This window comes from Sphingobium sp. V4 (genome assembly GCF_029590555.1).
GTDB lineage: Bacteria > Pseudomonadota > Alphaproteobacteria > Sphingomonadales > Sphingomonadaceae > Sphingobium.
Map to the genome: position 1 here is coordinate 2,756,405 of NZ_CP081001.1, position 115,095 is coordinate 2,871,499.

103 protein-coding genes, 2 tRNA genes and 1 pseudogene (2 of these 106 only partly in view) are annotated in these 115,095 nt (G+C 63.1%); 55 read left to right on the top strand and 51 right to left on the bottom strand.

What is annotated here, in order from left to right; translation table 11 throughout:
- Both gloB and K3M67_RS13785 read right to left on the bottom strand, forming a co-directional pair.
- On the bottom strand, positions 1–523 hold the 5' portion of the coding sequence (gloB, locus tag K3M67_RS13780) for a hydroxyacylglutathione hydrolase (RefSeq protein ID WP_285831725.1). 200 nt of this gene lie to the left of the window's left edge; the window shows 523 of its 723 coding nt (coding positions 1–523); the start codon lies at positions 521–523; its stop codon lies off the left edge, out of view.
- Between the two features lie 5 nt (positions 524–528).
- Entirely contained in the window at positions 529–963 is a 435-nt protein-coding gene (locus K3M67_RS13785) for a VOC family protein (RefSeq protein ID WP_066865689.1), read from the bottom strand.
- 102 nt (positions 964–1,065) lie between these two features.
- Between K3M67_RS13785 and K3M67_RS13790 the strand changes: the two genes are divergently transcribed.
- On the top strand, positions 1,066–1,773 hold the full coding sequence (locus K3M67_RS13790) for an SIMPL domain-containing protein (RefSeq protein WP_066865692.1): 708 nt from the start codon (positions 1,066–1,068) through the stop codon (positions 1,771–1,773).
- Between the two features lie 152 nt (positions 1,774–1,925).
- Here the strand turns inward: K3M67_RS13790 and K3M67_RS13795 are convergent, their stop codons facing one another.
- Together K3M67_RS13795 and K3M67_RS13800 are read right to left on the bottom strand one after the other, a co-directional pair.
- A complete protein-coding gene (locus tag K3M67_RS13795) occupies positions 1,926–2,792 on the bottom strand; it encodes a tetratricopeptide repeat protein (protein ID WP_285831726.1) in 867 nt (288 codons plus the stop codon).
- A complete protein-coding gene (locus K3M67_RS13800) occupies positions 2,792–3,559 on the bottom strand; it encodes an alpha/beta fold hydrolase (protein ID WP_066865698.1) in 768 nt (255 codons plus the stop codon). The genes K3M67_RS13795 and K3M67_RS13800 overlap by 1 nt, the downstream gene beginning before the upstream one ends.
- A gap of 131 nt (positions 3,560–3,690) precedes the next feature.
- On the opposite strand from K3M67_RS13800, the gene K3M67_RS13805 reads away from it, so the two are divergent.
- The 3 genes from K3M67_RS13805 (at position 3,691) to K3M67_RS13815 (ending at position 5,847) form a co-directional block, all read left to right on the top strand.
- Positions 3,691–3,777, top strand: a tRNA-Leu gene (locus K3M67_RS13805).
- A gap of 176 nt (positions 3,778–3,953) precedes the next feature.
- Positions 3,954–5,183, top strand: a complete 1,230-nt coding sequence (locus K3M67_RS13810) for a tyrosine-type recombinase/integrase (RefSeq protein ID WP_285831727.1) — start codon at positions 3,954–3,956, stop codon at positions 5,181–5,183.
- Positions 5,184–5,259: 76 nt separating this feature from the next.
- Positions 5,260–5,847, top strand: a complete 588-nt coding sequence (locus K3M67_RS13815; RefSeq protein ID WP_285831728.1) for a tyrosine phosphatase family protein — start codon at positions 5,260–5,262, stop codon at positions 5,845–5,847.
- Positions 5,848–6,020: 173 nt separating this feature from the next.
- Here K3M67_RS13815 and K3M67_RS13820 read toward each other — a convergent pair whose 3' ends face one another.
- The gene (locus K3M67_RS13820; RefSeq protein WP_285831729.1) at positions 6,021–8,189 is read right to left on the bottom strand and encodes an SEC-C metal-binding domain-containing protein; all 2,169 of its coding nucleotides are present in this window, start codon (positions 8,187–8,189) and stop codon (positions 6,021–6,023) included.
- Between K3M67_RS13820 and K3M67_RS13825 the strand changes: the two genes are divergently transcribed.
- Both K3M67_RS13825 and K3M67_RS13830 read left to right on the top strand, forming a co-directional pair.
- Positions 8,175–8,588 carry a hypothetical protein gene (locus K3M67_RS13825; protein ID WP_285831730.1) on the top strand — a complete coding sequence of 138 codons (414 nt, stop codon included), beginning with the start codon at positions 8,175–8,177 and terminating at the stop codon, positions 8,586–8,588. The two genes, K3M67_RS13820 and K3M67_RS13825, sit on opposite strands and share 15 nt — an antisense overlap.
- A gap of 183 nt (positions 8,589–8,771) precedes the next feature.
- On the top strand, positions 8,772–9,380 hold the full coding sequence (locus K3M67_RS13830) for a hypothetical protein (RefSeq protein WP_285831731.1): 609 nt from the start codon (positions 8,772–8,774) through the stop codon (positions 9,378–9,380).
- A gap of 198 nt (positions 9,381–9,578) precedes the next feature.
- Here K3M67_RS13830 and K3M67_RS13835 read toward each other — a convergent pair whose 3' ends face one another.
- The 13 genes from K3M67_RS13835 to K3M67_RS13895 form a co-directional block, all read right to left on the bottom strand.
- On the bottom strand, positions 9,579–9,785 hold the full coding sequence (locus K3M67_RS13835; RefSeq protein ID WP_285831732.1) for a helix-turn-helix domain-containing protein: 207 nt from the start codon (positions 9,783–9,785) through the stop codon (positions 9,579–9,581).
- On the bottom strand, positions 9,782–10,012 hold the full coding sequence (locus tag K3M67_RS13840) for a DUF2274 domain-containing protein (protein WP_285831733.1): 231 nt from the start codon (positions 10,010–10,012) through the stop codon (positions 9,782–9,784). The genes K3M67_RS13835 and K3M67_RS13840 overlap by 4 nt, the downstream gene beginning before the upstream one ends.
- 3 nt (positions 10,013–10,015) lie before the next feature.
- Positions 10,016–11,200, bottom strand: coding sequence for a TraB/TrbI/VirB10 family type IV secretion system protein (locus K3M67_RS13845; RefSeq protein WP_285831734.1), 1,185 nt, complete (start codon positions 11,198–11,200; stop codon positions 10,016–10,018).
- Positions 11,197–12,033 carry a P-type conjugative transfer protein TrbG gene (gene trbG, locus K3M67_RS13850; protein WP_285831735.1) on the bottom strand — a complete coding sequence of 279 codons (837 nt, stop codon included), beginning with the start codon at positions 12,031–12,033 and terminating at the stop codon, positions 11,197–11,199. The genes K3M67_RS13845 and trbG overlap by 4 nt, the downstream gene beginning before the upstream one ends.
- Positions 12,030–12,851, bottom strand: a complete 822-nt coding sequence (trbF, locus tag K3M67_RS13855) for a conjugal transfer protein TrbF (RefSeq protein WP_285831736.1) — start codon at positions 12,849–12,851, stop codon at positions 12,030–12,032. Before trbF ends, trbG begins: the two co-directional genes overlap by 4 nt.
- Positions 12,852–12,854: 3 nt before the next feature.
- Positions 12,855–14,168 (bottom strand): P-type conjugative transfer protein TrbL, encoded by a 1,314-nt coding sequence (gene trbL, locus K3M67_RS13860; protein WP_285831737.1) that lies wholly within the window; start codon positions 14,166–14,168, stop codon positions 12,855–12,857.
- Positions 14,169–14,305: 137 nt separating this feature from the next.
- The gene (gene trbJ, locus K3M67_RS13865) at positions 14,306–15,061 is read right to left on the bottom strand and encodes a P-type conjugative transfer protein TrbJ (RefSeq protein ID WP_285831738.1); all 756 of its coding nucleotides are present in this window, start codon (positions 15,059–15,061) and stop codon (positions 14,306–14,308) included.
- Positions 15,061–17,517, bottom strand: coding sequence for a conjugal transfer protein TrbE (trbE, locus tag K3M67_RS13870; protein WP_285831739.1), 2,457 nt, complete (start codon positions 17,515–17,517; stop codon positions 15,061–15,063). The genes trbJ and trbE overlap by 1 nt, the downstream gene beginning before the upstream one ends.
- A 10-nt stretch (positions 17,518–17,527) precedes the next feature.
- Positions 17,528–17,800 carry a VirB3 family type IV secretion system protein gene (locus K3M67_RS13875; protein WP_285831740.1) on the bottom strand — a complete coding sequence of 91 codons (273 nt, stop codon included), beginning with the start codon at positions 17,798–17,800 and terminating at the stop codon, positions 17,528–17,530.
- An 8-nt stretch (positions 17,801–17,808) separates the two neighbouring features.
- The gene (locus K3M67_RS13880; RefSeq protein WP_285831741.1) at positions 17,809–18,150 is read right to left on the bottom strand and encodes a TrbC/VirB2 family type IV secretion system protein; all 342 of its coding nucleotides are present in this window, start codon (positions 18,148–18,150) and stop codon (positions 17,809–17,811) included.
- A 3-nt stretch (positions 18,151–18,153) separates the two neighbouring features.
- Entirely contained in the window at positions 18,154–19,119 is a 966-nt protein-coding gene (gene trbB, locus K3M67_RS13885) for a P-type conjugative transfer ATPase TrbB (RefSeq protein ID WP_285831742.1), read from the bottom strand.
- A 53-nt stretch (positions 19,120–19,172) separates the two neighbouring features.
- On the bottom strand, positions 19,173–19,574 hold the full coding sequence (locus K3M67_RS13890) for a ribbon-helix-helix domain-containing protein (protein WP_285831743.1): 402 nt from the start codon (positions 19,572–19,574) through the stop codon (positions 19,173–19,175).
- 2 nt (positions 19,575–19,576) lie between these two features.
- The gene (locus K3M67_RS13895) at positions 19,577–21,619 is read right to left on the bottom strand and encodes a conjugal transfer protein TraG (RefSeq protein WP_285831744.1); all 2,043 of its coding nucleotides are present in this window, start codon (positions 21,617–21,619) and stop codon (positions 19,577–19,579) included.
- Between the two features lie 302 nt (positions 21,620–21,921).
- Between K3M67_RS13895 and K3M67_RS13900 the strand changes: the two genes are divergently transcribed.
- The 5 genes from K3M67_RS13900 to K3M67_RS13920 all read left to right on the top strand — a co-directional run bounded on the left by K3M67_RS13900 (position 21,922) and on the right by K3M67_RS13920 (position 29,086).
- Positions 21,922–23,145 (top strand): hypothetical protein, encoded by a 1,224-nt coding sequence (locus K3M67_RS13900; RefSeq protein WP_285831745.1) that lies wholly within the window; start codon positions 21,922–21,924, stop codon positions 23,143–23,145.
- A 161-nt stretch (positions 23,146–23,306) separates the two neighbouring features.
- On the top strand, positions 23,307–24,506 hold the full coding sequence (locus K3M67_RS13905; RefSeq protein WP_285831746.1) for an LLM class flavin-dependent oxidoreductase: 1,200 nt from the start codon (positions 23,307–23,309) through the stop codon (positions 24,504–24,506).
- A 1-nt stretch (position 24,507) separates the two neighbouring features.
- Positions 24,508–25,089, top strand: a complete 582-nt coding sequence (locus tag K3M67_RS13910) for an NADPH-dependent FMN reductase (protein ID WP_285831747.1) — start codon at positions 24,508–24,510, stop codon at positions 25,087–25,089.
- Positions 25,090–25,185: 96 nt separating this feature from the next.
- The gene (locus K3M67_RS13915; RefSeq protein ID WP_285831748.1) at positions 25,186–27,738 is read left to right on the top strand and encodes a TonB-dependent receptor; all 2,553 of its coding nucleotides are present in this window, start codon (positions 25,186–25,188) and stop codon (positions 27,736–27,738) included.
- A 16-nt stretch (positions 27,739–27,754) separates the two neighbouring features.
- Positions 27,755–29,086 (top strand): spinster family MFS transporter, encoded by a 1,332-nt coding sequence (locus K3M67_RS13920; protein WP_285831749.1) that lies wholly within the window; start codon positions 27,755–27,757, stop codon positions 29,084–29,086.
- Between the two features lie 27 nt (positions 29,087–29,113).
- On the opposite strand, the gene K3M67_RS13925 is transcribed toward K3M67_RS13920, so the two are convergent.
- Positions 29,114–30,088 (bottom strand): LysR substrate-binding domain-containing protein, encoded by a 975-nt coding sequence (locus tag K3M67_RS13925; RefSeq protein WP_285831750.1) that lies wholly within the window; start codon positions 30,086–30,088, stop codon positions 29,114–29,116.
- Between the two features lie 182 nt (positions 30,089–30,270).
- On the opposite strand from K3M67_RS13925, the gene K3M67_RS13930 reads away from it, so the two are divergent.
- The 14 genes from K3M67_RS13930 to K3M67_RS13990 all read left to right on the top strand — a co-directional run bounded on the left by K3M67_RS13930 (position 30,271) and on the right by K3M67_RS13990 (position 41,725).
- Positions 30,271–31,248, top strand: coding sequence for an amidohydrolase family protein (locus K3M67_RS13930; RefSeq protein ID WP_285831751.1), 978 nt, complete (start codon positions 30,271–30,273; stop codon positions 31,246–31,248).
- Between the two features lie 12 nt (positions 31,249–31,260).
- Positions 31,261–31,848 carry a malonic semialdehyde reductase gene (locus K3M67_RS13935; RefSeq protein ID WP_285831752.1) on the top strand — a complete coding sequence of 196 codons (588 nt, stop codon included), beginning with the start codon at positions 31,261–31,263 and terminating at the stop codon, positions 31,846–31,848.
- 71 nt (positions 31,849–31,919) lie between these two features.
- Entirely contained in the window at positions 31,920–33,059 is a 1,140-nt protein-coding gene (locus K3M67_RS13940) for an FAD-dependent monooxygenase (protein WP_285831753.1), read from the top strand.
- Between the two features lie 13 nt (positions 33,060–33,072).
- Complete coding sequence (locus K3M67_RS13945; RefSeq protein WP_285831754.1) at positions 33,073–34,128, top strand: VOC family protein; 1,056 nt, start codon at positions 33,073–33,075, stop codon at positions 34,126–34,128.
- A gap of 12 nt (positions 34,129–34,140) precedes the next feature.
- Positions 34,141–35,298 carry an alpha/beta hydrolase family protein gene (locus tag K3M67_RS13950; protein ID WP_285831755.1) on the top strand — a complete coding sequence of 386 codons (1,158 nt, stop codon included), beginning with the start codon at positions 34,141–34,143 and terminating at the stop codon, positions 35,296–35,298.
- Entirely contained in the window at positions 35,295–35,849 is a 555-nt protein-coding gene (locus K3M67_RS13955; RefSeq protein WP_285831756.1) for a cupin domain-containing protein, read from the top strand. Before K3M67_RS13950 ends, K3M67_RS13955 begins: the two co-directional genes overlap by 4 nt.
- On the top strand, positions 35,846–36,763 hold the full coding sequence (locus K3M67_RS13960) for an NAD-dependent epimerase/dehydratase family protein (RefSeq protein ID WP_285831757.1): 918 nt from the start codon (positions 35,846–35,848) through the stop codon (positions 36,761–36,763). The genes K3M67_RS13955 and K3M67_RS13960 overlap by 4 nt, the downstream gene beginning before the upstream one ends.
- Positions 36,760–37,545, top strand: a complete 786-nt coding sequence (locus K3M67_RS13965; RefSeq protein WP_285831758.1) for an SDR family NAD(P)-dependent oxidoreductase — start codon at positions 36,760–36,762, stop codon at positions 37,543–37,545. Before K3M67_RS13960 ends, K3M67_RS13965 begins: the two co-directional genes overlap by 4 nt.
- A 16-nt stretch (positions 37,546–37,561) precedes the next feature.
- Entirely contained in the window at positions 37,562–38,542 is a 981-nt protein-coding gene (locus tag K3M67_RS13970; protein ID WP_285831759.1) for a fumarylacetoacetate hydrolase family protein, read from the top strand.
- A 172-nt stretch (positions 38,543–38,714) separates the two neighbouring features.
- On the top strand, positions 38,715–39,404 hold the full coding sequence (locus tag K3M67_RS13975) for a helix-turn-helix transcriptional regulator (protein ID WP_285831760.1): 690 nt from the start codon (positions 38,715–38,717) through the stop codon (positions 39,402–39,404).
- 72 nt (positions 39,405–39,476) lie between these two features.
- Positions 39,477–40,082: an acyl-homoserine-lactone synthase gene (locus tag K3M67_RS13980; protein WP_285831761.1), complete on the top strand. Its 606-nt coding sequence runs from the start codon at positions 39,477–39,479 to the stop codon at positions 40,080–40,082.
- Positions 40,079–40,939 (top strand): phytanoyl-CoA dioxygenase family protein, encoded by an 861-nt coding sequence (locus K3M67_RS13985; RefSeq protein ID WP_285831762.1) that lies wholly within the window; start codon positions 40,079–40,081, stop codon positions 40,937–40,939. The genes K3M67_RS13980 and K3M67_RS13985 overlap by 4 nt, the downstream gene beginning before the upstream one ends.
- Positions 40,940–40,944: 5 nt before the next feature.
- Positions 40,945–41,133 (top strand): transcriptional regulator domain-containing protein, encoded by a 189-nt coding sequence (locus K3M67_RS21955; protein WP_353051147.1) that lies wholly within the window; start codon positions 40,945–40,947, stop codon positions 41,131–41,133.
- Between the two features lie 145 nt (positions 41,134–41,278).
- On the top strand, positions 41,279–41,725 hold the full coding sequence (locus K3M67_RS13990; protein WP_285831763.1) for a DNA -binding domain-containing protein: 447 nt from the start codon (positions 41,279–41,281) through the stop codon (positions 41,723–41,725).
- Here the strand turns inward: K3M67_RS13990 and K3M67_RS13995 are convergent.
- Complete coding sequence (locus K3M67_RS13995) at positions 41,671–41,910, bottom strand: helix-turn-helix transcriptional regulator (RefSeq protein WP_285831764.1); 240 nt, start codon at positions 41,908–41,910, stop codon at positions 41,671–41,673. The genes K3M67_RS13990 and K3M67_RS13995 overlap by 55 nt on opposite strands.
- A 487-nt stretch (positions 41,911–42,397) precedes the next feature.
- Here K3M67_RS13995 and K3M67_RS14000 point away from each other — a divergent pair, with 487 nt between their 5' ends.
- Positions 42,398–42,892: a hypothetical protein gene (locus tag K3M67_RS14000; protein WP_285831765.1), complete on the top strand. Its 495-nt coding sequence runs from the start codon at positions 42,398–42,400 to the stop codon at positions 42,890–42,892.
- Entirely contained in the window at positions 42,829–43,503 is a 675-nt protein-coding gene (locus tag K3M67_RS14005; protein ID WP_285831766.1) for a DUF6036 family nucleotidyltransferase, read from the top strand. Before K3M67_RS14000 ends, K3M67_RS14005 begins: the two co-directional genes overlap by 64 nt.
- Before the next feature lie 389 nt (positions 43,504–43,892).
- On the opposite strand, the gene K3M67_RS14010 is transcribed toward K3M67_RS14005, so the two are convergent.
- The 3 genes from K3M67_RS14010 to K3M67_RS14020 all read right to left on the bottom strand — a co-directional run bounded on the left by K3M67_RS14010 (position 43,893) and on the right by K3M67_RS14020 (position 46,557).
- The gene (locus K3M67_RS14010) at positions 43,893–45,074 is read right to left on the bottom strand and encodes a hypothetical protein (RefSeq protein WP_285831767.1); all 1,182 of its coding nucleotides are present in this window, start codon (positions 45,072–45,074) and stop codon (positions 43,893–43,895) included.
- Complete coding sequence (locus K3M67_RS14015; protein WP_285831768.1) at positions 45,067–46,071, bottom strand: nucleoid-associated protein; 1,005 nt, start codon at positions 46,069–46,071, stop codon at positions 45,067–45,069. The genes K3M67_RS14010 and K3M67_RS14015 overlap by 8 nt, the downstream gene beginning before the upstream one ends.
- A gap of 264 nt (positions 46,072–46,335) precedes the next feature.
- Positions 46,336–46,557, bottom strand: coding sequence for a helix-turn-helix domain-containing protein (locus K3M67_RS14020; protein ID WP_285831769.1), 222 nt, complete (start codon positions 46,555–46,557; stop codon positions 46,336–46,338).
- Between the two features lie 57 nt (positions 46,558–46,614).
- Here K3M67_RS14020 and K3M67_RS14025 point away from each other — a divergent pair, with 57 nt between their 5' ends.
- From K3M67_RS14025 to K3M67_RS14090, 14 genes are all read left to right on the top strand, one after another.
- Entirely contained in the window at positions 46,615–46,902 is a 288-nt protein-coding gene (locus tag K3M67_RS14025) for a hypothetical protein (protein ID WP_285831770.1), read from the top strand.
- Between the two features lie 374 nt (positions 46,903–47,276).
- On the top strand, positions 47,277–48,254 hold the full coding sequence (locus tag K3M67_RS14030) for an ArdC family protein (protein WP_285831771.1): 978 nt from the start codon (positions 47,277–47,279) through the stop codon (positions 48,252–48,254).
- The gene (locus tag K3M67_RS14035) at positions 48,251–48,679 is read left to right on the top strand and encodes a DUF2958 domain-containing protein (protein ID WP_285831772.1); all 429 of its coding nucleotides are present in this window, start codon (positions 48,251–48,253) and stop codon (positions 48,677–48,679) included. The genes K3M67_RS14030 and K3M67_RS14035 overlap by 4 nt, the downstream gene beginning before the upstream one ends.
- A gap of 108 nt (positions 48,680–48,787) precedes the next feature.
- On the top strand, positions 48,788–50,584 hold the full coding sequence (locus tag K3M67_RS14040; RefSeq protein WP_285831773.1) for a ParB/RepB/Spo0J family partition protein: 1,797 nt from the start codon (positions 48,788–48,790) through the stop codon (positions 50,582–50,584).
- A 187-nt stretch (positions 50,585–50,771) separates the two neighbouring features.
- The gene (locus K3M67_RS14045) at positions 50,772–51,200 is read left to right on the top strand and encodes a DUF5990 family protein (protein WP_285831774.1); all 429 of its coding nucleotides are present in this window, start codon (positions 50,772–50,774) and stop codon (positions 51,198–51,200) included.
- 353 nt (positions 51,201–51,553) lie between these two features.
- Positions 51,554–51,853, top strand: a complete 300-nt coding sequence (locus K3M67_RS14050) for a DUF736 domain-containing protein (protein WP_285831775.1) — start codon at positions 51,554–51,556, stop codon at positions 51,851–51,853.
- A 158-nt stretch (positions 51,854–52,011) separates the two neighbouring features.
- Positions 52,012–52,242 (top strand): DNA-binding protein, encoded by a 231-nt coding sequence (locus K3M67_RS14055; RefSeq protein ID WP_285831776.1) that lies wholly within the window; start codon positions 52,012–52,014, stop codon positions 52,240–52,242.
- Complete coding sequence (locus tag K3M67_RS14060) at positions 52,239–52,820, top strand: S26 family signal peptidase (RefSeq protein WP_285831777.1); 582 nt, start codon at positions 52,239–52,241, stop codon at positions 52,818–52,820. Before K3M67_RS14055 ends, K3M67_RS14060 begins: the two co-directional genes overlap by 4 nt.
- The gene (locus tag K3M67_RS14065) at positions 52,808–53,443 is read left to right on the top strand and encodes a lytic transglycosylase domain-containing protein (RefSeq protein WP_502958882.1); all 636 of its coding nucleotides are present in this window, start codon (positions 52,808–52,810) and stop codon (positions 53,441–53,443) included. Before K3M67_RS14060 ends, K3M67_RS14065 begins: the two co-directional genes overlap by 13 nt.
- A 232-nt stretch (positions 53,444–53,675) precedes the next feature.
- Positions 53,676–54,047: a hypothetical protein gene (locus tag K3M67_RS14070; RefSeq protein ID WP_285831778.1), complete on the top strand. Its 372-nt coding sequence runs from the start codon at positions 53,676–53,678 to the stop codon at positions 54,045–54,047.
- Positions 54,048–54,298: 251 nt separating this feature from the next.
- Positions 54,299–56,263, top strand: coding sequence for a relaxase/mobilization nuclease RlxS (gene rlxS / locus K3M67_RS14075; protein ID WP_285831779.1), 1,965 nt, complete (start codon positions 54,299–54,301; stop codon positions 56,261–56,263).
- 212 nt (positions 56,264–56,475) lie between these two features.
- Positions 56,476–57,699, top strand: a complete 1,224-nt coding sequence (dcm, locus tag K3M67_RS14080) for a DNA (cytosine-5-)-methyltransferase (RefSeq protein ID WP_285831780.1) — start codon at positions 56,476–56,478, stop codon at positions 57,697–57,699.
- A gap of 3 nt (positions 57,700–57,702) precedes the next feature.
- Positions 57,703–58,155: a very short patch repair endonuclease gene (locus K3M67_RS14085; RefSeq protein ID WP_285831781.1), complete on the top strand. Its 453-nt coding sequence runs from the start codon at positions 57,703–57,705 to the stop codon at positions 58,153–58,155.
- Positions 58,156–59,478, top strand: coding sequence for an MvaI/BcnI family restriction endonuclease (locus K3M67_RS14090; protein ID WP_285831782.1), 1,323 nt, complete (start codon positions 58,156–58,158; stop codon positions 59,476–59,478).
- A 145-nt stretch (positions 59,479–59,623) separates the two neighbouring features.
- Here K3M67_RS14090 and K3M67_RS14095 read toward each other — a convergent pair whose 3' ends face one another.
- The 4 genes from K3M67_RS14095 to K3M67_RS14110 are packed head-to-tail and all read right to left on the bottom strand — an operon-like array spanning position 59,624 to position 68,251.
- The gene (locus tag K3M67_RS14095; protein WP_285831783.1) at positions 59,624–61,294 is read right to left on the bottom strand and encodes an NERD domain-containing protein; all 1,671 of its coding nucleotides are present in this window, start codon (positions 61,292–61,294) and stop codon (positions 59,624–59,626) included.
- Entirely contained in the window at positions 61,291–63,135 is a 1,845-nt protein-coding gene (gene drmB, locus K3M67_RS14100; protein ID WP_285831784.1) for an MrfA Zn-binding domain-containing protein, read from the bottom strand. The genes K3M67_RS14095 and drmB overlap by 4 nt, the downstream gene beginning before the upstream one ends.
- A 2-nt stretch (positions 63,136–63,137) precedes the next feature.
- The gene (locus K3M67_RS14105; protein ID WP_285831785.1) at positions 63,138–66,317 is read right to left on the bottom strand and encodes a helicase-related protein; all 3,180 of its coding nucleotides are present in this window, start codon (positions 66,315–66,317) and stop codon (positions 63,138–63,140) included.
- Positions 66,248–68,251, bottom strand: coding sequence for a UvrD-helicase domain-containing protein (locus K3M67_RS14110; protein ID WP_285831786.1), 2,004 nt, complete (start codon positions 68,249–68,251; stop codon positions 66,248–66,250). The genes K3M67_RS14105 and K3M67_RS14110 overlap by 70 nt, the downstream gene beginning before the upstream one ends.
- 68 nt (positions 68,252–68,319) lie before the next feature.
- Between K3M67_RS14110 and K3M67_RS14115 the strand changes: the two genes are divergently transcribed.
- Positions 68,320–73,068, top strand: a complete 4,749-nt coding sequence (locus K3M67_RS14115; RefSeq protein WP_285831787.1) for a DEAD/DEAH box helicase family protein — start codon at positions 68,320–68,322, stop codon at positions 73,066–73,068.
- Between the two features lie 30 nt (positions 73,069–73,098).
- Here the strand turns inward: K3M67_RS14115 and K3M67_RS14120 are convergent, their stop codons facing one another.
- From K3M67_RS14120 to K3M67_RS14130, 3 genes are all read right to left on the bottom strand, one after another.
- The gene (locus K3M67_RS14120) at positions 73,099–73,830 is read right to left on the bottom strand and encodes a hypothetical protein (protein WP_285831788.1); all 732 of its coding nucleotides are present in this window, start codon (positions 73,828–73,830) and stop codon (positions 73,099–73,101) included.
- Positions 73,827–75,602: an AIPR family protein gene (locus tag K3M67_RS14125; RefSeq protein ID WP_285831789.1), complete on the bottom strand. Its 1,776-nt coding sequence runs from the start codon at positions 75,600–75,602 to the stop codon at positions 73,827–73,829. The genes K3M67_RS14120 and K3M67_RS14125 overlap by 4 nt, the downstream gene beginning before the upstream one ends.
- 67 nt (positions 75,603–75,669) lie before the next feature.
- Positions 75,670–77,679, bottom strand: coding sequence for a sigma-70 family RNA polymerase sigma factor (locus K3M67_RS14130; RefSeq protein WP_285831790.1), 2,010 nt, complete (start codon positions 77,677–77,679; stop codon positions 75,670–75,672).
- Between the two features lie 146 nt (positions 77,680–77,825).
- On the opposite strand from K3M67_RS14130, the gene K3M67_RS14135 reads away from it, so the two are divergent.
- Positions 77,826–79,382, top strand: a complete 1,557-nt coding sequence (locus K3M67_RS14135; protein ID WP_285831791.1) for a hypothetical protein — start codon at positions 77,826–77,828, stop codon at positions 79,380–79,382.
- Here K3M67_RS14135 and K3M67_RS14140 read toward each other — a convergent pair.
- The 4 genes from K3M67_RS14140 to K3M67_RS14155 all read right to left on the bottom strand — a co-directional run bounded on the left by K3M67_RS14140 (position 79,379) and on the right by K3M67_RS14155 (position 84,612).
- Complete coding sequence (locus tag K3M67_RS14140; RefSeq protein ID WP_285831792.1) at positions 79,379–82,333, bottom strand: DEAD/DEAH box helicase; 2,955 nt, start codon at positions 82,331–82,333, stop codon at positions 79,379–79,381. The genes K3M67_RS14135 and K3M67_RS14140 overlap by 4 nt on opposite strands.
- Before the next feature lie 208 nt (positions 82,334–82,541).
- Positions 82,542–83,339, bottom strand: a complete 798-nt coding sequence (locus K3M67_RS14145) for a hypothetical protein (RefSeq protein ID WP_285831793.1) — start codon at positions 83,337–83,339, stop codon at positions 82,542–82,544.
- A complete protein-coding gene (locus tag K3M67_RS14150; RefSeq protein ID WP_285831794.1) occupies positions 83,336–83,890 on the bottom strand; it encodes a hypothetical protein in 555 nt (184 codons plus the stop codon). Before K3M67_RS14150 ends, K3M67_RS14145 begins: the two co-directional genes overlap by 4 nt.
- Before the next feature lie 38 nt (positions 83,891–83,928).
- Positions 83,929–84,612, bottom strand: a complete 684-nt coding sequence (locus K3M67_RS14155; RefSeq protein ID WP_285831795.1) for a GIY-YIG nuclease family protein — start codon at positions 84,610–84,612, stop codon at positions 83,929–83,931.
- A 441-nt stretch (positions 84,613–85,053) separates the two neighbouring features.
- Between K3M67_RS14155 and K3M67_RS14160 the strand changes: the two genes are divergently transcribed.
- The 6 genes from K3M67_RS14160 (at position 85,054) to K3M67_RS14185 (ending at position 89,450) form a co-directional block, all read left to right on the top strand.
- A complete protein-coding gene (locus K3M67_RS14160) occupies positions 85,054–85,725 on the top strand; it encodes a DUF6088 family protein (RefSeq protein ID WP_285831796.1) in 672 nt (223 codons plus the stop codon).
- Entirely contained in the window at positions 85,722–86,711 is a 990-nt protein-coding gene (locus K3M67_RS14165; RefSeq protein ID WP_285831797.1) for a nucleotidyl transferase AbiEii/AbiGii toxin family protein, read from the top strand. Before K3M67_RS14160 ends, K3M67_RS14165 begins: the two co-directional genes overlap by 4 nt.
- A 52-nt stretch (positions 86,712–86,763) precedes the next feature.
- Positions 86,764–87,111 carry an IS66-like element accessory protein TnpA gene (gene tnpA, locus K3M67_RS14170; RefSeq protein ID WP_285831798.1) on the top strand — a complete coding sequence of 116 codons (348 nt, stop codon included), beginning with the start codon at positions 86,764–86,766 and terminating at the stop codon, positions 87,109–87,111.
- Positions 87,108–87,449 (top strand): IS66 family insertion sequence element accessory protein TnpB, encoded by a 342-nt coding sequence (gene tnpB, locus K3M67_RS14175; protein WP_031286377.1) that lies wholly within the window; start codon positions 87,108–87,110, stop codon positions 87,447–87,449. The genes tnpA and tnpB overlap by 4 nt, the downstream gene beginning before the upstream one ends.
- Positions 87,450–87,522: 73 nt before the next feature.
- A complete protein-coding gene (tnpC, locus tag K3M67_RS14180) occupies positions 87,523–89,187 on the top strand; it encodes an IS66 family transposase (RefSeq protein WP_285831799.1) in 1,665 nt (554 codons plus the stop codon).
- Between the two features lie 17 nt (positions 89,188–89,204).
- Positions 89,205–89,450 (top strand): hypothetical protein, encoded by a 246-nt coding sequence (locus K3M67_RS14185; protein WP_285831800.1) that lies wholly within the window; start codon positions 89,205–89,207, stop codon positions 89,448–89,450.
- Between the two features lie 383 nt (positions 89,451–89,833).
- Here K3M67_RS14185 and K3M67_RS14190 read toward each other — a convergent pair whose 3' ends face one another.
- The 4 genes from K3M67_RS14190 to K3M67_RS14205 all read right to left on the bottom strand — a co-directional run bounded on the left by K3M67_RS14190 (position 89,834) and on the right by K3M67_RS14205 (position 98,323).
- Entirely contained in the window at positions 89,834–91,210 is a 1,377-nt protein-coding gene (locus K3M67_RS14190; RefSeq protein ID WP_285831801.1) for a transposase, read from the bottom strand.
- 399 nt (positions 91,211–91,609) lie between these two features.
- On the bottom strand, positions 91,610–93,217 hold the full coding sequence (locus tag K3M67_RS14195) for a hypothetical protein (protein WP_285831802.1): 1,608 nt from the start codon (positions 93,215–93,217) through the stop codon (positions 91,610–91,612).
- Positions 93,159–97,004, bottom strand: coding sequence for a hypothetical protein (locus K3M67_RS14200; RefSeq protein WP_285831803.1), 3,846 nt, complete (start codon positions 97,002–97,004; stop codon positions 93,159–93,161). Before K3M67_RS14200 ends, K3M67_RS14195 begins: the two co-directional genes overlap by 59 nt.
- A gap of 266 nt (positions 97,005–97,270) precedes the next feature.
- Positions 97,271–98,323: a hypothetical protein gene (locus K3M67_RS14205; protein ID WP_093079145.1), complete on the bottom strand. Its 1,053-nt coding sequence runs from the start codon at positions 98,321–98,323 to the stop codon at positions 97,271–97,273.
- A 643-nt stretch (positions 98,324–98,966) separates the two neighbouring features.
- Between K3M67_RS14205 and K3M67_RS14210 the strand changes: the two genes are divergently transcribed.
- Complete coding sequence (locus K3M67_RS14210) at positions 98,967–99,638, top strand: DUF6088 family protein (RefSeq protein WP_285831804.1); 672 nt, start codon at positions 98,967–98,969, stop codon at positions 99,636–99,638.
- 2 nt (positions 99,639–99,640) lie between these two features.
- A pseudogene (locus K3M67_RS14215) lies at positions 99,641–100,693 on the top strand (nucleotidyl transferase AbiEii/AbiGii toxin family protein).
- A gap of 415 nt (positions 100,694–101,108) precedes the next feature.
- Here the strand turns inward: K3M67_RS14215 and K3M67_RS14220 are convergent.
- Both K3M67_RS14220 and K3M67_RS14225 read right to left on the bottom strand, forming a co-directional pair.
- Entirely contained in the window at positions 101,109–103,106 is a 1,998-nt protein-coding gene (locus K3M67_RS14220) for an AAA family ATPase (RefSeq protein ID WP_285831805.1), read from the bottom strand.
- 540 nt (positions 103,107–103,646) lie between these two features.
- Positions 103,647–103,738: transfer RNA gene (locus K3M67_RS14225), tRNA-Ser, on the bottom strand.
- 233 nt (positions 103,739–103,971) lie between these two features.
- Between K3M67_RS14225 and K3M67_RS14230 the strand changes: the two genes are divergently transcribed.
- Positions 103,972–104,790 (top strand): DUF1134 domain-containing protein, encoded by an 819-nt coding sequence (locus K3M67_RS14230; protein ID WP_285831806.1) that lies wholly within the window; start codon positions 103,972–103,974, stop codon positions 104,788–104,790.
- Positions 104,791–104,796: 6 nt separating this feature from the next.
- On the opposite strand, the gene dinB is transcribed toward K3M67_RS14230, so the two are convergent.
- Genes dinB through K3M67_RS14250 form a run of 4 tightly spaced genes read right to left on the bottom strand, consistent with a single transcriptional unit; the run spans position 104,797 to position 107,646 of the window.
- Positions 104,797–105,876, bottom strand: a complete 1,080-nt coding sequence (gene dinB / locus K3M67_RS14235) for a DNA polymerase IV (protein WP_285831807.1) — start codon at positions 105,874–105,876, stop codon at positions 104,797–104,799.
- Between the two features lie 39 nt (positions 105,877–105,915).
- Positions 105,916–106,548, bottom strand: a complete 633-nt coding sequence (locus K3M67_RS14240; RefSeq protein ID WP_285831808.1) for a hypothetical protein — start codon at positions 106,546–106,548, stop codon at positions 105,916–105,918.
- Between the two features lie 52 nt (positions 106,549–106,600).
- On the bottom strand, positions 106,601–107,125 hold the full coding sequence (locus tag K3M67_RS14245) for a DUF177 domain-containing protein (RefSeq protein ID WP_066865710.1): 525 nt from the start codon (positions 107,123–107,125) through the stop codon (positions 106,601–106,603).
- Positions 107,122–107,646, bottom strand: coding sequence for a ubiquinol-cytochrome C chaperone family protein (locus tag K3M67_RS14250; RefSeq protein ID WP_285831809.1), 525 nt, complete (start codon positions 107,644–107,646; stop codon positions 107,122–107,124). Before K3M67_RS14250 ends, K3M67_RS14245 begins: the two co-directional genes overlap by 4 nt.
- Before the next feature lie 165 nt (positions 107,647–107,811).
- Between K3M67_RS14250 and K3M67_RS14255 the strand changes: the two genes are divergently transcribed.
- A complete protein-coding gene (locus K3M67_RS14255) occupies positions 107,812–108,321 on the top strand; it encodes an outer membrane protein assembly factor BamE (RefSeq protein ID WP_084439291.1) in 510 nt (169 codons plus the stop codon).
- Between the two features lie 50 nt (positions 108,322–108,371).
- Here the strand turns inward: K3M67_RS14255 and K3M67_RS14260 are convergent, their stop codons facing one another.
- The 3 genes from K3M67_RS14260 to K3M67_RS14270 all read right to left on the bottom strand — a co-directional run bounded on the left by K3M67_RS14260 (position 108,372) and on the right by K3M67_RS14270 (position 110,456).
- On the bottom strand, positions 108,372–109,268 hold the full coding sequence (locus K3M67_RS14260; RefSeq protein WP_285831810.1) for a pirin family protein: 897 nt from the start codon (positions 109,266–109,268) through the stop codon (positions 108,372–108,374).
- Positions 109,269–109,302: 34 nt separating this feature from the next.
- On the bottom strand, positions 109,303–109,623 hold the full coding sequence (locus tag K3M67_RS14265) for a hypothetical protein (protein ID WP_066865722.1): 321 nt from the start codon (positions 109,621–109,623) through the stop codon (positions 109,303–109,305).
- A 134-nt stretch (positions 109,624–109,757) separates the two neighbouring features.
- The gene (locus K3M67_RS14270) at positions 109,758–110,456 is read right to left on the bottom strand and encodes a pirin family protein (RefSeq protein ID WP_066865980.1); all 699 of its coding nucleotides are present in this window, start codon (positions 110,454–110,456) and stop codon (positions 109,758–109,760) included.
- A gap of 123 nt (positions 110,457–110,579) precedes the next feature.
- Here K3M67_RS14270 and K3M67_RS14275 point away from each other — a divergent pair, with 123 nt between their 5' ends.
- Together K3M67_RS14275 and K3M67_RS14280 are read left to right on the top strand one after the other, a co-directional pair.
- A complete protein-coding gene (locus K3M67_RS14275; RefSeq protein ID WP_066865725.1) occupies positions 110,580–111,509 on the top strand; it encodes a LysR family transcriptional regulator in 930 nt (309 codons plus the stop codon).
- Positions 111,510–111,581: 72 nt separating this feature from the next.
- Positions 111,582–112,133 (top strand): arsenate reductase/protein-tyrosine-phosphatase family protein, encoded by a 552-nt coding sequence (locus K3M67_RS14280; protein ID WP_285831811.1) that lies wholly within the window; start codon positions 111,582–111,584, stop codon positions 112,131–112,133.
- Here K3M67_RS14280 and K3M67_RS14285 read toward each other — a convergent pair.
- The 4 genes from K3M67_RS14285 to K3M67_RS14300 all read right to left on the bottom strand — a co-directional run.
- Entirely contained in the window at positions 112,105–113,346 is a 1,242-nt protein-coding gene (locus K3M67_RS14285) for a carboxylate--amine ligase (protein WP_443018186.1), read from the bottom strand. The genes K3M67_RS14280 and K3M67_RS14285 overlap by 29 nt on opposite strands.
- Complete coding sequence (locus K3M67_RS14290; RefSeq protein ID WP_066865734.1) at positions 113,313–114,293, bottom strand: polysaccharide deacetylase family protein; 981 nt, start codon at positions 114,291–114,293, stop codon at positions 113,313–113,315. The genes K3M67_RS14285 and K3M67_RS14290 overlap by 34 nt, the downstream gene beginning before the upstream one ends.
- 146 nt (positions 114,294–114,439) lie before the next feature.
- Positions 114,440–114,937 (bottom strand): flavin reductase family protein, encoded by a 498-nt coding sequence (locus K3M67_RS14295; RefSeq protein WP_066865737.1) that lies wholly within the window; start codon positions 114,935–114,937, stop codon positions 114,440–114,442.
- Between the two features lie 120 nt (positions 114,938–115,057).
- A protein-coding gene (locus K3M67_RS14300) for an NADP-dependent malic enzyme (protein ID WP_066865740.1) crosses the window boundary here: on the bottom strand, positions 115,058–115,095 show its 3' portion. The gene runs 2,224 nt beyond the window's last position; 38 of the gene's 2,262 nt are visible here — the last part of the coding sequence; the start codon falls outside the window, past its right edge; the stop codon is at positions 115,058–115,060.

The window sequence follows — 115,095 nt, forward strand, 5'->3', positions numbered from 1 at the left end:
AGAGCGTATATTCATGCGCGCAATAGACCGCCGTCTCGTCGGGCAGCGCCGCCAGCCGCGCCATGTTGGCGAACATCTGCGCCGCCGTCCCCTCGAACAGCCGGCCACATCCCATGGCGAACAAGGTATCGCCCACGAAAATGATGCGATCCCCCGCCAGATGATAGGCGATATGCCCCGCCGTATGCGCGGGCACCTCGATCACTGTCGCGGCATGATCGCCGATGCGGACGCAATCGCCCTCTTCCACCGTCCGGTCCAGCGTACCGATCTTCCCGGCCTCCGCCGCCGGGCCGGTGATGATGCACCCTGTCGCGGCCTTGATCGCCGCATTGCCGCCGACATGATCGCCATGCCAGTGGGTGTTCCAGATCTGGCCGATGGTCCATCCCCGCGCGGCCGCCGCCGCCAGCACCGGATCGGCCACCGCCGGGTCGACCGCCACCGTCTCGGCGCTGGCCGGGTCATGCAACAGCCAGACATAATTGTCGCTGAGGACGGGGATGCGGACGACCTCCAGCATGGCGCTCACCAGCTGCCGATATTGGGCATCGACACCCAGGGTTCGGCCGGCTCCAGCCGCCCGTCCTGCAACAGCTCGATCGAGATATTGTCGGGCGTCCGCACGAAGGCCATATGCCCGTCGCGCGGCGGCCGGTTGATCGTCACGCCCGCGTCCATCAGCCGCTGGCAGGTCTCGTAGATATTCTCGACCTGATAGGCGATATGCCCGAAATTGCGGCCGCCATCATAGGTTTCGGCCGGGCTGCCATCCTCCGGCGGCCAGTTGTAGGTCAGCTCGACCTGCGCATCCTCATCGCCCGGCGCGGCGAGATAGACCAGGGTGAAACGGCCCTGTTCGCTGTCGAAGCGCCGGACTTCATTAAGGCCCAGCAGTTCGAAAAAGCCGATGCTCTTGTCCACGTCGGTCACGCGGATCATGCTGTGCAGATATTTGGGCAAGATGGCCTCCGTTCGTCGCTGTAAAGCAACGGTTCATCTCAGGAATGACAGATATGGTCCTAAGATAGGATCGCGCCCCACCGGACGGAAGAGGAAAGCAGCATGGCGATGGAGATGCGGGACAAGGTTTTGCTGGGCAGCGCCGCGCTGCTGGCGGTCGGCATGGTCGCGGGCGGCTATCTGCTGGGCGACGGCCTCACCCGCGCCAGGGCGGCGGACCGCTCGGTCACCGTCCGTGGCCTCGCCGAAAAGGATGTCACCGCCGATCTCGCCACCTGGTCGATCAGCTATTCGGCGACCGGCTTCGACCTGCCCACCGTCCGCGCCGAAATCGACGCCAACACCCGGGAACTGCAATCCTATTTCCGCACCCTCGGCTTCAAGCCCGACGAACTGAAGCCGGTGGGCGCAGGCGTCAACCAGTGGCTGAACAACGGCGTCAGCACGATCACCATCACCCAGCGGATGCTGCTGCGCACGACCGACATCCCGCGCGCGCAAAAGGCCGTGGCGCAGCAATTCGATCTCGTGCGGCGCGGCGTGACGCTCCAGGAAGGATCGGGGATGCGCTACAGTTTCACCAGGCTCAACGATGTGAAGCCCGCGATGGTCGCCGCCGCGACGAAGGACGCCCGCGCCGCCGCCGAACAGTTCGCCAAGGATTCGGGCGCCGGCGTGGGCGGCATCAAGAGCGCGACCCAGGGCTATTTCTCGATCGACGCGCGCGACGGTGAAGGCGGCGACGGTGCCAGCGACACGCCCTACAAGAAGGTGCGCGTCGTCACGACCGTCGACTTCTACCTGAAATAGGAATGCGGCGCCTGTTGCGCCATTTTTCCCTTGAAATGCCCAACAGGACTCAGATTAAATCCTTATATAACAATATATTAAATATCGACACAACCAACCAGCGCGCGCAACTGTCCAGATCGTTGTCGGGATAAGAGCGACGAAGCGCGCGCTCAGCCCCCCGCCGGCAATCGGGTCAGATTGTCCGCCGCCGCCTTGCCCGCGGGCGATTCCGGCGCGATCTTGACTGCCCGTTGCCAGGCCGATCGCGCCACGTCGGCATGATCGGTCAGGATCGCGACATTGCCCTCCTCCAGCGCGACCGAGGCGTCATCGGGGGACAATTGCACGGCCCGCGCAATATGCGCCTGCGCCAGGCGCAGTTCGCCCGATCGCCGCGCCAGCGTCGCCGACAGCAGCCAACCCAGCGGGTCGGCGGGCGCCTGCGCCAGCGCCACGTCCAGCGACTCCCGCGCCGCCTTCATATCGCCCAGCGCCACCAGCGCCCGCGCCCGGTCCAGATGCACCTCGCCCTTTTCCAGCCCGTCGGGCAGGCCGCGCGCCAGCGCCGCGTCGAAACTGGTGCGCGCCTTGGCCACGTCCCCGGCGGCCAGCGCCGCATTGCCCGCCTGCGCCCACAGCCGCGCGCCCTGCACCATCTCGCCGCCGCGTTCCGCCTCCTCGGCCGCCTGTTCGAAGGCGACGATGGCCGGCGTCCAGCGTTCCGCGCGGGCATAGGCGAACCCCATGCAGTGCCGGGCGTAGAAGCTCCCGCCCTCCATCCGCCACTTCTGGGCGAAGGCGACGCCGGCATCGGGCGATTCGATCGCCTGGTCGAGGCAGGTCTGGAACGGTGCGGCGAATTTGGCCGGCACCGGAATCCTGCCGTCGTCGCGGGCGACCGCATTCCCTCCTGCCGGTGCGACCGGCGCCGCCGCCGCTGCGGCGCGCTCCTCCTGCTTCTGCTTGCGGCTGCGGTTCATCACCGCCTCGATCTCGGGGTCATAGGCCTGGAGCAGGAGCGGCAGGAAGAAGGGCATCAGACATTATCCACGGTTTGGGCCAACAGGCTGGCGACGGTGCGGACCAGCAGGGCGATGTCGCCGTCGCGGGAAAGACGATGGTCGCCGTCCTTAATCAGCAGCGTCTGCACATCGGATGAACGCAGCCGCCCGGCGGTCCTCAGCGCGATCTCCCACGGCACGTCCGGGTCCGCCTGTCCGTGCAGCAGCCGCACCGGGCAGTCGATCGCGATTTCATCCTCCAGCAGGCGCAGCCCCTGCCCCGATTCCCAGAAAGCGAGCGTCGTCACATAGGGATGGTCGCCATAGGGCGTCGGCTCCTCGATCCGTCCTTCCGTCCGCAGCAGTGCCTTGTCCGCATCGGTAAAGCCCCACTCCGTGAAATCCGGCGCGGCGGCGATGCCGACGATGCCCGCCACCCGCTCCGGCCGCGCCAGCGCGACCAGAAGTGCCAGCCAGCCCCCCATCGACGATCCGACCAGCACGACCGGTCCCTTCACCAGCGCGTCGAGCAGCAGCAGCACGTCGTCGCGCCAGCTCGCCAGCGTGCCGTCGGCAAAGCGCCCGTCGCTCGCGCCATTGCCGCCATAGTCGAGCCGCAGAATCGCCCGTCCCTGCCGATCCGCCCAGCCATGCAGCGCCACGGCCTTCCCGCCCTCCATGTCGGACATATAGCCCGGCAGGAAGACCAGGGTCGGCCCCACCCCCGCGCTATGGCGATAGGCCAGGCGCAGACCGTCGGGCCGGGTGAAGAAGGCGGGCGGCGCGGGATCGGCGATGGTCATGGGCGTTGTCATATCCTGGTTCAGACGGCGCGCCTGCCCTTAGACCGGCTTTTTGCCGAAACCCAAAAAATAATGCAGCCAACGCGTTGACAGCCCCGGAGGCACCCGTTAGAGGCGCCCTCCTACCCCGTGCCCAGATGGCGGAATTGGTAGACGCACCAGCTTCAGGTGCTGGCGATCGCAAGGTCGTGGAGGTTCGAGTCCTCTTCTGGGCACCACTGACGCCTCTGGATTCGTCCAGAGGCGTCCGGTAAGCGGCTGGTTTCACAGCATTTTCCGACAGAGAATCGCCAGACACCGTCCGGCAAAATCCGCCTAGGAACACCAGCAGCAGCCACAAATGTTGCTCTTTTTGGTGCTCTCGGATTGACCCGGCTTTGCTGGGAAATCGACCATGCTGACCTATATCCAGATCAATGCCGCCAAGCCGAGAGAGAAGGCCTGGAGCCTGAGCGACACTCAAGGTCTCCTTCTCGTCATTCAACCCAACGGCTCAAAGCTCTGGCGCTTCAAGTATCGTTTCCTCGATAAGCAGAAGACTCTCCATCTCGGCGGCTGGCCGCAGGTGAGCCTTGCCGATGCCCGGGTGCGGCGTGACGAGGCGAAGAGGAAGATCGCGGAAGGGGTCGATCCCGCGCTGGAGAAAAAGCGCGCAAGGATCGCCGCCAAATATGCAGCAGCCAACACCTTCGAGGACGTAGCGAAGGAGTGGCTCGTCAAATGCGAGCGAGACGGCCTCGCCCCGGTGACCGTAGACAAAATCCGCTGGCTGCTCGCCAAGGCCTATCCGATCATAGGCAGTATCCCGATTGCGCAGATCACCCCGCACGAGGCGCTTGCGGTGCTGCGCAAGGTTGAGGCGACCGGTGCCTTTGAAAGCGCACGGCGGATGCGAAGCGTCCTTAGCCGCGTCTTCCGCTATGGCGTCGCGACGGTGCGATGCGACAAGGATGTCGCGGCCGACCTGCGTGGTGCAATCGCCTCGCCAAAGGTCAAGCATTTCGCCGCCATCACCAAGCCGTCGGAGGTCGGCTCGCTTCTGCGGGCCATCGACGGCTACAGCGGTCACAAGGTGACGGTGATGGCGATGCGGCTGTCGCCGCACGTTCTGCTCCGCCCGGGCGAGCTAAGACAGGCGGAGTGGGCCGACATCGACTTCGACGAAGCCATCTGGTTCATTCCTGCTGAACGCATGAAGATGCGTCGGCCGCACCGTGTGCCGCTGTCACGGCAGGTGATCGACATGCTCCAGGAACTTCACGAGCACACGCACTGGTGGAAATATCTGTTCCCGTGCCTCGGTAAGCCGCGGAAGCCGATGTCGGAGAACGCCGTCAATCAAGGCCTGCGCAAGCTCGGCTACACGAGCGACCAGATGACGGCGCACGGCTTCCGTGCGATGGCCGCCACCCTTCTCAATGAGAGGGGCGAATGGAACCCCGACGCGATCGAGCGGCAACTCGCGCATGTCGACACCAACCAGGTGCGACGGGCTTATGCCCGGGGCGAGTATTGGGACGAGCGCGTACAGATGATGCAGAGTTGGTCGGATTATCTCGACGAATTGCGGGATGGCGGCAAGATTCTCCGCCCCAGCTTCCCGTCGGCCCGGCGCGCGGTCTGAATTTGGTTCGACACGCTGGTGGTCCTCGGATCGCCAGCGTGCTCCGAAAGCGCAAATTTATTCCAAGGATTTTATCATGTCCAAGTACGTCAAGCCAACACCGCTTGTCCTGCCTGTCGAAGGGGGCGTGGCCGTAGGAAGCCTTGCGCAAGCCAAGCGGCACAAGCGCAGGTTCGACGGGGTGATCACTATCGAGGACCCCAAGTGCAGCCCGAACATGCGCCTTCGATTTGCGCGAGACCCAGGGCAGTCGCACCTCGTCCTTCAATTTGAGGACGTCGATACCGACAGCCTTGGCATTCGGGTCGCCACGGCGGAGCAAGTTCGTGAGGCGATCGAGTTCGCCCGGCAATTTGTGGGCCGCTCCCTGCTCGTGCACTGCTTCCACGGCGTAGGGCGCTCCGCAGGTATCGCGCTGGGGATCCTGGCGGACCGGCTTGGTGCCGGCAAGGAGGCTAGCGCGCTCGACCAATTGCTGGCGGTCAGGCCCGAAGTCACTCCTAATCTCGTTGTCGTGAAGCTAGCAGACCAACTGCTTTGCCGATCGGGAAATCTAATCGAGGCGGTGGCGCGCTGGGAGACCACCGCCCCCGGGCTCAAGGAGGCGCGCGATGCGAGGTTGAAATTCGCATGCTCCCGGCCGGAACTAAATGCTCGTATCTGAAGCTAAGGTGTCCGTCTCGGTCGGGCCACAAAAGAAGTAGAGGCAAGGACCGGCTCTGGGGTAGAGCCGTCGTTCCCGTGTCGCCATTCGAATTGCGGCTTTCGGCAAGAGCAGACGTTTCGCCTCGCACGGATGCCTCGTCGAATGACTCAACTAGGACCGACCGGCGGCGTTCACCCGCGTTGATCAATGTCCAAGTGACATCTCTTGTACTTCAAGCCGCTGCCGCAATGACAGGGTTCGTTGCGCCCGGCTAGCGCAGGTCGCGGTGCGGCGAGCATCGCGACCGGGCGCTTGATGATCCTATCGGCGGCGCGCTCGGCCCTACTGTCGTGCTTCCATGGAAACTCGACCTTGTGCCCGAAGCGCAGCGTTCCGTCGGGGGCGATGACGATGCCATACCAGCTGGCAGCACGACCAAGGTACTTGCGCGCGCGCATGTGCTCGTCGATCCTAGCCAGACTGTTGGCATCGGTGTCGCCGTTGCAGTGGATGGCGATGCCCGACCCGCCGAAGCCGAGCACGAAGTTCGACGATCCCCGCCACCCAGCGTTCGCCACCACCGTGTCCAGGTTGTCGCGCAGTTCCGTCATGCCATTCTCGGCAAGCTGATAGGCGAGCATGACCGTGTCGGTCAGCGTGCCGGTCGGATTCGACTCGATCGCACCAATGAGCCTGTCCAGCCTCGATCCCGCGATAATGGTGAGCACGCCCTTCGGCGTCCGCGCGCCGGGCTGGCCCATCCTCCGCACACCCATTGCGATCTCTATGTCGGCTGCGAAGTCGTCCTCGAACACGACCATGTCATGCTCCTTCTCCAGCCACAAATTGTATTTCAGGTGGTAGGACAGCAATGTGATCTCGTGGTGGATGAGCACCTTCGGGCCATGGATGGCACGCAGCTCGAGATAGCTCAGGAAGCGGATCGGCCGCTCGAGCATCTCGGCCATAACGTCCAGCGTGAAGACGTCGAGGACGAGTGGGGCGAGGATCTTAGGCTCCTCTCGACGGACCAGGAACTGGTCCGTCTGGAAGGCGAGTGCCGGGTAGTGGTCCGACACCAGGCAGACCGGGAAGACCTGCGTTATCTGGGGTGGGATCTCAACCGTCGTGCCGTCGGCGGTGCTGAAGCGCAGCGAGCGGTCCGACAGCGCGGCGGAGCAGTCCATGGCCTGGTCGTAGGCGTCTTGGACCGCGCCCTTGAAGTCGCCGCGCAGCTGGAGGTCGTTGCCTTTGCGCGCGGCGAGTGTGAGTCGCTTCGACTTGGCCTGCAGCACGATCGCCCGGTCGGCGAACAGCACGAGTACGTCGATCTCGCCGACGCGGTCACCCTTCGCGCGGTCGATGTTCACGCCTCGGTGCACCCGGGCCGTACCGAACACCCGCGACAGGCGATTGACCGCGAACGCCTCGGTGAAGTCGCCGCGATGATCGGACAGCGCCGGCCTGTAGGGCTTGTCCTCGAACATCCAATAGAAGGGCGACTCGTAGACGGCCTCCGCCAGCGCGTTGAAGTGGAAGAGCAGGTGGCACCCGTCGCTCGTCTCCAGCACCGGCGAACCGTTGACGGCGTTAAAGTCGCTGATCGTGGCGAAGGTCGGATTGCCGCGCCCCACCGGCAGCGTGAATGCGTCGATGCAGGCGCTGGCGATCTCCTCGCCGAGACCCGCGACCGGAGCGATCTCGGCGGCGGTCAGCGTGAACGCCTCAAGCAGGCGCGGATCGCCAGGCGTGTTTGCGCCCGCCGCCATCGCGCCAGAAACCTTGCGGTTCTGGATATCGGCGGCGGCCTTGGCAAAGGCGACCATGTCGGCGATTCCGGCCTTTCGGTGTTCCTTCAGCCATGGGTCGTCGGCGGCATACTTTTCGATCGCGAAGTCGCAATTCTGGAACGAGAAGGCTCCTTCGCCGCCATAGAAGATCGGCTCGCGCATGGCGCCGCCGCTTTCCCAGGGATTGGGCGGGATTTCGCCTGCCTCAAACGCCGTGAACATGCCCTCGAGCGTCGGCGCGCCCATGCTCCGGTGGAGCTCCGCCATCAGGGCGTCGGTCCGCTCGACGAGTGCGTCAACGTTGGCGGGTGGCGGAGCGGCCAGATCGCCACCGGCGCGCACCATCAGTCCGATGAGCGTGGACATCTCGGTCCGGATCAGCCGCGCCCTCGAATATAGATGCTGCATGTCCTCGGCCTTCATGCCGTCGCGGCGATGCCAGATAAAGTTGTCGCGCACGCACAGGAATGCGATCGCGTGCGCGTAGCCGGGCGTGGCGGTCAGCTCCGCGATCTCGTCGAAAACCTCCTGCTCCGGCCGTCGCTCGACTTTGAGATGCTCGATGGTCATTATCAGACTATAGGGATACTAGATACACGCACCAGCGTGATTGGCCGCTCCACGCCAAATATCATTCCATTTGTTTTATCAGGCTTTATGACGAAGCAAGCGAACCAGCCCGATCCCTTCGTTGCCATTCAGCAATCTCTTCAGGCCCGTGAAATTCTCATAGGCTTGGAGAAGCATGGCACGGGCAACGACGAACTATACTATCTCTGGCTGGGGGCGATTGGCCTCGGCCCTTCACATCTTGATCTGAGCGCCTTGCTCGACCGGCTGGAAACGGAGGGTTTCATCACGACAGAGCAGACCGATGGATACCGCGTGATTAAAGCCACACGGGCCGGCCTTGAGATCGCGCATGCTCGAAGCTGTGTCGACTGGATCGCTCGGGCGGAACCTGATTAGATTACGCAACGAAGTATAGCGTTCCCCAATCCGTGCTACGAGAGAAGTGTGCGCCCGTGGTAGCGCATAGCATCTGACAGGCCGACGGTCCCGCCGTGGCGTAGACTAAGCCTTTCCACGAGCGAGGCGAGTGCTCAGATTGGAAGGCCAGCTCATTCTCGATCCAAGGCCGGGAGCCCGCCAATGTTCTTCATCACACAATCCGACGAACGCCCCGACGGCTACGTCCACCTGTCGACCGCCAACGCATGGACCATGTGGCTCAGTCGCAACATCCCGGTCGGACTCCACGCGGACGTCCGGCACCGGCTCAACTCCAACCTGAAGCACCTGCTGGTCGGTCTCGAGCTCAAAGCCGCGCTCATCGATCCGCACGCGCACCGCACCCACAACCAACCATCCTTGCTGTTCGAACCATACTTCCAAAATCTTATCATGGAGTTCGGCCTAGCCGCGTTCTCGGTGCTAGAGGGCCTAGGTTCAGGGCACTGGCTCGATCAGAACAATCTTGACGGCGGCAACGCGATGAGGATCGAGCGAGATGCTTGGCGGGCCGCGCTGTGCGCGGTCTACGACCCAGACGGCGAGCACGGCTTGGACGGCGACGTCGTCCGGACGCTCGCCCTCCGCGACCTGCTGCACCAGGATCGACTCGGCGCGCGCGCCAACATCGACTGGCACGCCATGACCTACGAAGCAGCATTCGAGCCGGCGAGCCGAGCGGTTCGCACGCTACTGCGGCGGGAAGCCGGGGTCGTACCCGCCGCCACCAATCTGAACGTGGAGCAGTAGTTGGCCCCTGGGGATCTGCACGTAAGGGCAGCGGCAAACCGTAGCTTTCAGGTATCTTTTCTGGAGACTTGAACGACTGTTGTTAGGGCGCCTTCCCGACGGTCTGCTTCGCGGCGTTTGGCGGCAGCTTCTGTTATGAGCGGACCTTCGGGGTGGCTGATCTGAACGACGTGTGTTGGGTCGAAACTTGACCCTTGCTTATACGCTTGGTCCACCACGACCAGTGGTCAGAGATTTCAAACTTTCGTACTGAACCAGTGTCGCCCGCCCCACCTTTACCGTGTCGAGATCGCCGGTTTGAATGAGCTCGTATATGCGTGAGCGACTGAGGCCAGTGATGCGAACGGCGGTCGAGATGCGCACCGTCAGCGGCTCGATCTTCTGCTCCCAAGCCCGCTCGATCATGGCCGCCCCTTCCGCGCGTCCTCGCGCGCCCGTGCGAAGCTGCGGTCGCTTTCGAGAAACGATGTCAGCATCGCAGGGATCAATTCGGTCACGGGTTCCTCACGCCCGTAGGCTTGGGCGTAGATCGCGGCATAGTCGTTGAGAGCAGCCTGTAAATCCGGGGTGATGGTAATGGCGAGCTTGACCGGCGTGCGATCGGGCAACCTTGCAAGTTTGATATCGACCATGTGTCAGCTCCCTGCATTTTTGCGCCATGGCGCCAGTATGAGATCGCGGGTCACCAGCACGCGGACGGGCGCGCCCGGCCGGATGGTGATCGTCGGCTGGATGTCGAGATTGCGCTGTGTGATCTGGTCGCCGGCCCTCGCGGTGCTCGACTGAGCAGACTCGCGGATCGCCTCCAGGAGATCGCTCTCGCCAGAAATCGACAGCTCCGATCCGACTCCCAGCATCGTGGCGATGGCGACGCCCTTGAGCAGGGTCCAGGTGTGAAAATCCACCTTGTCGACAAGCCCGGCATAACCCGCTGCGTCAGTCGCCGGCATGTTGTCGAGCCACACCGAACTGCCATCCGGCAAGATCAGGCGCTGCCATATGACCAGTGCCCGGCGCTGTCCAAAGGCGACGACGGAGTCATACTTGCCGATAAGGCGCGCACCCTGCGGCACGAGCAGGATGTTGCCCGTGACCGTATCGAACACGTTCTGCGTGACCTGCGCAGTGACCATGCCAGGCAAGTCGGAGTTGAGCCCGGTGATCAGGCTCGCTGCAATTACGCTGCCGGCAAGCAGGCTGTTGGGGGACATCGGCGCCACCAACACTCCTGAATTGACGTCACCACCGGCGTCCCGGGTCGACGCGAACTGTTCCTTGCGGGTTCCGGTGGCGGTCGGATTGGCCGGCTGGGTATCGAGCGTCGTGGCGCTTGCGCCTGCCGGGGCCGCCGCGCCGCGGCCGCTGGTGGTCTGCGCCATGAGCCCGGACTCTCTTGCAGCCTTGAGGTCCGCTAGCCGCTGCTGGCGTGCCGCCGCAGCGGTATCGACCGGCGCGGACGCGGTCGCGGCTTCCGCCCGTTCCTGAGCACGAAGGATCGGCCGACCCAGGTCGCCAGGCAATGGCGGACCGAGTTTAGGCGTATCGCCATAACTGGTCGGCAATCCGGAAAGCGCGTCCGAGGCCGACTTCGCCATCGGCTGCGACAGTTCGCTGTCCTGGACGACGTGCCGGAATACCTGCGGCTTCAGCGCCATCCAAGCGACGCCGACGAGGCTGACCGAGCCGAGCGCGGCTGCGCCGATGATCGCGCCCCGGCGAAAGCGTATCGTCCGCGCCGGTCGCGAGCGAATGCTCAGCGTTTCGGGATCGAGCTTCGCCGCCGGTATGGTCGGCTGCTCGGTGGCGAGCGTGTCAGTCATGCGCCCCTCCGCTTGGCAGGGCGCGACACGCGGTCGATGCGCACGACCTCGCTCTTCTTCAGGCCGAGGCGAAGCTCGGCGGCGTCGAAGATCCGGTCGACGACGTAGAAGCGGTCGCGCTGCCGATAGTTGACCAGTTCAGCCTTCCCGTCTGCACCAAGGACGAACAGAGGTGGCGCCTCGCCGACGCCAAGCGATGCGGGGAACTCGATATAGGTCTTCGTCCCGTCGTCGAACGCGCGGAGCGGACGCCATGCAGGACGGTCGCCGCTGACCGCATAGTGGAAGCGCAACTGATCGATGGCGACGCCGGTGGCCGCCGGCGCTGCGACCTGGGCGGCCTCCGCCTTGCGTTGGACCGCCAGCAACTCGTCCTGGGGATAGGTCCACCGCATTGACGACAGGGCGGTCGCAGAGGTGCTTACCAGGCGGACATGGTACGCGCGGCGATCGGTGGTGATGACAAGGTTCGTCAGCAGGCCCGCCGAGAACGGTTTCACCAGGACATGCGTCTGCTTCCCGTCCCCGGAGCCGCTGGTCGTGTCTCCGATCACCCAGCGGGCGGTGTCGCCGCTGGCGACCGCAACGAGGTTTTCGCCAGACTGCAGGATGATGTCAGTCACCAGCCCCGGCGCGGCATAACCCGCGAAGATCGTGCCCTCGCTGAAAGGATAGACCTGTGCCCCGGCGATGAAGCCGAGGGCGACCGGTTCCACGGTGGCGCTGCGCGTCGCCGACCGGACCGTCTTGAGTGTTGATGCGGAGCGTTCCTGCGCGAGCGCCGGGCAAGCGAGGAGCATTCCGGCGATCGCCGGCAAAAAGACGAGCTTCATGGATTCTTCTCCTGGGAAGAGGGGGAAACCGGCATCACGGTCTGGGCCCCGAGATCGGGGTCGAGCGGCGATCCCATGGGCACGTGCGCGGCAGGTTGTTGTGCGGGTTGCGCCATGGGCGAGGAAGCGGGCGTCGTGTCGAGTTCGCGGCTCCAGTCGATCGCATCGACGTAGATGCCCAGAGGGTTCTTGCGCAGGACGTCGGTCGATACTGGCGGGCGCGTGACGGTGGTAAGAATGGCTGTCCATCGGCTGCTGCCTGCCTGTGACCCGCGCTCGAACGCCGTCTCCGTCCACTTTACCTGGAACGACTTGTCCGACGCGCGCACGACGCTGGTCACCTGCACCGACACGGTACGCTCGCCCACACTGGCGAACGGCGACGCCGAGCGGGCATAGTCGCCGAGGAACTGGGCGCCCCGCTTCGTCGCAAAGTCATAGGCCTGGAGCCAGTCGCGGCGCATCAGGACCGGGTCGAGCGATACCGAGCGGACGTTGGTGATAAAGTGGGAAAGATGCCACGCGACCTGTGCGTCGGTCGGCCGATACTCGACATCGGCCGCCTGCACGGCGCGGGCCTCGCCCAGCCGATCCACCTCGACGACATAGGGTGTTACCCGGCTCTGCAAGGATTGCCAGGCGAGACCCGCCGAGGTCCCGGCGGTCAGCGCGAGGCAACCAAATGCCATCAGTCGCCAGTTTCGCGCCTGCACCCGTGCCGAGCCAATCCGCTCGTCCCATAGTTGGCCGGCGCGCTGGTACGGCGTCTCGGGAGGTGGCGTGCGCCCGTAGCGCTGCGCACTTCGCTTGAAGAACATGGCTCAGTCGTTCCTTTCCTTGATGTCCGGGGTAGCGGATCCACCGCCGCGATCGCCCTGCTGGAGCGCGTGGATCGCCTGGCTCTGGCGATGACGGCTCGTCTGCTGGTCGCGCATAGCGCGTGCCCAGGCGGGCGTTCCGCCGGCCTCCCCGCCGCCGCCCGGTCCACTCGGGTTGGATGGCGGTGAGCTTTGGTTGAGCGCATCCCAGGCCGCCTGACGACCGCCGGCCGCGGCTTGGCCGAGACCAAGGGCGCCGCCTACGCGCGATCGCGCGGCAATCCCCGCTGCGCGCGCCACGCCGCCAAGGCCCGCGCCAACCGAGGGAGTGGCGGCGGTCTCGCGCCCAAGCTGGAAGGCAGTCGACGCGGCCGACCCCATTGCCGTGCCAGAGCGGACAGCGCCCAGTGCAGCACCACCCAAAGCGCGCGCTCCGCCCATAGCTGCGCCACCCGCCAGCATCGTCACCCCGGCAGCGCCGACGGCGGTGCCAAGCGCTGCACCCGCGCCCAATTGCGGCGCGCCGGATACGAGGCCCGAAGCAATCGTCGGTCCGAATATGCCCAGGCCGAACAGGGAAAGGCTCGCGAGCACGAGGCTCATGGCCTGGCCGATGTCGGGCTCCTGGCCTTGCAGCGCATCGGTGAACTCGGTGAAGAAGTTCGAGCCAATGCCGACGATCACGGCGAGCACCATCACCTTGATGCCCGAAGAGACGACATTGCCCAGCACGCGCTCGGCAAGGAAACTCGTTCGGTTCCAGAGCGCGAAGGGCACAAGGATGAAGCCGGCCAGCGTGGTCAGCTTGAACTCGAGGATGCAGACGAACATCTGCACCGCGAGGATGAAGAAGGCGACGATCACCAACGCCCAGGCGAACAGCAGGACCATGATCGTCAGGAAATTGTCGAAGAACGTCGTGAACCCGACCATTTCACTGGCCTGTTCGAGCAGTGGCCATGCCGCCGAGAAGCCCGTTCCCGCAAGCCGCCCGGGCTTGAGCAGGTCATCGGCCGAGAGGGTGCCGCCACCCGCCGTCAGGCCAGCCTGCGCAAATGAGCGGAAGATGATGTCGGCCAGCGTCGAGAAGCTGTTCAGGATGAAGGCGAACGCGCCGACGTAAAGGATCTTGCGCAGGAACCGGCCGATGACATTGTCCTCGCCGCCCATCGCCCAGAACAGGCCGGCAAGAGTGATGTCGATGCCGATCAGTGTCGCGGTCAGGAACCCGACATCAGGCCCAAGCAGCCCGAACCCACTGTCGATGTAGGTGATGAACGCCTGAAGGAAGCGGTCGATGACATTGAGGTCGTTCAAATGACTGCCTTCCTGATGGAACGAATGAGGTGTCGCGGGGCGCGGCGGGGGAGCAGGCCACGCCCCGCGACGGCGATCGACGGCATGAGAGGGGGCACCGCCGATCGCGGGCCGGATCGGGCCTGCCGCCCACGGGGCTAGTCGGGCGTGTAGGCCGATCCGGAACCGAGGAACTTCTTCGTCGCCGCGCGGGCTTCCGCCGCCTGCGTGGTCTGGCGAGCCTGCTCGACGGCCTCGCTGCGAAACTGCGCGGCCATCATGTGCTGGAGCTGGAACTGCTGCTTGGCCGTGAGCGCGAGAAGCTGGTTCGTCGCCTGCTGCGCTGCAAGCGAGCCCTCGGCACCCTGGCTGCGCGCGACGATGTCGGCCAGCGCTTCGGTGTCCGACTGGATGTTCTCGACCACCTGGGCCTGCACGGTCATCGTCTGGCGGAACGCGCCCATGCTGGCGTCGAGACGGCCCCGCGCGTTACGAACGCGGGCATCTGTGCGCAGGGCAGAGCTGAAGTCCTGGGGAAACAGCGACTGGAATTTGTCGTCGAGCTGATCGACTCGGAAGTCGATGGCCTGCGCGCGGCCCATCAGCCGGTCGATCTCGGCAAGCTTCTGTTTGAGGGCATCGAGCTGCGGGAAGTCGATGCGCGTCAGGTTCTTGCCCATGTTGACCAGCATCCGCGCTTCGTTCTGAAGTTGCTGGATCTGCTGGTTGACGGTCTGCAGCGTGCGTGCGGCGGTCAGGATGTTCTGCGCATAGTTGCTCGGATCAAACACGATGCCGCTGAACTGGGCATGTGCTGGGCTCGCCGTCATCGTCATCGCGCCCATGCCGAGAGCGCCGCACGCGCCGAGGCCGAGCACGGCGGCGATCACGTGCTTTTGATTGGGACCACGCATTACGTCTCTCCTTGGTGGGGGGCTTTGATATCGGGAGGGGGGAAATCGGCGGCGAGGTCGGCCGCCCAGTCGAGGCCAGCGTCGCGCAGCAAGGCTTCCGTGAACCGATCGCGTCCATGTTCGGCGAGAACCGCATCAATCCGGGCCTGCGCTGTGGGGTCCGACGAGCCGCACAAAGCCAGCGCGATGGGCCCCAGGCCCAGCTCGAACAGTCGGTTGCCCCGTGCGGACTGGAGGTAATAGTGGCGCTTGGGCATGGCCCGCGCGATCAGCTCGATCTGCCGGTCATTGAGGCCGAAGCGCACATAGATGTCATGGCCCTGCGGCTCGATCGCCCGGTCGTTGGGCAGCAGGATCCGCTGCGGGCAGCTTTCGATGATGGCCGGCGCGATCGCGGATCCGGCAATGTCGGCGAGGCTTTGCGTCGCGAACAGCACTGCTACGTTCTTCTTGCGTAGCACCTTCAGCCATTCCCGGATGCGGGCGGCGAAGAGCGGATGATCGAGGAAAATCCAGGCCTCGTCGAGGATCAGCAAGGTCGGGCGGCCATCGAACCGCTCTTCCAGCCGGTGAAACAGATAGGTGAGCACAGGCGCGACCGCGCCGGTCTGGCCCATCAGCGCCTCGGTTTCGAAGCACTGGACGTCGGCCAGGCTGAGATGCTGTTCGGCGGCATCGAGCAGCCGGCCATGCGGGCCTTCGAGAGTATAAGGCTGAAGCGCGATGCGCAGCGCGTTCGACTGGAGCAACAGCGCGAGGCCGGTCAGGGTTCGCTCCTCGCGCGGCGCGGAAGCAAGACTACCGAGCGCGGTCCAGATCGCGTCCTTCACTTCCGGCGTTACGACCAAGTTCTCATGCGCGAGCAGCGCCGCGATCCAATCCGCTGCCCAGCTCCGTTCGCTCGCATCGTCGATGTTCGCCAACGGCTGGAATGCCAGCGTTTCGCCGTCGACCTCGGCCGATCCGAGCGCGTGGTGCGCGCCGCCCATCGCCAGCACGGCGGCCCGCGCGCTGTTGCCCTTGTCGAATATATAGACCTGCGCGCCGGGGTACCGACGGAATTGAAGCGCGATGAGGCTCAGCAGCACCGATTTGCCGGCGCCCGTTGGCCCGACGACCATCATGTGCCCGACATCCCCGACATGCGTGGAAAGCCGGAACGGCGTCGAGCCGGCAGTCTTCGCAACAAGCAGCGGCGGTCCGTCTAGGTGGCCATTGCGCACCGGCCCGGCCCACACCGACGAAAGTGGCATCAGGTGCGCGAGGTTGAGCGTATGCACCAGCGGCTGCCGGACATTGGCGTAGGTCTGGCCCGGCAGCGAGGAGAGCCAGGCCTCGACCGCGTTGACGGTTTCGCGGACGCAGGTGAAGCCAAGCCCGTTGACGATCCTCTCGACGGCGCGGACCTTGTCCTCGACCGCGGCCCGGCTTCGGTCCGTGACCGTGATCGTCGTAGTGAGGTAGCCGAACGCGACATGGTCGCCACCAAGCACCTGGAGGGCCTGGTCGGCATCGGCCACCTTGTTGTCGGCATCGCTGTCGAGCAGTTGCGCGGGTGAATTATAGAGCACCTCGCGCAGCAGCGCGGTGATAGACTTGCGCTTGTTGAACCATTGGCGCCGGAGCGAGGTGAGCGTCTTGGTCGCCAGCGTCTTGTCGAGCGCGATGAAGCGCGTGACCCAGCGATAGCCAAAATCCTGGTGGTTGAGCGCATCGAGGATGCCGGGACGGCTGAGGCTCGGGAAGCCGAGGATCGTCAGCGTACGCACATGCAGATCGCCAAGGCGCGGTTCAAGCCCGCCGACCAGCGGCGTATCGGCGAGCAGCCCATCGAGATACATCGGCGTTTCGGGCGCCGCGACCCGATGGTGCCGGTCGGAGATCGCGCCATGCAGGAATGTCAGCGTCTCGCCATCGTCGAGCGGGCGTACCTGCGGCATGAAGCCGGAGAGCAGGTCGAGCACGCGGTCGGTCTCGGCGACGAAGCCTTCCAGCGCGCCGCGCCAGTCGCGTGCGTTTTCGCCATCGGGCCGCTCCACAAGGCTCCGGCCCGCGCGGTCGGTTGCATCTGCCGGCGGCAGCCAGGTCAGGGTCAGATGGTAGCGACTTTCGAAATGTGTCCCTGCCGCCTCGAACGCCGCCTGCCGCTCGCCATCGACGAGCCAACTCGCCGCATCGGGAAAGGCGCTGTCGGGATAGGCCTGTGCCTCGCGCCGCTCCGCCTCGAAGAACAGCGCCCAGCCGCTGCCGAGCCGCTTGAGCACATTGTTCGCCCGCGCGCAGGCGGCGACCAGTTCGGCCTCGGTCGCGGACTCCAAGTCGGGACCGCGAAAGGCCAGCACGCGCAGAAAGCTGCCGTCCTTGTTGAGCACCACGCCGGGCGCCACCAGCGCTGCCCAGGGCAGGCGATCGGCAAGCCGCTCGGCGGACGCGCGATATTCGCCCAAGAACATCATTTCAGGTGCCTCAGCATGCGAAATATCCCTTCTGGCGGATGTGGCGGAGGAGGACCGGCGCGAAGCTCGGGTCGCGGCGGGCGGCCATCACGGCGACGCTATGGCCAACGGCCCAGAGCAGTATCCCGGCGAGCCATTGCTGGAGGCCGAGCCCGACCGCTGCGGCGAGCGTCCCGTTGACGATCGCAAGGCCCCGCGGTGCGCCGCCGAGCAGCAGCGGCGAACCCAGCGAGCCGTGGATCGGTACTTCATAGCCGTCGATATGCTGTGCCCCGAAGGACATGGCGCCGGTCACGAGATCAATGCCCCCCCGCCGAAGCTGAAAAAGGACAGGAAGAAGCTCGACGCGGCGAAGGCGATGGAGAGGCCGAAGACGATCTGGATCAATCGCCGGAACCCGCCCGAACTCTCGCCGAAAGCGAGCGTCAGGCCGGTCACGATAATGATGATCACCGCGACGATCTTGGCAACCGGACCCTGCACGGATTCCAGCACCTGCTGCAATGGTTCTTCCCAGGGCATGCCGGAGCCGGCCGCCTGGACCTGGGTGGCGAGCGTCAGCGCGATACCAACCGCACCACCGATAAGCGACAGGCGGCTGGCGATGTGGCGGGGATTGCGGGCAAGGGTCATGGGTCAGGTCTCCTTCGGGCTGGGCTTGGGGGGATTGAGCTTGGGAAGATCGGCAAGCGCGTAGGCGCCGGTGTCGGGGTCGAGCCCGACGACACGCGCGATCGTAGAGACGCAGCGGTTGATGCCGCGCCCGGAGATGAAGACGATCATGTCGATGGCCTCGGCGATCAACTGGCGCGGTACGGTGACGACCGCCTCCTGCACCAACTGTTCGATGCGGTAGAGCGCGGCAGTGGCGCTGTTGGCGTGGACGGTCGCGATCCCGCCGGGATGGCCGGTGTTCCAGGCCTTGAGCATTTCGAGCGCTTCGGGGCCGCGGACCTCGCCGACCACGATGCGATCGGGACGCAGGCGCATGGTCGATCGCACCAGCTCGGTCATCGACACGTGCGGCGGTCGGGTCCGGAGCGCGACGGTGTCTGGCAGCGGGCATTGCAGCTCGCGCGTGTCCTCGATGACGATCACGCGGCTATCCACCCATGCCATCTCGGCGAGCAGCGCGTTGGCGAGCGTCGTCTTGCCCGAGCTGGTGCCTCCGGCGACCAGGATGTTGTAGCGCTGGGTGACAGCGGCGCGCAGGGCGTCTGCCTGGACCTCCGACATCAGCCCATCGGCGACATAGTCGTCGAGCGTGTGCAGCCTTGTGGCAGGCTTGCGGATCGAGAAGCACGGTGCCGACGACACGGGAGGCAGCACGCCTTCGAAGCGCTCGCCCGCGCGGCCCTCGATATGCGGAGGGAGCTCGGCCGATATGATCGGATGCTCGGCATGGACTTCGGCACGGACATGGCTCGCCACCAGCCGGATGATCCGCTCGACCTGTTCGGGTTCGATGCGGACCTCGGTATCGGTACGACCTTCGCCAAGACGATCAAGCCGTAGCGCCCCGTCAGGGTTCACCATGATCTCGGTGACTTGGCTGTCGCGCATCGCAGCGGCAATGTCGCCGCCAAGGGCCGTGATCAGCATGCGACGACGGCGCTCAGCCGAGGTTGTCGGCTTTGCGGGGGCTGGCCGGGCGCTCATTCGCCATTTTCCGACGAGGCCACCAGCGTGCGCCGTCCGGTCGAGACTTGCCGTCCGACCTGGGTCACGAAGGCTTCGAACCTTTTCGCTCCCAGCGCTCGGCCGGCCTGGTCGTTCTCGGCGAGCGGCGTCTGGATCGCGAGTTCGAACCGGATGAAGAGGGCGAGCGTTTCGAGGATCACATAGGCGTCGCGATCGACCCGGCCGATCGCCTGCGTAAGCCGATCAAGGCGGATCGCAAACCGATCTTCCAGCTCGGAAGCACCGCGGCGATTGAGCCAGGCGGTGACCGCATCGACGAGGATCGCCGACTTGCTGGCGCCAGGCCTGGCGGCGAGCGCCTCCAGCCGATCGGACAAAGGCTTGGGCAGGAACAGCTGATGGCGGACCTTCTCCACGATCAGAACCCCAGCTGCAGGTCGTCAGGGCGACTGGAGGCGGCATCGATGCCGTAGACCGTGCGCGCCGTGCCGATTTGCTGGATCCGGTCCATCGCCCGGCGCTCGGCGGCCTGGTCTCCATCGTCCTCGCCAAGGCCCAGGGGATCAGCAATCTCTGGCTCGATGACGACCCCATGTTCGATCTCGTGCGCGGGGTGACGGGCCTGCTCGAGGCCGCCCGCGTCGGCTCCTTCATCGGTCTCATTGCCGGTGGACAGGCGCATGTCAGCACCGCGAACCTGTCCAGCCCAGTCATCCGGGCGAGCCGCCGGAAGGTCATGATAGCGTGCGGGATCCAGTATCGGTGCCTGCGACAGGCGTTCGGTGAACCGGCGATCCTCGTAATAGCGCAGCTTCTTCACGCGGATCGGCGGAGATCCCGAGATCAGGACCAGGCCGTCCGTGGGCGCAAGCTGCATCACTTCGCCAGGTGTCAGCAGGGCCCGCGCAGTCTCCTGGCGGCTGACCATGACGTGCGCGAGCCAGGGCGCGAGTCGGTGCCCCGCATAGTTGCGCATCGCACGCTGCTCGGTCGCGGTACCAAGCGCGTCCGAGATCCGCTTGGCGGTCCGCTCGTCGTTGGTCGCAAAGGCGACGCGGACATGGCAATTGTCGAGGATGGCGTTGTGCTCGCCATAGGCCTTTTCGATCTGGTTGAGGCTCTGTGCGATCAGGAAGACGCGCACGCCGTAGCCGGCCAGGAAGGCAAGGCTCGTCTCGAAGAAGTCGAGCCGCCCCAGCGCCGGAAACTCGTCAAGCATCAGCAGGAGGCGGTGACGGCCCTTGGCTGCCTCGCCGTCCTTGCCGACGCCGTGCAATTCCTCGGTCAGCCGGCGGCCGATCTGGTTGAGGATAAGGCGAACCAGCGGCTTGGTGCGGCTGATGTCGGACGGCGGCACGACGAGGTAGAGCGAGATTGGATGCGCCGCTTCGACAAGATCGACGATGCGCCAGTCGGATGCTGCCGTCACTGCTGCGACGGTTGGGTCGCGGTAGAGCCCCAGGAATGACATCGCGGTCGAAAGGACGCCGGAGCGTTCGTTCTCGCTCTTGTTCAGGAGTTCGCGAGCAGCCGAGGCGACGACCGGATGGACAAGCGGCGCCTCCTTGGTGCCCAGATGGTTGGTCGCCATCATCCGGCGCAGGGTGGCGGCAAAGCTGCGCTGCGGGTCGGAGAGGAAGGTGGCGACGCGGGCGAGCGTCTTCTCTTCCTCTGCGTAGAGCACGTGGAGGATCGCACCGACCAGAAGCGAATGGCTGGTCTTTTCCCAGTGGTTGCGACGCTCCAGCGCCCCTTCCGGGTCGACCAGGATATCGGCGATATTCTGCACGTCGCGCACTTCGTTCACGCCGCGCCGGACTTCGAGCAGCGGATTGTAGCGCGCCGAGCGTGCGTCGGTCGGGTTGAACAGGAGACAATGCGAGAAACGCGCCCGCCAGCCGGCAGTGAGCTGCCAGTTCTCGCCCTTGATGTCGTGAACGACAGTCGAGCCTGTCCAGGAAAGCAGGGTTGGAACGACCAGCCCGACGCCCTTGCCCGACCGCGTGGGTGCGAACGCCATCACATGTTCGGGACCGTCGTGGCGCACGTCGTCGCGACCGATCCGGCCGAGGACGACGCCGCCTGGGCCAAGGAGCCGGGCGCTCTTGATGTCCCGGCGTGTCGCCCAGCGGGCCGAGCCGTAAGTCGTCAGGTTGTTGGACTGGCGCGCGCGCCATACTGACCCGAAGATCGCAGCGCCGCAGCCCAGGAAACCCCCAGCGGCTGCGATGGCGCCAGCCTTGTCGAACACCAGCGGCGCATAGGCGTCGAAGGAAAACCACCAGGGAAAGATCGACCAGGGATGGTAGATCGGCTGGCCCAGAAAAACGAACCAGGGGAGGCCGAGCCCGGGCTGGTACGCAAGTTGCGCCGCTGCCCACTGCGTCGCAGTCCATATGCCTGCGAGGATGACTGCGAGCACAACGAGGATCTGTCCTATAAGCAGCTTTGTCGGGGTCATGCGGGCCTCCGCCGAGGTCTGGAAGATGACTGCGGGTTCGGGCACATGGTCTCAGAAGGGCGGCTCAGGCGTCAGGGTGCCGCTGGTATCTCGAGACGTCTCTTCGCGGTCTCCAGCGACCAAATCTCGGACTGGCACCATGCGGCGGCGGCGAATCGGGCATCGCTAACTTCTTGACGAGAATGCCTTCATCCACACGCGTACAAGCCCATGCGCATGACATCTTTGACGCTGAGATAAGGGTTCCCGCCTTTTGGTAGGATTGGATAGGATCGGCATCCTTCGCCAAGAGGAGACCTGAAATGGCCCGCATTTTCACGCGACGTGAGTTCTACGATCTCGTCTGGTCAAAGCCGATCACCCACATTGCGAAGGATTTCTCGCTTTCCGACGTGGCGATCCACAAGATATGTCGCAAGCACGCGATACCCACTCCGCCCGCAGGCTATTGGGCCAGGAAGAACGCGGGAAAGGACGCCGAGCAGGCTTCCTTTCCCAAAGAGGCACCGCGGGGCCTTGCGCAGGTCACGATCGCCGCGCCCGAGATGCGGGGCGAGACGGCCGCCGTGGCAGCCGCCCGCGAGGAAGCCCGTGTCCGCGCCAGCGACGAGCCAGCCGATGCCCGGCCAGACCCGATCGTCGAAAGAAGCCTAGCAGCGCTGCGGGCAGCCTCGGTATCGTTTAAGGGCATCGTCAGCGTTGAAGGACCTGACATCATTCAGTGTGAAATTTCTCCGGCATCCATCGAGCGCTTGGAGGAGATCCTCAAACGCATCGTCGCGGCGGCAAAGCGGCAGGGCTTCGCACTTGTCGCTGGGAATAGACGAGCCTGCTTCCGCGGAAGCGAAGAGACAATCGGCCTTTCGATCGTCGAAACAGTCAGGCGGGTGAAGCACGAACTGACGGTAGCTGAACAGGCCGAGGAAGCAGCGTGGAAGCGTAAGGCGGAACGCAAGCAGCGCGGAAATCCATGGGACTGGGAGTATCCGCCGCGACCCGTAGTCGCAGAGTGGGATTATATCTGTACCGGCCAACTCGGCATCGAGATGGAAGGTGTTTATGTCGCCAGTGGCCAGGGTCCTCGCAAGACGTTTCGGGACGCAAAGGTCCAGAAGCTGGAGAACCTCTCCAGCGACATCGCTGTCGCCTTGGCTGTCCTCGCAGTGGCGAAGCGCGAGGAGCGGGAACGCCGGGCCGAGGAAGAGCGCGTGCGGCTGGAAGCACAGCGAGAGCGTGAGAGGCCCTTCAGGGAGGAACACGTAGAAGATCGGCGGCGCGCATGTCTCGACGAATTGCTTGAGGACATGAGCCGTCTTGAACGGTTGCGCTCGCTTGAGCGGAGCCTTTTACACGCGCCTGACAAGGGCGACGATGGCCGGGTCTTTACTTTTGCTCGATGGCTTGGCTTCGAGCTTGCCCGCCGAGAGGCAATGTTTTCGGTAGCGGGATTGGAGCAACGCTTCCAAGCGGAGCGCGTCTTCGGCGATGATGACGACCATGCCTTCCAGTCCAAGGCATGGTATTAGGGTGCTCGGCACGTGATTTTTCGGGGTTGTGTGTTCCTTCCTGCGGATACTGGACGAACGTTCCTACCCGGATATGCGTTGTTTATGACGGCATAATCCTTTGAGATTTCTCACGACCGCATGCCCTCCCTAGGCTCGCCCCAGTTTTAGGGAGTGATGCCATGTATATCGCCGTTTTCATGGGGCCCTTCGGGCGCGGGCCTCGCGATGATCGCGCACTGATCCACTATTGTACGGAAGGCGCGATCAAGGCCGCTGCCGATGGCTTCAGCCTCGTGACGTTCGGCGAGCAGCACTTCAACAACTACGAACCCTATTGCAATCCGCTGATGATGGGAGCGCGTTTGGCGCCCTTCCTCGGAGACGCTTACTTCGGCACGTCGATGTGCCCACTTCCCTATCACAATCCCATCCTGATGGCGGAGAACATCAATCTCTTGGACCAGTTGCTCGATGGAAAGCTGATCGTGGGCTTTTCCGCCGGTCGAGTCGGTTTCTCCCCTGATTTCGAGAATTTCGGGCTCGACCCGAAGGAACAGCGAGCGATCTACGCCGAGAAGTTCCATGCCCTGATGATGCTGTGGCGGCACAAGGTGGAGGACGGCCCGCTCACCTTCGAGGGGAAATGGGTCAAAGGCGGCATGCACGGCCGCATGATGCCAGTCTCCTACCGAGGGCCGCATCCCCAGTTCATGATCGGGACGAACACCGACGAGACCTGCGAGAAGGTCGGCCGGGAGGGCAATATCCTCTCGCTAGGGCCGTGCACGCTCGAGGAGGCCGCGCACAAATATGCGCTGTTCCGCAAGGGTCTGGACGAAGGTGGCTACAGTGAGGCCTACAAGGCGGAACGACTGACGAAATCGATGGTCCACCACCAGGTCGTCGTCGCAACCAGCGACGAGCAGGCGTGGGAAGATGCGCAGGTGATGGTCGGCAACAACCCGATGCTGCGCCGGGACCTGGACAAGCGATCGCTGCGCCAGATGTTCGAGGATGGCGAGGCCGGTCGCACCGACATGACCCAGCAGGAAGCTGCGAACAGCAAGTTCGTGCGCTCGTGGTTCATTGTCGGCAATCCGGACCGCGTCACCGAGCAGCTGCTGGCGCATCAACATGCCGGTATCGAGCAGGTTCTCACGCGCTTCACGGTGGGGGTTTATAACCCGCCGCTATGGGATGCCTCCTACAAGCTGTTCGTAGAGCAGTGCCTCCCCAGCCTGGATCCACAGCACTTCACGGCACCGAGCGGGGATGATGTCCATCCCGCTGTTTCGGCCGGACCCGCGCCAATCCAGGCGAATGCGGAATATTCCGCGCAGGATCCCCGCAAGTTCCGGCTTCAGACCGCGGAGAACTGAGATGGCTCGGAAACAGCCGCTCATCGTCGGCATAGGTGGTACGCTGGCGCAGAACAGTTCGACGGCGAGACTGCTCAAGCATGCCTTGGACAAATGCGAAGAGGCGGGAGCGCAGACTCGCCTTTTCACCGCCAATGCGCTCGAGCTTCCTTTCTACGCGCCAGGCAGGGAACTGGCGAGTTCGGCGGCCTCTACTTTGGTCGCAGCTATGCGCGAGGCCGATGCGATCATCCTGTCCTCGCCCGGCTATCATGGCTCGATATCGGGCCTTATCAAGAACGCGCTCGATTACACCGAAGAGATGGCGGAGGATTCCCGCCCCTATTTCGATGGTTTGCCGGTGGGCCTGATCGCCGCCGGGTCGGGTTGGCAGGGCGCCAACACGACGGTCGCCGCCTTGCGCTCGATCGTCCATGCTCTTCGCGGCTGGCCGACGCCCCTGGCGATCGCGCTCAATTCGCGCCAACCCTTGTTCGACGCCGAAGGCCAGTTGGTGGCGACCCAGGTGGACGAGCAGATTCGCGCCATGGCCGGCCAGATCACGCATTTTCTGGAACGCGCGCGGCCTCCGGTGGCGGCCTGACAAGGAGGCCACGGGCTGCGTTCCGAGCGCTGCCCGGCCTTTCGATTACCAATGTTCAAAAGCCGCAGACGAGAAGGCGGCACGAGGGGAGAAGACATGAAGGGACGTTTCAAATCCGGCATTTCGCCGATGGTGCTGGCTGCAGGACTAGCGGTAGCGCCTGCTGTAGCCTTGGCCCAGCAGACCGCGGCCGGTTCCGCTACAGGATCGCAAGGCAGTGCATCCGCTGCGACTGATGGCGCAGGCACGCAAACGAGCGAGGGCCTCGCTGACATTGTGGTGACCGCCAGCAAGATCTCGGCGAACGTGCAGAAACTGCCGGTCGCGATCTCGACCATCGATGGCAGCGACCTCGTGAGGCGTGGCGTCAGCCAGGCCCAGGACGTCTCCAAGCTCGTGCCGGGGCTCCAGGTCGAGGCGAATGCCGGAGGCGCGGCATCGATCTACATCCGTGGCATCGGATCACGGGTCCTTACCGCCAACGCCGACCCCGCCGTCGCCTTCAGCGTCGATGGCGTCTATTTCTCCCGCGCATCCGGCCTCAATTCCGGCTTCTTTGACATCGCGCGCGTCGAGGTGGTCAAGGGGCCGCAGGGCACGCTCTATGGGCGCAATGCGACGGGCGGCGCGATGAATATCATCACCAACAAGCCCAAGCTCGGCGTGCGCAGCCTCGAAGGCAGCCTCGAAGTGGGCAACTATGACAGCATTCGCACCGCGCAGGCGGTGAACCTGCCGCTGACGGACAACCTTGCGATCCGGCTGGCGGGACAGGTGGTGCATCGCGATGGCTATCTGAGCGACGGTTATAATGACGAGGTCAGTCAGGCCGGTCGCGTGAGCCTGGCATGGGAGCCATCGTCTACGATCAAGGTCTATCTGTCGGGCGACTATGCCCATCAGGGCGGCAAGGGTAGCGCGTTCACGCCCACCGGGCCGAAAGCCGCCAAGGGGCTCGCAACCCGCTTCGTCGATCCATCCAATCCGTGGCTGGGCCCAAGCGATCCCAAGGTTACGGCCGCCTTGCAGGCGGCGGCACCGGCCAGCGCCATTCCTGTGCCCCTGCCAGGGACCTACTGCGCGGGTCTGCCTTATCCCGTGGGCCAGGCCCAGCCGGTTGCCGGGACGCCGGCCATCCTGACCTGCTCCTATCCATTCGGCGCGTCAGCGGTCGGCAGCGATGGCCGGCTCGACAACGAGTTCGGCGGGGCGAACCTGACCGTGGACGCTGACGTGGGCTTCGGGACGCTGTCCGCGATCGGAGGCTATCGCAAGACCAAGGTCGATTCCGTTGGCTATGCGACGCTGACCCGTCAGTCCCAGTATCAGGACGTGGACCAATATACGGGGGAATTGCGGCTTGCCTCGAATGGCGCCGGGCCGCTGCGATGGATCGTTGGGGGATATTATTCCTACGAAAAGCAGTTCTCGACGCTTTACGTGCCCACCGGCAACCTAGCCTTGTCCAACCCGCTGCCTGCATCCGGGTCACCTTTGCCTGGAACCGTGTGCGCCGGCCCCCTTGACCCCGATGGCCCTGGTCCGCAGCCTGCGGTCTCCAGCCTCTGCCTGGCGCAGGCATCGATCATCCAGAACGCAATCCTGATCTCCCAGCCCGCCCTCGTCGACGAAAATTACGCGGCCTTCGGCCAGGCGACCTATTCCCTGCTGGATAGCCTGCGCCTGACGGCAGGAATCCGCTACACGCATGAGCGCAAGCAATCGGATGGCGGCATCATCCAGTCCTACTACACCGCGCCGGCAGGGCTCGTGACCAGCTTCCCAAGCGAAGGGCGGGTCAGCTTCAACAATACGAGCTACCGCCTCGGCGTCGAATACGACATCGCGCCGCGCGCGATGTTCTACGCGCAGTTCGCGACGGGCTTCCACGCGGGTGGCTTCAACCTTGGCGTCGAGGAAGGGCCCAACCTCTATCCCTACAAGCCTGAAACGGTGAAAAGCTATACCGTGGGCCTGAAGACGCGGCTGTTCGCTAACCGCCTGCAGTTCAACATCGAGGGCTTCTGGGTGGATTATGACGACTACCAGACCCAGCGCCTCGGGCGCATCAACGACGGTTCGGTCGCCTGCAGCCAGTTGGCGATCCTGCCTTCCTGTCCGCTGACGGTCCGGACCGAGAACGCCGCTGCCGCGCGCAGCCGTGGCATCGAGGCGGACATTCTACTCCAGGTCGGCACCAACGGCACGCTCAGCGCGAACATCCTCTACAACGACGCCTATTTCCGTAAATTCCTGCTTGCCGACACCTTCACCGGGGCGATCACCGACTATGGCGGCGTATCGCTGCCGGCTGCCTCCAAATGGACGGTCTCGGCCGGTTACCAGCATCGCTTCCCGCTGGCGAACGGCGGGACCGTGGTGGCCGAAGCGCGCACGCAGTTCAAGAACGACACCTGGATGTGGTATATCCACGATGCCGGCAACTTCCAGAAGGCCTATACCCGCACCGACCTGACCCTGGGCTATGAAGCGCCTGACAACCGCTGGAACATCAGCGCCTTCGTGCGCAATCTCGAAGACAAGGCCACCCTGCAGCAGGGCACGCCGCCCGACGCGCAGACCAGCCTCACGCTCAACACGCTCAACGCGCCGCGTACCTATGGCGTCAACCTTGCCTACCGGTTCTAGAAGGGCTGCCTGACAGATGAACGCTTCAAGCCCCGCCGACCTTGCCACGCCTCCAGGCAACCGCCTGGAGGTCGAACCGACCCGAACAGGCATCTATGCCTGGTACGTCCTCATGCTTCTCGTTCTCGTCCACAGCTTCAATGCGGTGGACCGGGCCATCATCAGTATCCTGGTCGAGCCGATCAGGCTCGAATTCGGCTTCTCGGACGGCCAGATCGGCCTGCTCGCGGGGCTCGGCTTTGCCATCTTCTATGCCCTGTTCGGCGTTCCGGTCGCGCGCCTCGCGGACCGGACCAACCGTCGCAACATCCTGGCCGTGGGCGTCGCGCTCTGGTCAGGCATGACCGCCCTGACGGGCTATGCGACCGGCTTTGCCACCATGCTCGCCGCCCGCATCGGTGTCGGCGTCGGAGAGGCGACCTGCTATCCGACCGCTTATCCGCTGATCGGCGACTATTTCTCTCCGGCGAGGCGCCCCAAGGCTTTCGCGCTGTTCCAGGCGGGCGCGTTCATCGGCATCGTGCTCGGCGCGGTGATCGCGGGCAAGGTCGCCGAGGCGCACGGCTGGCGCGCCGCTTTCCACATCATTGGCCTGCCTGGCCTCGTCCTGGCTGTGATCGTCTGGCTGACGGTGCGCGAGCCTGTTCGCGGTGCCTCTGAAGTCGCGCCGCCGCTTCCATCCACCACGACCGGCCTGCTCGGCGCATTCCGTGAACTTTTTGCCCAGCGCGACTTCGTAATGGTCGTCTTCACCGCGACGGCGCTCTCCTCCACGCAGGCGATCGCCGCGAGCTGGGGCTCGGCCCTGCTCATGCGCCTTTACCATGTGAGCCAAGGGGACGTCGGATTGATTGCTGGTCCGGTGGTAGGCCTTGGCGGCGTGGCCGGTACGGTGCTGGGCGGTCTCGCCGCCAGCTACCTGACGCGCCGGCAAGGCACTTTGCGCGCTGGTCTCCTCGTGCCGATCTGTACCGACCTGTTCGCACCGATCGCGCTTGTGCTGTTCTGCTTTGGCCCGACCTTGCCATTCGTGCTCGTGGGGGGCGGCCTTGGAGCATTTCTTGTCGCTGCCCATACGGGGCCGGTCATCGCCGTGGCCATCGGTCTCGTCGGGCCCCAGAACCGGGGCGTCGCGTCATCCTTCCTTGTCCTGGGCCAGACCCTCATCGGATTCGGCTTCGGGCCGACGCTGGTCGGGCTGCTCAGCGATGCCCTGGCGCCCAGGCTGGGCCTCGACGCGCTTCGCTACGCCATGCTCGCGGCCCCAGCCTTCGTGGTCCTTGGCTGGATCGGCCTGGTGCTCGCATATCGCCGCATCGGCGACCGTCCGGCCGAAGCACGCGCCTAGCAACAACGTCCCGGATTTCACCATAGTTCAGGCTGCTAGCCCCGGCTCCGGAACGGATGCCGGGGCCATTTGCATGGAAACCCGCTTCATCAATTCGACGAGCCAAAGGATGATAGGCTCCCGATCCCGGTAGGACTGCCATTGCGCGACGAAGGTCAGGCGAGGCGTTTCGACCGGACAGGGCACGACGCGCAGCGGCATCGTGCTGGCGCACATGTCCGCGAAGCGACGCAGCGTGGTGATGACGAGGTCTCCTCCCACCACGAGGCGGGGGAGCGTCGAATAGGCGCCCGTCTTGACTGCGATGTCCCGCCGGCCGTGCAGGTGGTGCAGGGCCGCTCCCACGGGATGCCGCATCGCATTGGGCGTATGCTCGATGGCGGCGTGCCGCAGGCTGAAATACTCAGCTTCCGTCATCGTCTCGCCGACCTTGCTGTTGCCCTCCCATATGAGACAGCACAGTTCGTCGCTGAACAGCTCCATGGAAGGATAGTCAGGCAAGGAGAAGGCCTCCGAGACGATGGCGACGTCCAGCGGTTCACGAAACAGGAGGTCGACCGGCTCGTAGGAAAATGGCTTCGATACCAGGGAGAGATGCGGCGCCTCGCGCTGAACGGCCCCGAACACCTCGTTCAGGAAGACATATTCGACGATGTCGGGCGCCGTCACGGTCAACGTCCGCCCATCGGTGAGCGGATCGAAGTCCAGTGAGAGGCCGAGGGCGTCGCGTGCGGATTGCAGCGTGGCGCGGATCCGTGGCCGCAGCGCGATCGCAAGTTCCGTGTAGCGGGTCTCGGTCGCAGAGTAGACGACCAGCTCATCCTCGAAATAGGCGCGCAGCTTCTTGAGGGACACGCTCATCGCCGGCTGCGTGACGTGCAGGTTGTTGGCCGCCTCGGTCAACGTCCGTGCATGGAGGATCGCGTCGAGCGCGAAGAACAGATTGAAGTTGAACCGTTTCATGTCAGGCCTTGCGTCCGTCGTCCCGCGGAGCGCCGGCACCCGATCATCGTGTCCTCGACCCGCGTTTCCCGTGCGGTCCCAGCGGCCGCACCCTTGCGGCTATCCTAGCCCTTCGCCATCGAAAGTGGGATAAATAAACGACATGAGCGGATAGTCCTTAGTGATTGGCCAGCCCGTTGCCGCAACCATAAGCCCGTCCGGAACAAGAATGGAGGGGTTTAGTGCGCATCGACGTCCACGCTCATTACTATCCGGAGCGCTACACCGACCGGCTGGTCGATCTCGGCCTCAACCAGGCCCGCGGGGCCGGCCAGTCCCCGGACCTGTCTTCCCGTCTCAAGGCGATGGATGACACCTGTACCGAGGTGCAGATCCTCTCGTCCGCCGCGCTCGACACGCAGGTTCGCAATGTCGAAGGGGCGGTGGAGGCCGCCCGGCTCGTCAACGACCTCTATGCCGAGACCAGCCAGCAGCATGGCGGGCGCTTCCGTGCCTTCGGCTGGGTACCGCTGCCCTATGTCGACGAGGCCATCAGTGAGATGCAGCGCTGCCTCGACCAACTCGGTTTCGCCGGCATCTGCTTCCCGACGCTCTTCCACGAGCGGCCGCTCGACGACAAGGCGTTCGACCCCTTCTGGGGGGAGATGAACCGCCGCAAGGCCAAGGCCTACGTGCATCCGGTGGGCAGCCACAGCATGTGCCATCATGGCATGGGTGACTTCGGCCTCCACACCGCGATCGGCTCGATGGCGCAGGTGCAGATGGCCGCCCAGCGCATCGTCTATTCGGGTCTCAGCGCCCGCTATCCCGACATCGAGTTCATCTTTGCGGTTTGCGGGGGCTACCTGCCCTATACCTGGGAGCGCATCCGCCGAAATCTCGACCGTGCCCTGACGCTGAGCGCCAAGGATGCGGTGGGCGGTGGCTTCTTTTCCTGGATCAAGGACACGCCGATCACCATCGACGATCCGATGAAGCCGTTCCGACGCTTCTGGTACGATACCAGCGTCCAGGACATTCCCGAGGCCATGAAATGCGTGAAGAGCAGCTACGGCGTGGATCGCCTGCTGCTGGGCTCGGACGAGATCTTCGCCAGCCTCGTCGAGGTGGTCAGTTACATCGAGACCAACCCTTATCTCACCGCCGAGGAGAAGCGGATGATCCTCGACGAAAATGCCCAGAAGCTCTTCCGGTTCTGAGGGCGACGCAGGATGACACGCATCGACGACAAGGGCCTCGACCTTCTGTTCCGCACGGCCCGGAGCCATAATGGATGGAGCGACCGGGACGTCGGGGACGAACTGATCCGCGAGGTCTATGACCTCGCGCGGCTGGGCCCGACATCCGCCAACACCAGTCCCGCACGCTTCATCTGGGTCCGCGGCAACGAGGCGCGGCTGCGCCTCGCCGCCTGCGCGATGGGCCCCAATGCCACCAAGATCCTGAGCGCGCCGGTGACCGTCATCGTCGCGCGCGACCTCGGTTTCGTGCGCAACATGCCGATCCTCTTCCCCCACGCCCCGCATATGCACGACATGATGGCAGACCCCCGGTTCGGGGTGCCGACTGCCGTGCGCAATACCACGCTGCAAGGCGCTTACCTGCTGCTGGCGGCGCGGGCGCTCGGCCTCGATTGCGGGCCCATGTCGGGGTTCGATCCGGTTAAGGTCAAGGACGCCTTCTTTGCCGGCGAGGATCTCGAGGCTGATTTCATCTGCTCGATGGGATTCGGGAACGGCGAAGGGCTGTTCGAGCGGCTTCCACGCCTGGCGTTCGACGAGGCCAACCGGATCGTCTGACCGAGGCCGGATAGGACGAAGCAATGAACAGGCCTCGGCCTTGGGCGCGGGGCCGCACGAGAGGCACGACTATGAACGATAATGACACCGGGAGATCGCTCCCGCTCCTCGTGATCGGCGGCGGAATCGCGGGCATGTCCTTCGCGATCCGCGCGCGCGAGGCGGGGCATGCGGTGCACCTCGTCGAGGCCGATCCGGACTGGCGCGTGGCCGGTGCCGGGATCAGCATCACCGGCCCGACCTACCGGGCCCTCAAGCGCCTTGGCCTGCTTCAGGCGGTGATGGCGGAAGGCTTCTATATTGGCACGGGCAGCTATATCTGCGCGCCCGATGGCAGGGTCGTCGCGGAACTGCCGATGGAGCGGCTCGAACCCGACTTGCCCACGGCGGGCGGGATCCTGCGGCCGCGGCTTCACCGCATTCTTTCCGAGCGCGTGCGGCAGCTGGGCGTCGAGGTCCGGCTTGGGATCACCGTTTCGAGCCTCAAGGAAGGCGGAGAAGGGCTTCTCGCCCGCTTCTCGGACGGTTCGAACGGCCATTATCATTTCGCGGTCGGCGCGGACGGCGCCTTCTCCACGACCAGGGACCTGCTCTTCCCCGACGCGCCGGAGCTTCGCTATACCGGGCAATATTGCTGGCGGATGCTGGCCGACCGACCATCCGAGATCGACCGGCCATTCTTCTTCATGGCCCCCGACATTACGGCGGGGCTCATGCCCTGCTCGAACGACCAGATGTACCTGTGGGTGCTTGAGAACGCGCCCGCGCGGCGGCGGATCGACGACGCCACCGCGGCCGAAGGGCTGCGGGCGCTGTTGTCCCCGTTCGGCGGGGCGCTCGGGCGGCTGCGCGATACGATCGATGGCACGACCGAAGTTATCAGCCGGCCACTCGATGCCCTTTTGCTGCCGCGTCCGTGGCACAAGGGGCGCACCGTCCTGATCGGTGATGCGGTGCATGCAACGACACCGCACCTGGCATCCGGCGCCGGCATCGCGATCGAGGACGCGCTTGCGCTCGGCGACGCGCTGGCGCTCGGCGGCGATCCCGCGGCGATCTTCACCCGCTTTGCCGACCGGCGCTGGGAACGCTGTCGCCTCGTGGTGGAAAGCTCGGTCGAGATCGGCGCCATGCAGCAGGCCGGTGGCTCCCCCGACAAGCTCAACCACCTCATGCACGCCGCCCAGCAGGCGCTCAACCAAGATATTTGATCGGAGACCACCCATGGCAATCCTTGGCATTGAAAGCGTTATCTACGGGGTCGACGACCTCGAGGCCTGCACGCGCTTCTGGGACGACTTCGGCCTCGAGCCGGTCTCGCGCGACGCGCGCGAGAGCATCTTCGAGGTCGCCAGCGGTTCGCGCGTCATCGTGCGGCGGCGCGACGATACCGGGCTCGCCGACTGGTTCGACTGGCCCGGCGTGAAGCTCGTCACCTGGGGCGTCGACACGCCCGAGGCACTGGAGGCATTGGTGCGCGATCTTTCGCGGGACCGCGAGGTTCGCCGCGACGAGGATGGCACCGCCTACGCGTTCGGCGACGACAGAATGCCTTTTGCACTGAGGCTATGGGCCAAGCGCCCAGTGGTCTCGCAACCCGATGCCGTCAACGCCCCCGGCTGCATCCAGCGGCTCAACCAGCATCGCAAGTGGCGCAGCCGGGCGCGTCCCAAGACGCTCAATCACGTCGTCTTCTTCTCACACGACTATGTGAAATCCTTCGAATTCTACCGCGATCGCCTCGGCTTCCGGCTCACCGATCACAGCGAAGGCCTCGGCGTCTTCGCCCGCGCCAATGGAACCTACGAGCATCACTCGATCTTCTGGGTGAACACCGCCCTGCCGGTGGCGCCCGACGCGCAGGGCTTCATGCATCTCGCCTTCGGCCTCGAGGATATCGACGAGGTCATGCTGGGCGCGAACATCATGGCGGAACGCGGCTGGACGAACACCTCGCCCAACAGCTCGGGCGGACTGTCCCGGCACCGCATCACTTCCGCTATCTACTACTATCTCGACAATCCCAACGGCGGCGAAGCGGAATATCACTGCGACACCGATTATCTCGACGATAATTGGGTTCCTCGCGCGTGGGACTGGAAGTTCGGATCCTTGCTCTGGGCTCACAATACGCCGTCCTTCTTCCGGACGGACAACGATAATTGGGACATGCGCTTCGATCCCGAGGGCAAGTCGCTCGAGCCGTTCCGCAAGGACGCCAGGCCTGCGCTTCCCTCCGGCCTGGACGCGATCACCGCGCAGGACGAGCACGCCCTCTAAAGGAAATCGACGATGTTCAGCTATTTCCCGGACAATTATGTCTGGAACCTCTCCGTCGACATCGCCATCGAAAGCGGCGCCCAGATCGGCGAGATCGAAGAGATGTGCGCGCCCCTGCGGGACGCGGCGAAGCGCGGCGCGGACGCCGGCACGGCGGCCTTCATGGCCAGCTGGGTGGCGATGGCGGACAAGCTCGACGCCCTGGCCCATGAGGATGCGGCGCTGGGCCGCAATTTCTCGGCCGGGACCAAGCTGCACCGCGCGGCCCTCTACTACCAGACGGCCGAGCGCATGCAGGCGCACGGCGCCCCGTCGCGGATGGCGGTCTTCGAGAAGGGCCAGGATGCGTTCCGCCGCGCCATCCTGCTTGGGCGCGACAATCTCGAGCGGATGGAAATACCCTATGAGGGCGGGATCATCCCCGGCTACTTCATGGGCGCGACCCATGGCGAGGGCGAGCGTCCGACGCTGGTCTTCGTGAACGGCCTCGACAGCTCGAAGGAAATGCTGGTCTGGACCCGTCTCGGGGCAGAGCTCGCGCGGCGCGGCGTCTCGACGCTTCACATCGACCAGCCCGGTACCGGCGAAGCCCTGCGCGCCCATGGGCTTGTCGCCGTGCCGGATAGCGAGCGCTGGGCCTCGAAGGTGTTCGACTACCTCGAAACCCGGCCCGACGTGGACGAAGACCGCATCGGCATCATGGGCCTGTCGCTCGGCGGCTATTATGCGCCGCGCGCGGCAGCCTTCGAGCCCCGCTTCGCACTCTGCGCGGTCTGGGGGGCCAATCATGACTGGGGCGCGGTGCAGCATGCCCGCCTCAAGCGCGAGGGCGAGAACCCGGTGCCCCATTATTGGGAGCATGTCCGCTGGGTCTGGGGCGCGGCGGACATGGACAGCTTCATGGAGATCGCCGACAAGGTGACGCTGGACGGGATCCTCGACCGCATCAAGGTGCCCTTCCTCGTCACCCATGGCGAGAACGACCGCCAGATCCCTCTCGCCTATGCCCAGCGAACCTATGACCAACTGGTCAATTCGCCCAAGCGCGAGTTCAAGATCTTCGACAAGCGGACCGGCGGCGTCGAGCATGTGAGCCTCGACAACATGTCCTATGGCCGCGACTTCATTGCCGACTGGGTCGCCGAAACCTTTGGGGAGCGGACCGCATGAGCACCGAGCCAGGCACGCCGATCCGCCGGATCGTCACCGGTCACGACGGCCAGGACAAGGCGATCATCGCTTCCGACGGGCCTCCCACCCGGGTTTTCGACCAATTGGGAGAGGAAGGGCTCGTCTTCTACGAGATCTGGAACACGCAGGGCGCGCCGGCCCGGATCGACCGGAACGATGAAGAGCCGGCGGAAGATCGCCTCGTCCTTGCACCGCCGCCGCACGGCACGCGGATTCGCATCCTCGATATCCCGCCCGACAAGCCCGAGGCCGACTTCGACGCGGTCTTCGAGAATATCGGTGGCAAGGATGCCCATGTCGGGGAGGCTTCCAAGCGTCACGCCAGCTTCCACCGTACGCGCTCGATCGACTATGGCATCGTCCTGTCGGGCGAGATCACCTTGCTGCTCGACATCGGCGAAACCGTGGTGCGCGCCGGCGACATCGTCGTGCAGCGCGGCACCAATCATGGCTGGGTCAACCGCAGTGACCTGCCCTGTCGGATTGCCTTCATCCTTGTCGACGGCGTCTTCGAGGACGGGCTTGCATGACGATCCTCGTCACCGGCGCCACCGGGTTCGTCGGACAGGCGCTGGTTGCCCGCCTGCGCGGGCGCTCCTGCCGCGAGCCGGTGCGCCTGCTCGACCGGGTCGAGCCCCCGCGCATCGATGACGAGCGCTTCACCGCGCTCGCCGGCGACCTCCTCGACCCGGCGGTCGTTACCGCGGCCCTCGCGGGCGTCGACACCGTCATTCATCTTGCCTCGGTTCCCGGCGCCGCGGCCGAGGCGGACCCTGTGCTGGCGCGCCGTGTCAATATCGACGCTACCCTGGGCCTTCTTGAGCAGATCGACGCGGGCAAGCGCCTCGTCCGGTTCGTCTATGCCAGTTCGATCGCGGTATTCGGCAGCCTGCCGGGCCATGTCGATGATGCGACGCCGGCACTCCCGGCGATGGTCTATGGTGCGCAGAAGCGGATGATGGAACTGGCGCTGGCGGACTTCCATCGGCGCGGACGCGTCCAGGGCATCGCCTTGCGGCTGCCCGGCGTCGTTGCCCGCGCATCTGGCGCCTCGGGCCTCAAATCGGCCTTCATGAGCGAGATCTTTCACGCTGCGGCCAACGGCGATACCTGTGTGCTGCCCGTCAGCCGCGCCGCGACAGCCTGGATGATGTCGGGCAACTGTGCCGCCAGTAATCTCCTTTATGCAGCGACGCTCGACGAGGTTGCCGGTCAGGCCTTGACCCTCCCTGCGGTGCGGGTTTGCATGGGCGATCTTGCCGACCTGCTCTTCGGCGAGCAATCGCCTGACGTCCGTTTCGAGCCAGATGCGGCGCTGGAGGCCGCGTTCGGATCCTATCCGCCGCTGTCGACCCCGGCGGCCGAGGTCCTCGGCTTCCGTCATGACGGCGATCTTGCCGCGCTGGCCGACACCGTCCTTGCCGATGTCCTGGACCACGGGTGAGCGACGTCCTTCGCCGCTGGTTCGGTCTCGAAGGCCGCACCGTCCTGCTGACCGGCGGGACTGGCGGGATCGGGACGGCCATGAGCCGTGCCTTTGCCGGCGCGGGCGCAAGGCTGGTCTTCGCCGGTGACGACGAGGCGACCGGCAACCTGCTCGCACGCGCGCTCGGCGATGCGGGGCATGAGGTGCATTTCCATCCATGCGATGTCGCGGACCGCGGGGCGCTCGATGGGCTGCTGGAAGCCACCTGCCGCCGGTTCGGCCCGCCCGCCATCCTCGTCTGCAACGCGGGCATCGCTGGTCCGCATGGGACGATGGGTTCGGCCAGGGAAGCCGAATGGGCAGGCCTGCTGCGCATCAACCTCGACCATCCGCTTCACCTTGCCAACCGCGTTGCCCCGCTCATGGCCCAGGAGCGCGGCGGCAGCATCGTGCTGACCGCCTCGCTGGCCGGGCTGCGCGGCAACAAGGCCGTCGGGCTCTATGGCATCGCCAAGGCCGGCCTCATCCAGCTTGCCCGCAACCTCGCGGTGGAATGGGGGCCCGCGGGTGTCCGGGCCAACGCGCTCGCGCCCGGCCTTGTCGAGACGGGCTGGGCAGGCGCCATCCTGGCCGATGCACCGGCCCGCGAGCGCCGTCTGTCGCTGACCCCGTTGCGACGGGTCGGCACGCCCGAGGAGATCGCCACCGCCGCGCTCTTCCTCGCGGGCCCCGGCGCCGGCTTCATCACCGGGCACTGCCTCGTGGTAGACGGCGGCACGCTCATCTCGGATGGAAATTGAGGACGGAACGAAGACCATGAAGCTTGCCACTCTCGACGATGGAACCCGCGACGGATGCCTCGTCCTTGTTTCCCGCGACCTCGGCGCGGTCCTTGCGTGCGACGACGTGGCCGGGACATTGCAGGAAGCGCTCGAGGATTGGGATCGGGTGAGCCCGCTGCTGGCGGCCATGGCCGAGAGGCTCGACCATGGCGGCGCGGCGGGTGCCCGTCCGTTCGATGCCGGCGCGATGAAGGCGCCTTTGCCCCGCGCCTGGCAATGGCTCGACGGCTCAGCCTTCTCCACCCATGGCCAGCTCATGCAACTGGCCTATGACCTGCCGCCGGTGCCGAGCGACATTCCCTTGATGTACCAGGGGCTTTCGCACCGCTTCGCCGCCGGACACGAGGACATGGTCTTCCCGAGCGCAGCCGACGGCATCGATTTCGAGGCCGAGCTGGCCGTCATCGTCGACGACGTCCCCCAGGGCCTATCGCCCGAGGAGGCGCTTGGCCATATCCGTCTCGTCATGCTGGTGAACGACTGGAGCCTGCGTGTCCTTGGTGCCGCCGAGATGCGCACCGGCTTCGGCTGGGTGCAGGCAAAGCCTGCCTGCAGCGCGGCACCCGTCGCCGTGACGCCGGATGAGCTGGGCGACCGCTGGAAGGACGGCCGGGTCCATCTGCCCGTGATGGTGCATTACCAGGGCGGCCGGTTCGGGGAGGCCGACGCCGGCTGCATGGACTTCGGTTTCCATGAACTGATCGCCCATGCCGCCCGGACGCGCACGCTGTGCGCGGGGACGATCATCGGCTCCGGCACGATTTCCAATCCCGCCTACAATGTCGTGGGCTCGAGCTGCATCGCCGAGCGGCGGGCGATCGAGAAGATCGAGCGTGGCGCGCCGCACACCCCGTTCATGCAGGATGGGGAAGCGGTGCGCATCGAGGTGCGCCAGCGGCGGGGATCGCTTTTCGGCGCGATCGACCAGCGCGTCGTCGTCGCAGGACGGGATTGAGCAAGTGCTGAGCCTTTTCGAGGCGCGGCCGGGCAGTATCGAACGGACAGGGGGGAAGCATGGATAGTCTATCGGGATAGCGACGCCCGGATGGTGAGGTGCGATGGAGCCACATGGGCATCTCGCGCAGGGCATCATCACGGCCCTGCGCGCGGTGAAGGAAATCCATGAATTGAAGGGCCTGATGGAAGCGGTCGCCAACGAGATCGGCTGCCGCTTCTGGGCGCTCGTCCACCATGACGATCTCGCGGTGCCGCGCGACGGCCTCGTCGATCTCAAGCATTATCCCGCCGCCGTCGTTCGCCGGCTGGTCCGCGACCGGCACATGCGGCGCGATCCTGTGATCCGGGGCTGCCTCTTTGCCGACAGTGCCTTCGTCTGGTCGGACTTGCCATCGATCATCGCGCTCGATCGATCCGATGAGGCCGCGCTCGCCTTCGGCGCCCGCTGGGGCCTTAACGAAGGCATATCCGTGCCGAGCTGCCTGCTCGGCGATTGCATCGGCTCGTGCACCTTCGCTGGCATGCGCCGGCCCGAGACCGCGCCATCCCTCCTGGGGCTCGTGCAGATGATCGGCGTTTTCGCCTTCCAGGCCGCACGGCGGCTCCATGGCTCCCCTGGTGCGCCGCGCGCCAGGCCGCGCCTGCATCCACGCCCGCGCGATTGCGTGGCGCTGGCCGGGCGCGGCTATTCCAACAAGGAGATTGCCCGGGCGCTCGGCCTCGCACCGCGGACCGTCGATGGCTATCTCACCGAGGCCCGCCGCCTTTTCGATGCCCACGACCGGACCGAGCTGGTCGTAAGCGCAATCCTTGCCGGCGAGGTCGGACTGCACGAGCTTCGGCGCGGTCAACCCGGGTAATTGCTCGGTCTATCTGGGCGCACGCCGCGCTGCTTCCTTGGCATTGCAAACCTGCCAAGCGGAGCCCATCGCATGATCCACCTCATCGCCAATCATCCCGCCCATCCAAGGCGCGATCTCGTCCAGTCCATGTTCGCCGATCGCAAGCAGCTCTTCGTCGACTTTTTCGGCTGGGACGTGCCCGTCATCGACGGCCGCTTCGAAATCGACCAGTTCGACACGCCCAAGGCGCTCTACATCATCATCGCCGAGGAGACCGGCGCCCATGCGGCGTCGCTGCGGCTCCTGCCGACCGAGCGGCCCCACATGCTGGGTACGATCTTTTCTAACCTGTGCCCGCTCGGCGTCATTGCCGATGCACGGACCTGGGAAAGCACCAGGCTGTGCTTGCCGCGCCGCCACGGTGCTGCCCGGCGCCGGGACCTGCGCAACCAGCTCATCTCGGCCATGGTCGACGTCGCCCTGGAGCGCGGGATCGATCGCTATACCGGCGTCCTTCCCGAAGGCTTCCGCAAGGATGTGTTGGCGATGGGGTGGAAGGCGGAGCCGCTCGGCCCCGTCGTCCGCATGCCCGGCGGTCCGGTCGGTGCCTTCCTCGTCCACATCGAGCCCGAGACGCCCCGGCGTTTGTGCTGGACCCAGACTTATGTCCAGGCCGGCAAGGCAGGTGCGGCATGAACGCCGATCGTCTTGCTGCGACGCTCGACCGCGATGGCTGGTGCGTTCTCGAGAAAGCACTGTCGGCTGCGGTGCTCGACGATCTCGAGCGAGACCTGTCACCCAGTTTCGCCGCGACGCCGCTTTGCCAGGGACCATTTTATGGCGAGCGGACACGTCGCTTTGGCGGGCTTCTAGGCCGCTCCATCCATGCCCAGAAGCTGGTCATGCATCCCACGATCCTCAAGGTCGTCGAGGCGCTGCTGCACCCCTGGTGCGAGCGCATCGCCCTCAATCTCACCCAGGCGATCGAGATCATGCCCGGCGCCTTGCCGCAGCTTCCCCATCGCGACCAGGACATGTGGCAGGGCCCAAAGGGCAGTGTCGAATATCTCGTCAACGTCATGTGGCCGCTCACCACTTTCACCCGGGAAAATGGCGGCACGCGGCTGTGGACCGGGAGCCAGTTCGACCAGGACATCCCGGTGCTGCCCGAGGAGGACGCACTGGTGCCGCATCTCTCTCGCGGGGACGCCCTGGTCTTCCTGGGCTCGACGCTCCACGGTGGGGGCGGCAATGCTTCCGCTGCGGCCCGTCGCGGCATCGTTGTCAGCTATTGCCTTGGCTGGCTCAAGCCGTTCGAGCTGCAATGGCTGGTCTACCCGCCTGCGGTCGCCAGGAACTTCCCGTCTGATGTCGCGGCACTCGTCGGCTATGCCCAGCATCGGCCCAACCTCGGCAACGTCGAGGGCCAATGTCCATCCATTCTGCTTGGCGAGGATGTTCCCCGCCATCTGCCGGCGATCGATGCCTTGCGGCCCGACCAGGCCGAGGCGGCGGAATTGTTCGTCAGGGCGCAGCTCGGCGAAATGGGCTGACGGCGATGGTTGCTCGCGCACTTCTCGGCCGGCTTGATGCGCTGGCCCGCTGCGGGCGTGCGGGCCTTGCCTGGGAAGTGTTGCGACGCAATCCGGCCTACCGCTTGGCGGTCCAAGCCCTTGCCGGGGCCACGTGCCCCGGCAAGGCCGCCTCCCAGGACTTTACCGCTACCTGGGGGCTTCACTTTCGCTGAAAATCCGGCGCTGGATTGCGCCTGCGTCCTGCCGATCTGGGCGGCGGGGTTGGATCCGTGCGTCCTGCGCGCCCGGGCGGTGCGGCCCGGCTCGCCGTCGCCGCCTTTGTGGCTCGAGATAGCGGGCCGGGATTGCCAATGTGTCGTGGGCGCGGACACGACGCACCTTGCCTTCGCCTGCGCCGGGGAAATCGCCCGGATCGATCTCGAGGGTACTGCCGCTCCTGCGGCGCGCATGCTGCTGCAATTCGAGGTATTGGCGGACGGTCGGCTGGTGAATCAGCTTGCCGCCGTTCACCGGCTATTTAACGGAGGCGGAGTCAGGCCAGATCCTCGCCGGCTTATGCGCCAGCATCTTTCCCTGCTCGCTCTTGACGCGAATACGGACGGCGCGAGCCTTCGGGAAACCGCCAATCTTGTGCTGGGGCCGGGCGACTGGCCCGGCGACGGCGAGCATCGCAAGTCGCAGGTGCGCCGGCTGATCGAGGCTGGCGGTCGTTTGCTGGCGGGTGGGGCGGCGAGCTTGTGGAGGCAGGCCTACTCTTGTTCGCCGGCACCCGTGTCCGGCAATTCGTCCATAAGAAGAGTGTAAGGCTTGACGCCCAGGGAGGCTGCAAGCCGGTCCAGCCTGTCGATGCTGACGCTGTACTTCTGGCGCTCCAACGCACTTACGTAGGTTCGATCAATGCCTGCGGCATCAGCGAGGGCCTCTTGAGACAACCCGCAGGAAGCCCGAAGCAATCTCAGATTTCGCGCCAAATGCGCTCGGCTCGACATGGGTCGGCATCGTCGCGATTGTAGAGCGATGATCCACGGAGTATACTCCACAGGCCCCTCAAAGGACTTGTTGGCCGTATGCCAAGCTCATCTAATTTATCGCCGGAAGCGCCGAACGATCCTGTCGCTGTCCCATACGATCAGATGCACTTGGCTCTGTACGCTGCGCTCCTTGATGCCGACGCTGCTGGACAGACGTGGATAGAGATGTCTGAAATTTTGATGGGCCTCAATCCGAACGACCCTGGCGCGAGAGCCTGCTGGGCTTCACACCTGAGACGGGCGCGCTGGATTGTCTCCGATGGTTTGGATGCCGCTATAATGACGTTTAGTCATCTGCACTGAAGAAAGTGCTTAGCGCACCGCGGCATAGCCGCGACCGCGCTCTAGGGTTCGCTGCACTCACCCCCGAGCCCCTGCGGGTCTCAGCCTTGCGGTAACGATCGCTTGCGCTCGAGGTTTAAGAGACAGACTTGCAACGATCAATGTGAACGATGGCATCGTGACGCTGATGGCTGACGTGACTTATCTCGTATTCTTGATTAAACAAATATGGATCACCCGCTGCTCGAACGAAATGGAGGTTGCCATGTCGAAGATTTCAGCGCGCTCGGCGCAGCCCTCTCGGCCAGACAGCCACGCGATCGCGGAATATGCCCGCTGGCTCTCGCACAAACTTTATGCTGAAGCCATATGCCGGGACCCGAGCCTTATCGTCCGGGCCAAGGCTGCGATTGAGGCTGCTGTGGACGGCGGAGGCACTCTGGGTCAGAAATTGTGGGAACTGCTCCTCAGAAAGCACCGCGACGACATTATCGAGGCGATGCTTCAAGATAGCGAGCTCGGCAGCTTACTGCGTTCGAATAGTCCATTTTCCACGCTGGTAGGCGTAACTGACAGGCAGGATAGGAGCCAAATATGGCGGCAAGCAAAGTCCGACCTCTTGGCCAAGACGACCTTGATCGCGCCATTCGCAGCGTAGCCACGCATTTCGAAACCGATACTGTTTATGTGATTGGGAGTCAGGCACTTCTCGTCAGTCAAACAGGGCTCGACAGTAGACTCCGCATGAGCGTCGAGATTGACTGTTATCCGGGGAATGCTCCCGAATGGGAGGCCCAGCATGTCGGGTTCGAAGCGTCAGAGGAAATCGCCGCCCTATTTGGAGAAGGCTCCTTCTTTCACCAAGGGCACAATTTCTTCATTGACGGTGTTGACGAGACCACGGCCATCCTGCCGCCCGACTGGCAGGATCGTGCTGTCACGCGGACTATCGACGATCATGCAGGCGGCACGGTCACCGCAGTCGCGCCAAGCCCTGTTGATGTCGTCGCCGCCAAGCTGGCTCGCGGCGCAGACCGCGATCTGATTTTCGCCGCCCGCTGTATTGGTTCAGGACTAGTCACGAACCGAGCCGTCAAGCAGTCCTTGGAGCAATCCCTCGACGGCGAGGCACTCGCACAGGCGCTCGCTCTAGTTGATCGCGCTTCGCGCGCAAAAAACAATCCAGCGTCTGCACCGGCTGGCTTCACCAATGCTCAGCTGCTTGCGTTTCTTGGCGATCTTGGCAAGGTAAAGGATGAAGGCGGCTAAGGCGCGGGGTAGCGTTGACGCTCCGCTCGTGGCCCAGTTTCCAGCCTGACAGCCTCAATCGCTCGGCCCGACGTTAAGCGTAAAGCAGTTCGTCTGCGTACAAGGATCTGGAGACGGATAACATCGGCGCACAAACCCGTATTTTGCACGGTGATCCGGTAGTCAACCCCGCTCACCCAAGGACGCGAGGAGATCGACGATCGGTTCGTGATTGGCGAGGTAAGCTTCGTTACGATCGGTGCGTGACTGCGGTGCCTGTCGCCGAAGTTGATCCGGGCTACCAAAACCTCTTCGTCGGTCAGTACACCCGAGATTTGCTGATGCGTTCCTCGGCAATTGAATCTTGATTCCGGCGAAAACCACTGTTGGCAAGTCATTTGCCAATGCAATCAGAAGCATTGCCACGGGTTATCCGGCAGGAGCCTCCAAACTGCAATTGCCGTTATGATCACGCCCAGCGACAGGACGCCGCCAACGACGAGCAGGGCGGCACGGTGCCACCTGATGCGGGCATGGAGATCGTCGAACACATCGGAGAATTGATCCGCGATCAAGGCGAAATCGTCGCTGAGGCGGTTGCTTTGCCTCTTCACCTCTGTCGCGATCACGTTAAGCGTCTTCCATTGGTTTAACCCCGCTATCCCCAGCATCACCGCGAAGACGATTGCTCCTGTAAGCACACCCAGATTCGTCCAAAATTCGAGCCCGCATGACGGTGGGACCTTCTTGAGCTGGGACACCACAACGATCGTCGCCACCGGGATACCGAGCAGCTGACCTTGAATATCGACGATGGTCTTGTGGATTTTGCCGACGAAATCCAGCCGTGCGGTTTCAACCTCGTTGCGAATCTTCGAATAGGAGAAGCTCGATGTGAAGAGCCGGTATCCCTTCTCTACCTCATTGGCGAGGCGGTCGAGATTGCGGATAAGGAAGCCAAACCGGTCCTTCTCGCGCAGCGAACGCACCATTTCGATAAGCGTGGTTTGAAGGATCGTCCGCTTTTCATCCAAATGCAATTCGTCCGCGAACAGCTTCGCCAGTCGATTAGCCTGTCCGACGACGTCACCGCGGAGATCCGCCGAACCGAATTGAATCGGCACGACGACCTTCTCTTTACCAATGAAGATGAGCTGGCGCATCGTTTCATCAACCAGCGAAGCGCTCTCCCGAAGGGTGGTGAGCACGTTCAGGACAGCACGGTACGCAAGCAGCTTCGGCGGGACAGGGCTGTCGCCGGACGCGTAATGTTCCTTCTTGATGTAGTATCGTTCGGGTTCGGCGAGCACGGCACCCGGCGCCTTGAAGAGATCGTCGAAGGTGGGCACCAACAAGCCCATCTTCGCCACGTTGGGCCGGCCGATCGTTACCGGCACATCTGACCCAACGACCAGCTCATCGCCATTCTCGACCGAAATCTGGGCGTCGTGGTAGTAGGCGTCGATCTCCATGATGGCGGTCAAAACTGCCACCATATGCTCACTCTTGATCGTCAGAACGTCGCCGGTCTCATCGTCGAACCGCGTAGCGCGGTATATCTCGATGAGATCGGCAAACGTAACGTCAGTCACTGATCATTCCTTCGGCGCGCATCTGATTGATCAGCTCGATCGGCACTTCCTTCAATGTAAGAGATTTGTTGTCTTTGTCGAACACGACGATGCTCTGGTCGATCGCCTCACGCGTGAATTCAACCGACCACATCTTCGTTTTGGCGGTCACTTTCACAAGGGCTTTCAGGGCGCTCGCATTCGGAACGTACCCCTCGTTGAGTTGGCGGTCGGTATGGGCCAGGAATTTCGACAGTCTGGTCGGGTCTTTCGGCATCAGCCTATTTGCCATGGCTTCGAAATCTACAGGCTCCTTCGCTTTATTCGCCTTGCCCAGATAATCGAGGGCATCCGACAGGAACGCCGTCGCCTCCGTGTCGACCATCGTCTCGGCAACCGTGAATTCCTTCAGCGCCTCCACGAGCTTCTGCGTATCCTTGCGCTCCAGAACGGCCGAATCGCAGCCAAGGAAGTCTCGAAAATAGTCGGATATCGAACCCTTGCCCTTCAGAAAGCTGAGGTAGCGATCCTGCTCGTCCGCCCAAGCGGTCAAATTGATGCGGCCGGCGAAGCGGAAGCCATCGAGATCGAGATGCTCGACGTCCTCCATTCCATGATTTTTGGTGAGGGCCGCGCTCAACTTATCGGTGACCACCGTGACGAGCAGGAAGTCTGAACCATCACGGCGGAAGTGAGCGAAAAACACGTGCCCGCCGACGGAAGCCGATTTCTTGCCCGCTTCCCTTGCCAGATTATCCATCATCCTGGCGGTAAGGTCGAGGAAGTCCTTATCCTTGGACTCGACATAGGTGCGGATCTGTCCCTCGGTCGGCGACCCGTCTGAGGCGGTAAACCGGCCGTGGGACTTGGATGTCCGGCTGTTATAGAGGTCATAGACCGTAGAGATGACGCGAAGCGTCGTGTCAGTTATATCAAGCAAATTCTCGGACAAAACGACGGAATAGCCAGCGTCGTTACGATTCAGGTCATGAATCGCAAGCGCGATAATCTCGGTCACCAATAATCCCCCCGACGTCCTAGAGACCTGACGGACGTGATCAATCCCTTAGGGCGCCCGACTTTGCCGCGAAACTTTGGAACATGAGCCGATGATAAGCAAGGCACCGCGCAGCGTCGGCGCATATATTACTCCCTGATCTTCGAGAGGGTCAGCCATTGGGAGCGTGCTAAATCGGCGAGCCTCGGAAATTTGTCCTCCATCAAAGCGTTGACCGACCCGCTTACAGCATGAGTCTGCCAAGACCGTAGGCTCAGCCGGCGGTCATCCGTCTTTGTCGGGGGCGCTGATGAGCGCGCAGGGATCGACGTGGAGCGCGTCGGCGATTTTGCCCAGGACGGTGACGCTGGCGGATACGCGGGCTCGCTCGATCGAGCCGATGTAGCGCGAACTGAGGCCGGTCAGGCCCGCTATATCTTCCTGGGTCAGGTCACGCTTGTGGCGAAGCCGACGCAGGTTGGTCGCCAGGGCATGCTTCAAATCCATGCGCCAGCGATCCGATAGCCGGAACGAAAGTTCTAGGAACGATAATTCCTAAACGCTATGCCTGGCCTTGCCGAACGCGAGATGATGATGACGAACCTCATGGCTGTTCCGTCCGAAGATGATGAGGTCTGCCAATACGACCTTCGCAATCTCGCGCTATATGCGTCCCTGATGGACGCGGCAGATGCAGGCCTCTCATGGCAGGTGTGCGCGCACGGGATCATGGGTCTCGACGATCAAGACCTGACGTCGCTTGATCTCTTCGAACGGCATTTGCGCCGTGCTCGCTGGATCGTCGGCAAGGGTCTTCAGCCCGCACTGATCGCCTTCACGAAGGGAATATAGCAGAGGGAAGCGCGACGCATCGCGGCATGGCCGCGACCGCGCTCTAGGGCTCGGTTCCCTCACCCCCGAGCCCCTTGCGGGTCTCGGCCTTCGGTGACGATCACTTGCGCAGGATGATGGTCGCCGCGCGGTTCGCACGGCGGCGTTTCCTGTTTGCCTCTCCCAGCGTGGCGGGAGTGGCCGGCGCTCCCGGCTAGGCCCGTCGCGGCCAAGGACAACCCCGCTCGCTGCGCTCCTGCGGGGTGCTCCACATCCGTTCCGCCCTTGCGGTGTCCTTGCCCGCTGGAGCCGGGCCTCTTGGTCGCATTTCGCCGCCCACCCCCGCCTTTGCGGGGAGGCTTTGTGCCTTTTTAGGGTGGCGGAAAGGACAGGCCATGCCGAAATCTTCAAGCCGCAGTGCTACCTGTGAGGTCGGAAAGGACAGGAACGGCGAACGCGCGAGCCTTTATGACGAGGTGACCGCGCGGATCGTTTCGGAACTCGAGGCGGGGCGCTTCCCGTGGGTCCAGCCCTGGGGACACGTCGAGGGGCTGGGCTGCAACGCCGCGCCCGGCTTGCCGCGCAATGCGGTGACGGCCCGGCCCTATTCGGGCGTCAACATCCTGATCCTGTGGTGCGCCGTCATCGAAAGCGGCTGGTCATCGCAAGGCTGGCTGACCTTCCGACAAGCCCGCGAGGCTGGGGGATGCGTGCGCAAGGGTGCGCGAGGCGTGACCGTGGTCTATGCCGACCGCTTCACCCCCAAGGGCGAGGCCGAGCGGGCGACGCGCAATGGCGACGAGCCTCGCGCCATTCCCTTCCTCAAGCGCTTTACCGTCTTCAATGTCGCCCAGTGCGATGGGCTGCCCGCAGACCTTGGCGGCGATCCGGTGCCATTGGCCGAGAGCGAGATCGTGCCCGTTGCCCGGGAAGTGATCGCGGCTTCGGGGGTCGAGTTTCGGGTGGGCGGGGACAAGGCCTTCTATGCGCCCGGTGCCGACTTCGTCGCAGTGCCGCCGCAGGCCGCCTTCTTCGATCCGGTGAACTGGCACAGGACGGCATTTCACGAACTTTGCCACGCGACTGGCCACGCCAGGCGGCTGAACCGGGACATGACCAATCCTTTCGGCAGCAAGGACTATGCCCGCGAGGAACTTGTCGCGGAAATGGGCTCGGCCTTCCTGTGCGCGGCACTCGGCATCGTCCCGACCGTTCGTCACGCGGATTACGTCGGCGCGTGGCTCGATGTCCTGCGCGAGGACAGTCGTGCCATCTTCCGCACCGCCAGCGCGGCCTCCAAGGCCGCCGACTGGCTGCTTTCCCGCCATCGCGAAGCTGAAAGCGCCCGCGCCGATGAAAGTATCGCAGCATGATCCTGCTTCCCGACGACCTGCGCGAGGCGCTGCGCGCGAATGCCATTCGCCACGGCATCGCCATGCGCGGGGGCCTTGCCGAGCCGGACTTCCTGCCCGTCCTCAAGCTGTTCAACCCACTGGGCGCTGCGACATGGCTGGCGACGGAACTCGCCGAGGATGGCGACACGCTGTTCGGCCTTGCCGATCTTGGCTTTGGTTGCCCGGAATTGGGCACATTCAGCCTCTCGGAAATCGCTGCCATCCGCCTGCCCTATGGCATGGCCATCGAGCGCGATCTCGCCTTCGAGACGGTTCATCCGCTCTCCGTCTGGGCCACTTGGTCGCGTCGTTCCGGCTCGATCCTTTGGGCGCACACGATGCTCCGCCGACACGGTCCGGCTTTGCCCGACGGGCCCGCAGACCCCGACATTCTTCCGTCCTGACGGCGGATGACGCGAGGCGGCGCGTCATGCCGCCATCCTAAGTGCCGGTCACGTCACGGACATCGCAAGAAGTGCGACCGGCACCTTTTGACGAAAGGCAAATGACTCATGAAACTCGACCATATCCCGCTCCACCTGCTCTATGTCGACAAGACCAACATGCGCTTTGGCCGCAAGGTGCCGGACGTCTCCGACATCCTGCCGACTATCCGCGCGCGCGGCGTCATCCAGACGCTGCTGGTCCGTCCGCCCGATGCGGAAGGCCGTTTCGGCATCGTCGCGGGAAGCCGCCGCTTCCATGCCAGCCGCATCGTCGCCGACGAACGGCGGGAGGCCGGCGACATCGATCCCGAGGCGCTGCTCTTGCCCTGCGCGATCATGGAGGATGGCGACGATGCCGCCGCCATCGAAGCCTCGATGATCGAGAACATGGCCCGGCTCGACGCCGAGGAAGTGCGCCAATGGGAGAGCTTCACCCGGCTGGTGCGGGAAGGGCGAGGGGTCGAGGAGATCGCCATGACCTTCGGCCTGCCCGAACTTTCCATCCGGCGCGTCCTCGCGCTCGGCAACCTTCTGCCGCGCATCCGCGAACTGTATCGCGCCGAGCGGATCGACCGCATTACCGTCCGGCACCTGACACTGGCCAGCAAGAGCCAGCAAAAGGCATGGCTGGCCCTGTTCGACGACGCCGACGCCTATGTCCCCACCGGCCACCAGCTGAAGGCATGGCTCTTTGGCGGCCAGTCTATCCCGGCCCGCTTCGCCCTCTTCGACATCGATGGTTTCGGGGGCGCGACCATCGCCGACCTGTTCGGCGAAGACCGCTATTTCGCTGATCCCGACGCCTTCTGGACGGCGCAGAACGCAGCGATCGAGACGGCGCGTGCCGCCTATCTCCAACAAGGCTGGAGCGATGTCGTCGTGGTCCCGCCTGCCGAGCACTTCCAGTCATGGGAATTCGAAAAGGCCGCGAAGCGCAAGGGCGGGCGCGTCTATATCGATGTGCGTGGCACGGGCGAAGTCACGTTTCACGAAGGCTATGTCACGCGTGCCGAGGCGCGCCGCATCGAGCGCGGCGAAGCCGCCTGCGCGCCCAAGGCGCAGCGGCCCGAACTGACGTCCACGCTCCAGACCTATGTGGACCTGCACCGCCATGCCGCTGTGCGCGCCGCGCTCATCGGCCATCCCGCGCTCGCCCTGCGTCTCATGGCCGCGCACGCCATCGTCGGCTCGCCTCTATGGACCGTACGCCTCGAACCGCAGGCGACCCGCAACGACGAGGTGCGCGAAAGCGTCGAAACATGCCGGGGCGAGGCGGTCTTCGACGCGGAACGCCGCTTGGTCCTCGATACTATCGGCTTCGCCGCTGAAGAGCCGACCGTCACCGGCGGAAGCGGCGACGACCATGGCGTGGAAGGGCTGTTCCTGCGTCTTGTCGCGCTGCCTGACGAGGCGGTGATGCGCGTCGTTGCGGTCCTCATGGGCGAGACATTGGCGGCTGGCTCGGCTGCGGTCGAGGCGGTCGGCGAGGAGATCGGGATTGCCATGGCCGATTGGTGGCAGGCCGATGAAGTGCTCTTCGCATTGCTACGCGACCGCGAAGTGCTCGGCCGGATGACGGCGGAAGTGGCGGGCGAAACGGTCGCGCATGCCAATGCGGGGGAGAAGAGCAAGACATTGAAGCGGATCATAGCCGACCATCTCGAGGGCGCCGAAGGCAGGGACAAGGTCGAGCGCTGGGTGCCCCGCTGGATGCAATTTCCGCCTTCCGCCTACACCGAAAGGGGCGGCGTCGGCACCGTGGCCGCCCATGGCAAGGTCATGGCTGCGCGGCAGACGGCCAGTGGCAGAGGCACTGCGGAACTGGAGAAAGAAGAGGATCGGCTGATGCCGCAGGCGGCGTGAATTAGCGTGGGCGGGAGCGATCCCGCCCGCCTTTGGCATGCTGGGAGAATTGCGCCGCGCGGCCTCGCCCTATGGGCTCGGCCGCGCGGTTTTATCGTGCCTGGATGGGTGCTGGAACAGACAAGCAGGGCCCATTATGATAGGCAAACTGCTCACGGAACTTGGGTGGGGAAATGCGGGAGCGTCGATGAAGCGCACGGACACGACCGAAATCAGGATGCGGATCGTCATCGATCAGCCCGTGGCGCACGTACTCCACAGCCTGCAATCCAGGGACGGCGGCCCGCTTGATCCGCAAAGGTCCGGCGATGGCGAGCCGCTCGCCTTCGACTTCCACGTGCGCGTCGGGCCCGGTCCCAAATTCTTCGGCGACCAGGTTCGGTCCGAGGGACACTTGCGCCGCTTCGTCTATGTCCGCGTGGGTCAGGCGGCGGGTGATCATGCCTCACCCTGGTCCCGCCGGATGAAGGTCGACATCCATGATATCGACCCGGCCCTGCTGGCTCGCGCAGAGCGGGGCGGAATCATCGTCACCACCATTTGCGGCACCGCCAGGGATGGCAGCCCCGCCTGCGCCACGGTCCCCGCGCTGCGCCGGGAGCTTGTCGAGCGCTAGGGCGTGGAAAGGCTGCCAGCACGCGGAGCGATGGAGAGACTTCCTCCGATGGATTCATCCTGCATGTGGCTCGGACCCTGATCATGCCAGCAAAAGTCTCCACTTTCCTATGACCCGTGCCGCCCCTGGCCTCTCTTGAAGGCTGGTCTGGCGGCGTGCGCGCCTTGTCCGTGCAACGGCTTCGCGCCTGTTTCTTCCCCGCCTTGACGGGCTCCTCGCGCAACCAAGAAACAGGCGCTTCGCCGTCCTTCGCTGGCGCTGCGGCCGTCCCGGTGCACGGCGGCGCGACGCCGCCCGATCGACCGCCATCGAGGCCGCATCGGGCGGCACTCGGGCAAAGAAGGAGACTTATCATGGCACAGATCGGCAGCTTCACCCGCAACGAGGACGGCATCTACAACGGGGAAATCCGCACCCTCACGCTTCGCGTCAAGGCCACCATCCGGCCGGTCGGGCGCGAGCACGACAAGGCCCCGGACCATCGCGTCAGTGCCGGCGGCGTCGAGTTCGGGGCTGGCTGGACCAAGGCCGCCCGCGAGACCGGCGCCGAATACCTCAGCCTCAAGCTCGACGACCCCTCGCTTCCCGCGCCGATTTACGCGACGATGACCCAGGGCGACAATGGTGAGCACAAGCTGATCTGGTCCCGCTGAAGTCCACGCCCCCCGCGCCGAACCCGGCGCGGGGGGCGTTCACGCTGTGTCGAAAACGCCGTTGCCGGTTCCGACACTCCCGGGCCGGTATCCCGCCCGCCATCCTCGATATCGCGACCCCATAGTTTCGGGTCGCTCTAGCGGAAGGATGGCTCATCATGGACGACGACGACCAGATCGCCCGGGCGACCCGCGCCAAGCGCGGCTCGCCCTTCCTGAATACCGAGCAGGCGGCGGCCTATCTCAAGATTTCCGGGCTGCTGCTGCGGCGCATGCGACGCCTCGGCACGGGGCCGGTGTTCCGCCGCCATTCCCGCTACGTCCAATATCATATCGACGATCTCGATGCCTGGTCGCGTGACCATAGCGCGCGGGGACTCTCCAAGTGACCGGCCGTCGCAATGGGCTGCAGGATGCACCGCTGTTCGCCTGGGGCGAGGCGCTTCGGCTGCGCAAGGCTCAGCAGCGCCGCCGCCGCTGGCGCTTCTTCCTCGTCGGCCTGGGCGCGGGTCTGGTGCTCGGCTCGGCCATGCTTGTACCATCGCCGCGCCTCGTCTGGAACGCCAGCGCCAGTGCCCCGGTCGGGCTCTACTGGATCAATCCGCATGCGACCGTGGCTCCCGGCGACATGGTGGTGGCACGCTTGCCCGAACCTGTCCGGGCGCTCGCAGCCGCCCGGCGTTATCTCCCTGCCAATGTTCCGCTCGTTAAGCGCGTTGTAGCCCAAGCGGGCGATGAAATCTGTGCGCTTGGCGACAAGGTCTTCGTCAATGGCCGGCCGGCGGCGAGGCGACGGCTGGCCGATGGCGTAGGGCGAGCCATGCCCACGTGGCACGGCTGTCGCATGCTGCGGGGGCGGCAACTGTTGCTGCTAATGGACAGTCCGGACTCGTTCGACGGCCGCTATTTCGGAGTGACCGAAGGCACCGATCTCATCGGGAAGGCACGGTTGCTGTGGCGCCGCTGAGATGGGCCGTGGCCCTCCTGGCGTTCGCCGCGCCGGTCCCGGCAGCGAGCCAGCCATCGGCACAGCAAGCTGGATCAACGGTTGCGACATGGCGGCCGTACATCCGTGAAGCGTCGCTGCGTTTCGGCATCCCGGCGGCCTGGATCGAGCGCGTCATGCAAGCCGAAAGCCGGGGCCGCACTTCCCAGGGCGGAAGGCCGATCCGGTCGTCGGCGGGCGCGATCGGGCTCATGCAGGTCATGCCTGCGACCTGGTCGGACATGCGCGCCAGACTTGGCCTTGGCGCCGATCCGGATGACCCGCGCGATAACATCCTCGCGGGCACATTCTACCTTCGCCTGATGTACGATCGCTTCGGCTATCCTGGTCTTTTCGCGGCCTACAATGCCGGACCGGGGCGCTATGCCGACTATCTTGCCGGTCGCACAAGACTGCCGCGCGAGACCATCGGCTATCTCGCCAGTGTCGCGCCGGAAGCAAAAGGGAGTGATCAGGCCTCGGCAGCAGCGCGGCCAGTGGAGAGGCTTTTTGCTGTACGAAGAGTACTAGCATCGCCGCTCGTCGATAGCCCTGATGCGTCGGCCCAGGGGTCACTCTTTGTTGCGCTGTCGCAGGGGCGATGACGTGAGGTCGTGTGCCAACGAGAGGAAGGAAGCTCGTCTCGATAGACCCAGTATGACGGCTGGCGGAGCGGCTATCAAGGCTCGCGGGTGCCCCCCAATTTTCTTCGAAAATCGGTGCCCCCCACGTCCGCTTCGCGGCGCTGCGCTTCGCTCCGCGGCCCTGACAGCCGCTCCGCCAGCCGTCCTTCGAACGCCGTTCTCGATGATGGGAACGCGAAGCGTGGAGGTTTTAATGGGCATGTATCAAAGCATCGGAACGGCGTCGGCGAATGCCGTTGATCGCCTGATGGCAGCGCTGGTTTCTGGCCTTGAACTGGAATTCGGTCGGGGTGCTGGCGAAGCCTTGGCGCACCGGTTTCTGGAGGCTGAGGAAGCGGACTTTTGCTGGGATGCTCGGATCGAGGAGCGCTGGATCGGCGCCTACGAACGCACCGATGGCGAGGAATTCGAACTCGACCGGATCGCGATTTGCGGGCGGCTCGACGGGAAATGGTTCTGTGCCACCATGATCGTGGATGGCGATGGCCAGGCCCACGGGATGGTGGGATGCCGCCAGTTCACGTCACGGGTCAGGGCAAGGGACGCGATGCTCCATGCGCACTGATCGCAGCGCAATTCGCGGGGAGAGGCGGCGTCAGAAGGCGCTCGTCTCTCCCCTTTTTTTGAGCCTTGGGGGTGAGTGGGAGAGAAGGGAGGGGAAACAAGATAAAGGCAGTGTCTCGCGACACTTTCCAAGCCTTTGTCTGCACATCCTTTTTTCACGAGACAGGCAATCGCTGTCACGAGACTGTCAGGGCGCAAATGGCGGAAACCAGCCATTATTTTGCCGAAATCGCGAGACTGAGGCACTTTGTTATGTCTGACGACGATTTTACCCCCAGGCTCGGCCGCCAGCGCGGCAAGGACGGCAAGAAGGTCGTCAAATATGGCGGCCGCATCCGCGCCGCTGCACGCCTTGCCGGCACGAAGACCGGAGTCCGCTCGAGACGGTTCGACGGCAGTCGGATCGGGCGCGGCGCCAGTGTGGGGCGATTGCTGTCGAGCCGCGACCGGCTTGCGGGCTTTCGTGGGCGCCGCGCTGTTGTGAAGGCCAGCCTGATCCGGCTGCAGGGCAAGGGCGGCCAGGCCGCCCGTGCGCACATGCGCTACGTCCAGCGCGATGGGGTGACCCGAGAGGGCTCGCCGGGCGAACTTTACGGCCCGGAAACCGACCGTGCGGATGGCGGTGATTTCCTCAAGCGCACGGCCGGCGATCGCCATCAGTTTCGCTTCATCGTCTCCGCCGAGGACGGCGCCGAGTATCCCGACTTCAAACCCTATGTCCGGCGGCTGATGACCCAGGTCGAGCAGGACCTCGGCACGAAGCTGGACTGGGTCGCGGTCGACCACTTCAACACCGAGCGTCCGCATACCCACATCGTGCTGCGCGGGGTCGATGACCAGGGCGACAATCTGGTCATTGCGCGGGAGTATATTTCGCATGGGCTTCGCGAGCGCGCCTCAGAGCTTGTGAAGCTCGACCTCGGTCCTCGTACCGATCATGAGATCGAGGCGCGCCTGCGCCATGATGTCGACCAGGAACGGCTGACCGCGATCGACCGCCGGTTGGTCCGCCGCATGGACGTCGACCGAACGGTGTCACCGGCGAACAACGATCCCTTCCAGCAATCTGTCGCGGCGGGCCGTCTGCACAAGCTCAAGGCGATGGGCCTGGCCGACGATGTCGGTGGCGGACGCTACAGGCTCGCCGAGGGGCTGGAGGAAACACTCCGGCGGATGGGGGAGCGCCGCGACATCATCCGCCTCATGCAGCGTGAGTTGACCGCCCGCAGGCTCCATCGCGCCGGTGTCGAGCAGGTCGTGTCAAATGACCTTCGACAACCGATCGTCGGACGGGTGATCCAGCGAGGCTTTTCCGACGAGCATCGCGACCGCCATTATATGATGGTCGATGGCATCGATGGCCGGGTCCATTATCTCGATATCGGCCGCGCCGACGCGGTCCCGTCCGTGCCGGAAAATGCGACGGTGCGGATCGAACCGAGCAGACTTGATGTGACGCAGGCCGACCGCACGGTCGATGCGGTCGCAAGGGCCAATGGCGGCCGCTATTCCATCGACGCCCATCTGGCGCATGACCCGCAGTCCAGCGAAGCCTATGCGGCAAGCCATGTCCGGCGGCTGGAAGCCATGCGGCGGGCGGGCACGGGGCCTGAACGATTAGAGGATGGGAGCTGGACCATTCCCGAGGATCATCTTGCTCGTGCCAGGACATATGCCGCGCGGCAACGGCGCGACCGGCCCGTGGCGGTATCGATCATGTCGCGCACGCCCGTCGCCGCGCTGGTAGCGAAGGAGGCGCCGACATGGCTCGACCGGGAACTGGACGGAGGCGGGGGAAGCGCTGTGCGCGATGCCGGTTTCGGGCGTGAGGTCCGGACTGCTTTGGCGGCGCGCCGGCAATGGCTGGTGGAGCAGCAGCTGGCGGACCCGGACGGCGCCACGCTTCGCCTTCGGGAAGGAGCGATGGACAGGCTGCGCCAGCGTGAACTTGTGCAGGCTGGCGACCGGCTTGCGCAGGAGGTCGACAAGGCGTTCGCGCCCGCCAGCATGGGCGAGCGGATCGAGGGCGTGATAGCCCGCCGCGTCGATCTTGAAGGCGGCAGCTATGCACTGGTCGAGCGGTCACGGGATTTTACCCTTGTGCCCTGGCGCGATGTGCTCGAGCGCAACATGGGCAAAGCAGCATCCGGCATCATGCGGGCGGACGGGATCAGCTGGCAGTTCGGGCGCGGACGATCGGGGCCGGTAATCTCATGATACCGGGCATTCCCCGGGAAATCCTTCCAGACCGGAATGATACGTCTGGCGGAAAGTGCGAATAGTTCTATGGGGTCGTCGCAGCCGGGCTTCCCGAAGAGCGCACAAGCTGATAGTTGGGAAATGAACATATAAGGAACATTTGTTCCGGCCGGCACCTTGCAATCTGGGTCGAATGGCGACACTATGTCGCAAATCGTCCCAGAGGTATCATGCAGAACGAATTCGCAACGCTCCGTGCGCAGGCAGGCATTTCCATCGAGGAGCTGGCGAACCGTCTGGGCTATAGTCCCCGTCAGCTTTATCGGTGGGAGCGAGGCGACGGCACCCCCCGGCGCGCCGCGTTGAAGATGCTGCAAAATATAGCCGGCGGATCGGCAACCGGGTTCGGCGAAAGTCGCTTCAACTTCATCGATCTTTTTGCGGGCATTGGAGGCATCCGGAAGGGATTTGATGCCATTGGCGGGCACTGCGTGTTCACATCGGAATGGAATAAATATTCCCAGCAGACCTATGCGGCCAATTTCCGCGACAATCACACGCTGCATGGCGATATCACCACGATCAAAACCCATGAGATTCCCGACCATGATGTGCTGCTGGCCGGCTTCCCCTGTCAGCCCTTCTCGATCGCCGGTGTCTCGAAGAAGAATTCGCTCGGTCGCAAGCACGGCTTTCTGGATGAGACGCAGGGCACATTGTTCTTCGATGTCGCCCGCGTTCTGAGGGATAAGCGGCCCGCCGCTTTCATGCTGGAGAATGTGAAAAACCTGACCAGCCATGACAAAGGCCGGACCTTCCAGGTGATCCTCAAAACGCTGACCGAGGAACTGGGCTACAAGGTCTGGCATAAGGTGATCGACGCGAAGCATTTCGTGCCCCAGCACCGGGAGCGCATTGTCATCGTCGGCTTCCGTGACGACGTGCCGTTTAGCTGGGACGATCTGGACCTGCCAGAGAAGGGTTCAGTGAAGCTCAAGGACATTCTGCATCCCGGTGACGGGACCGAGAAAGCGGAAGGCGCCTACACTCTCGGGCCGGACGCCATCGTAAACGGGAAATACACGCTCACCGACAAGCTCTGGCAATATCTTCAGGGCTATGCCGACAAACATAAGGCGGCAGGCAATGGCTTCGGCTTTGGCCTCGTGACACCGGACGATGTCGCTCGCACCCTCTCGGCCCGCTATTATAAGGACGGATCGGAGATCCTGATCAGTCAGGGCAAGAAGAAGAATCCGCGCCGCCTGACGCCGCGCGAATGCGCTCGCCTGATGGGTTACGGAGACGACTTCCGTATCCCGGTATCCGATACGCAGGCCTATAAGCAGTTCGGTAATTCGGTCGCTGTTCCGGTCTTCCATGAAGTTGCCCGGATCATGCAGCCCCATATCCAGACGCTGGTCGAGGCAGGGCAGCGGCGCGAAGCTGCCTGACACTTGGCGGACGTTCACGACCCGGCGACCCGCAGTCGCAATATGGCTGCTATCAAAGGCAGCCATACAAAGCCTGAAATGCAGGTCCGCGCTGCCCTGCATGCGGCGGGCCTGCGCTACCGCCTTCACGTCAGGGACTTGCCGGGCAAACCGGATCTCGTTTTTCCACGTTGGCGGGCCGTTGTTTTCGTGAACGGCTGCTTCTGGCACCACCATGATTGCCACCTGTTCAGATGGCCGTCCACGCGGGAGGATTTCTGGCGCACGAAGATCGGGCGCAATGTGGAGAATGATGAGCGCGCAACCCGGGCGCTGCTCGATGCATGCTGGCGTGTCGGCACGGTCTGGGAATGTGCGCTGAAGGGGCGGACCAGACCCGACTTTCCCGAGGCTATGCAGCGCCTTATCGCGTGGATAAGGTCGGATGAGAAAGTCATCACTGTCAGGGGCGGGTAAGTGGTCGCATCACTGGGGCAATTGCTGGATCTGATGCGCCATCACGGTGCCTATCGCATCTATGCAAAGCGGCTGTCGCCCAACGATAATTCGAAGAATCAGGTCTATCTCGGTGACGGCTTTGCGGCGCTGAACGTCATCCCTCATGGCGAGGTTTACACCGACGCCGCCGAAAAGGCTGGCAGCGTTCGTGACCGTGCCAAGGCCGATGTCGAATTTTACTGGGTCAATGAGGAGGGCAGGCACCGTGCGCCCGACGCCAACCTGATCCTCTATCCCAAATATCCCGAAGTGCGGATGTCCGGCTTTTTGAAGGGCTGTAAGGCAGCTCCTTCAAAGCTCCTCACGGTCCGTGACGAGGGGCGGGCCATGTTCTTTGGCATGACCCGGGAGGGCATCGTGCTGGGGTACGTGACCGACGCCGATAACCCGATCACGAAAGAGCTGGTGGCAGCCGCCTGGCCGATGCTGGGCGTCTTCATCGAGCTGCCGCTCAGTCTGGACCAGCCTGCCGATCCGAAGACGATCCTGCTCGACGAATTACGTCGCATTTATCAGCTGAACTGGATCATGTCCCAGAAGCTGGCGAAGGACGGCACGAAGATGCCCTATGCCGCCCGCAACGGGGGTGGCTATACCCTTGAAGCTGAGCTTGGCATTACGCCTAACGGCTATGCGGAGCCCGATTTCATGGGCTGGGAGGTGAAGCAATATGGCGTGAATAATTTCACGGCGTTCAGACCAAAATCGCCGGTCACGCTCATGACGCCGGAGCCGACCGGCGGCATCTACAAGACCGAGGGAGTAGCAGAATTTCTGAAGCGGTTCGGTTATGCGGATCAGAGCGGCAAGGAAGATCGCTTCAATTTTGGTGGCCGTTACGATTGCACCCGTGATCACCACCATCTGACCGGCTTGCGAATGACCCTTACAGGATATGATGCAGCCAGTGGCAAGATAGCTGACATTGGCGGCGGCTTGGCACTGATCGATGCGGCCGACAAGGTTGCCGCCTCCTGGTCGTTCAAGGGCCTGATGGCGCACTGGAACCGGAAGCATGCGCAGGCGGCCTATGTTCCTTCCCTGTCCCGCACTCCGCCGCCAGAATATAGTTATGGCGCGCAGGTGCTCCTTTGCGAACAGACCGATTTCCTGCGGTTTATCAGAGCCTTCGCAGAGGGGACAGTATATTACGATCCTGCTGTTAAAATCGAAAAGGCTTCGTCAGCAAAGCCGGACATAAAGCGGCGGAGCCAGTTTCGAGTTGCCCATTCTGATCTGACGCAACTTTATGAAGGGCACGAAATGGTTTCTCTGTCCTGAAGTGTGATCATAATCAGGGTTTGCCGGCTTCCGTCGTAATTGCGCCAAGGCCGGCAGCACCTCACTACCGGATGATTGTTGCTGAGCTTGTCATATATCGCGCTGAGGCCAACGGCTGCCATTACATCGTTGCCCCGCTAGCAGGTTAATCGGCAGGAGCGGGTCCTGCCGCGTCGCTGCCGGACATTGGCGGCGACCTCAGCCAGTCAAGAATCCGCTCCTGGCCAACGAGAACCAGATGCGTTCTCGCACGCGACACGGCAACATAGGCAAGCTCGACCTCGTCCGCTATTTCCCTGGACGCCGCGACGATCACCACCGGACGCTCCAGCCCCTTGAAGCGCAGAATTGTATCAACAACAGAAACGTAGGTGCCGCTCCGGTCGAGCGCCTGCCGGATTGACGCCGCAAGCGCCGTAGTCGGAGCAAGGATAGCGATGTCACCGGAGCTCACATTCTCATGAAGAACCAGCTTCCGCGCCTCACCCGCCGCGATCGCGGCGATCTCCTGCTCGCCGCACGGCAGCACTGTGATGTCTGTGCCTTCGGGTCCGTCGGCAAAGATGTTCATTCCGCGATAGTGCCCGGACGCAATCAGGTGAATTTTCCGTGTGTTACGCAGATTGTGCTCAAAGCCTACGTTGAGCAGGTTGAATGAGGCGAGCTGGGAGCTCACGCTGCCATAGATGCTCTGGTTGGTGTCGTAGAAGGCGTGGAGGAAGCTCTTTTCAGAGGCGAGCAGCCCGTCGATGGCAACCCACCAGTGCGATGGAAAATCCTGCGCCTCATCGACCACTATCGCGTCAAACCGCAGATCTGTACGAAGCTCGGCAGCCCGCATGAGTGCGTCGATCCACGCGTCAGAAACGACATCGTCATCCAGCCGGTCAGGCGCGGGCAGCTCGGCCGCCGCGACCATCTGCCGGCAAAGCGCGGCGAAGGACAGAACTTCGACGCCGGTGCCGGGTGCCCGCGTCGAGAGGGCGTCTGCGAGCGGCTCCCCGAGGCAAAGCAACAACGTCCTGTTGCCTGAGCCGGCGAGGCGGGCCGCGTCCTCGAACGCCACGATCGTCTTGCCTGTACCGGCCCCGCCGCCAACAGCGATACGCGGCAACGCCGAGATCATTCCCAGAACCCGGAACTGGCCGGGGGTGAGCGCCGCGATAGCCTGTTCGTCATCGTCGATCAGCGTCGCAAGCGGAACCTTGAGCTGGAACGGCGCGGCGAGCAGCTTTTCAAGAACCTTGATCCCGTCGCCGCCAACACTCTCCTCATCGCCGCCGGACAGCCGCTCACCGACCCAGTCAGCTATGCTGGCCAGGCCCGGGCGGCAGCAGAATATCTCCCGCGGCTTGTCCATGCCAAGATTGACCGGAATCTGTCCGAGGTCGGGAAAGATCACGCCGTGCCGGAAACGCACAAAGCGGCGGCTGTTCCATCCGCCCATGGCCTGCATCCTGCGTAGCAGTTCATGCTTGGCGCTGCGCGCCTGCTCTACCGGATTCTTGATGGCATGGCGGATGTTGTCCCGGTCACGGCTCCACCACTTGTCGTCGGCCGGATCATAGCTGATCCCGCCGCCTTTTACCTCGATCGCAAGCACGCCGTGCGCAGGGTGCGCGACAACGAAATCGCACTCGCCATCACGCTCGCCACCACTGCTGGTCAGGCCGAGCCAGGGACGGCTGTAAAACACCACCCAGCCGGCGCCGAGCTGGGCCTGCAGGGCTTTCCATACCCGTACCTCGGCATCGCGGTATCGACTGCCCGTCACTTCGCCCGGCAACCTGGCCGGCCACATCGTTGCGCCGCTCAAATGTAATCTCCCTGAAGCATCATATGGAAGAAACCGGTCTCCGGTGTGTCAGGCTTGCCCACAAGCAGCGCGCGATCGAGCAAGCGGTTGAATTCCTCGCAAGCCGTCTCGGGTGCGAGCAGGCAGGCATGACAGGCTGCAAGCGACAGGCCGTCATCCGGCGCAAGCAGGTTCTCTATGCAAAGGGGATCCGAGGAGCACCATGCCTGCGCGCGGATGGCCGACACGACCGTTCGGGCCATGCGGATGGGATCGCCCTGGCGTTGCAGCCCGCCAAGCGTCCCGTCGTCATCACTTGTCGCAGTGTAGATGAGCAGGCCGGCCATTGGCTGATCGCCCGTGGAAGCGTAAAGCCTTTCGCGCAACGCTGTCGTGGCATATCCGCAGTCCAGCGTCAGTTGCCGCATCAGTGCGTGGGCGAAGCCGTGCAGAAGCAGGAAACGCGCGGACACCGGGCGCGGCGGTGGAGCGTCAGGTCCATACCGGTCGAGATGGGCCGCGACGGAGGCGTCGTGGATGCGCGCTGTCCTTTCTGCGACGTCCTGTCGCTCCTCCCACGCAGAGAGGGCGTGCTCGTCGAGCGTGAGAAAGATCCCCTCGCCACGAACCTCGATAGCCGGGAGCCAGTCGAGACGCGTCTTTGAAAGCGGCGCGACGGCACCGGCATCCGGATCACCGGGCGGCTGGATCCGGGTGAAGCCTTTCATCGCCCGAACTTCGCGCAGCCGCACTGCCCTGACGAGCCTGCCGATCCAGGGAGCAAGATCGCCAGGCACTACGCAGGGCCGGATCTCGAACTCATGATCCAGCCCCTCGGCTCTCGTCCCGCCCGTCAGCTGGCGATATTCCTCGAGCCGCAGGTCCGAGGTCTCTATTGCTTCATGGCCGGCAATACGCAGGTCCACCTCGGTTGCGAGCTGTTCAGCCGTAAGCCCCAGATCCGAAAGTGTCTGGGCAAGATCCCCCCGCGCAAGGATCCGGATGAATGCGCTTCGATCCTCTGGATGAGTGTTGCGGATGTTGTCCCAGTGAACGCCGAGTGCTTCCTGCAAGCGGTCCGACCACGGCGGTATGCTGAGTGCTGACTCGATCACCGGAAAGTGCAGGTTGGAGGCACCGCGCTGCATGGCGCGTGACTCGCCACCACAATTCTCTGTCCCGTCGGCCAGCCACGGCCGGCGCCCCCGGCAAGGGGGGAAATGTGACTTGCCACCGGCGCGCGGTTTGCCGAATATGCCGTCCATTGACCGCTTCTTGCTGCATTCGGGGCAGCTCAGGACGAGGCCGGCGAGTCCTGCGCTCTCGGCGGTCAGCTTGAGAAAGCCTCGCCTGCGCGCGCAGTCGGGGGCATGCTGCACCCAGACATGCCAAGGGAACTCGTCGATGTGTCCCCGTTCGCACGCGGTGATGAAACGGACGGGAATCACATACATCCTGCGCCGGCCCGGGGCCTTCTGCGTACACGAGGCACACCACCGCCCCGCGCGGCCCGGCTCGTCGTCCCAGCGCCCTTCAGGTGCGATGAGATTGCATCCCGGACACTGCAGCCATTCCGGGAAACGGACAGCGACGAGCGACCGCATCGCATCGGCATCATTTGCGCTGTTCCGCACCGGTGGCAGCCTGAATCCCCTGACACCGAGCTTTTTCTGCAATCGCTCCTCGAGGATCGCCTGCGGATGAAGCATACCGGCTGGCGGGAAATTGCGATCCCATTCCTCCAGTCCGGCTGCAACCCCCGAGACCGGTGCGTCTCCCGCGCGAAAATCGATGATTGCTCCCGGACCAAATGTCTGGACCGCGGCGCTGCGACGCAGGTCGCCAAGTTCATTTTTTGCCATCTCTATTGCTCGCCCCTCAGCTTCTCCAGCAACCGGAACGGCGTGGCCGGCTCGACCGCGCGCATGGTGTTGGGTGTTGGCCATGCCTGACCGATCGAACGGCCCGAGGCGCGCTTTGCTGCCGCTTCCTCGGCGCCCTGCAACAACGACACCGCCTCGTTGCGGGCATCCCAATATTGTGCCGGGGAGCGCCGCAGCCAGCGGTCGAGGCGGCGTTCAAGCTCTGTTGCAACATCGGTCTCAAGCGGGTCAATCCTCGCCGCACGGGCGGCGATGGCGCCGATCAGCTTACGGACAGGGACAAGATCATCGTCATCCAGCGCTGGCAGATCGAGCTTCCCTGGCAGGGCATGGCGTACCACGGCAACAAGAACCGCATGAAGCGCCCGGTCACGTGCGCGGGATGCAAAGGGCGTCACGCTCGTCGCCTCGACATCGCGGTACAGCGTCGCGTGCCAGCTGCCGAACGTCTCATAGTGTGACCGGTCCCGCGGCTTGGCATTGTTGAGAAGCGCGACCACCAGTCCTGGTACCCGCCCACGACCTACACGACTGGTCGCCTGGATATACTCGGCGATCGTTTTTGGCTGGCCGTTTACGACCATAAGTCCAAGGCGACGGATGTCGACGCCAACGCTGAGCATGTTGGTCGCGAGCACAACGTCGAGCGCACCTGCAGTACCCGCAGGGATCTCAAGCCGGTTGAGCATGTCCCGGATTTCCTGCTGGCTTCTGCGTGAAGTCAGCTCTTCCACCATCGCCGGGATCCGGTCCTGCTCACCGCGACGTCGGGCGATCTGACGCAGACTGCTGTGGACGTCGTCCTGCGTCAGCACCAGTGCGCCGCCAAGCTCCCGCAACGAGTTGAAGTAGGCGACCAGGGTCCAGTAGCTGTCGCGGTCGCCCTCGGCGAGCCCGGCGAGCGCGGTCTGGAGCAGCGAGGCGAGCGCTGCCTGTAGCGTGAACTTGGCGGACCGGCCGGCGGTGGTAACACCGGCATAAAGTCGTCCGAATGCCTCCGGTCGGCAATCAATCACCGCAAACCCGGAGTCCGTTGCATCAAGTCCTGGTGGCGGGAACTGGCACGTGCCGCGATCGAACAATGCAAGCACCTGATCGTTTGCACGGCGGATTGTGGCGGTGGAGCCAATGATTTTCGGCCTTGTACCGTCAGCGGAGAGGATAAGGTCCAGCGCCGCCTCGTAAAGACCAGCCAATGTTCCCAGCGGTCCGGAGATCAGGTGCAATTCGTCCTGCAATATGAGTTGCGGCTGGGCATCGGTACCCACGCCGAACAGGCTTGCCGTCCTCTTCTGCCTTACGATCTGCGCAAACTTGTCGACGGTTCCGATCAGGAGCGTCGGCCTTTCGTTGTAAACGTCCGCATCGACAGCCCAGACCGGAAGGACAAAGCCCGAAAGGATGCAGGTCGCTGTCCGGCAACGCGCTGTGACCGGATCGGTGGCCTTGGCCTGGATGTAATCCAGCCTGGCATGGCATGCCGGGCAGTCCACCAGCTGTGCGGGTGTCGGCTTTTGCGGGTCTGCCCGGCTGGCATAGGCGTCTGCACGAGAGTTGGGAGTCGCATCGGCACCAACCCACAGGCCGATCGCGAATGGAGTGTCACCAAGTGACCCGTGCGCCGGCGCGGGAACTAGGCTTCTGCGGATCGCCTCGCAGGCGAAGATCATCGCCGATGCCCGCACGAACTGCTGGGTGGTCAGAAGTCTGAGTGTGTAGCGCATTATCGCCGCGACACCCGCGCCATCATCAGGCCGTGCGCGAGAGAGGCGCCGGTGAAACGCTGTGAATGCAATGAGGCCGAGATAGGCCTCGGTTTTGCCGCCGCCGGTCGGGAACCAGAGCAAATCCATGACCTCGCGGTCCTCGTGCGTTCCGTTCGCACTGGATTCGAGGGTCAACAGCAGGAAACCAAGCTGGAACGGGCGCCAGCGCAGACCGCCTTCGCCACTCCATTCGCGCTGCAAGGTCATCGCTCGGTTCGCCAGCTGGAACGCCTGTCGCGCCGCGGTGTCGCGGCCCAGCCAGGCCGCACCCTGGCGCATCCGGCGGAGAACGCTTCCTGCCTCCTGAATGTGACGGTTCGCAGTTTCCTTTCGCGTTCCCGTCAACGATGCAAGCCGCTGCTCCTGCAGTCCAATCCAGCGGCCGTATGCATCGCAGAGCCGTTCCAGCCCCGAAACGAGATCGGCTCCATCGGCCTCCGCCAGCCATGCGGCGGAAAGCGGGTCAGGCGCCTGCGCGGACATTTCGGCGAAAACCTCATGCCCATTTCCGCTGACCGGCGGAGTCAGGGCATCAGGTATCCAGGCAATGCGGATCGAGGTCGCGGTCTGTCCGGATTCTTCCGTTGTCCATGACGCGGACGCCGTATGGCCCGCCGCAAATTCGCGCGCGTCCCGGTAAAGAAGGCCGGCAGACCTGTCTTCATCGTCGACTTCCGAGCGCCGGCTTGGCCGGGCGACCAGACGGCTTCCCGGCGCTGCCTCGATTTCCAGCGCTGTCTGGAAAAGCGTGACCTTCTCGACTGCCTCACGACCCGCCTCCGCGGGCCGGGCAAGATTGACGAGGGTTATCGTCGCAAGCGTGCCACCGGGGAACCGCGAAGCACGCCAGTTGATGCGCGCACCCTCGATCCCGGGCGTCTCGACATCGAGCCAGCCGCTTCCTTCCGGCAAGGAGACATCGACAAATCCGATTTCAATCTGCCGTCGGGACCATTGCAGCGTGCCCCCTGCCTCGCGGTTGGATGTATAGAGCCCGAAAGCGACACGGATCTTGACGCCGGGTACATCATCACCGTCCTGCCGCACGGCAAAGGACAGGCCGGCCGCAGATGGCCTGCGCATGCTGACGCCGGCAGGCCGGGCAGCGTCGTCATCGTCTGATCCGCCCTCCTCGCTTCCGGCTACCGCCAGCCTCTCGTCTTCCTCGGGGGCAACCTCGGTATTGGTTGGCCACAGTATGCCGGTCAGCCACACATCCGAGGGGCGGGAATCGAGTGTCTCATCGATACGATCAGGGCCGATGAGATCGGTCCGCAATCGTTCCAGAACCGTTTGCCTGGCGATGTCGGGCGGCGATGTCGCTGTCATTTGAGTGTCCTGAAACTGCTGAAACCGGTGATCATGGGCGCGAACAGGAACCCGCTTGAGCGCCATGGCTCGTGCAGGTCCGCTGTCTTGGGATCATCGGATCGAAGAACGAGGCTCGCGAGACCGATCGAGCGCAGATGTGGCAGCATCCCGGGAGAGCGCATTGTCTTGATGGCTTTTGCGATTTCCCAGAGATCGAGCCGGAGTTGCTCGTTCAGCAGGCACAGACGCACGCCGTCACTGTCGCGTACCTCATAGTCCCAGTCGAGCTCGGCCCTCGCATACCCCGCGAGCCCCGTCCGATGAGGCTGGGACAGCCATCGCTGCTGGGCGATCGCGACATCATCGGCGGTGGCAAACGCACGTATCCCCACCAGTCCGACCGCGTCGAGATCACCCGCGCGTCCGACTTCCACGCGTCCCGAGCCCTTGCTCCGTCCGCGACGCCAGACGCGATGTGACGAGGTCGAGCCAGCAAAGCTGCGACCCGACTTCCCGACAAGGAGCTTGCTGCGCGCGCGCGTCGCGCCGACGAACATCACACGCGTTTCCTGGTCCGGGGCATCTTCGTCTGGGTCGACCGGTGGAAGAAAGAGGTGAACCTCGTCCGCCTCGCGTCCCTTGCTCGCATGGATCGTGCCCAGGACAGGGCCGGCATCGCCATATTCCGGAGAGCAGAAGAGCAACGGCGGCGCCGAGCGGCCGAGCCGCTCGCGCAATCTGCCGAGCTCGACGGTGTCCGCGCTTTGTCCGGCTACCTCGATGACGTGCGACCACGCCTCGTCGAGTTGTGGCGCCCCGATGGCGGCCGCTCCGACTATCCGGACGTGCCAGAGCGCCTCGAAATCGCTGCGACCGATGAGTGGAGCCGTCCAGTCCCAGAACAGCGCGGCCAGCCATGGGCGGATGCGCTGTGGCAGGCCCGACATTCGCAGTCGGTGCGGTATCTCTCCGACCCAGGAAGAGCGCTCGAGTACCTCGGCGCGACGTCTGAAAAGAACGAGCGCGTCGTCCCGGGCAGCACCGATATCGAAATCCTTGGCCTCTCCGGCATCGCCATGGGCGAGCCGGACGACCTCGGCCCGTACTCGCTCGGCCCGTCGCTCGGGGCGCATCGCCGTATCGAGAACGTCGGATCGGACCGCCGTAAAGATTGCCCTGAGTTTCGGACAATCGGTGCGGTGCACCCGCGAAAGCGCCAGTTCCTGAAAGCCACGATCGCGCATCCGGGCACCAAGGTTCGGGCCCGTCATCGCCTTGCCACGCTCTTCCTCGGTAAAATCATAGATTGCCTGAGCATCATCCATGAACGCGGTCACGCCGCACCGGTCATCCACGGCGTCAACCATTGCCAGAATCAGGTCCTGCCTGACGCCGACGATGTCCTGCCCCTCATCTATGACGAGATGCCGCAGGCGCCCCAGATAATCTGCTGCATCCGGGTCGCTCTTCAGCGTCGCAACCGTCCTTGAGATGCCTTCGTCAAAACTTCCGGTCAGTGCGGCATCGGTCGCGAATCCGGACTGGAGAGACCAGGCGTGCGAATCGAGAGTTGCGATCCGGACCGAGGCGGCGTCGCCTGGATCTTCCAGCGTCGCAGCGATCCGCTGGCGGATTTCAACCACGGCAGTGCGCGTGAAGCTGATCATCCATATCCGGGACGCTGGAACACCATCTGCGATAAGTCTGGAGACCCTCCGGCAGGCCACCCAGGTCTTGCCGGTTCCGGGACCTGCGGCGACCGCGAGCCTGGCATCGGCCTCGGCGTGAATGACTGCCTCCTGCGCCGGGTCCTTTCTGGCCTGGCCCTCATCGGGCTGCTGCACGTCCTGAGCTGGCTTTGCCGGGTCCGGCAGAATCGCGATGTCTATGGCGCCGTTCCTCACAGGCCACCAGATTCCGCGATAGAACGCTTCCTCGCCCTCATCGGCGGAGCGCATCGAGCAATTGACACGGCCGATTGCGCGGACGCCCTTAGTCACAGCAATCTCAACCTGCACGCTGTCCCCCTGGCCTCCCGATTGATTTCCAAAATTGTTTATTGGGAAGGATGTGTCAAAGAAAGAACATGCGACAGAATGAGATAAGTGCCGGCGTGGCGGATGCAGCAACAAGAATCGACGCAAGTCTCATCGACTATGCATCACGCCTCTGCTCCGAACGGCTGGCGGCCTACCGTGCCGCTCCGCATGATGCGGAGGAGCACGGCAATATCGAAACCTCGGTCCTTGCCGGTGGATATGCCTATCGGCAGATTGCGGAGCTGATCCAGAATGCTGCCGATGCGGTGTCCGAGGCAGGCGATCCCGAAGTCAGGGGGCGGATCGTTGTGGAGATCGACGGCAACGGGCTGTGGGCCGCGAACAGCGGAGCGCCTGTCGACAGGGCGGGCGTGCGCGCGCTTCTCAATTCGCATGCTTCCGGGAAGCGGGCGGGTCAGATCGGCCGGTTCGGTCTGGGCTTCAAATCCTTGCTGAGACTCGGTGGGCGTATCAACGTGCTCAGTCGCACAGTCTGCCTCGGTTTCGATCCGGACTGGTGCCGCGCCTACATCCGTTCGCACCTGTCATTGCATGACGGTGCAATAGTTCCCGGCCTGCGAATGGCGATACCCCAAGCGTGGCAGACCGCCCTTCCGGCCTTGGCCGGCGCTGACAGATTCGACTGGGCCACGACCATCGTCCACGCCGAGCTGGTCGGTCAGGGCGCACGCGAGGCGGTCGTCGAGGAGATACGCCGCTTTCCGTCAGAATTCCTTCTCTTCCTGCCTCACGACATCGATCTGCAGCTCAGGGGCGGTGGCGTGGAGCGTCTGCTGGCGCGGCGAACCGAAGCCGACGGAACTGTCGTGATCGAGGATCTCGCGGCTGAGCGGCAGGGGGTGCAGCGCTGGCGTATTTTCCAGACCAGTGCGCACATCACCGACGAGGCGGCCCACGAAGACGCTACAAGCGTCCATTCGCGTGAATCCGTTCCGATCATCTGGGCGGCTCCTGTCGGCACCCAGCGCGAGGCAGCAGGACGCTTTTTTGCCTTTTTCCCTACTGCCACGGAGACCCGTACCTCGGGTATCCTCAACGCGCCCTGGAAATTGAACTCGGATCGCACAGCAGTAATTCCAGGGGCGTGGAACTCGGCACTGATGGAAAAGGCGGCCGATCTGATTGTCACCAGCCTGCCGCAACTGGCAGCCGACACCGATCCAGGTGTGGTGCTCGACGCATTTCCCCGCGAGCTGGCAAACGCAGCCGAGCCGGCGGCCCCGCTCGTTGCAGCGCTATGGTCGCGACTGATCGATGCGCCGGTCATTCCGAACTGCGACGGCGAACTCCTTGCAAGCAGCGACCTTCGCCGTGCGCCTGTCGACCAGTCTGACATGATCCAGCGCTGGTCCGAAATCGCCAGTCCCGAAGACTGCGAGTCACACCTCCATCCCGGCTGCACTGCCACCCCGGCCCGCGTGGCGCGCCTTGGCCAGCTCGCTGACCGGCTGGCGACGCGAACGGGTGGAGCTGGCCCGCGCCTCGCGCGGACCGCCCCGACGTCATGGATCGAGGCCACGGCCAGCATCGATCCGGCAGGAGCGGGAGCCGCGCTTGATCTTGCGGAGGCATATGCACGGCAGGCTCAGAGCTTTGTCTGGACCAGCGTGCGGGATCAGCTGCGCATTATCCCGGTCGTTGGCGATACCCTCGCTACGGCGTCGGAGGTGGTTCTTGGCGAGAGTCCCGAACCGCCATTGCTGGCTGTTGCACCGTCAATCGCCGGGAACCCACATTATCGCAAGATCCTGCGCGACACGTTCGGAGTGGGCGACGAGACGGATACTGACTGGGACCGACTGTTTCGCACCGTGGCAGGTCGAGCGGGAACATCGGGGGACTGGACAGAGGTCTGGAGGCTACTGCGGCGGATGCCGTGGGACGACGCCGTGGAGGCGCTGGAATATCATTCGGTGAAGCTGAGGTCATTGGCGGGCTGGTGCGATCCTGACGAGTGTGTCCGGCCGGAAGCCTTGCTGACCGTCGAGCAATTCGCGGCGCTCCCGGAGGAGGCGCGCACAGAGCTGGGCGCAATCATCCTCGACGAGGCGTGGCATCGCAAGGACACTGCCTTTCTTGAGCAGCTCCAGATCGGCACGGCGGGCGCCGTTCGATGGCGCAGTCAGTATTTCGGAGATCGGCCGGGCACAGCCTCGGACCGCTGGATCGCAGCCTGGCAGAAACGCTGGGTCCAGCGTTACCATGAGAGCCTGAATCATCGGCCCGATGCGAACCTGCTCCGGCCCGACAGCTTCAGTATGCCGGCCGGCTGGGAAATCCTTCTGTTCGGTGGCCCTGACCTCCGCTTGCGCGCAACTTCGTGGCTGCTTGACGCGCTTGCTGACGACGAGGAGTATGACGCGCACCCTGTCGAGTTCCGCCACTCGACTCGAGGCGACGCCTATGCCCGACGGCAGTATCCACATCCGGTCTGGGACCTCGTCCGCCTTCAGGGAAGGATTGCGGTCGGCAATGCCGAGCTTTCGGGCGAGATGCTGCTTGGAAAGGGCGCGGCCGGACGCATAGCACTTCTTCCTTCTCTCAAGGGGAGGAAACCAGGTCTTGAGCGTCTTTTGGAAGCGGGCGGTACATGGACGTCCGCTGCCAAGACGGAGGATTGCTGGAAGGGCTGGTTGTCTCTCGCCGCACATGACGACGCAGGCCTGCTAGCGCTTGCCGCATTCTATGAGCTGGCGGCGAAGGACGGCTTCGCGCCCGAGCATGTGTTTCACGCAGGGGCACCGCTGCCCATCGCGGACGTCCGTGTCACGACCTCGGCGCGGGATGCTGCTCTTGCATTGGAAGTCGGTGTTCCGGCGATTTCGCTGTGCCCTGATGCCTCGCGCCTTTGGCTGGAGGCGGGAGCGGGTGCGCTCGCCGACCTTGCCACCACACACTGGGAGCGCGCCCCTGCTTTCCCCGCCGATATCCTGCTGATCGAAGCGGAACCGCTGCTGCGCGAGGCAATACGCACGGATTGTCACGGGACGGCCGCCCTGGCGTTTGCCGGAGCCCTGGTTCAGACAATCGGCGACAGTATTCACGACATGCCCTGGGCCCTGGTCGACGGGAGCCTGGTCGTGCACGAGACACTTTACCGCAGCGCGCCATGGGCCGAGCGGCTGACATGGCTGGTCGAGGGCATCGTGGCATGTGGGTGGGCAGCAGAAGGTGACATTCTGTCAACCATCCTGACCCAGGGGGCCGAGGCTCGCAGGCGAACAGTTGCAGCCGCACCGGATCTTCCGTCCCGACTGCTCCTCGCGTGCAGTGAGCCAGCAATCATCAGCCTGTTCGAACCCGACATCCAGAATCAGCTTGTTGGAAATCCCTTGCAGGCCGCTGGCGTTGCCCTGACCCTGTTCGGTCCCGCGCTTCTCACTCTCTCGACAATTCGCGAGGCAATGGGACGGGAAGGGCTCGACCCTCCGCAACGATGGGGTGGAGAGGCCGCGATGACATTCGTGGCAGAGATCGGATTCCCGGCTGAATTCGCTGCGCCGCCGGACCGCAAGCGTGAGCCTGAGCTTGCCGTCACCGGCCCTCTTCCTTTGAAGCCGCTTCACGATTTCCAGGAAGAGGTCGTCGGTCATATCGAGGCGCTGCTGGGAGACAAAACCTCCAAGCGCAGAAGGGCGGTTATCAGCCTGCCAACCGGAGCGGGCAAGACGCGCGTGGCTGCAGAAACAGCGGTAACGCGTGTCCTGGCGCCCGTCGGCGATAATCGGTTGATCCTCTGGATCGCCCAGACCGATGAGCTTTGCGAACAGGCCGTACAGTGTTTTCGCGAACTGTGGGTCAATCTCGGGTCGAGCGGGGAGACACTCCGGATCGTCCGGCTCTGGGGCGGCCAGGTGACACCCCGCTCCTCGGCCAAGGACGAGCCCACGGTCATAGTCGCGTCGATCCAGACACTCAGTTCGCGAATGGTCGACTCCGATCTTGCATGGGCAAGTGACCCGGCTTTGCTTGTGATAGACGAGTGCCATCACGCCCTGACACCATCCTACACGGGCGCATTGCGCTGGCTGAACCCAGGCGTGGAGGCAGCAGGGCGCGAACCGCCGATCATCGGCCTGAGCGCCACACCCTTCCGGGGACGCAATGAAGATGAATCGGCGCAGCTGGCGCGTCGGTTCGACGGGAGACTGATTCCGTTCAACCAGGCGACACTGTTTGGACGCCTGCAGGAAATGGGCGTGCTTGCCCGCTTCGAGTATGACCGGCTGGAAATCGATACGGGATTTTCCTTCACCGCCGAGGAACAGTGGAAAATCGATCGCTTTGGCAAAGTGCCCGACACGGCGCTTGAGCGACTTGGCGAAATCGGAGAGCGCAACGATATGATTGTGGAGGCGATATGTTCGGCTCCTGAAAAATCAGCGCTCGTGTTCGCAACCTCTGTCGCTCATGGTCGCCGTCTTGCAGCACAGCTGAATCTCCGTGGGGTGAGGGCAGCTGCCGTATCGGGCGAGACCGACCGCAATTCGCGACGATGGTTTATCGCCGGCTTCCGGCGCGGGGATATCCGGGTTCTCTGCAACCACTCCGCGCTGACCACCGGCTTCGATGCACCCGCGACTGATCTCATCGTCATCGCCAGGCCGGTGTTCAGTCCGGCTCTCTATATGCAGATGGCCGGTCGTGGACTGCGAGGTCCCGCAAACGGAGGTAAGCAGCACTGCCGGATCCTGACCGTCCAGGACAATCTCGACCAGTATACCGACCGTCTCGCGCATCACTATTTCGAGCAGCATTACGTGACGCCGGGATAGGCAACACCATCGACATGCGTACGGGTGGCCTCAACGCCCGGAGTGTGGAGCAAGGATGCCGCGAATGGTCAGCGCCAGACCTTCGCCGCCCAGCGCCTCCGGAGCATCTTCAGGTATCCAGTCGCTGCTGTCCGTGAGCGACGGCTTCGTCGTTCCGACGAGGCGCTGCAGGTCCGCCGTTTTCCGGCGAAGCTCAGGATCATTCCCGCCAACATCGAACGGTGCCTCAGACGACCAGCTATCCTGTTCGCCACGGCACCCGAGCCCGAGACGCGCGGCAATATTCTGCTGCGTGGCCGGGTCGAGGTCCAGCGCAGCGAATCCCGCTCCGGGTGCGATCTCGATGCCAAAGAGCCAGAAAATGCGGGCCGCGGCGAGTCCCGATCCCGGCGCGATCAGCGCCAGCGCGGTACCGTCGGACCGAAGCGCGAGGAGAAGCACGTCGCCTGCGTTTGTCACGCTGGTGACTGCATTTGTCCGGTAATAGAGGCGATATTCGGTGCGGGTGGGATGCATCGCTCGCGCATCGTACCAGGTCAGGTCGCCGGATGCTGTTGTCCACGAGCCATCGTCTGCCATCCGCACGAAATCGGTCGTGATCCGACGCGGATCCGGGCCGAAGGCGCGGCGGAGAGGCGCCGTGCCATTGAACTCGTGCTGGTTCGAGCGCGAACGATCCGACTCGACAAGGCTCAGCCGCTTGAACACGACATGATCGAAGTCCGGCAGAGCCGGATCATTGGCCGGCAGATCGTCCGTCATTGCAACTCGCGGATCCCTGCCGGTGCGTCCGGCCAGCCAAGTTCACGCAGCTCGGACCAGCACTCCTCCTTCTTCGCCCATTCAGACAACATCCGGGGACCGGCAGATTTTCGCAGCGCCTCGTCGACCGCTGCTGCCAGCACCGACATCCATTGGGCAAGCTCAGGCGAAAGAGCCTGGTGGCGCCAGACTGAATCAAGCGAGAGTCGGTCGCCGACCAGCATAGACAGCACTGCAACCGTGTAGGTTACGATATTCACCTGAAATGCCGGATATCCGCCCGCCTTGACGACACGTTGCGCCGTCTTGAAGAGGATTGCCTGCGCGATCATCCGACGGAATGCGCTCCCGTCGAGGGCCTCGACCGCCTCGGGCGTCAGACTGTCCATGAAACGTTCGAAGTTCTTCTGCATCCCCAGCGAGACGATGTGCGGTCGCCCGGCCCAAGCATTCAGATATCGGGCCAGATCTGTCTTCGTAACCTTGCGAGCGGGCGGCACAGCCTCCTTCAATGCGCGCAGCCTGGCAGGTGTCGCTCCCTCGCGGGCCAGCATGACATTGTAACTGCCGGCCGCCCGCTCGTAGAACCAGCGCCCGACCCCGTCCGGCAGCCAGGTTGAAAGTGCGAGCTTCTCGAGTTCGACGTGAAACGGCTTGTTGGCGGACAGGTCAGAAATCTTGACCGAATTCTGGGTGTTGGCGAAGCGCGAGATGTCGCTCACCAGCGCTTCCTCCGCAGCAGGATCCTGCGCGCGCATGATGATGATCTTGGCCGGTACGCGCACTCGCGACAGGTCGATGTGCCGCTCGCGCCGTTCAGTGAAGTAGATGGATGCCGTTGTCTGGCCGCCGTTTACAATCTGCATTCCGCTGAGTGAGGCGATGCCGACCGACCCGTCAACGGTGCGAGACAGTGCGGCGCTGTCAGCTATGAGCACGATCCCGTTATTATATGCCATGAACCGTTCGGGCGCATCCCGCAGCGTGTCGCGCATGCCGCGGTTCACCTTGCCGGTTTGGCTGAGAAACGAACGCACGTTGGCTTCCAGGAGCCTCGCGCCATATCGCTCATAGATCAACCGGAGCGCGGCACCGGGAATTGCGGTCAGCGCATAGTCGCAATCATCGCTTTCGCCAGGCACATAGACACAGGGCAAGGCTGCTCCGCAGACCTCTTCGAAATTGACGATCAACTCGTCACGAGGCTTTCCTTCCGACCAGTGACGAAACAGGCGCTCGATGTCGATCACCTCCAGTCGGACAGATTTTCCCGCAATCTCCCGTGGCCTGAAGCTCTTCGACTTCGCGCGACGGTCAGTCAGGATATAGATGCGGATCTGGTCCAGCGACGGATAGCAGTCGCGTACCGTCATGATCAGTTCGAAATCAGAATCATTGTCGCCTGTCGTCTCGGGGAGACGACCCTCAACGGTCTTCGCGAGAAACCGCAGGCACTGTTCGGCGGCATTCTTTATGTCGCCGTCGGGAACGGATTCGACGGTATCGAGGCCTTCGTATGCGCTCACGAAGAGGTCCAACTGATCGGCATCGTCCGAAATTGCGTAGCCGCTCAGCCTCAGGATCGCGTTGCCGACCCTGCGCTCGACGTTGAGAAGCTGGGGATCGAAGGTCATCCCGATCTCTGACATATGCTGCATAACGATGTCAGTGAACGCGGCCTCGGCTGCCTGCTTGGCGCCGGGAGCAGTCGGATCGCCGGCCTGAACCCGCACATCGGCCTGGGTCTGAACAAGAAATTCCTCAAGCGTCATTGGCAGGCAGCTCCGGCATCAGTCCCCGAGATTCCGACTGCATGCAGTCGTGTGCGGTATGAGCGCTTCATAGTAGCGATCTGAGTTTATGTCCGAAAAGACTTCCAGGTTTCGCAAGCTGTTTCAGCGCCCGGGCTTCCAGTTGCCGTATTCGCTCACGCGTCACACCCATATCGCGACCAATCTCTTCCAGTGTCTCATCGTCCCCGGTGTCCATACCGAACCGCCGCCGCACCACCTCCGCGTCGCGGGAATCGAGCCGGGCAACCGCCTCGGCGATCGCGATCCTGCGCTGCTCGGCCAGAACGATATCGAATGCGTCGTCCGATTCATCGACAACAAGACAGGCATCTGCCCAGACTTCGGGATTCTCGATGTTGACGACCTGCTGGGACAGCCCTTCCAGGCGCCTGAGGAGATCCATCCGCAATCCGCTGGCATCGGCGATGTCCGCGACGCTTGGCGGCCGGCCCAGCTGATCGAAAAGCCGGCTCCTGATGACCTCGACCCGTCTCAGGCTCTCCATGAAGTGGACGGGTAACCGGATCGTCCGTTCGAGATCATCTACCATTCGCGTGCATGACTGCCTGATCCACCAGACCGCATAGGTGGCAAACCTGTTTCCTCGCGAGGCATCGAACCGTTCAATCGCGCGCAGCAGACCAGTACATGCCTCCTGGACAAGGTCGCCTGCCACCACATTGCCTTGCGCGTAGCGCGGAGCAATCCTGCGGACGAGGGCGAGATTGGCTTCTGCTATCCGGTTGCGGTCGCTCAGGTAGCGCGCGGTTGCCGAAGCAAGGTCCCCGGCGAGCAGGGAGTGGCCCTGCCGACGAAGCGCATTCTCCAGGCGGTCAGCGAGCTCAAGGTCCACGTCGACATCCTCAAAAATCCCATCTCCGGGTCGAGATGCGAGATCTGGTGTCCCAAGCAGGATGTGCGTGAGGGAGCGCGCCGGCCCCTCTGATGCGGAGTCGACATCAGTGCCCGGAAGCGCCTCGCTGTTGTGTACCGGGACTGGCACACCCGATCCGTCTGCAAGGCTGTCGCTTTCCCCGTCCTCGTCCCCGTTCGCGACCTCCAGGAGAATAGCTGGCACTTTGACGACCGCGTCGCAAATTTGCCTGAATAAATGGCGCCGGCTGCTCTCAAAGGCCCGGAACATCGACTGTTCCGCTGCCCGGTCGGGAACGGGTATCCGCTCAAGCTCCGCCGCAAACAGCTCGTCTGCCGACACCGACGCATGCAATGCCTCCAGAGCATCCCGCGCATCGGCGAGCTTCTCGTCGTCCGAGTGCGTCGGCGGGCGATCGCCAATCCAAGATGTTATGTCGGCCTCGAACCTGGATGCATCGATGCCGACACCGAGATCCTCCAGCAATGGCACGATCGCGCAATTCGCTTTTGCCAGCCAGCGATGTACGCCGACCGTCACGCGCTCACGAGCCACCGCCTTTTCGATGGCCCGCATCAGCCTCGGATCTGTTGCACCGACGGATCGGTCCATCAACGGCAGTCGAACGCGAACATCTCGCCAGTCGGTGTCGGCATTCAGCACTCTTGCCGCCGTCAACGCTGTCTGGGTGTGCCGTACTGCCGGGCGAAGCATGAGGTCCGGCACCGCCTCCTGAAATACCTCCTCAACTTCCCAGCTGTCTGGAGACCAGTCGGTCGCCTCCTGGTCAGAGCCACGCGCCTCTGCGGGATTTTTTCCTGCGATCGCCTCCGTTTTTGCCCGCTGGCCCGATGTTAGAGTGAGCAGGCGTGCGATGCGTGTGTAACCCGCCGCGTGCGCGAGATCGGAAGCGGTCCTGTTATCCGGTGCGGTCGAGGACGCATCCGCGCCCTCTGCAATGAGCAGGGTGCAGATGTCTTCCCTGCCGGCGGCCGCCGCAAGCATGAGTGGTGTCAGCCCGCGGGCGTCACGACCGTTGACAGGAGCTCCGCGCCGGATGTGGAGCAGCACCGAGGCGGTCGCACCTTTGAGGACCGCCATGCGAAACAGCGGCTGCACCTCTCTCAAAGCGCTCGCCTGAAAAATACTCCCTGTCACCCTCGCGGCAATCTCACCGGTCAATCTGCCTTACTCCCCCCACAGGCATCGTCAGCGTAGCCTTTTCACATTGCGGGTAAACACTTTACCTCAATATCTGGACGAACTGCGTGCGTCGGCCGGGTCATTTGCGACATGCCTCTGCAGTCTGGACTGAAGGATGAAATGCCGTGGGTTGGTGGAATGAGGATGCGGGGGAGCGGTTCTGGCTCGAGCTGACCGATCGGGAGGATATCGGTGTGGATCTGCGAGCGCCGGTCTCGAACAGTGCCGGACGAGCCGACTGGCGCTACGCGTTGTTTCGCGAAGCATCGGCTGGTGACGTAGTGTTTCATTACGATGGCAAGGCCGACGCCATTACCTCCTTGTCTACGATCGCTGGACCGGCGTTTGAACAGCCAATCGTCTGGGCCGCCCGGGGCAGCTATGCCCGTGAGCGGGGTGCGCAGCCCGTCGAGGTGCCTGGTTACGCCATTCCGCTTCGGGACCATCAGCAATTGCCGGAGCCCGTTACGCTCGAACGGCTGCGTGCTGCCAAGTCCGACCTTGTTGCGATGACCGAAATGATTCAGGCACGTCATCCGCGCAGCGCTCTTTATTTTCCATTTGAGCTTTCCGACAGGCCTGTTCGCCCCCTTCAGGGATATGCGTTCAAGTTACCTGCCGATTTCGTCGCGTTCTTCAAAATGGGCGCAGGCGAATCTGATCCGGCATTGTTGACTATAAGCTCCGACCGGAAGGTTGTCGCACCGCTCTACAGGCGTTGGCGCGAGGCCCTGCTGGATGGCGCCGTCCGCAGCGACGGCCTGTGGACACAACCTGGCGAGCGCTTCGTATTTCGGAACCAGGAGAACCGGACAGCGACGCGGCTCGGAAACCTGACTGCGCTTGGCGTGGATCCGTCGGGTCAGGACTGGGCGGTCCAGATAAACGAAGCCAAGATTGCCGGAGATCTCGACACTACTTCTGCGATCGCGTTCGACGGCAAGGGTCGCGCGTTTCTGCTTCGGCAGGGCCGACTTTCTTCCAATGCGATCAGTCCTCGACCGATTCTCTACAAGGAGTTCGAAAGGCTGACCGGCCTCAAGCCCGCCCATGTCGTAAACGGCAACACGGCGATTGCGAGAGACTGGTATATTGTAACGCCATTGGACGTTGGCCCGGAAGAAATACGGCTGCACACAGCGCTCTTCATCGATTCCTGTGCGTCGGCCCGCAGTCTGGTCGGCAGGGACGGGAGCGAGCGTGAAATCGCTCTGGCAGCTGAGATCAACGCCGAGGATGAGGCTGGCGGATTTTACACGATGCGCTCGCGACCGGCTCTTCCTGAGCGACAGCTGCGCCGCCTGCAAGGAGAGGTTTGGCTGGCAATGGCGAGGCAATTGCGTGCCGCCGGCCTCCAAGTGAGCAAGCCGCGCCACGCCGCGGGTTACGAAGTTGACGCGGAAATCTCCGGTGGGGCGCACCAAGTGCTTGTCGAGATCAAATCCGGAGCCAGCGCGAACGATGTGCATACCGGAGTTGGCCAGCTGCTACTTTATCCCGCTCTGCTCCCGCGCTTGGCCGGACACCGACGTATCCTGCTTCTGCCAAAGCTACCGAAACCCGCCCTTCTGAAGGCACTTGGAGAGTGCGACATATCGGTGTGTGCTTACCGCATCTCGGTCAAAGCCAAGGGGGTAAATGTGCAGTTTTCAACGGAGTTTCTGGAACTTTGCGGAGCCTAACGTGATTTCTTGGCACTTTCGCTTCCCCAGATCCTCAACTCTGCATGCCCGGCATCCACCAAGTATGAGTTGGCAGCCGCAAGCACCTCAGCAATTTTCTGCGCCGGCTTTGCGTTGGCTATGCCAGGCTGCACGACGATTATTTCGAAAGTCACCGGGTTTGCGGCAGCGAAGCCGGCAAGTTCACTTGCATCTCCCTTGATGAATTGCGCTTGCCCGGTTCCGGCCGAAAATCGCTGCTGTAGGCGCGCCACCAGACGCGGCATGTCGCACCAGATCAACCCCTTCACTGCTTGACCACAAACCTCATAGACGTCGCCGACGCGGTTGCCTGGTGCAGAGCCGCCTGAGCCCTTGCAATGATAGAACCTCACTAAGGCGGTGCTGCCGTCGGAAGATCGGGAGAAGGTTACGAAATCCGCCGTTTCTCCGCTGCCGTGATCCCAATACACGACCTCGTGTTCCGCGCTTTTCAGCGTTCTAGCCAGATACCCTTGGATCGACGAATCCAACGCCGGACCATCCGCGAATTCGATCTGCACGTCGACGCCGTCGGCCTCCCAATCGATCGCCTCAATCAGTGAGACATCAAATGGCTCGAACCCCTCTGCAGGCGCCGAGTAAAGCGTTGTACCTGTGAGTCTGGAACCATTCACAAGCATGAAGTGCAGGGGGTTGTCGTTTAATAGATCGACAAGATCCTCGTTTGATCTTGCCCTGACAATTTCAGCGCGCGGCTGGGATTTGTCATAATATGCGAACAGCGGAGAACGTCCGATCTCGAAATTGATCCGGGTTTTCAACTCTGCGCCTTCGAGCAACAGTGACACTCGTTTGTCATCCGAATCCTCGACGACAAGTGAAATATCATTGATCGGATCTTGACGCCTTCCACTGCTACCCATGTAGGCGAGCATCGGCGGGTCGATGTAGAAGCTGCGATCCTCCCAGTCGGCCACCATCACCGGGGCAGGAATGGAGGAGACGCTCTTTCCTGTTTGCAGCAGATCGACTTTGCTGCCGGTCACTGCTGGCTTGCGGTCATGGAGCTTGCGCGCGACTTTCCCACACCACTCCAAAAGTTCAAACAAGCGCAGCGATCGATTACTCCAGATTTTAGAAGCGCTGCTCAAGCCGATGGTGATCGACGCACCGTCCTCTGTCGCGGTGCCAAAGACGTGTCCACGATGATAGAGGCGCGCGTCGCCTGGTTTGATCGCCCCGTCAGCCCTTGGACCGGTAATCATCCGATAAGACTCCGTGGTGCTGGACTGCTGCCTATTCCGCATCCCGACATTGAAGAATTTCGCGCCTTCAAGGCCCTTCAAAGCCCGGTTCAGCACCTCAAAGGGCAGTATATTGGGGTCATAACCGACCATCGAGCGGACTACCCTTTGGTAGAGCCCGTCGCTGCGCTTTGAAGCACAAACGAAAAGCAGCTTCGATTTTGCGTCGTAGTAGAAGATGAAAATGTTGAATTCGACGTCGATGAGCCGGTCGTCGGCAGACCAAGCCACCCTTCCGGCGCGTCGAGTTACGAAAACGCTGGAGCTCGTCTGCCTACTGACGCGGCCGAACACGATCTCCCGATCATAACCGAAATCGGGCGCGGCGGTTATGTCGAACCCGTCCCGCAGTCGGAAAACCTTCACATGTAGATATGGGGTCAGCGAATAGAGCGAGAGATCGGACAGGTCCGGAATGGTCGCCGCCTGGAAGTCAAATGTGTCGAGGGTCTCTCGCGCTTCGACCTCCCGACGTATCCTTGCCTCACTGAGGTTAGGGACAATTTCGGCCCACACAGCGCCTGCTGTGTACAGCCGTTCAGCTTCGAGCTGGATAGCTGACTGTGGTGCAATGAAGGTTGCGTCACCGAGTTTGCTGCCCGATGTCCTCGCGAAACGACCGATGAATTGAAGCGTGACCGCAAGCGACCGATGAGGGGCGTGAACGGCGGCGATCTTGAGTCGCGGCATATCAAACCCCTCACCAAGCATATTGACGCAGATGATGCCGTCGAGATGCCCTGCTTCGAGAGATGCCAGCGTTTTCTTCACTGTGCTGAGCGATTGTGCCCCATAGACAAGCTTGAGCCGAAGCCTCGTCTCGGCAGCATAAATTTCCTCAAGCTCCTTGGCCCGCTTTCTGCTGTCCGTGCGTACCATCAAAAGATGGTCGAGGCCGGCCTTTGCATCAGCGCGGAACTTGATCTCGGCTGCTTGGGCAATGGCGACATCCTCCATGCGCTGGCGGTCACTACCGCGCGACGTAACCGCGACGGGCTGATAGTCGATGTGTCCGAATACTCGGTCTCGATATGCAGAGCGGAGGTCATAGGTGTAGACGAAGCGCGCCTTGATCTCCCTGTCGTCGCGCCTGAACGGGGTGGCAGTAAACAAGACCCTGCGGGCATCCGGAAAGTCAGCCAAAAGCATCTGCCACGTGATTGCCGGACTGTGATGCGCCTCATCTACCAGTATCAGGTCGAAAAGATCGGATGGCGGTTTGGGTATGCCGTCTAAGTGAGAGCTCACGCTCGGCACTGTGGCAACCACGACATCGAAATCCCGCATGACCTCCCAACCAGCAGGATCCGTAACCCGATGAGCTGTCGACATTACTTTCGGCGGCTCGAGATCCTTAGGTAGTGCTGCGACCCGCTTGAGCACGCCGAGCACGGTAAAATCCTCAGCGATCTGCTCTCGGACGAGCCGACTTGGCGTCAGTATCAACACCCGCTTTGCTCTTAACAGAAAGGCGCACGCCTGCAGCACAGCCGTTTTTCCCGAGCCCGTGGGCATGGTGACAATCGCGGGCTCTGACCTAGAGGTGAAATGCGAGCCGACCGCAAACAATGCTCCGCGCTGTGCGTCACGGAAACCATCAATGTTGTCGTCTTGGCTGGATATCGGATACGACAGTTTAGAGTAGTTCACTTCGAAGTAGGACACGTGGCCCCCCGTATCATGTTTCCTCTATGTTCTTTTATCAGTTAGCCCGAAAATGTCAGCACTGGATTCTGGTTTTCGGAGCGGGGCGCTTGAAAATTGGATGCCAAAATCTATGAGCCCAATTTCGATGCGCCCCAGCAACTTTGGCGCCTGAATCGATGGACATTCTGCAATACGGCCCGACTGTTCACGCTCCCTTCCCGCCGCCTTATTTAGAGATCATTGATCGCCGCGCCAGTAGATATGCCGCAAGGTTTGTGATCGATCCAACGACGAACAGTGCCTCCTCGAGGTCCGGCTCACCCTCTTCCCGGATATGCCTGCCTTGGTTTGAAACGATACCCCACATTGCCTCGGCCATTTTTCGGTAAGCGCCAGGAAACAAGTCAGCGCGCCTTTTGATGATGTCTCCCAGTGTGAGCTTCGTCTCGCCGCTTATTTCCCGTGCGAGGCATTCAATCGCCGCGCCGGCGTGTTGCATCCCACCTGAGATGTCAGGCAGCGGGCGCCGAGACAGATCGCGGTGCGCCTCCCGCAGCTCATTCGCGGACGTCTTCAATTGCGAGACGTCGAGGTCCGCGATGATATCGGTTGCGTGATCGTGTTGTGCAGTGGAGGCGACGACCGCGAAGATACCCGCCTCCATCTTCCAGCCAATGCTGTTTGCGCGGCAGGCTTCGTTGATGGCCCGTTCAAATGTTTCAGCCTTGTTCGGCCCGAGATATTGCTCTGAGTGAATGGCGGCGTATCCTGCCTCTCCGACGTCAAAGACCCGCCACCACTCGCATCGCTCGATCATTGCCACCAAGACCTTGTCAACGATGTGGCCGGGCGGGCGGGGTAGAGCCGTTCCACGCTGGACGATACCGATGACCTTGTCAGAGGAGATAACCTCGGTTTTTAACGCGCCGACAACGGCGTGCCGGAACGCCATCGGTGCATCGTTATGGACGAGCATCGCAGGTCTGAGGCCGAGCCGGCCTGAAAAGGAGTCGAGCTCACTCATGCGCTGGGTGTCGCCCTGGGTTGCGCAGTGTCGGCACCTGCGATCTCACCTGTCATCGCTTCGCGCTTCGACACCGACCATTCCTGCTTGAGCAGTTCTTGGACCGAACGCTCGAGGCACGCAGCCAAGTCGGTGTGTGCCTCTTTCGGTGTCGCGTTGTCGGTCCATAGTTCGTCGAGGATGCTGTGCAGATCGCGGTCGTGCGGATGTTCGTCTCGGACCACCTGATCCACGCTGCGTCCCGCCGGATTGAGTCGTAAGACGATCTCTGCACGTAGCCGATGGACTTCCAGCAAATCCAGTTCTCTCCCCGCGCCAGACGCGCGCAGTAGCGATATCAGCGAGGCGGCGATCGCTCGCAGTTCTGACCGCCACGTCGCACGTTCCTTGGTGACGGTATCGACGAAGATTGCCTTATCGTTGATCGCCTGATCAGCTTGCGCTGCAATTTGGGCGACGATTTCATTGCCCCTTGCAGTGATCTCAGCAATGAGTCGATCCGCTGCCGCGGAAATCATTGCGTGGCCATTGTCGGCCGCCGAATCGGACATTCCAGTTCCTCGTTTCATCAGATTGCCGTGATGTGCGGTCAGATCGTTTCCATGCGAACATTGAGTAAATCGTTGGCAAACGAGCGCACGATCAGAGCTTCGAATTTGCCGATCAGCCTGTTAGGCACCTCATAGGCGCTCGCATAGCTGGCGATGTGGTGGAGCGCGACTGCCTCCTTTTTGATCTTCATTTGCCCCCCGCCAAATGTACCGCGCATGACCGGGTGATAGGCGCGCTTGATATTCTGCACTTCGCCGCGATCCCGGTTGAATGCGCTGTTCATCTCCTTCCACAGATTTTGTTCAACCGCTTTGCCGGCATAGATCGCGCGTCCACGACTATCGTGGAAAATGTAGATGCCATGCGCTTCAGTCAGCCGCTGGCGCAAACCGGTCAGATAGCGATTCTCCTTGCCCGTCTCTTCGTCTCTGGATGAGAAAAGGTTGCAGGTCTTGCCCTGCGAGGTCCAAGTCGCGTCGAGCTCGAAAAACTCCACGATCGGGACGATCGCACTGTCGGTGAGACGGCGCTCGGCTGCGCGACCATGCTTCTCGATCAGCGTCGCCGTTTGGGTCGCGGTCAATTCCTTATCGCGGTAGGCGCGCAGTGCCTTCACCGAAATTCCGAGTTCGTTTGCCAAGTCCGTGTCGGGCAGGTCCGTAACGCCGCGCCGTGAGCGCACTTGCTTGGCAAACGCTTCGAGCAACTCGGCTCCTGTCATCAGTAACTCCCCTTCGCTCTACAGCACATGCAACGTGCGGCAGGGTTTTGGCTCGGTTGCGCGGGTTCCGCCAGCGCGAACATTGCCTACTTTATTCTACGCTCTCCATCCAAACTTCGGCGCCGACAATCGTCGAAACGGTCATCCACACGCGTCCGGCCTTTTCCACGAACCAAGAAAATACTAATGATGCCTATGGTGGTGTTCTAAGTCAATGATTTGACGGGAAAATCAGCTGCTTTGGATGGCCGGCCGAAATCTCTTCTGAGTTGGTGTTTATCCATCATCGTTTACATTCGTTCGGCTAGTTGCGACATGGTACTGCTTTGCAACGCCACCGGTTTTTCGCGTAATTTGTCGGAAAAACGCATCACAAATCTGACAGATTCATCTTGTGATTTGTCAGAATTCCGTATACACGCTTCTGACAAAGGAGCGGCTATGCGTGGACCGGGCCTCGATCTCAAAAGTGCCATATCGGACCGGATGATCGCCGGCGGCGTGCCTTCAATCTGGACGCCGCAGGACTTTCTCGATCTCGGTTCTCGCGATGCCGTCGACCAAGTGCTCCATCGACTGACCCGCAGCGGCGGCGTTCGCAGGATTGCCCGCGGCCTTTATGACAAGCCGAAACTCAACCCCCTCACAGGCAAGCACACGCACCCCGATCCCCGCGCCGTCATCGATGCACTGGCTCGCCGGGACCAGGCCCGTATGCTCGTCGATGGCGTAACCGCAGCCAACGATCTAGGACTATCCGATGCAGTCCCTGCTCGTATCGTCGTCCACACCGACGCAAGGTTGAAGCCCATCACGCTCGGCAACCTCAAGATCGATTTCAAAACCACTGCGCCAAGTCGGCTTCATTGGGCTGGACGGCCAGCGATGCGGGTCGTTCAGGCCTTGCATTGGTTGCACGACGCCGGGGGAGATACCGATCCGGATGTTGCCAAGCGTCTGCGTAACATCTTCGCCCACCCCCATCACGGCGCCGACATCGTCAACGACCTTCAGGCCGATATGCTGACGCTCCCGCTCTGGATGCAGAATATCCTGCGCGATACGATGCCGGCTACCGCGTCAGCCAACCGTCCGAAGACCAAGCGAGCATGACGATGAATCCCGCTTATGCCCAGTTCTTCGCGGCCGACCCGACGGATCGACGTGATGTGTTTATCGGCGCCGGGCAGCGGCTCGGCACTGCGCCCCAGAATATCGAGAAGGATTTCTGGGTCTGCTGGACCCTTGATGCGTTGTTCAACGGTCCGGCGTCCCACGGCCCGCGCTTCTTGTTCAAAGGGGGCACGTCGCTGTCGAAGGGCTTCGGCCTGATCCAGCGTTTCTCCGAAGATATCGACATCACTGTGTTTCGTGAAGACATCGGCCAAGATGCAAGCGTCGAGGCGCTGGAGGAGATGTCCGGTAAGAAGCGACAGGCAAAGCTCGACGCCATCAAGGCGGCATGCCAGGCCTTCATAGCCGGAGACCTGCTCGCCCAGCTATCGGAGACGCTAGTCAGTGCAGTCGGCGAGGGCATGGCGGGCGCGAAGGTCGAACTCGATCAGGACGATGAAAGCGCCCAGAGCCTTCTCCTCTGGTATCCAAGCGTGACCGCCGAGTCCGATGGCTACATCCGCAAAGCCGTCAAAATAGAATCCGGGGCCAAATCCGCTCTCGACCCTCATGCCCGCCACAGCGTCATTCCCTATCTCGCTGACGATCTGCCCGCCCTCGATCTGACGGTTGCCAACGTGACCATCGTCGATGCGGAACGCACCTTCTGGGACAAGGTCGTCATACTCCATGGCCTGCGCCGCTGGTTCGACGCCCGGCAGGTTCTGCGTGCGGGTGGCCAGCGCGTCTCACGCCATTACTACGACGTGCACCAACTGATGATCGCCGGAACGGGCGCTTCAGCGATGGCTAACCCCGCGCTCGGCAGGGATTGCGTCGCACACGCCCGGATGTTCTTCAACAGCCGCGACCTTGATCTTGCCCATGCTGAGCCCGGCAGCTTCTCCCTGATGCCGACCGATGCGATGATCGCTGACCTTCGCCGCGACTATGGTATCCATCCGGCGGCCGCCGCCTTGTCGTGAGGTAGTGGACTGCTCTTAAGAATGCTCTCGGGAGTAGGCTTAGGAGCGGTTGATGGGGCAGATCACGGTGATGACCGGGCCGGAACGGCGGCGGCGGTGGAGCGACGAGAAACGGCTTCAGATTCTGGCGGAAGCCTTTGCGCCAGGAGCCAGCGTCTCGGCCGTGGCGCGACGGCACGACATTTCCACAGCGCGGATCTACACATGGCGCAGCAGGCTGCGGCAGACGCCTGCCTTGGCCGAGTTCGCCGAGGCGGTGGTGGACGATGGCGAACAGCGAGGCGGGCATCAGGCCGGGATGCCGGTGATCATCGTGGATCTGGGTGGCAAGGGACGCGTGAGCATATCAGCTGTGGCCACACCTGCCTTGGTGTCGGCGGCGCTGAAGGCCTTGCGATGATCCCAGCAGGCGCACGGGTGTGGATCGCAATGGGCCATACCGATATGCGCCGCGGGATGCAGAGCCTCGCGGCGATGGTGCAGCAAAGTTTCTCGCGCGACCCATTTGCCGGCGATCTCTGGGTCTTTCGAGGGCGGAACGGGTCGCTGGTGAAGATAATTTGGCACGACGGCCTCGGGATGTCGCTTTATTCGAAGCGCCTGGAACGAGGGAAGTTCATTTGGCCCTCCGCGAAGGACGGAGTGGTGTCGCTGACGAGCTCACAGCTGGCCTGTTTGCTCGACGGCGTGGACTGGCGGAACCCGCAATATAGCTGGCGTCCGCAGAGCGCGGGATAAGGCACGGATTTTCTTTTGCCGAGGTCGCATTTTCCGCTTCATCCGGGCGGTTTTCTGTGATTCCATCCGGGTTGTGGACGCCGCCGTTTCGCCCCTGCCTGACGATATCGAAGCGCTCAAGGCGCTGGTGCTGCTCAGTGCGCAACGCGCCGATGCGGCCGAACAGCGCGCGACAAGTGCCGAAGCCGAACTAGCCAATGCCCGTGCCCGGGAGAGCGCCACCGAAGCCTTGATCTCGCACTACAAGTTGCAGATCGCCAAGCTCAGGCGTGAGCAATATGGCCCCAGCGCCGAACGCACCCGCCGGCTTCTCGCGCAGATGGAGTTTGAGCTCGAAGATCTGGAGGCTGACGCCGCCGAAGATGATCTTGCCGCCGAGACCGCCGCAGCAAAGGCAACGACCGTCACAGCCTTTGAGCGCAAGAGGCCGGTCAGGAAGCCATTCCCTGACCATTTGCCACGTGAGCGCGTCGTCATCCCGGCGCCCTGTTCTTGCCCGTCCTGCGGTGGCGTGCGCCTGTCGAAGCTGGGCGAAGATGTGACCGAGACGCTGGAGGTGATCCCGCGCGCCTGGAAGGTCATCCAGACCGTGCGCGAGAAGTTCTCCTGCCGAGATTGCGAGAAGATCACGCAGCCGCCCGCGCCCTTCCATGTCGTGCCGCGTGGCTGGGCCGGCCCAAGCTTCCTCGCCATGCTGCTGTTCGAGAAGTATGGACAGCACCAGCCTCTCAACCGTCAGGCCGAGCGTTTCACCCGCGAAGGCGTGCCGCTGAGCGTCTCCACGCTCGCAGATCAGGTCGGCGCGGCTTCCTTTGCTTTGATGCCCATCTTCCGGCTGATCGAGGCCCATGTGTTTGCCGCCGAGCGCGTACATGGTGACGATACCACCGTGCCGGTCATGGCAAAGGGCAAGACCAATACTGGCCGATTATGGGACTATGTCCGGGATGACCGCTCGTTCGGCGGCGCCGATCCGCCAGCGGTGGTATTCTATTACTCGCGGGATCGGCGCGGCGAACATCCCCAGGCGCATCTCGCGTCCTGGTCCGGGATTCTGCAGGCAGACGCCTATGCGGGCTATTTCGAGCTGTACGCTCCCGATCGTCGGCCCGGCCTTATCGTGGAGGCGGGATGCTTTGCCCATGCACGTAGGAAGTTCTTCGAACTCGCCGACGTCGAGGGCGCCGCGCGCAAGAAGAGCCGTGGTGAGCGAGCCGGTCCCATCTATCCGATCGCGCTGGAGGCGGTGCAGAAGCTTGATGCCCTGTTCGACATTGAGCGAGGCATCAACGGCAAAACCGCGGCAGAGCGGCTTGCCGTTCGGCAGGAGCTGAGCGCGCCGCTGATGGCCGAGTTGCACGATTGGCTGGAGGCTCAACTCACCAAGCTCTCCCGCAACCATGATCTGACCAAGGCCATCAACTATATGCTGCGGCGCTGGGACGCATTCACCCATTTCCTCGCCGATGGAAGGGTCTGTTTGACAAACAACGCAGCGGAACGGGCGCTGCGCTGTGTGCCACTCGGGCGGAAAGCCTGGCTATTTTGTGGCTCCGATCGCGGCGGTCAGCGCGCCGCCATCATGTTCTCACTCATTCAGAGCTGTCGCCTCAACGACGTAGATCCTCAGGCGTGGCTTGCCGACGTCCTCGCCCGCATCGCCGGTCATCCAGCCAATCGGCTTGGCGATTTACTCCCCTGGAATTGGAAGCCAACAGCGTTGAAGCTGGAGCCGTGATCTCATAGCATTACGGCATGGAATTTGGCCCGCAACCCGAACTGATCGAATCCCCGCTCTGCCGTTCTATGGAACAGGCAGGCGTGCGTTTGACGATCAACATCGTCCGGCTTGCCACCGAACGTGGTTGGTCCCTTGAAGTCGTCAACCAGCACGGAACCTCGACGGTCTGGGACGATCTCTTTCCCACCGACCGAGATGCCGATGCCGCGTTCCGCGATGTGCTCGCTCAAGAAGGCATCGAGGCCTTCCTCGGCAAATAAGATGCCAAATCCGGCAGCGAACCGCCCTTAGCCGCGGTCCTCAACGGATGCGTACCGACTATGGTGCCATGGCCGGCATGATCTTCAGCGATGTGCCCGACTTCGATGACGTTCTCGCAACCGTCGAAACGCTCCAGCGCTCGTTGAACGAACCGGCTGCATAATTACCACCTAGGGCATCGCTCATTGTCCGAAATTTGTGGGTGTATTTCGGACATGAGCAGCCGAATGCCAAAAGGACTCGAACCATCCCGTCATTCAGGTGCGAGCTGGTTTACCGGCGTCCAGATACCCAATGATTTGAATGGCATGGCACGGTCGATAGTGTTGAAGAAGTCCGGGATTGCCGTCCACTGGTGCTGAGGTGGACCCGGGCAACTGGTTCAGGCAGGAACGGTCTTTGGATGGATCGGGACCAGCTTGGCCAGCTTACGGAGGTTTTGAGCGGTTGCTGCCAGGTGGAACTCATCCTTTGCACCGTTTGGCCCTCGCAGACGTAAGCGATCGAGTTTGAGGATGCGTTTGAGGTGGGCGAACAGCATCTCAACCTTTTTCCGCTCGCGTCGGGATGTGACATAGGCATCAGTTTTGGACAGATCTCTTGCCAGATCCCGCGCGCCCTCGTGGATTGATCGGATCACTTTTCGGTTGGGCTGACCTGGGCAGCATTGCGGCTTGAGAGCGCAGGCATCGCAGTCATGTTTACTGGCGCGGTAGCGGATGAACCCGTCCTGATCGACGTCAGGCGGTGGGATCGCATAGTTCTTGCGGCGCGGGAACAACTCTTTGCCGCCGGGACATACATAGAGATCATTGTGATGGTCGTAGCGGAACTCGGTGCGTTGGAAACTTCCAGTCCGGCGACCCACGTGATCGAAGATGGGAATGTGCGGTTCGATACCGCGCTCATGGACGAGCCAGGCAATATTGGCGGCATCGCCATAGCCGGTATCGGCGGCCAGACGCTGCGGCCAGATACCAAAGCGTTCCTGCGTCCTGTCGATCATAATTCGCTGCGCTGTCACCTCAGCTGGGCGGATCGCCGTGGTAGCTTCGACATCAACAATCACGGCGTTTGCCAAATCGATGAGATAATTGGTGCTGTAAGCGAAGAAGGCTTGCCCGCCATGTGCGCTTGTCCAGCGCGCTGCAGGATCGGCAGGCGACAGATATTTGGGCGTGACGGGCGATGCCGCGCCGAAGGCTGCTGCATCGAGTACCTCCAGATACTCCCGGGCTGCGTGGTTGACGATGTCCGGGGGCAAGCCTTCCTCGCCGGGCACACCTCGCTGGCGGTTCGCGTCGGCCTTTATCAGGCTGGCATCGACGGCAAAGCCTTCGCCACCGACTAACCCTTCCTCAATGCAGCGCGTAACTGTCATCTCGAACAGGTCCCGCAACAGATCGCTATCCCGGAAGCGGCCTCGGCGGTTCTTGGAGAAGGTCGAATGATCCGGCACAGCTCCGTCAAGACCGAGGCGGCAGAACCAGCGATAGGCCAGGTTAAGATGCACTTCCTCGCAGAGGCGCCGTTCTGACCGGATGCCCAGGCAATAGCCGATGAGCAGCATCCGGATCATAAGCTCGGGATCGATAGATGGGCGGCCCGTCTCGCTGTAGAATGGTCGTAGCTTCTCCCGGATACCGTTCAGGTCCACAAAGCGGTCAACTGCCCGCAATAAGTGGCTTTGCGGCACATGATCTTCCAGGCTGAAGCTGTAAAACAGCGCCTCTTGCATCACCGTCCGATTGCCCATCATTAGCCTGTCTCCCAACGACAGGTTCAGTGAATCAGGACTGCACGATTACTGCAAGGCCGAGTTTTTCAACACTATCGGTCCAACGATGACCTTCTGAGGCATCTCATTCGTCACCGCAGGGGCCATCGGTGATCGGCGCTTCGTGGCTATGTCCGACCAGAACGTGCCGTTCCGATGCTTCCCCGGGGTCTGCTCATGCCGGAACCGGTCATTCGCGAGTTCGGCAACTGCCGGGCAGCGATCGTCCCTTTTCAGCCGTTCCGCTGAGGTTGGCCCAAACCCTAGAATCCTCCGTCCGTTCATCTAGCGGCAGGCTACGGCCTGCGCCATGCGCGTTTTTGCAAGGTTTGCGTTAGCCGGGTAATAGTTGGTGATATATGGAACCCAAGCCGCTGCCCTTCAGACCGTCGGCTCTTCCCGGAAATCACCCATCCACGGCAAAAGCTCCCCGATCCTGTCCTTGAACGGATAACTCCGTTGCACGCCTATATTTGCGGCATGCGCGACTGACAGCATGAAGCCCTTCTTCTCGCCCGAGGCGATCGTCCTGGCAGCCGAGAGAAAGCTATCTGCGGTGCCGTTCTGGAGCGCAAACTCGACATCGTCGATCTGGCAGAATGCAATCTCGCGACGATCCTCCGTGTCAATGCCACCTTCCGCGTCCGCAAGTCGATGCGCCGTTGCAAGGACGTTCTCGGCCTGATTGCTCGCCATTGCGAGCCAGCTGTCGGCCGTCACAATGACTGGCTGGCAGTCCGGGGCAAGTGTCAGCGTTCCAGTCCACCCGCATCGTGCATGCGCGAAAAAGCGCCAGAGTTGAAATATCCCTTTGGCGAGTTCGTCGAAACCGATCGCCGCCTCGCTTATAGGGTCATCGGCATATCGTGCGGCAAAACTCATGCGCTTCGCCTTGCATTCAATCAGCCCAACGATCCCAGCGGGGCCAGTCACGAGGATGTCCGGGGTACGATACTGCGCCTTTTTCGGCCCGTATGTGACCTCGCCTGACACAGTATAGGGTGCCATCATGGCATCGAGATAGCCGAGCACGTAGGTCTCGAACCGCTTGCCGATTTCGGTCCATACTGCTGCGCCGCCACGAACCACATCGAGATACAGCCCGGTGGTATAGCGATACATGATCAATTCCGGGATTGGTGCCCGAAGTCGCTCGCCTCGAGAGCCAAACGCTATGATCGGAAAGTCGCGCAATATGCTGGGACTGTATCCCGTATGACGCTGATTTTTGCGCATCCGGGCCGCACGGACGCGGGCTTCACCATGGGAGATCGCCAGCCTGGCAAGTGCCGCTTCACGAACTTTGGGCGTGATCCCGATCATCGTCAGGTCTTTTGTTCGCTCGGTATAGTCTCTTCCGGCAAGCGCTCCCGAAAAACAGGCGCCCACTTTGACAAAGTCGGGAATGGCAAGGCCAGCGTCATCCTCGAAAAAGTCGCGCGCGCTGCCGGTTCCGTAGAGTAGTATCGATCGGTAGAGATGCGGTGCATTCGCAACGCCCCGTTGCCACGGAAACTGTCGCTGGGCGATCCGCGCCATCTCATAGAAAACATCGTGATTTTTGAGGAAGACGCCGTCTTCGGCATTTTCGAGCTTGATCAGGATGCCCTGCAAAACGCGCAATGTCTGGAACCGCTGCGCGTTGAGGAGCCTGGTCTGGCCAACACCAAACCCCTTGGGCTTCGGGATCGCGAGCAGTTCGTTGACTAGGGTTTCCAGGGACCAGGGTGGAATATGGTACGGAGATCCAAGCTCCGCGCCGAGCGCCTCACCCGGGAGATCATGAACCGCCTGGAAACCGCTGGCATGGCCGGACTGCACGGCGACGACGGCGGATATGAGCGAAATCATATCCTCATCAATGCTTTGCGATAAGTATCTCGCCAGCTTGCAGCGATATACTTCGCGCCCGATCTGGCCCATTGCCGCGTTACCGCCCTTCGATCCGCAGTTTCGCGTCGAGATCCTCAATTGCCCCGTGTCGGTCATAGGAGCGCGCCAGTTCATGCAAAGCCTTGCCGACTTGCGGATGGGTTTCCTCCAGCCCGTTAGCATGATGGCGATAATGCGCCGCGAGCTCCCGTTCTTGATCGCCGCCCTCATAGGCGGCTCGTGAATGTACGCCGCGCTTGTTCATGCTGCCGGTGTAGAAGCCTCGAAGCATATCCTCGGAGGGTGCGCGTTCCAGCAGTACCCTTGCGGAGTCGCCCGGCCAAAAGCCGTCAGCGCCATTGGGTGCGTGCGCGAGAATCTGTCCGAGCGTGATGTCGCACACCTCGAGCCGGTCCTGTTCGGTGGCAAGTCGCCGGGCATCTTCGACAAACTGGATCGCCAGATCGCCGTCGATCGACCCGTCCGGATTCGTGCCCGGCTGGCGCTCGCATGCATGCAGGATGTGCCAGGCATTCTCGGCTGCGCCTTTTTGCTGGTCGTCGGCATCCCGCGGCGGCCCATTGCGCGGCTTGTAGATCAGGCAGAGGAGTTCGAGGAACACTTCAGGTCGTGACATTAGAACCCGGTACAGCGACTTGGCGTGCTGCTCCTCCTCAAAGCCCAGCGCGCGGATAAGCGCGAATTCAAGTTGAACCAGTCGCATCTCGTCAATCGCGCCGGTCTCTTCCAGATAGTCGATCGCATGCTGGAACACGTAGCTCTGCGGCACTTGGGCTTCGTCAAGCTCGAACCCTTTCATGACGCCTTCGAGCATCTCCATCACCAGTTCGGGGTCATGGCCCGAGAATTTGATGTGACAGGCTTTGAGCGCCGAGACTGGGCGCCGGTGCGCGACCAGCTTGCGCAGAGCGGTTTCCATCTCGGCAGGGTCGTCGAGCCATAGATTGCCGATGCAATGTGACCAGAAATGCTCGGTCTCGCCGATGCTGTCGGCGCGTGCCCAGATCTGCGGATCGTGTGGGCACAGCAGCAGCAGGCGAACCAGCCACTCCGAGCCATGCTCGGCGATGCGCGCGCGCTCAAAAATCCTGTCCAGCGCCAGATGACGCTGCTCCGGCGACACACTGCACAAAATGCTCGTGGCAAGACTTGTCCGAATCTCGCCGCGATGCAGCTGGCCCGCATCTTCCACGATCCAGCGTTCGAGTTCCTGTTCCGCTATGCCGAGATGGCGCAGATGGGCACCGAGCGGCCATGCTTCGCCGTGCCGGGTGGCCAGTTCGAGAACACCCTCCCAGCCCAAGACTTCGAATATCTCCCCAAGCGCGGCCCGAGCGGCCTGTGCGCTCTGCTTGCCTTCGGCGTCCAGCTCGGTCCCGCGTGTTCGGGTGGGCAGCTCAACCCAACCGCTCTGGAACAGCCAGGCGTGGCGGATCAGAAGATCGTCGGGTTCGAGGTCAGCATAGGCGGCCTCCAGCGGCGCGAGGAACTCAGCAAAGGTCGGGTCGTCGCGCTTGTCGTCATAATTATGGTGCCAGTAGAGTTTGTGACGGAGCGCAGAACGGATCAGTTCCTTGTCCTGGTCGCCCACGGTTCGGCACTCACGGATCAGCGCCATGAGACGCTCCTGGCGCGGCGCGTCAAGCGTCGTATATTTGGAAACGAGTTTCGCGATGCGGGCGGCATTGCCGCGTGACATCTCGATCTGCCGGTCGATAGCCGCGACCAGCATCGTATGGCGTTCGAGATGGGTCGCGCCATAGCCTGCACCCGCATCGTCATCCCGCCATTTGGGGCGAGCGATATGGGATGCGGAATCGGGGCCTGGGCCGGTCAGACTGTTGAGCAGCCGATAAGCTGCCTCCGGGACCTGCTCGATCAGGAAATCGATCGCTGCGATGCGCTGCTCGACGGTCGCGGCGGTTTGCGGGAACCAGCTACGGTAGAGGTCCTGCAACGAGCTTTGCGGCGTATTGCCCCAATTGCCTTCGATCGTGACGGCAGTTAGCCTGGCCAGGATCAGCGAAACGCGCCGCAATCGATTGGGCGCCCAAGCCAGCGTCTCGAGCGCCCAAAGTATCCCGGCATGCCAGCAGCGGCTGCCGATGCCCGCGCTCCTAGTCTCTGCGAAGACCGCCAGCGGGCCGCTTCCGGGTACATCGAGGCCGCGCTCGACCGCGCCAAGAAATTCGTGCGGGCTTGCCTCAGCCAGTGCGGGCAGCAGGCTCGCCAGCGAAAGCCAACGCACCCGATCACAATCACGCAGCAGATTGTGGACGAGGCGGCCGATTCGGCCTTGGATGTCGATCGCCACGAGCGCCGGGATGTCAGGCCCCCGGACCGCCAGCTTGATCAGGGTGTCGCAAAGCGAATCGAGCAACAGGCCGCTGATTGGCCGCACCTTGCCGTGAATGGCGGCGGCGAACCGGTCTTCTTCCGCAAGTTCCAGTTCCGGATCGGGCGTGGAAAGGATGGCCTCTAGCTCTGTGAAATAGCGGTCCAGCTGAGCTGGAGTGAGGCGCTCCCCGAATATAGCGAGCAGTTCGAGCGCAGACTTTGCTTTCCAAACGCTGCCGATGTGTAGCAGCGGGGAATCGTCGAGCCGCTCGAGGGCAAGCAGATCGGCTTCAAGGTCGTCATAGGATCTGCCAGCGATCCTAGCGACGATTTCGGCATCTCCGGGTTTCCCGGTCGACCAGCCCCCGATGAGGCACACCGCGGCAAGCGCATCGGCCGCAGGGCTGTCGAGCCAGGCGGGCCGCCGGATAGCGGGGTTGATCGCGTGCTGACGCCGAAATACCGACCAGGATCGGCCACAAAGGGTTGAAAGGCGCCGCGTGTCATTCTCGTCGAGCCCGATCGCTTGCAGCGCTTTCTCGAATTCCTCGGGCAGCGCCCGCTCGAGCACCATCTCGGCATCGTTCAGCCGTCCCGCGACGCCTCTGAACTGGCGGGCCATATCGCCCGACGCATAGGGTACGAGCAGGGCCAGCCGCTCGCGGGTCGCGGGTGCCTCGGCGACGGCTGGCGTCGCCGCAACGGCAATGGTGATGCCGATGTTCTTCTCGACATAGCGCCAGCCATCTGCGCTGGTCACGATCACCGCCTGACTGGACAATTGTTCATGCGGGATCAGCGCAGCTGCGGCGAACGCGACTGCCTCCTCGACGCTGTCGGCCTTGATAGCGAGTGGGTCACGCGCCGTTCCGCTGTGGATCTGATCTATCCGCCCGGCCAGTTTGGCCATTTGATCGACTCTGCCAGTAAGCAGCGCGTCCGGCATGATTTTAGGTTTGCACTGCGCGCCCCATTTTTCCAGATACGCCGCCAAGCTCTCGACGCCCGGACCGGCGATGCCCAGCTCCTCGCCAAATGCCAACGCGACCGCCGGACATTGCTCGAGCCATTGTTCCAGATCGTCGGCATCATAGGCACGAACGTCCTTCCAGCTGCCCTCGGCGATCTTCTCATCGCGCCAACGCGTCTTTCCCGCCCAGCGCCGTGCCGTGCAGGCCACGTAAATTCGGTCAGCCTTGACCTCGGCAGGCGTCGCTAGGGCCCGTTTGCTAAAATCCTCATTCGCCTTGGTGGTAGCGTCTGCGCGGCAGCTCAATTCCCAGAACGAATGACCGGCCGGCACCCAGGCATTGCCGATCTCGCTGTGCAGCTCACCATCAAAACCTGGCAGGGACACGGACTCGCCGGCTGGCATCGTTATCTGCGTCGTGGTCGCGACGCTGTGAATGAGTCGGCGCAGCAGCCGAGGCAGTTCTGTCGCAGCGGGTGTCGTGCCCGCCCAATCGGCAATCTGTATCGCAGTAACCATGACGTCAGAATAGCGCTTGAGAGATTCGAACGGAAGAAGAACAATCGGAATTGCCACAGCCGTCGCCGCGACATATTAAGGAAGCGCTGGAGCACGTTTGTTGGTGGAAGGGCAGTGGATAACTGGAACGGGAAATCGGGACGATCTCAGTGTATCGCGAGCAACCATCCGAAAGCCGACGGGCAGTTGCCGCCCCAATTCTAGCTGCTCGATCAACCATTACCGCGATGTCCGCTCGCGCCGTTGACTGGCTATGAAGCGTTCAAGCGGAGTTAGGGAGTCGCGGACTGGGGTGACCGATTGCAGCGTCGCCACTGCCAGCGTCAGCGTGGCAGGCTGATGATGAAGCGCCAGATCAGCACGTCGAGATGGTTTTCCGCGCTGTCGATGTCGTCGCCGAATTCGAGCATTTCGATCAGGTCGAGGTTCGAGAGGACGAGGATCAGCTTGCCGCTTTCCCGCATCGCCCCTTGCGCTGCGCGCTGGCAGCTATCGTCGCCGCCTTTGCGGGCGATCAGGAAGCAGACCGTGCGTAGCGCGCTCGAGAAGAGGTAGCGCTCGGTCGAGTAGATCTGATCGGCTGTGATCGGATCTGTGTAATTCTTGCACTCGAAGAGTATCGCGCGGGTGCGGAAGTCGGTTTTGAGCGCGCTCCAGAACGCGCGATCCGTGGCGATGCGGCAGATGAAGTCGTAGCGGTTTGCGCCGTCGCTTGTCCCTGTCTGTGACTCGAAGCCGAACAGGCTGGGATCGAACAGGAACCTGAAGACCTCCTTGCAAAGACCCTCATAGTCTGTGGGTGTGAGCACGCCTGCGTCTGCATCGTGCGCGCGCAGTCGCGCGATAAGAGTTTCCCGTTCCGCGAGCCGCGCCTGCGCGCGCTGTTGCTCAAGGTCTTCGGCAGATAGGGGGGCAAAGTCCGGGTTTGGTGGTGCCTGTGCATCCGCCTCCGCCTCGAGGTCATCAAGCCGGATGATCCGGACCTCGGTCTGATGTCGCGCCCAATGGGCGGTGACCGGCGTTGCGAAGCCTGTGACGATGATGACCGGCGTGTCGGTCCAGGCGTCGCGTCCACGCAGGGTCACCAGACGAAGAACTTCGCGCCGTAGCTTGTCGATCTGGCCGGAACCCACTTCGCCGGAAATCTCGACGGGAGTTTTCTTCGGACCGTCCTCGATCAGGAGATCGAGCTGAATGCCGTTCAGCACCACGCCCTGGTGGACGATATATCCCAGCCGGCGATACGCCGAGACGACCCGGTGCAAGAGATTGGCTTCAGCGCGTGCTTGACGTTCGGCTGTGGGTATCTCGTCGTAACTGAAACCTGTGCTGCGCCCGATGGCGAGGCCCCGCATGGCCGGCAGATTGGAGGTCATGGCAATCCTTTTCATGTCCGCGACGGAGAATGCTGTGGTGTGATCTAGGCCAATGATCGCCCGAAGTCTGGCGGAGAAAACACCCGAAATGGTGTCGCTGGCCGACTGTGCGACGTGATCGACTGGGACGGCCCCGCCTTCACGATTGAGGACCTGCCGGACAAAGGGCCGCCGACCCTGCGTTTGACCCAATCGTCATGGCTGTTGGGGCGTCCGCTCTTCCGGCCAAGCCAAAGGAGGGAGGGGCCGCTTCTGCCGAAAGATGTCGTTCGCCGTCGCTGCTGGGAATGGCAAATAAGTCCCAGGCCCGGGCGCGCATCAAAGAACGCAGCGACCAGAGGCGACCCGTCCATCTACGTCCAGCCTTTTCCACAAATCGAAAGCATGCTAAAGTTGCTCCCGGCGACTTCGCAAGTCTATGATTTTACTGCGAAATCAATCGCTTAGGTCGCCCGGCCGAAAGCTCTTCTGAGTCCGTGTTCGTCTATCAACGTCCACGTTCGTCCAGCTATTTCCGACATGGCGCTGCGTTCCGACGCCGCCAGCCCCTCTTGTGATTTGTCAGAAATTCGCGTCATGTATCTGACAAACTAATTGTGGTTTGTCAGAATTGCGTATACACGCTTCTGACAAAGGAATTGCCATGCGCGGGCCGGGTCTCGATCTCAAAAGTGCCATAACGAGCCGGATGGTCTCCGGCGGCGTGCCTTCGGTCTGGACGCCGCAGGACTTTCTCGACCTCGGCTCTCGCGATGCCGTCGACCAAGTGCTTCATCGACTGACCCGCAACGGCGAAGTCCGCAGGATTGCCCGCGGCCTTTATGACAAGCCGAAACTCAACCCCCTCACGGGCAAGCCCACGAATCCCGATCCGCGCACTGTCATCGATGCGCTGGCTCGCCGGGACCAGGCCCGTATCCTCGTCGATGGCGTAACCGCAGCCAACGATCTAGGACTCTCCGATGCCGTCCCTGCTCGTATCGTCGTCCACACGGACGCGAGGTTGAAGCCCATCACGCTCGGCAACCTCAAGATCGATTTCAAAACCACTGCGCCAAGTCGGCTTCATTGGGCTGGGCGACCAGCGATGCGGGTCGTGCAGGCCTTGCATTGGTTGCACGACGCCGGGGGCGATACCGATCCGGATGTTGCCAAGCGTCTGCGCAACATCTTCGCCCACCCCGGTCACGGCGCCGACATCGTCAACGACCTTCAGACCGATATGCTGGCGCTCCCGCTCTGGATGCAGAATCTCCTGCGCGATACGATGCCGGCGACCGCGTCAGCCAACCGTCCGAAGACCAAGCGAGCATGACAATGAATCCCGCTTACGCCCAGTTCTTCGCGGCCGACCCGACGGATCGACGTGATGTGTTTATCGGCGCCGGGCAGCGGCTCGGCACTGCGCCCCAGAATATCGAGAAGGATTTCTGGGTCTGCTGGACGCTCGATGCGCTTTTCAATGGTCCGGCGTCCCACGGCCCGCGCTTCCTGTTCAAAGGGGGCACGTCGCTGTCGAAGGGCTTCGGCCTGATTCAACGTTTCTCCGAAGACATCGACATCACAGTGTTTCGTGAAGACATCGGCCAAGATGCAAGCGTCGAGGCGCTGGAGGAGATGTCCGGTAAGAAGCGACAGGCAAAGCTCGACGCCATCAAGGCGGCATGCCAGGCCTTCATAGGCAGAGACCTGCTCGCCCAGCTTTCGAAGACCCCAGCCGATGCAGTTGGCGAGGGCATGGCAGGCGCGAAGGTCGAACTCGATCGGGACGATGAAAGCGCCCAGAGCATTCTCCTTTGATATCCAAGCGTGACCGCCGAGTCCGATGGCTACATCCGCAAAGCCGTCAAAATAGAATCCGGGGCCAAATCCGCTCTCGACCCTCATGCCCGCCACAGCGTCATTCCCTATCTCGCTGACGATCTGCCCGCCCTCGATCTGACGGTTGCCAACGTGACCATCGTCGATGCGGAACGCACCTTCTGGGACAAGGTCGTCATACTCCATGGCCTGCGCCGCTGGTTCGACGCCCGGCAGGTTCTGCGTGCGGGTGGCCAGCGCGTCTCACGCCATTACTACGACGTGCACCAACTGATGATCGCCGGAACGGGCGCTTCAGCGATGGCTAACCCCGCGCTCGGCAGGGATTGCGTCGCACACGCCCGGATGTTCTTCAACAGCCGCGACCTTGATCTTGCCCATGCTGAGCCCGGCAGCTTCTCCCTGATGCCGACCGATGCGATGATCGCTGACCTTCGCCGCGACTATGGTGCCATGGCCGGCATGATCTTCAGCGATGTGCCCGACTTCGATGACGTTCTCGCAACCGTCCAAACGCTCCAGCGCTCGTTGAACGAACCGGCTGCATAATTACTACCTACGGCATCGCTCATTGTCCGAAATTTGTGGGTGTATTTCGGACATGAGCAGCCGAATGCCAAAAGGACTCGAACCATCCCTTCATTCAGGTGCGAGCTGGTTTACCGGCGTCCAGATACCCAATGATTTGAATGGCATGGCACGGTCCAACGATGACCTTCTGAGGCATCTCATTCGTCACCGCAGGGGCCATCGGTGATCGGCGCTTCGTGGCTATGTCCGACCATCATTGGTCATTCAAATGCGGTGACGGCGCGGGCGGCTTTCGCCGGAACCCGCCATCCGCAGCTCTGGCACTTGTGACGTCACCGAAATCGTTCGCCGGTCAGCTAGGTCGGAGCCGACCGGGCGCACGATACTAGTTATGCTCTGCCGCAGCCATCTCGGATTGCCGGGATCGGTCCATTTAACGAGCCAGAACGTCGCTGACTAATGGTCGCAACTTATGATATAGATTGTGATCGCCAGAGCTGCGCAGGTGGCTAAGGAGTCTCACAAGATCTCGTTCGGGTTTCGTGCCGTCTGTTGTATATTGAGATGTTCCATTAAATGCCTCTAGCCGCTCACCGGCCCAAGCCAGCAAAGCATCAATTTCAATGGCTGCAGCCTCGGCAGCCTTTCTGGTTTCAGGCTCAGAAAGTATAGCTTGCAGCTCGACTGGAAAGTACGAGTTCACCCGGCGAATTGCCTCAGCGACAAGACGGGTAGCAAATCCAGATACGGCGATTTGCTGTGCTAAAGCGAATGTAAAGTTCGGCATTTTTGGAAAGAATTTCTGCGCATGACTTGCAAAGAAGCCTTGCAATATCTGCTTACCACTAAAACGGCTGAGTGCACTCCCGTCCAAAAGCTCTTGGTCGATGTCGGCTAAAACCGCGCCCTTTTGTGCATCGACTCGTATACGCATATTTTGCGCCTCACGGTCAAAATCAACGGAACCAATATCAACGGAAATCTCATTTCCGGCGACGGCAATGTTGGGCCTAATCGTCGCTGTGCCTGCAACTGTTTTCAACCGACGCCGTATCTCCTCGTCCCGCAAGCCTTGCGCCACCAACATCAACGATTGACGCACCGCTTCCGCGGACGCAAGCGCGCCGTGGGGCACGTAGGGCTTGAGGACTACCGCGATGCTTTGTGGATCAAGCAATAGGTTCTCTACCATGCATACAGGCCAAGGAAATACCCAAGGTTGATCCGTGCTTTCATAATCGGCATCAACCAGCGCGTAGGCTGTAATTGGATGCTCTTGCTCGGCGGCCGCTCGGCGCAGACGCTCAGCTCCGGAAATTGCCTGAGTTCTACCCCTGCTCGGTACAAAGGCATAGCCACGGAAATCTGGCAGCATCAGCTCGAGAAGGCCAATATCTGTGTGCTTATTTGTATCTGATGCGAATTCGCCTTCGATGAACAGGACAGGCCGTCCTCTGGAATAGGTATACGCACTTCCGAGCAATTCTCTTATAGCGAGCAGGCGGTCGGCATTGTCAGCCAATTTCGAGAACTGGTTCCCGTTCCACGACGCTTGCCAAGCCATAAGGATAAATAGTTCGTCAGGTTGAGCGGCATCTATCATCGTAGGAGAATGAGTTGCCACTATAAACTGTATACTATCACTCTGCGCTAAATGTCGAAAATACGCCACCATATCGGCTTGCAAAGCCGGGTGCAGGTGAAGTTCTGGTTCATCTATCAAGAATGTTCTTTTAGATCCTGCATGTTCGATGCCAAGAATCTTATCGATCTGGTATTCCAGAACGGGGAGAAAGAGGGTCAATATCGCCTTTTCCCCTGAACTGAGTTCGTCAATGTCGAATGGAGCGTCCGTGGATTGGTATATTGATCTAAAAAGAACCCGAACATTATTCTTATCGATCTCTTCTATTGCATCAAAGACGAGGTGCGGCAAAAGTCTATTGAGCAATTCTCTCAGCGGTTCATATGGGTCAAGTATGTCATCTTCATAAACCTTGCCAAACTTTTGATGAAGTTCCTGAAGCCTATCTCGATACTTTTCGCTTATGACTGCGAACGAGACTTTCACCAAGGCTTGAGCTTCATCAGAAGCGTCGGGATCACGCGCTTGCCCCTGAAAGTTCTGAATGCTGTACGGCACGGCACCTTGAAAATGGGGTAGATTCGAACTCGTCAACATGTCGCCAAAGCTCATTGGCATGCCAAGCACCGAGGCTTTTAACAGGCTTCCTTTCCTCCACGGCCGATGTGGGCCAATGTGAAGTACTTTCGTCCCTTCTTCTTTTACGCCTTGATCCTTCAGAAGAGTAAGCAGGCTGGACTTACCTGCTCCATTCGCACCGGTCACAAACACGAGGTCAGGAAGCCCGTCGTAGCTCGCGGAAATTAGAGATTTGCGCCCTGCAACATTGAAGCTTCTAATGGCCATGATACCTCTAATCTCCTGCTGCCGTATAGTGGCGGCTCTTGACGGTCATTGCAGAGGCGGACCGGGGAGGGAAGAGCAAGATGCCGTCAGTCAGGCGTTCCTTGGGTGTCAGCTCCTGGTAGGATGCGACGTTCGATATGGAGGTCGGGAACGGCAGCGAAGTCCCAGGCCCGGACGCGCATCAAAGAACGCAGCGACCAGAGGCGACCCGTCCATTTACGTCCAGCCTTTTCCACAAATCGAAAGCATGCTAAAGTTGCTCCCGGCGACTCCGCAAGTCTATGATTTTACTGCGAAATCAATCGCTTAGGTCGCCCGGCCGAAAGCTCTTCTGGCACCATTTTTCAGCAAGCCTGAAAATACTCAAAAGCGGCTGGCAACGGCCGCTTTTTTGTTATCTCGCACAAATGTCGGCTTCTCGGGTTCGACGCCATCGCGCGCAGCACAACCCTGTCTGTCAGAATAAGGATCCGCCTGTCGCGCAACCTGCACGATGCCCCGCCTTGCGGCGAAGTCGTTGCTCATCTTCAGGAAAAAGGTTGGCGGAGACGGAGGGATTCGAACCCTCGGTAGCCCCTTAAGGCTACGACGGTTTAGCAAACCGCTGGTTTCAGCCACTCACCCACGTCTCCGCACGGATTTGCCCGTCTCTTGGGGAGAGGGGCAGTGGCTAGGGCGCGGCTATAGCGAGGGCTTTGCTGCATGGCAACGGTCCTGTGCAGGGATTTTTTCGCTATGGGGGGACCAAGGGATTTCGGTCCGGCCCGGAATCGACTCGGGTCGCCGTTCGTTCATTGTCGGCTCAGCTTTACAGCCGATAATCTGGAATATGGTTTCAAGAGCGGGCATCCGGGGAGTATCGGGCATGATCGGCATCAAGGGGCGCGTGGGCGTCCGCATCGCACGCGCAACGACGTTGATCGCGGCGCTGGCGGGATTGGCGCTGACTCCGGTCGCGATTTCCGCACAGGTCCGCACGATCGATCCCAACACGGCGATCGACGCCGACCTCGCTCCACCGCCACCGGCGACCAGCGCGCCGACCGATCCCGGCGTCGATCCCAGCGTCGATGATGGCGCTAACGACAGCGGCACCAGCTACGATCCGCCGCCCCCGGTCGCGGCGCCGCCGTCCAGCGGCACGACCGCGACCGGCGCGCCCGTGACGGCGGATTCGCCACCCTCGACCATTTCCCCCGGCCAATCCTACCAGGAAGACGACCTGATCGGCGCCGCCGAGGGCGTGTTCGGCAAGGGCGCGGAAGGCCTGGCCGGCATCATCGAGAAAATCCTGAAGGATCAGGGCCGCCCCAACGCCTATATTGCCGGGCGTGAAGCATCGGGTGCCTTCGTCGTGGGCCTGCGCTACGGCTCGGGCACGCTCAACCACAAGATCGAGGGCAAGCGCGAAGTCTATTGGACCGGCCCGTCGATTGGGTTCGACGTGGGCGGCAACGCGGCCAATACCTTCGTTCTGGTCTATAATCTCTACGATACGCAGGAACTGTACCACCGCTTCCCCGCAGCAGAGGGGACCGCCTATCTGGTCGGCGGCTTTACCGCCAGCTATCTGCGCTGGGGCAATGTCGTGCTGATTCCGATCCGTCTGGGCGTCGGCTATCGCCTGGGCGTCAATGCCGGTTACATGAAGTTCACCGAAAAGCGGAACTGGCTGCCCTTCTGATAAGGCTCATAGCGACAGGGCGAGTTGCTCGCCCTGTTCGCCTGCTTGTTCCGATTCCAGATTATGCACCCCCAGCCCCAGCAGCCGCGCTCCCATGCGCAGCGGCAACTGCGCCAGCAGCAGTTCGCGTCCCGCCTGACGCAGCAGGTCCGGCGACCGCACCGGCGCTGAAAAGCTGCGCGACCGGGTGATGATGCGGAAATCGGCGAACTTCACCTTCAGCACCACCGTCCGGCCCCAGGCCTGCGCCCTCTCGATGCGGGTCCACAGGCTGACCGCGATGCGCTCGATCTCCGCCACCAGCGCCGCCTCCTCGACAAGGTCGTCGAAGAATGTGTCCTCCACGCTCACCGACTTGCGCCCTTCCCGTTCGCGCACCGGACGATCATCCTCCCCCCGTGCCGCGCGATAATAATAGTCGGCCATATTGCCGAAATGGGCTTGCAGGAAATGAAGGTCGCGCGCCCGCAGATCCGCGCCGGTCTCGATCCCCAGCGCCTGCATCCGCTTCGCCGTCACCGGCCCCACGCCATGGATGCGCCGCACCGGCATGGCGGCGATGAAGGCCGCGCCCTCTCCGGGCCGCACCACGCAGATGCCGTCGGGCTTGTTCTGGTCCGACGCCAGCTTGGCGATCAGCTTGTTGTAGGATACGCCAGCCGAGGCGGTAAGGCCCGTTTCCTCGCGGATCATCCGCCTGATCGCCTGCGCGACCTGGGTTGCCGAACCCATGCCAGGCTTGTTCACGGTCACGTCCAGATAGGCTTCATCGAGCGACAGGGGCTGGATGATGTCGGTGAACCGGCTGAAAATCTCCCGCACCTGCGCCGACACGGCGCGATAGACCTCGAACCGCGGCTTGACGAAGACCAGGTCGGGGCAAAGCCGCCGCGCCCGCGCGCCCGGCATGGCGGATCGCACGCCGAACCTGCGCGCCTCATAGCTGCACGTCGCCACCACGCCGCGCGGCCCGCCGCCGCCGACCGCGATCGGCAATCCGCGCAAGCCCGCATCGTCGCGCTGCTCGACCGACGCGTAGAAGGCGTCCATGTCGATATGGATGATCTTGCGCGCGCCCGAGTCCATGGTGCTCGCTATGCCATAAGGCAGAACGAAAGGGAAACGTCAGCGCAGCAGGCGCAGATTGTCGAGCAGCGCTTCCAGATGCGCGCGGCTGATGCGGCTCCAGACATTATAGGTGCAAACCTGGCCGCCGACCCGCAGATAGGCCACCGAATGCAGTCCCCTGCCCTCGGGATTGTCGGCCGGATACGGCTCCGCGCCCGACAGGCCATAGCCAGCGAAGGCGGGCGCGGGCAGGCCGTCAATGTCCCGCAGATGCGGCCATTGCGTCGCCAGTCGCGCGCGTTGCGCCGCCGCCGGCGCCTCATCCTGCGGCAGCAGGCCCGGTCCGGCAAAGCCATAGGCGCTGCGCAGCGCGGGCAAGTCGAACGCGACGCCCCAGCCGCCGCTGAAATCGGCGGCGCGCGCTACACCCTGCGCGCCCGCGTCCGACGCGAGCGCAAGCGGCGCGCACCCGCGCCTGTCCCTGGATCTGGACCATTGGGCGCGGGCGATCTCTTCGCCCACCAACGGCTCGGGTCCGTGCGACGACGCGGCTGGCGACCCGGCCCGCGGGGCACCTAGGGGTGGGGAGGCATTGTCCTTCGGCCGATCGGCCTCCATGCCGTCCGATACCGTAGGATCAGGTGCGCCCGGCGACCCGCCGTCGCAGGCACCCATCATCGTCACCGCCATCCACATCCATCGCCGCATCGCGTCAGGACGCAGGGGCCGACGACCGGGTTCCCTATTTCCTGTCCTTGAGGCCCAGAAGCGCGGCGAACGGGCTGGCCTGTTCCTCGCTCAGAACGCCTGCCTCCTTCAGATAGGCGTCGGCGTCCGGTGCCCGCGGAAACGGGATCATCGCCAGCGCCATCGTTTCGGCCACCGCCTCGCCCATGTCGACGACCTGCCCATCATAGCCGATCGTGTCGCAATCCTCGGCGTCCAGTTCCAGTTCCTCGGCTTCGGGCGTGCCTTCGCCTTCCACCACGAAGCGCAGCACGAAATCCGTGTCGATCGTCTCGGGCACCGGCACGCCTGTCGCGACGCAGGGCTGGGCCAGCGCGGCGCGCACCCGCCCCCGCGCCATGATCGCGCCATTCTCCTCGGTCAGCGTATAGTCCGCCTCCAGCCGGTCGAGCGCGGACAGGCCGAAGCGGCGGGCCAGCGCCTCGCGCTCGGCCGCGTCGGCCGCGATATGGGTGTCCCCGGTCAACCGCTTGACCTGGTCGGCCTTTACGGGCCGGGAAAATTCGGGCGTCATGCTCATCCAAGATCTCCTGCCAGCAGGGCGTCACGCGTCAGGCACCCCAGCCGCGTCCAGCGCGCGCGCAGACCGGCTTCAACATGAGCGACGGCCGCATCGGCCACCTCCGCGCCGCGGTACAGGTTGCGGCGCAGCGCGTCGGCCAGGTCCGCGTCGCCGGTCAAAGCATCGCGATAGGCGCTGATCCGCCCGCCAAGCGCGCTCATCATGCGCCCGACATGCTTGCCGACCACGACGTCGCCAATCCCTTCCTGCCGCAACTGCCCGTCCATGTCCTCAACGAACAATTCGGTCAGCCATACGCTTTCCTGCGCCGCGCCCTGTTGTTCCAGCCGGATTAGCGCCTGCGCCAATATGGCGACGATCATGTCGAACCGGCCGTCAAGCGTGTCCGGCACCGCGCCCTCCAGATACCAGTGCGGCCGCCGCCCTTCGCCCACGACGGCATGATAGAGCGGCCGCAATCCCTCGCGGGGGTCAGTCCGACCGAAGAAGCGATGGAGGAAGGAGGAGGTGCTGGACATGGAACGGAACGGCTTTTCGAGACGGATCGGCCGGCGGCGCGCCGTCCGATGTTTTGCGCCCCTTGTCGGGGCTTGCGCATTTCCATATTGATCGCTGCGTCGCCCAATGCAATGGCGGCATCAGTTTTATCGGGTTCGCGGGACATGCCCCCGCAGGAGACGTCCATGCCTCAGTTCAGCCGCCATTCCCGCCGCGGGCGCGTATTGATCGCCGTCGGCCTCAGCGCGCTGCTGCTCGGCACCTCGGCCTGCACCCGCATCCGCAGCCATCAGGGCTATCAGGTGGACAAGCTGCTGGTGGATTCGGTCCAGCCGGGCATCGACAATCGCGCCTCCGTGGAAGGCACGCTGGGTCGCCCCAGCTTCGTGTCGCAATTCGGCGAGCAGGACTGGTATTATGTCTCGCGCAACATGCGCGCGCTCGCTTTCTCCAATCCCAAGCCGGTCGACCAGACGGTGCTGCGCGTGCGCTTCGATCCGGCCGGCAATGTCGTGGCGGTCGACCGCATGGGCCTGGAGCAGGTAGCGAACATTTCGCCGATGGGCGACAAGACCCCGACGCTGGGCCGCAACCGCAGCCTGTTCGACGAGATTTTCGGCAATATCGGCGCGGTCGGCGCCGGCGGCATGGGTGGCCAGGGCGGCGGCCCCGGCGGCGGCCCTAACGGCAGCTAAAGATCCTAACGCCCGGCCTCGACGGAGACCGGGCCTTTCCTTTCGTGCGTTCACGTCGGGAGCGGGATGAACTCGCTTTCTTCCGGGACTGGCGCGAAACGCCGGGCCTGCCAGTCGGCCTTGGCCTGCTCGATCCGGTCGGCCGACGACGAAACGAAGTTCCAGTAGATGTTGCGCTTCTCGGGCAGCGGCTCGCCGCCCAGCAGCATCAGGCGCGTACCTCCCCTCGCCCGCAGCACGATCTCCGCGCCCGGCTTGAACACGACCAGTTCGCCGCTCGCGAAGCCGCCGGTCTGGCCGATCACCTCGACCTCGCCCGCCACGACATAGATGGCGCGTTCGATATGCTCCGCCTTCAACTGATAGCGCGCGCCATCCTGAAGCGCGATGTCGGCATAGACCATGTCGGAATAGGTCTTCACCGGCGACACCAGCCCGTCGGAACTGCCTGCGATCAGGGTGAGGCGCGCGCCCGCATCCTCGATCGTCGGAATCTCGTGCGCCTTGTGGTGGGCAAAGCCGGGATCGGTCTCCTCATATTGCGTCGGCAGCGCGACCCAGGTCTGGAGGCCGAACAGCTTGCCGCCCCTGGCGCGATTCTCTTCGGAGGTGCGTTCGGAATGGACGATGCCCCTGCCCGCCGTCATCCAGTTCACCTCCCCCGGCCGGATCGGCTGGATCGACCCCACCGAATCGCGATGAAGAATCTCGCCCTCCAGCAGATAGGTGACGGTGGCGAGGCCGATATGGGGGTGTGGGCGGACATCCAGCCCCTCGCCGCTGTCGAAGACCGCCTCGCCCATCTGGTCGAAGAAGATGAAGGGGCCGACCATGCGGCGATGCGCGGACGGCAGCGCCCGGCGCACGGAAAATCCGTCGCCCAGATCACGGACCGGCGGGAGGATGATCATGTCGACGCCGTCGACCTCGGAAGTGCGGATGGACATGGGACTGGACCTTTCGGAAAGGGGAATGGAGGGGTCAGGCGCCCAGCAGCGCCAGCGCTTCGATCTGGGCGCGGGAATAGCCCTGCGCGGAGAGGGTCGGGACATGACGCTCGGCGATCCTGCGAGTCCGCCCGGTTTCGCAGAGGAAATCGCGCACCGGCGCCAGATGGGCGGGCGGGGTGGCCGGAGCATTCTTCCTGGGGCCGATCAGCACATCGACGGCATGGGAAATGCGTGAGCGCAGCGACCCGGCGGCCGCAGGCTGGCCGCAACCGCAATCTGCGACGGCAGCAAGGGTCGCCTGCACGTCCTGCCATTCGGCAGGGCTGAGGCGCGGGGTAGCAATGGTCAGCATGGGCAGGGCCTCCTTCTTCGTCCTGATGCCATCCTTCTAGCCGGTCGGGGCTTTGCGGATCAGATGGATAAAATCGGTCAATCTATTCTATGAAGTTGAAAAGGGCGTGGTGGTGCCACGCCCTTTCCCGGTCATCACGCCGCGTCGACCAGCACGATCTCACTATCCTCGATCGCGGTGACGCGGATCACGTCGAGATCGCTGATCGCGGCGCCGTCACGGGCATTGATGCGGATATCGTCGATCCGGATCGCGCCAGTCGCGGGCACCAGATAGGCTTTGCGATCACGGCCGATCGGATATTCGGCGGTTTCGCCGGCCTTGAGCGTCGCGGCGACCACCCGCGCATCAGTGCGGATCGGCAGCGCGTCATTGTCATTGTCGTAGCCCGACGCCAGCGTCACGAAATGACCGGAGCGTTCGCCCTTGGGGAAGGGGCGGGCGCCCCAGCTGGGCGCTTCGCCGTCGCGTGTCGGGATGATCCAGATCTGGAAGATCTTGGTCGTCACATCCTCCAGATTATATTCCGAATGGCGGATGCCCGTGCCCGCGCTCATCACCTGGACGTCGCCCGCTTCGGTGCGGCCCTTGTTGCCCAGGCTGTCCTGATGGGTGATCGCGCCTTCGCGGACATAAGTGATGATCTCCATGTCGCGATGCGGGTGTGGCGGGAAGCCGGTCTGGGGCGCGATGGTGTCGTCGTTCCAGACGCGCAAATTGCCCCAGTGCATCCGCTTCGGGTCATGATAGCCCGCGAACGAGAAGTGATGCTTGGCGTCCAGCCAGCCATGGTTGGCGCCACCGAGGCTGTCGAAAGGGCGAAGTTCGATCATGTCCATGTCTCCTGTGGGACGCCACCGATGGAATTGGGCGTCCCTGTTGGAGATCATCTAGACCTTGCCATCTTTCTCGGTCAGAGCGATAAAATCTGTCGAACTGTTCGAGGAAATGGAAAAGTGAACAATCCCGGCACGCCCACCTTCGACCAGTTGCGCATCTTTTTGGCGATCGTCGAAACGGGCAGCTTCGCCGGGGCAGGGCGCAAGCTCAATCGCGCCGTGTCGGTCATCAGCTATGGCATCGCCAATCTGGAAGCCCAGCTGGGCCTTACCCTGTTCGAGCGGGAGGGGACCAAGAAACCGCTGCTGACCGTGGCCGGGCGCGCGCTGCTGGCGGAAGTCCGCGCCATCTCGCACGGAATCGACGGGCTGCGGGCCAAGGTGAAGGGCTTGCTCGACGGGCTGGAGGCGGAGGTCAATCTGGCGGTCGATGTCATGCTGCCGGCCGAACGACTGGGGAAGGTGCTGCGCGCCTTCGCGAAGCAATTTCCGACGGTGCAGCTGCGCCTCCATGCCGAGGCGCTGGGCGCGATCGTCGCCATGGTGCTGGACAAGGGCGCGGTGATCGGCCTGTCCGGTCCGCTGTCGGCCGGGGTAGAAGGCATAGAGAGCATGGCGGCCGGATCGGTGCCGATGGTGCCCGTCGCCGCACCCGACCATCCGCTGGGTCGGATGGACAGCATCCCCTCCGGCGCGGGGCGCGACCATATCCAGCTGGTGCTGACCGACCGGTCGCGCTTCACCGAAGGTCAGGATTATTCGGTTTCCAGCCCGAAGACCTGGCGCCTGGCCGATCTGGGCGCGAAACATGCGCTGCTGCGCGAGGGCATCGGCTGGGGCAATATGCCGCTGCCGATGATCGAGCCGGACCTGGTGGCGGGCACGCTGGTGCGGCTCGCCATGCCCGACCATATCGGCGGCACCTATCGCTTTTCCGGCATCTGGCGGCGCGATACGCCGCCCGGTCCTGCCGCCTCCTGGCTGCTCGACCAGTTCGTGACGCTGGGCCGGGACGATCGGGAACTGGATGGCATGGGCGATGTGTGATGGCGGCGGCAAGGGATCGGCAACCTTCACGCGGTATCAGCGCCTGATGTTCACTCGCTTCGCTTCCACCCCATGATCCGCCGGCATTTCGGCACGCTGCGGGGGCTGGCGCGCCTCGCCCTGTCCTATCCGCAACTGCTGCTGGGCCTGTCCGCCAGTCGCCGGCCCGATCCGCGCCGGGTGACGCGGCTGGTGTTCGTCTGCCAGGGGAATATCTGTCGCAGCGCCTTCGCCGATGTCGCGGCGCGGCGCGCGGGGCTGCGGGCCGCATCTTTCGGCCTGTCGACCACGACCGGGCGGGCCGCCCATCCCCCCGCTATCGCCGCGGCCCAGGATCTGGGTCATGATCTTTCGGACCATCGCGCCATCGACCTGTCCGACTATGTGCCGGAGCCGGGCGACCTGCTGCTGGCGATGGAAGTGCGGCAATTGCATCGCCTGGCCGCCGATCCGCGCCTGCGGGATCTGCCCCGCCAGCTGCTGGGGCGCTGGACGTGGCCCATGCTGCCGCATCTGCACGATCCCTATGGGCTGGACGATCGCTATATGGCGCAATGCCTGCGCCGGATCGGCGTGGCGGTCGAACGGCTGGCGATCAGCTTCCCCGGCGCAAGGCTTTCCTGACCATCTGCCCCATGTCGCGCAGCCACGGCCGGACATCGCCGGGGGTGAAGACATAGTAGCGCGCGCGCAGGTCGAAAAAGGCGAGCATATAGCCGATCAGGTCGGCGATCGGACGCCTGCGGAAAAAGGGATCGCCGATCTTGCCGGGGGCCAGCAGCACCCGCGCCAACCGCTTGGTTTCCGGCACCATGTAGCGCGCGCGCAGGTCGTCGCGCGGCCGGGGCGCCGGGTCCGTCTGCCCCAGTACGGTGCGCCGATAGGCTTCCCAGGCGAAATGCGCGCCACAGTGCCAGGCAAGCGGCAGGCTGCCCCAGTATCGGCCATTGACCTCCATCAGCCAATAATCCCCCGTGGCGGCATCATAACGATATTCCACCATCGCCGGTCCGTCCCAGCCCAGCGCGCGCAGCAGCGTTTCGGACAAGTCCATCTGCGCACCATGCGCCTCCGCCGGTTCCGCCCGGCACAAGGTCGAAACGCCGCCTTCGGGCGGCCATTCATGCAGGCGGCGATGCTGGAACCGCAAGGTCGCGCGGCCATCCTGCATGTAGAGCATCTGGCCCAGGCCGACACCTCGGCAATATTGCTGGATCAGCGGCCACCGCCGGATCGACTCATGGCGACGCAGAAGCGCGACCAGCTGATCGGGCGTGCGGACATATTCGGTCTTGAGCCACTCCAGACCGGCGTCCGCCAGCACCGGCATGATTTCCGGCGGATTGGCCCATTTCGCCACCAACGGATAATGCATGTCGGCGGCGCGCGCGGTGAAATCCTCGCCCGCCTGCGGCTGCCATGTCTGCGGCACGCGCAGGCCCGCCTGCCCGGCGACCGCCAGCGTGCGGCGCTTGTCGAGCACCTGTTCCAGCCGGTCAGGCCGGGGTACGAGGATATGGCAATTGCCGATGCGCGCCGGCAAGTCGCCAAGATCGAGCAGGTCATTTTCCGAAATGGCGAAGACGGCCGCCGCGCCGGTCCGTGCGATTAGGTCGGGCAGCCAGTCGGCCGCCGGTCCCTCCGGCCGCCGCACGACGCCCGCGCAGTGGCGCGATACCGCCGCCACCGCCATGGGATCGCGCGCCACCCCATGGACGGGCACGCCATGTCCGCCAAGTTCCCGAACGATCGTCAGGCTGATCGCATTTTCCAGCCCGATGACCAGGGCGACGGGCCGGGCTGTCACGCAGGAACCAGCCGATGTTCGTAGCGCCATGTCGCCCAGGCCTGCTGCGCCAGCCGCGCGCCCGTCCGCAGTCGGCTCGGCGCGACGCGCGTCAGCGGACGATGGTCAGCCTCGGCAATGGCGGGGGACAGATCGTGAAAGCCCGCGCCATGCAGTCGCGGAGTGCGCGCGGCCGTCCGGCAGAGCGCCTCGAACCGGGCCTTTACCGCACCATTAGGCCGCCGCCGATCACGCGAAAGCATCTCGAAACTATGGGTCACGACGACGAAGGCACCATGTCCCTCGGCTGCCGCGTGACACAGGCCAGCCCGCATTTCCGCCGCCGACATCGCGCAGATCTGGGCAGGACGGAAACCACCCGGCAGATCGGCGATGCCCGATACCGGCAGCTCGATCACGCCGTGCATATGCGCCGCCCCAATCTGCGCCGGATCGGCCATGACGCGACATTCCCGGCCGAGATAGGCAGGATTGACGCTGCTGTCCCAGCGGATACCGATAGCCGCGAGCGCCCGGAGCGTGTCGTCATTGGCGCCGAAATTGCCTGCGCGGAAGGCCGTGATCGCCGGCGCTCCGGCCTGCTCCAGCAACTGCTTGGCCAGGCCCAGGAGCCTGATCTGGTCGTCCAGCGGGAAATCGCCGATGTTGCGTCCCTGCGTGCCGCCGACCGGAGATTCGCGCGCCCATGCGAGCCATTCGGTATGAATATGCAACTGCACCTCATGCCCCCGCCCGACGATGCGGTCGACGATGGGCTTGAGGAAATCGGTCCCGAATACCAGCGCCGGCATGGGATCGAGGAAGAAGACGCCCTTGAGGCCGTGACGATCGAGCATGTCCATCTGCCAGCCGATGCCGACCGCCTGGCCCTGAGCCTCTGCCCAGATGGACCGGCGCACATTCTCCTCAAGGCCGACGCCCCGCTGATGCAGGGACGAGGAGAGCTCCGTGTCGACAGTGATGAGCAGCGCGGTCATTCAGCGATCCGGTGAGGTGCGGTTGGTCCGACATAGGCAATGGGCGTTAAGGAGCCGTAATATGTCCTCCATATGTCGAGCGAGCCACAATGCGGAAAGCAAGTCGCCCTCCTTCGCATCGAGACGCCGCAACGAGCCGCTTTCCTTCAACCCAGCAGCGAAAATTCCCCGTAATTGCCCTGAAAGAACAGCAGCGGCCGATCCGGTCGCTCCACTTCCAGCGCCACCACGCGACCCAGGGCAATATAATGATCGCCCGCTTCGTGCACCGCATCGAGCGTACAGTCGATCCAGGCGACGACGTCATCCAGGATCGGCGATCCGTGGGCCGACACGCGATGGGCGACTCCGGCGAACTTGTCCTGCCCCGGCCCGGCGATCTGGCGGCAGAGGGGCTGCTGATCGCTGGCCAGGACGTTGACGCAGAATTTGCCGACCTTCTGGATGCGCGGCCAGCTACTGGATGTCTTGGCCGGAAAGAAGGCGACCAGCGGCGGGTCGAGTGATACGGACGTGAAGGAACCGACGACCATGCCGACGGGCCCGCCGTCCGCCTCGACGGCGGTCACGACACAGACTCCGGTCGGATAATGCCCCAGCACGCGCCGGAACGTCGCACTATCGAAACTGGTTGCCACGCTCATGCCCTGCTTGCTCCTCGGCGGATCATCGCCCTTCCCGCTCCTGCAGCACAGGCGCGTTGCAAGCGAAAAAGCATGGCGGATCGACAAACCCTATCCGGGCGTCGGCCGATCCGCGGGAAATCAGAGCGCGACCCCCCCCGCCGCCAGCACCGCCAGCG

Excerpts from the sequence above, each read along its gene's own strand:
- K3M67_RS14190 (WP_285831801.1), bottom strand. The coding sequence starts at position 91,210 with ATGATGGGCAATCGGACGGTGATGCAAGAGGCGCTGTTTTACAGCTTC.
- K3M67_RS13845 (WP_285831734.1), bottom strand. The coding sequence starts at position 11,200 with ATGACTGACACGCTCGCCACCGAGCAGCCGACCATACCGGCGGCGAAG.
- K3M67_RS14020 (WP_285831769.1), bottom strand. The coding sequence starts at position 46,557 with ATGGATTTGAAGCATGCCCTGGCGACCAACCTGCGTCGGCTTCGCCAC.
- rlxS (WP_285831779.1), top strand. The coding sequence starts at position 54,299 with ATGTCTGACGACGATTTTACCCCCAGGCTCGGCCGCCAGCGCGGCAAG.
- K3M67_RS14105 (WP_285831785.1), bottom strand. The coding sequence starts at position 66,317 with ATGGCGCTCAAGCGGGTTCCTGTTCGCGCCCATGATCACCGGTTTCAG.
- K3M67_RS14035 (WP_285831772.1), top strand. The coding sequence starts at position 48,251 with ATGATCCTGCTTCCCGACGACCTGCGCGAGGCGCTGCGCGCGAATGCC.
- K3M67_RS14255 (WP_084439291.1), top strand. The coding sequence starts at position 107,812 with ATGCCTCAGTTCAGCCGCCATTCCCGCCGCGGGCGCGTATTGATCGCC.
- K3M67_RS13830 (WP_285831731.1), top strand. The coding sequence starts at position 8,772 with ATGTTCTTCATCACACAATCCGACGAACGCCCCGACGGCTACGTCCAC.
- K3M67_RS14210 (WP_285831804.1), top strand. The coding sequence starts at position 98,967 with ATGCGCGGGCCGGGTCTCGATCTCAAAAGTGCCATAACGAGCCGGATG.
- K3M67_RS13795 (WP_285831726.1), bottom strand. The coding sequence starts at position 2,792 with ATGCCCTTCTTCCTGCCGCTCCTGCTCCAGGCCTATGACCCCGAGATC.
- K3M67_RS13790 (WP_066865692.1), top strand. The coding sequence starts at position 1,066 with ATGGCGATGGAGATGCGGGACAAGGTTTTGCTGGGCAGCGCCGCGCTG.
- K3M67_RS13880 (WP_285831741.1), bottom strand. The coding sequence starts at position 18,150 with ATGACCCTTGCCCGCAATCCCCGCCACATCGCCAGCCGCCTGTCGCTT.
- tnpB (WP_031286377.1), top strand. The coding sequence starts at position 87,108 with ATGATCCCAGCAGGCGCACGGGTGTGGATCGCAATGGGCCATACCGAT.
- trbE (WP_285831739.1), bottom strand. The coding sequence starts at position 17,517 with ATGATGTTCTTGGGCGAATATCGCGCGTCCGCCGAGCGGCTTGCCGAT.
- trbF (WP_285831736.1), bottom strand. The coding sequence starts at position 12,851 with ATGTTCTTCAAGCGAAGTGCGCAGCGCTACGGGCGCACGCCACCTCCC.
- K3M67_RS14005 (WP_285831766.1), top strand. The coding sequence starts at position 42,829 with ATGGCGGCAAGCAAAGTCCGACCTCTTGGCCAAGACGACCTTGATCGC.
- K3M67_RS14280 (WP_285831811.1), top strand. The coding sequence starts at position 111,582 with ATGATCCGCCGGCATTTCGGCACGCTGCGGGGGCTGGCGCGCCTCGCC.
- K3M67_RS14240 (WP_285831808.1), bottom strand. The coding sequence starts at position 106,548 with ATGGCGGTGACGATGATGGGTGCCTGCGACGGCGGGTCGCCGGGCGCA.
- K3M67_RS14165 (WP_285831797.1), top strand. The coding sequence starts at position 85,722 with ATGACGATGAATCCCGCTTATGCCCAGTTCTTCGCGGCCGACCCGACG.
- K3M67_RS14120 (WP_285831788.1), bottom strand. The coding sequence starts at position 73,830 with ATGACGGACGATCTGCCGGCCAATGATCCGGCTCTGCCGGACTTCGAT.
- K3M67_RS14220 (WP_285831805.1), bottom strand. The coding sequence starts at position 103,106 with ATGGCCATTAGAAGCTTCAATGTTGCAGGGCGCAAATCTCTAATTTCC.
- K3M67_RS13920 (WP_285831749.1), top strand. The coding sequence starts at position 27,755 with ATGAACGCTTCAAGCCCCGCCGACCTTGCCACGCCTCCAGGCAACCGC.
- K3M67_RS13810 (WP_285831727.1), top strand. The coding sequence starts at position 3,954 with ATGCTGACCTATATCCAGATCAATGCCGCCAAGCCGAGAGAGAAGGCC.
- K3M67_RS13910 (WP_285831747.1), top strand. The coding sequence starts at position 24,508 with ATGGCTCGGAAACAGCCGCTCATCGTCGGCATAGGTGGTACGCTGGCG.
- K3M67_RS13895 (WP_285831744.1), bottom strand. The coding sequence starts at position 21,619 with ATGACCCCGACAAAGCTGCTTATAGGACAGATCCTCGTTGTGCTCGCA.
- trbB (WP_285831742.1), bottom strand. The coding sequence starts at position 19,119 with ATGCTGATCACGGCCCTTGGCGGCGACATTGCCGCTGCGATGCGCGAC.
- K3M67_RS14285 (WP_443018186.1), bottom strand. The coding sequence starts at position 113,346 with ATGGCGCTACGAACATCGGCTGGTTCCTGCGTGACAGCCCGGCCCGTC.
- K3M67_RS14250 (WP_285831809.1), bottom strand. The coding sequence starts at position 107,646 with ATGTCCAGCACCTCCTCCTTCCTCCATCGCTTCTTCGGTCGGACTGAC.
- K3M67_RS14195 (WP_285831802.1), bottom strand. The coding sequence starts at position 93,217 with ATGACCGACACGGGGCAATTGAGGATCTCGACGCGAAACTGCGGATCG.
- K3M67_RS13960 (WP_285831757.1), top strand. The coding sequence starts at position 35,846 with ATGACGATCCTCGTCACCGGCGCCACCGGGTTCGTCGGACAGGCGCTG.
- K3M67_RS13875 (WP_285831740.1), bottom strand. The coding sequence starts at position 17,800 with ATGTCCTTCGGGGCACAGCATATCGACGGCTATGAAGTACCGATCCAC.
- K3M67_RS14115 (WP_285831787.1), top strand. The coding sequence starts at position 68,320 with ATGCGACAGAATGAGATAAGTGCCGGCGTGGCGGATGCAGCAACAAGA.
- K3M67_RS14295 (WP_066865737.1), bottom strand. The coding sequence starts at position 114,937 with ATGAGCGTGGCAACCAGTTTCGATAGTGCGACGTTCCGGCGCGTGCTG.
- K3M67_RS14025 (WP_285831770.1), top strand. The coding sequence starts at position 46,615 with ATGCCTGGCCTTGCCGAACGCGAGATGATGATGACGAACCTCATGGCT.
- dinB (WP_285831807.1), bottom strand. The coding sequence starts at position 105,876 with ATGGACTCGGGCGCGCGCAAGATCATCCATATCGACATGGACGCCTTC.
- K3M67_RS13980 (WP_285831761.1), top strand. The coding sequence starts at position 39,477 with ATGATCCACCTCATCGCCAATCATCCCGCCCATCCAAGGCGCGATCTC.
- K3M67_RS14040 (WP_285831773.1), top strand. The coding sequence starts at position 48,788 with ATGAAACTCGACCATATCCCGCTCCACCTGCTCTATGTCGACAAGACC.
- K3M67_RS14160 (WP_285831796.1), top strand. The coding sequence starts at position 85,054 with ATGCGTGGACCGGGCCTCGATCTCAAAAGTGCCATATCGGACCGGATG.
- K3M67_RS14205 (WP_093079145.1), bottom strand. The coding sequence starts at position 98,323 with ATGACCTCCAATCTGCCGGCCATGCGGGGCCTCGCCATCGGGCGCAGC.
- K3M67_RS14070 (WP_285831778.1), top strand. The coding sequence starts at position 53,676 with ATGGGCATGTATCAAAGCATCGGAACGGCGTCGGCGAATGCCGTTGAT.
- K3M67_RS14150 (WP_285831794.1), bottom strand. The coding sequence starts at position 83,890 with ATGTCCGATTCGGCGGCCGACAATGGCCACGCAATGATTTCCGCGGCA.
- K3M67_RS13955 (WP_285831756.1), top strand. The coding sequence starts at position 35,295 with ATGAGCACCGAGCCAGGCACGCCGATCCGCCGGATCGTCACCGGTCAC.
- K3M67_RS13935 (WP_285831752.1), top strand. The coding sequence starts at position 31,261 with ATGACACGCATCGACGACAAGGGCCTCGACCTTCTGTTCCGCACGGCC.
- K3M67_RS13945 (WP_285831754.1), top strand. The coding sequence starts at position 33,073 with ATGGCAATCCTTGGCATTGAAAGCGTTATCTACGGGGTCGACGACCTC.
- K3M67_RS14185 (WP_285831800.1), top strand. The coding sequence starts at position 89,205 with ATGGAATTTGGCCCGCAACCCGAACTGATCGAATCCCCGCTCTGCCGT.
- K3M67_RS14245 (WP_066865710.1), bottom strand. The coding sequence starts at position 107,125 with ATGAGCATGACGCCCGAATTTTCCCGGCCCGTAAAGGCCGACCAGGTC.
- K3M67_RS13940 (WP_285831753.1), top strand. The coding sequence starts at position 31,920 with ATGAACGATAATGACACCGGGAGATCGCTCCCGCTCCTCGTGATCGGC.
- K3M67_RS14260 (WP_285831810.1), bottom strand. The coding sequence starts at position 109,268 with ATGTCCATCCGCACTTCCGAGGTCGACGGCGTCGACATGATCATCCTC.
- K3M67_RS14045 (WP_285831774.1), top strand. The coding sequence starts at position 50,772 with ATGAAGCGCACGGACACGACCGAAATCAGGATGCGGATCGTCATCGAT.
- K3M67_RS14270 (WP_066865980.1), bottom strand. The coding sequence starts at position 110,456 with ATGATCGAACTTCGCCCTTTCGACAGCCTCGGTGGCGCCAACCATGGC.
- dcm (WP_285831780.1), top strand. The coding sequence starts at position 56,476 with ATGCAGAACGAATTCGCAACGCTCCGTGCGCAGGCAGGCATTTCCATC.
- K3M67_RS14055 (WP_285831776.1), top strand. The coding sequence starts at position 52,012 with ATGGACGACGACGACCAGATCGCCCGGGCGACCCGCGCCAAGCGCGGC.
- K3M67_RS14230 (WP_285831806.1), top strand. The coding sequence starts at position 103,972 with ATGATCGGCATCAAGGGGCGCGTGGGCGTCCGCATCGCACGCGCAACG.
- tnpA (WP_285831798.1), top strand. The coding sequence starts at position 86,764 with ATGGGGCAGATCACGGTGATGACCGGGCCGGAACGGCGGCGGCGGTGG.
- K3M67_RS13825 (WP_285831730.1), top strand. The coding sequence starts at position 8,175 with ATGCTCGATGGTCATTATCAGACTATAGGGATACTAGATACACGCACC.
- K3M67_RS14145 (WP_285831793.1), bottom strand. The coding sequence starts at position 83,339 with ATGAGTGAGCTCGACTCCTTTTCAGGCCGGCTCGGCCTCAGACCTGCG.
- K3M67_RS13815 (WP_285831728.1), top strand. The coding sequence starts at position 5,260 with ATGTCCAAGTACGTCAAGCCAACACCGCTTGTCCTGCCTGTCGAAGGG.
- K3M67_RS13820 (WP_285831729.1), bottom strand. The coding sequence starts at position 8,189 with ATGACCATCGAGCATCTCAAAGTCGAGCGACGGCCGGAGCAGGAGGTT.
- K3M67_RS13985 (WP_285831762.1), top strand. The coding sequence starts at position 40,079 with ATGAACGCCGATCGTCTTGCTGCGACGCTCGACCGCGATGGCTGGTGC.
- K3M67_RS14125 (WP_285831789.1), bottom strand. The coding sequence starts at position 75,602 with ATGACGCTTGAGGAATTTCTTGTTCAGACCCAGGCCGATGTGCGGGTT.
- K3M67_RS14155 (WP_285831795.1), bottom strand. The coding sequence starts at position 84,612 with ATGACAGGAGCCGAGTTGCTCGAAGCGTTTGCCAAGCAAGTGCGCTCA.
- K3M67_RS13950 (WP_285831755.1), top strand. The coding sequence starts at position 34,141 with ATGTTCAGCTATTTCCCGGACAATTATGTCTGGAACCTCTCCGTCGAC.
- K3M67_RS21955 (WP_353051147.1), top strand. The coding sequence starts at position 40,945 with ATGGTTGCTCGCGCACTTCTCGGCCGGCTTGATGCGCTGGCCCGCTGC.
- K3M67_RS13970 (WP_285831759.1), top strand. The coding sequence starts at position 37,562 with ATGAAGCTTGCCACTCTCGACGATGGAACCCGCGACGGATGCCTCGTC.
- K3M67_RS13915 (WP_285831748.1), top strand. The coding sequence starts at position 25,186 with ATGAAGGGACGTTTCAAATCCGGCATTTCGCCGATGGTGCTGGCTGCA.
- K3M67_RS13800 (WP_066865698.1), bottom strand. The coding sequence starts at position 3,559 with ATGACCATCGCCGATCCCGCGCCGCCCGCCTTCTTCACCCGGCCCGAC.
- K3M67_RS13840 (WP_285831733.1), bottom strand. The coding sequence starts at position 10,012 with ATGGTCGATATCAAACTTGCAAGGTTGCCCGATCGCACGCCGGTCAAG.
- drmB (WP_285831784.1), bottom strand. The coding sequence starts at position 63,135 with ATGGCAAAAAATGAACTTGGCGACCTGCGTCGCAGCGCCGCGGTCCAG.
- trbJ (WP_285831738.1), bottom strand. The coding sequence starts at position 15,061 with ATGCGTGGTCCCAATCAAAAGCACGTGATCGCCGCCGTGCTCGGCCTC.
- K3M67_RS14030 (WP_285831771.1), top strand. The coding sequence starts at position 47,277 with ATGCCGAAATCTTCAAGCCGCAGTGCTACCTGTGAGGTCGGAAAGGAC.
- K3M67_RS13835 (WP_285831732.1), bottom strand. The coding sequence starts at position 9,785 with ATGATCGAGCGGGCTTGGGAGCAGAAGATCGAGCCGCTGACGGTGCGC.
- K3M67_RS14265 (WP_066865722.1), bottom strand. The coding sequence starts at position 109,623 with ATGCTGACCATTGCTACCCCGCGCCTCAGCCCTGCCGAATGGCAGGAC.
- K3M67_RS13995 (WP_285831764.1), bottom strand. The coding sequence starts at position 41,910 with ATGTCGAGCCGAGCGCATTTGGCGCGAAATCTGAGATTGCTTCGGGCT.
- K3M67_RS14050 (WP_285831775.1), top strand. The coding sequence starts at position 51,554 with ATGGCACAGATCGGCAGCTTCACCCGCAACGAGGACGGCATCTACAAC.
- trbG (WP_285831735.1), bottom strand. The coding sequence starts at position 12,033 with ATGAAGCTCGTCTTTTTGCCGGCGATCGCCGGAATGCTCCTCGCTTGC.
- K3M67_RS14290 (WP_066865734.1), bottom strand. The coding sequence starts at position 114,293 with ATGACCGCGCTGCTCATCACTGTCGACACGGAGCTCTCCTCGTCCCTG.
- K3M67_RS13900 (WP_285831745.1), top strand. The coding sequence starts at position 21,922 with ATGGCCCGCATTTTCACGCGACGTGAGTTCTACGATCTCGTCTGGTCA.
- K3M67_RS13905 (WP_285831746.1), top strand. The coding sequence starts at position 23,307 with ATGTATATCGCCGTTTTCATGGGGCCCTTCGGGCGCGGGCCTCGCGAT.